Annotated in this window: 105 protein-coding genes, 2 pseudogenes and 1 riboswitch (1 of these 108 cut by a window edge); of the genes and pseudogenes, 76 read left to right on the top strand and 31 right to left on the bottom strand. The window is 50.4% G+C overall.

What is annotated here, in order from left to right:
• The 6 genes from PSAB_RS20080 to PSAB_RS20055 all read left to right on the top strand — a co-directional run.
• Positions 1 to 1,094, top strand: partial view of an ABC transporter substrate-binding protein gene (locus PSAB_RS20080; RefSeq protein ID WP_084266577.1) — the 3' portion only. It extends 256 nt beyond the left edge of the window; only the last 1,094 of its 1,350 coding nucleotides appear in the window; its start codon lies beyond the left edge, outside the window; its stop codon occupies positions 1,092 to 1,094.
• Between the two features lie 216 nt (positions 1,095 to 1,310).
• Positions 1,311 to 2,045: a carbohydrate ABC transporter permease gene (locus PSAB_RS20075; protein ID WP_158442607.1), complete on the top strand. Its 735-nt coding sequence runs from the start codon at positions 1,311 to 1,313 to the stop codon at positions 2,043 to 2,045.
• A gap of 3 nt (positions 2,046 to 2,048) precedes the next feature.
• The gene (locus tag PSAB_RS20070; protein ID WP_025336375.1) at positions 2,049 to 2,882 is read left to right on the top strand and encodes a carbohydrate ABC transporter permease; all 834 of its coding nucleotides are present in this window, start codon (positions 2,049 to 2,051) and stop codon (positions 2,880 to 2,882) included.
• Positions 2,883 to 2,929: 47 nt separating this feature from the next.
• Entirely contained in the window at positions 2,930 to 3,286 is a 357-nt protein-coding gene (locus tag PSAB_RS20065; RefSeq protein WP_025336374.1) for a cupin domain-containing protein, read from the top strand.
• A 51-nt stretch (positions 3,287 to 3,337) separates the two neighbouring features.
• Positions 3,338 to 4,420, top strand: coding sequence for a Gfo/Idh/MocA family protein (locus PSAB_RS20060; protein WP_025336373.1), 1,083 nt, complete (start codon positions 3,338 to 3,340; stop codon positions 4,418 to 4,420).
• A 31-nt stretch (positions 4,421 to 4,451) separates the two neighbouring features.
• Complete coding sequence (locus tag PSAB_RS20055; RefSeq protein ID WP_025336372.1) at positions 4,452 to 5,351, top strand: sugar phosphate isomerase/epimerase family protein; 900 nt, start codon at positions 4,452 to 4,454, stop codon at positions 5,349 to 5,351.
• 106 nt (positions 5,352 to 5,457) lie between these two features.
• Here PSAB_RS20055 and PSAB_RS20050 read toward each other — a convergent pair whose 3' ends face one another.
• From PSAB_RS20050 to PSAB_RS20040, 3 genes are all read right to left on the bottom strand, one after another.
• Positions 5,458 to 6,138 carry an ABC transporter ATP-binding protein gene (locus tag PSAB_RS20050; RefSeq protein WP_025336371.1) on the bottom strand — a complete coding sequence of 227 codons (681 nt, stop codon included), beginning with the start codon at positions 6,136 to 6,138 and terminating at the stop codon, positions 5,458 to 5,460.
• Entirely contained in the window at positions 6,135 to 7,700 is a 1,566-nt protein-coding gene (locus PSAB_RS20045; protein ID WP_338045054.1) for an ABC transporter permease, read from the bottom strand. The genes PSAB_RS20050 and PSAB_RS20045 overlap by 4 nt, the downstream gene beginning before the upstream one ends.
• 87 nt (positions 7,701 to 7,787) lie before the next feature.
• Entirely contained in the window at positions 7,788 to 8,882 is a 1,095-nt protein-coding gene (locus PSAB_RS20040) for a Fe(3+) ABC transporter substrate-binding protein (protein WP_025336369.1), read from the bottom strand.
• A gap of 371 nt (positions 8,883 to 9,253) precedes the next feature.
• Here PSAB_RS20040 and PSAB_RS20035 point away from each other — a divergent pair, with 371 nt between their 5' ends.
• A complete protein-coding gene (locus PSAB_RS20035; protein WP_025336368.1) occupies positions 9,254 to 9,724 on the top strand; it encodes a C40 family peptidase in 471 nt (156 codons plus the stop codon).
• Between the two features lie 70 nt (positions 9,725 to 9,794).
• On the opposite strand, the gene PSAB_RS20030 is transcribed toward PSAB_RS20035, so the two are convergent.
• A complete protein-coding gene (locus PSAB_RS20030; protein WP_025336367.1) occupies positions 9,795 to 10,733 on the bottom strand; it encodes a helix-turn-helix transcriptional regulator in 939 nt (312 codons plus the stop codon).
• 138 nt (positions 10,734 to 10,871) lie between these two features.
• Here PSAB_RS20030 and PSAB_RS20025 point away from each other — a divergent pair, with 138 nt between their 5' ends.
• A complete protein-coding gene (locus PSAB_RS20025) occupies positions 10,872 to 11,729 on the top strand; it encodes a sulfite exporter TauE/SafE family protein (protein WP_025336366.1) in 858 nt (285 codons plus the stop codon).
• On the opposite strand, the gene PSAB_RS24725 is transcribed toward PSAB_RS20025, so the two are convergent.
• Together PSAB_RS24725 and PSAB_RS20015 are read right to left on the bottom strand one after the other, a co-directional pair.
• The gene (locus PSAB_RS24725; protein WP_025336365.1) at positions 11,695 to 12,270 is read right to left on the bottom strand and encodes a guanylate kinase; all 576 of its coding nucleotides are present in this window, start codon (positions 12,268 to 12,270) and stop codon (positions 11,695 to 11,697) included. The genes PSAB_RS20025 and PSAB_RS24725 overlap by 35 nt on opposite strands.
• Before the next feature lie 85 nt (positions 12,271 to 12,355).
• On the bottom strand, positions 12,356 to 12,805 hold the full coding sequence (locus PSAB_RS20015; RefSeq protein WP_025336364.1) for a GNAT family N-acetyltransferase: 450 nt from the start codon (positions 12,803 to 12,805) through the stop codon (positions 12,356 to 12,358).
• 173 nt (positions 12,806 to 12,978) lie between these two features.
• On the opposite strand from PSAB_RS20015, the gene PSAB_RS20010 reads away from it, so the two are divergent.
• Complete coding sequence (locus PSAB_RS20010; RefSeq protein ID WP_025336363.1) at positions 12,979 to 13,431, top strand: MarR family winged helix-turn-helix transcriptional regulator; 453 nt, start codon at positions 12,979 to 12,981, stop codon at positions 13,429 to 13,431.
• A gap of 73 nt (positions 13,432 to 13,504) precedes the next feature.
• Here PSAB_RS20010 and PSAB_RS20005 read toward each other — a convergent pair whose 3' ends face one another.
• Positions 13,505 to 14,062 carry a GbsR/MarR family transcriptional regulator gene (locus PSAB_RS20005; protein WP_025336362.1) on the bottom strand — a complete coding sequence of 186 codons (558 nt, stop codon included), beginning with the start codon at positions 14,060 to 14,062 and terminating at the stop codon, positions 13,505 to 13,507.
• Positions 14,063 to 14,313: 251 nt separating this feature from the next.
• Between PSAB_RS20005 and PSAB_RS20000 the strand changes: the two genes are divergently transcribed.
• The 3 genes from PSAB_RS20000 to PSAB_RS19990 are packed head-to-tail and all read left to right on the top strand — an operon-like array spanning position 14,314 to position 17,247.
• On the top strand, positions 14,314 to 15,510 hold the full coding sequence (locus PSAB_RS20000) for a quaternary amine ABC transporter ATP-binding protein (RefSeq protein WP_025336361.1): 1,197 nt from the start codon (positions 14,314 to 14,316) through the stop codon (positions 15,508 to 15,510).
• Between the two features lies 1 nt (position 15,511).
• Positions 15,512 to 16,345: an ABC transporter permease gene (locus PSAB_RS19995; protein WP_025336360.1), complete on the top strand. Its 834-nt coding sequence runs from the start codon at positions 15,512 to 15,514 to the stop codon at positions 16,343 to 16,345.
• Positions 16,346 to 16,359: 14 nt separating this feature from the next.
• Positions 16,360 to 17,247: a glycine betaine ABC transporter substrate-binding protein gene (locus tag PSAB_RS19990; RefSeq protein ID WP_025336359.1), complete on the top strand. Its 888-nt coding sequence runs from the start codon at positions 16,360 to 16,362 to the stop codon at positions 17,245 to 17,247.
• Positions 17,248 to 17,370: 123 nt separating this feature from the next.
• Here the strand turns inward: PSAB_RS19990 and PSAB_RS19985 are convergent, their stop codons facing one another.
• Positions 17,371 to 18,858, bottom strand: coding sequence for a DUF4179 domain-containing protein (locus tag PSAB_RS19985; protein ID WP_025336358.1), 1,488 nt, complete (start codon positions 18,856 to 18,858; stop codon positions 17,371 to 17,373).
• A 20-nt stretch (positions 18,859 to 18,878) separates the two neighbouring features.
• The gene (locus tag PSAB_RS19980; RefSeq protein WP_084266575.1) at positions 18,879 to 19,388 is read right to left on the bottom strand and encodes an RNA polymerase sigma factor; all 510 of its coding nucleotides are present in this window, start codon (positions 19,386 to 19,388) and stop codon (positions 18,879 to 18,881) included.
• A 328-nt stretch (positions 19,389 to 19,716) separates the two neighbouring features.
• Here PSAB_RS19980 and PSAB_RS19975 point away from each other — a divergent pair, with 328 nt between their 5' ends.
• Positions 19,717 to 20,328: a TVP38/TMEM64 family protein gene (locus tag PSAB_RS19975; protein ID WP_025336356.1), complete on the top strand. Its 612-nt coding sequence runs from the start codon at positions 19,717 to 19,719 to the stop codon at positions 20,326 to 20,328.
• 149 nt (positions 20,329 to 20,477) lie between these two features.
• Positions 20,478 to 21,626: a sporulation protein YunB gene (yunB, locus tag PSAB_RS19970; protein ID WP_025336355.1), complete on the top strand. Its 1,149-nt coding sequence runs from the start codon at positions 20,478 to 20,480 to the stop codon at positions 21,624 to 21,626.
• Between the two features lie 726 nt (positions 21,627 to 22,352).
• Here the strand turns inward: yunB and PSAB_RS19960 are convergent.
• Together PSAB_RS19960 and PSAB_RS19955 are read right to left on the bottom strand one after the other, a co-directional pair.
• On the bottom strand, positions 22,353 to 23,132 hold the full coding sequence (locus PSAB_RS19960) for a DUF559 domain-containing protein (RefSeq protein WP_338045053.1): 780 nt from the start codon (positions 23,130 to 23,132) through the stop codon (positions 22,353 to 22,355).
• Positions 23,133 to 23,320: 188 nt separating this feature from the next.
• Positions 23,321 to 23,887, bottom strand: a complete 567-nt coding sequence (locus PSAB_RS19955; protein WP_025336352.1) for a TetR/AcrR family transcriptional regulator — start codon at positions 23,885 to 23,887, stop codon at positions 23,321 to 23,323.
• A 407-nt stretch (positions 23,888 to 24,294) separates the two neighbouring features.
• Here PSAB_RS19955 and PSAB_RS19950 point away from each other — a divergent pair, with 407 nt between their 5' ends.
• Positions 24,295 to 25,701, top strand: a complete 1,407-nt coding sequence (locus tag PSAB_RS19950) for an amidase (RefSeq protein WP_025336351.1) — start codon at positions 24,295 to 24,297, stop codon at positions 25,699 to 25,701.
• A 456-nt stretch (positions 25,702 to 26,157) separates the two neighbouring features.
• On the opposite strand, the gene PSAB_RS19945 is transcribed toward PSAB_RS19950, so the two are convergent.
• Both PSAB_RS19945 and PSAB_RS19935 read right to left on the bottom strand, forming a co-directional pair.
• Complete coding sequence (locus PSAB_RS19945; RefSeq protein ID WP_158442606.1) at positions 26,158 to 26,610, bottom strand: hypothetical protein; 453 nt, start codon at positions 26,608 to 26,610, stop codon at positions 26,158 to 26,160.
• Between the two features lie 914 nt (positions 26,611 to 27,524).
• Positions 27,525 to 27,965, bottom strand: coding sequence for a hypothetical protein (locus PSAB_RS19935; protein WP_025336349.1), 441 nt, complete (start codon positions 27,963 to 27,965; stop codon positions 27,525 to 27,527).
• A 578-nt stretch (positions 27,966 to 28,543) separates the two neighbouring features.
• Here PSAB_RS19935 and PSAB_RS19930 point away from each other — a divergent pair.
• The 7 genes from PSAB_RS19930 to PSAB_RS19900 all read left to right on the top strand — a co-directional run bounded on the left by PSAB_RS19930 (position 28,544) and on the right by PSAB_RS19900 (position 37,131).
• Entirely contained in the window at positions 28,544 to 29,212 is a 669-nt protein-coding gene (locus PSAB_RS19930; protein ID WP_025336348.1) for an alpha/beta hydrolase, read from the top strand.
• Positions 29,213 to 29,363: 151 nt separating this feature from the next.
• On the top strand, positions 29,364 to 29,867 hold the full coding sequence (locus tag PSAB_RS19925) for a hypothetical protein (RefSeq protein WP_025336347.1): 504 nt from the start codon (positions 29,364 to 29,366) through the stop codon (positions 29,865 to 29,867).
• Between the two features lie 294 nt (positions 29,868 to 30,161).
• The gene (locus tag PSAB_RS19920; RefSeq protein ID WP_144240629.1) at positions 30,162 to 31,118 is read left to right on the top strand and encodes a thiamine pyrophosphate-dependent dehydrogenase E1 component subunit alpha; all 957 of its coding nucleotides are present in this window, start codon (positions 30,162 to 30,164) and stop codon (positions 31,116 to 31,118) included.
• Positions 31,115 to 32,086 carry an alpha-ketoacid dehydrogenase subunit beta gene (locus PSAB_RS19915; RefSeq protein ID WP_025336345.1) on the top strand — a complete coding sequence of 324 codons (972 nt, stop codon included), beginning with the start codon at positions 31,115 to 31,117 and terminating at the stop codon, positions 32,084 to 32,086. Before PSAB_RS19920 ends, PSAB_RS19915 begins: the two co-directional genes overlap by 4 nt.
• Before the next feature lie 16 nt (positions 32,087 to 32,102).
• On the top strand, positions 32,103 to 33,539 hold the full coding sequence (locus PSAB_RS19910) for a dihydrolipoamide acetyltransferase family protein (protein WP_025336344.1): 1,437 nt from the start codon (positions 32,103 to 32,105) through the stop codon (positions 33,537 to 33,539).
• A gap of 14 nt (positions 33,540 to 33,553) precedes the next feature.
• Complete coding sequence (lpdA, locus tag PSAB_RS19905) at positions 33,554 to 34,939, top strand: dihydrolipoyl dehydrogenase (RefSeq protein WP_025336343.1); 1,386 nt, start codon at positions 33,554 to 33,556, stop codon at positions 34,937 to 34,939.
• Positions 34,940 to 35,166: 227 nt separating this feature from the next.
• A complete protein-coding gene (locus PSAB_RS19900) occupies positions 35,167 to 37,131 on the top strand; it encodes a sigma-54-dependent Fis family transcriptional regulator (RefSeq protein ID WP_025336342.1) in 1,965 nt (654 codons plus the stop codon).
• Positions 37,132 to 37,158: 27 nt separating this feature from the next.
• Here the strand turns inward: PSAB_RS19900 and PSAB_RS19895 are convergent, their stop codons facing one another.
• Positions 37,159 to 38,259, bottom strand: coding sequence for a M23 family metallopeptidase (locus PSAB_RS19895; RefSeq protein ID WP_025336341.1), 1,101 nt, complete (start codon positions 38,257 to 38,259; stop codon positions 37,159 to 37,161).
• 236 nt (positions 38,260 to 38,495) lie between these two features.
• Between PSAB_RS19895 and lipA the strand changes: the two genes are divergently transcribed.
• A complete protein-coding gene (lipA, locus tag PSAB_RS19890; RefSeq protein WP_025336340.1) occupies positions 38,496 to 39,398 on the top strand; it encodes a lipoyl synthase in 903 nt (300 codons plus the stop codon).
• Positions 39,399 to 39,441: 43 nt separating this feature from the next.
• A complete protein-coding gene (locus PSAB_RS25195; protein ID WP_025336339.1) occupies positions 39,442 to 40,113 on the top strand; it encodes a YutD family protein in 672 nt (223 codons plus the stop codon).
• 124 nt (positions 40,114 to 40,237) lie between these two features.
• On the opposite strand, the gene PSAB_RS19880 is transcribed toward PSAB_RS25195, so the two are convergent.
• The 3 genes from PSAB_RS19880 to ylbJ all read right to left on the bottom strand — a co-directional run bounded on the left by PSAB_RS19880 (position 40,238) and on the right by ylbJ (position 44,358).
• On the bottom strand, positions 40,238 to 41,689 hold the full coding sequence (locus PSAB_RS19880; protein WP_025336338.1) for a S41 family peptidase: 1,452 nt from the start codon (positions 41,687 to 41,689) through the stop codon (positions 40,238 to 40,240).
• Positions 41,690 to 42,090: 401 nt separating this feature from the next.
• Positions 42,091 to 42,894 carry an NAD kinase gene (locus tag PSAB_RS19875; RefSeq protein ID WP_025336337.1) on the bottom strand — a complete coding sequence of 268 codons (804 nt, stop codon included), beginning with the start codon at positions 42,892 to 42,894 and terminating at the stop codon, positions 42,091 to 42,093.
• A 195-nt stretch (positions 42,895 to 43,089) separates the two neighbouring features.
• The gene (gene ylbJ / locus PSAB_RS19870) at positions 43,090 to 44,358 is read right to left on the bottom strand and encodes a sporulation integral membrane protein YlbJ (RefSeq protein ID WP_025336336.1); all 1,269 of its coding nucleotides are present in this window, start codon (positions 44,356 to 44,358) and stop codon (positions 43,090 to 43,092) included.
• 516 nt (positions 44,359 to 44,874) lie between these two features.
• On the opposite strand from ylbJ, the gene PSAB_RS19865 reads away from it, so the two are divergent.
• Together PSAB_RS19865 and PSAB_RS19860 are read left to right on the top strand one after the other, a co-directional pair.
• Complete coding sequence (locus PSAB_RS19865; RefSeq protein WP_025336335.1) at positions 44,875 to 45,264, top strand: globin domain-containing protein; 390 nt, start codon at positions 44,875 to 44,877, stop codon at positions 45,262 to 45,264.
• 29 nt (positions 45,265 to 45,293) lie between these two features.
• Positions 45,294 to 46,004 carry a DUF2225 domain-containing protein gene (locus PSAB_RS19860; protein WP_025336334.1) on the top strand — a complete coding sequence of 237 codons (711 nt, stop codon included), beginning with the start codon at positions 45,294 to 45,296 and terminating at the stop codon, positions 46,002 to 46,004.
• A gap of 44 nt (positions 46,005 to 46,048) precedes the next feature.
• Here the strand turns inward: PSAB_RS19860 and PSAB_RS19855 are convergent, their stop codons facing one another.
• Positions 46,049 to 46,279: a hypothetical protein gene (locus tag PSAB_RS19855; protein WP_025336333.1), complete on the bottom strand. Its 231-nt coding sequence runs from the start codon at positions 46,277 to 46,279 to the stop codon at positions 46,049 to 46,051.
• Positions 46,276 to 46,458, bottom strand: coding sequence for a YycC family protein (locus PSAB_RS19850; protein ID WP_025336332.1), 183 nt, complete (start codon positions 46,456 to 46,458; stop codon positions 46,276 to 46,278). Before PSAB_RS19850 ends, PSAB_RS19855 begins: the two co-directional genes overlap by 4 nt.
• Positions 46,459 to 46,720: 262 nt before the next feature.
• On the opposite strand from PSAB_RS19850, the gene PSAB_RS19845 reads away from it, so the two are divergent.
• Positions 46,721 to 48,520 carry a M3 family oligoendopeptidase gene (locus tag PSAB_RS19845; RefSeq protein WP_025336331.1) on the top strand — a complete coding sequence of 600 codons (1,800 nt, stop codon included), beginning with the start codon at positions 46,721 to 46,723 and terminating at the stop codon, positions 48,518 to 48,520.
• A gap of 300 nt (positions 48,521 to 48,820) precedes the next feature.
• On the top strand, positions 48,821 to 49,228 hold the full coding sequence (locus tag PSAB_RS19840; protein ID WP_025336330.1) for a hypothetical protein: 408 nt from the start codon (positions 48,821 to 48,823) through the stop codon (positions 49,226 to 49,228).
• A 117-nt stretch (positions 49,229 to 49,345) separates the two neighbouring features.
• On the opposite strand, the gene PSAB_RS19835 is transcribed toward PSAB_RS19840, so the two are convergent.
• A complete protein-coding gene (locus PSAB_RS19835; protein ID WP_025336329.1) occupies positions 49,346 to 49,582 on the bottom strand; it encodes an alpha/beta-type small acid-soluble spore protein in 237 nt (78 codons plus the stop codon).
• Positions 49,583 to 49,843: 261 nt separating this feature from the next.
• Positions 49,844 to 50,821 carry an aldose 1-epimerase gene (locus PSAB_RS19830; protein WP_025336328.1) on the bottom strand — a complete coding sequence of 326 codons (978 nt, stop codon included), beginning with the start codon at positions 50,819 to 50,821 and terminating at the stop codon, positions 49,844 to 49,846.
• Between the two features lie 503 nt (positions 50,822 to 51,324).
• Here PSAB_RS19830 and trpS point away from each other — a divergent pair.
• Positions 51,325 to 52,311: a tryptophan--tRNA ligase gene (gene trpS / locus PSAB_RS19825; protein ID WP_025336327.1), complete on the top strand. Its 987-nt coding sequence runs from the start codon at positions 51,325 to 51,327 to the stop codon at positions 52,309 to 52,311.
• Positions 52,312 to 52,410: 99 nt separating this feature from the next.
• On the opposite strand, the gene PSAB_RS26000 is transcribed toward trpS, so the two are convergent.
• Positions 52,411 to 52,578 carry a hypothetical protein gene (locus PSAB_RS26000; protein WP_193373906.1) on the bottom strand — a complete coding sequence of 56 codons (168 nt, stop codon included), beginning with the start codon at positions 52,576 to 52,578 and terminating at the stop codon, positions 52,411 to 52,413.
• A 159-nt stretch (positions 52,579 to 52,737) separates the two neighbouring features.
• Positions 52,738 to 53,742: a metal-dependent hydrolase gene (locus PSAB_RS19820; protein WP_025336326.1), complete on the bottom strand. Its 1,005-nt coding sequence runs from the start codon at positions 53,740 to 53,742 to the stop codon at positions 52,738 to 52,740.
• 260 nt (positions 53,743 to 54,002) lie between these two features.
• On the opposite strand from PSAB_RS19820, the gene cyoE reads away from it, so the two are divergent.
• Positions 54,003 to 54,941, top strand: coding sequence for a heme o synthase (gene cyoE, locus PSAB_RS19815; protein WP_025336325.1), 939 nt, complete (start codon positions 54,003 to 54,005; stop codon positions 54,939 to 54,941).
• 15 nt (positions 54,942 to 54,956) lie between these two features.
• Entirely contained in the window at positions 54,957 to 55,574 is a 618-nt protein-coding gene (locus tag PSAB_RS19810) for an SCO family protein (protein WP_025336324.1), read from the top strand.
• A gap of 118 nt (positions 55,575 to 55,692) precedes the next feature.
• Here the strand turns inward: PSAB_RS19810 and PSAB_RS19805 are convergent, their stop codons facing one another.
• Positions 55,693 to 56,040, bottom strand: coding sequence for a toprim domain-containing protein (locus PSAB_RS19805; RefSeq protein WP_025336323.1), 348 nt, complete (start codon positions 56,038 to 56,040; stop codon positions 55,693 to 55,695).
• Positions 56,041 to 56,582: 542 nt separating this feature from the next.
• Positions 56,583 to 57,779 (bottom strand): MFS transporter, encoded by a 1,197-nt coding sequence (locus PSAB_RS19800; RefSeq protein ID WP_025336322.1) that lies wholly within the window; start codon positions 57,777 to 57,779, stop codon positions 56,583 to 56,585.
• Between the two features lie 603 nt (positions 57,780 to 58,382).
• Between PSAB_RS19800 and PSAB_RS19795 the strand changes: the two genes are divergently transcribed.
• The 14 genes and pseudogenes from PSAB_RS19795 (at position 58,383) to PSAB_RS19730 (ending at position 74,698) form a co-directional block, all read left to right on the top strand.
• Complete coding sequence (locus PSAB_RS19795) at positions 58,383 to 58,832, top strand: hypothetical protein (protein ID WP_025336321.1); 450 nt, start codon at positions 58,383 to 58,385, stop codon at positions 58,830 to 58,832.
• Positions 58,833 to 58,912: 80 nt separating this feature from the next.
• A complete protein-coding gene (locus PSAB_RS19790; protein ID WP_025336320.1) occupies positions 58,913 to 60,055 on the top strand; it encodes a transglutaminase domain-containing protein in 1,143 nt (380 codons plus the stop codon).
• Positions 60,056 to 60,097: 42 nt separating this feature from the next.
• A complete protein-coding gene (locus PSAB_RS19785) occupies positions 60,098 to 62,194 on the top strand; it encodes a peptidoglycan D,D-transpeptidase FtsI family protein (protein ID WP_025336319.1) in 2,097 nt (698 codons plus the stop codon).
• A 244-nt stretch (positions 62,195 to 62,438) separates the two neighbouring features.
• Positions 62,439 to 64,527, top strand: a pseudogene (locus PSAB_RS19780) (peptidoglycan D,D-transpeptidase FtsI family protein).
• A 22-nt stretch (positions 64,528 to 64,549) separates the two neighbouring features.
• Positions 64,550 to 65,320, top strand: coding sequence for a Cof-type HAD-IIB family hydrolase (locus PSAB_RS19775; RefSeq protein ID WP_025336318.1), 771 nt, complete (start codon positions 64,550 to 64,552; stop codon positions 65,318 to 65,320).
• A 61-nt stretch (positions 65,321 to 65,381) separates the two neighbouring features.
• Complete coding sequence (locus tag PSAB_RS19770) at positions 65,382 to 65,867, top strand: DUF456 domain-containing protein (RefSeq protein WP_025336317.1); 486 nt, start codon at positions 65,382 to 65,384, stop codon at positions 65,865 to 65,867.
• Between the two features lie 26 nt (positions 65,868 to 65,893).
• Positions 65,894 to 67,519, top strand: coding sequence for a putative polysaccharide biosynthesis protein (locus tag PSAB_RS19765; RefSeq protein ID WP_025336316.1), 1,626 nt, complete (start codon positions 65,894 to 65,896; stop codon positions 67,517 to 67,519).
• 85 nt (positions 67,520 to 67,604) lie between these two features.
• Positions 67,605 to 67,949, top strand: coding sequence for a thioredoxin family protein (locus PSAB_RS19760; protein ID WP_025336315.1), 345 nt, complete (start codon positions 67,605 to 67,607; stop codon positions 67,947 to 67,949).
• Between the two features lie 194 nt (positions 67,950 to 68,143).
• On the top strand, positions 68,144 to 69,097 hold the full coding sequence (locus tag PSAB_RS19755; protein ID WP_025336314.1) for a COX15/CtaA family protein: 954 nt from the start codon (positions 68,144 to 68,146) through the stop codon (positions 69,095 to 69,097).
• A gap of 25 nt (positions 69,098 to 69,122) precedes the next feature.
• Entirely contained in the window at positions 69,123 to 70,901 is a 1,779-nt protein-coding gene (locus PSAB_RS19750; RefSeq protein ID WP_025336313.1) for a UbiD family decarboxylase, read from the top strand.
• A gap of 37 nt (positions 70,902 to 70,938) precedes the next feature.
• Positions 70,939 to 71,673, top strand: coding sequence for a Cthe_2314 family HEPN domain-containing protein (locus tag PSAB_RS19745; RefSeq protein ID WP_025336312.1), 735 nt, complete (start codon positions 70,939 to 70,941; stop codon positions 71,671 to 71,673).
• A gap of 66 nt (positions 71,674 to 71,739) precedes the next feature.
• A riboswitch (SAM riboswitch) is annotated at positions 71,740 to 71,884 on the top strand.
• A 110-nt stretch (positions 71,885 to 71,994) separates the two neighbouring features.
• On the top strand, positions 71,995 to 73,011 hold the full coding sequence (locus PSAB_RS19740; RefSeq protein ID WP_025336311.1) for a methionine ABC transporter ATP-binding protein: 1,017 nt from the start codon (positions 71,995 to 71,997) through the stop codon (positions 73,009 to 73,011).
• Entirely contained in the window at positions 73,011 to 73,679 is a 669-nt protein-coding gene (locus PSAB_RS19735; RefSeq protein ID WP_025336310.1) for a methionine ABC transporter permease, read from the top strand. The genes PSAB_RS19740 and PSAB_RS19735 overlap by 1 nt, the downstream gene beginning before the upstream one ends.
• A gap of 152 nt (positions 73,680 to 73,831) precedes the next feature.
• Positions 73,832 to 74,698, top strand: a complete 867-nt coding sequence (locus PSAB_RS19730) for a MetQ/NlpA family ABC transporter substrate-binding protein (protein ID WP_025336309.1) — start codon at positions 73,832 to 73,834, stop codon at positions 74,696 to 74,698.
• A 216-nt stretch (positions 74,699 to 74,914) separates the two neighbouring features.
• On the opposite strand, the gene PSAB_RS19725 is transcribed toward PSAB_RS19730, so the two are convergent.
• A complete protein-coding gene (locus PSAB_RS19725; protein ID WP_025336308.1) occupies positions 74,915 to 75,163 on the bottom strand; it encodes a NifU family protein in 249 nt (82 codons plus the stop codon).
• A gap of 82 nt (positions 75,164 to 75,245) precedes the next feature.
• On the opposite strand from PSAB_RS19725, the gene PSAB_RS19720 reads away from it, so the two are divergent.
• Positions 75,246 to 75,500, top strand: coding sequence for a YuzB family protein (locus tag PSAB_RS19720; RefSeq protein WP_025336307.1), 255 nt, complete (start codon positions 75,246 to 75,248; stop codon positions 75,498 to 75,500).
• Positions 75,501 to 75,507: 7 nt separating this feature from the next.
• On the opposite strand, the gene PSAB_RS19715 is transcribed toward PSAB_RS19720, so the two are convergent.
• Positions 75,508 to 76,569, bottom strand: a complete 1,062-nt coding sequence (locus PSAB_RS19715; RefSeq protein WP_025336306.1) for an NAD(P)/FAD-dependent oxidoreductase — start codon at positions 76,567 to 76,569, stop codon at positions 75,508 to 75,510.
• A gap of 37 nt (positions 76,570 to 76,606) precedes the next feature.
• Positions 76,607 to 77,713, bottom strand: a complete 1,107-nt coding sequence (mqnE, locus tag PSAB_RS19710; protein ID WP_025336305.1) for an aminofutalosine synthase MqnE — start codon at positions 77,711 to 77,713, stop codon at positions 76,607 to 76,609.
• A 387-nt stretch (positions 77,714 to 78,100) separates the two neighbouring features.
• Here mqnE and PSAB_RS19705 point away from each other — a divergent pair, with 387 nt between their 5' ends.
• The 28 genes from PSAB_RS19705 (at position 78,101) to PSAB_RS19570 (ending at position 111,604) form a co-directional block, all read left to right on the top strand.
• The gene (locus tag PSAB_RS19705) at positions 78,101 to 78,460 is read left to right on the top strand and encodes a HesB/IscA family protein (RefSeq protein WP_025336304.1); all 360 of its coding nucleotides are present in this window, start codon (positions 78,101 to 78,103) and stop codon (positions 78,458 to 78,460) included.
• 775 nt (positions 78,461 to 79,235) lie between these two features.
• On the top strand, positions 79,236 to 80,354 hold the full coding sequence (xerA, locus tag PSAB_RS19700; protein ID WP_025336303.1) for a site-specific tyrosine recombinase/integron integrase: 1,119 nt from the start codon (positions 79,236 to 79,238) through the stop codon (positions 80,352 to 80,354).
• A 183-nt stretch (positions 80,355 to 80,537) separates the two neighbouring features.
• Entirely contained in the window at positions 80,538 to 80,807 is a 270-nt protein-coding gene (locus PSAB_RS19695) for a hypothetical protein (protein WP_025336302.1), read from the top strand.
• Between the two features lie 277 nt (positions 80,808 to 81,084).
• Complete coding sequence (locus tag PSAB_RS19690; protein WP_025336301.1) at positions 81,085 to 81,438, top strand: hypothetical protein; 354 nt, start codon at positions 81,085 to 81,087, stop codon at positions 81,436 to 81,438.
• 335 nt (positions 81,439 to 81,773) lie between these two features.
• Entirely contained in the window at positions 81,774 to 82,427 is a 654-nt protein-coding gene (locus PSAB_RS19685) for a class I SAM-dependent methyltransferase (RefSeq protein WP_025336300.1), read from the top strand.
• A gap of 316 nt (positions 82,428 to 82,743) precedes the next feature.
• Entirely contained in the window at positions 82,744 to 83,202 is a 459-nt protein-coding gene (locus PSAB_RS19680; protein ID WP_025336299.1) for an NUDIX domain-containing protein, read from the top strand.
• A gap of 240 nt (positions 83,203 to 83,442) precedes the next feature.
• A complete protein-coding gene (locus tag PSAB_RS25840; RefSeq protein ID WP_158442605.1) occupies positions 83,443 to 83,604 on the top strand; it encodes a hypothetical protein in 162 nt (53 codons plus the stop codon).
• 461 nt (positions 83,605 to 84,065) lie between these two features.
• A complete protein-coding gene (locus PSAB_RS19675; RefSeq protein ID WP_025336298.1) occupies positions 84,066 to 84,746 on the top strand; it encodes a class I SAM-dependent methyltransferase in 681 nt (226 codons plus the stop codon).
• Between the two features lie 764 nt (positions 84,747 to 85,510).
• On the top strand, positions 85,511 to 87,061 hold the full coding sequence (locus tag PSAB_RS19670; protein WP_025336297.1) for an S-layer homology domain-containing protein: 1,551 nt from the start codon (positions 85,511 to 85,513) through the stop codon (positions 87,059 to 87,061).
• Between the two features lie 16 nt (positions 87,062 to 87,077).
• Positions 87,078 to 88,049, top strand: a complete 972-nt coding sequence (locus PSAB_RS19665) for an Ig-like domain-containing domain (RefSeq protein ID WP_025336296.1) — start codon at positions 87,078 to 87,080, stop codon at positions 88,047 to 88,049.
• A complete protein-coding gene (locus PSAB_RS19660) occupies positions 88,039 to 89,040 on the top strand; it encodes a FecCD family ABC transporter permease (RefSeq protein WP_025336295.1) in 1,002 nt (333 codons plus the stop codon). Before PSAB_RS19665 ends, PSAB_RS19660 begins: the two co-directional genes overlap by 11 nt.
• Entirely contained in the window at positions 89,040 to 89,843 is an 804-nt protein-coding gene (locus PSAB_RS19655) for an ABC transporter ATP-binding protein (RefSeq protein WP_025336294.1), read from the top strand. The genes PSAB_RS19660 and PSAB_RS19655 overlap by 1 nt, the downstream gene beginning before the upstream one ends.
• Positions 89,844 to 89,871: 28 nt before the next feature.
• Positions 89,872 to 91,014, top strand: coding sequence for an ABC transporter substrate-binding protein (locus tag PSAB_RS19650; protein ID WP_025336293.1), 1,143 nt, complete (start codon positions 89,872 to 89,874; stop codon positions 91,012 to 91,014).
• Position 91,015: 1 nt separating this feature from the next.
• Positions 91,016 to 93,319 carry a molybdopterin-binding protein gene (locus PSAB_RS19645; protein WP_025336292.1) on the top strand — a complete coding sequence of 768 codons (2,304 nt, stop codon included), beginning with the start codon at positions 91,016 to 91,018 and terminating at the stop codon, positions 93,317 to 93,319.
• Between the two features lies 1 nt (position 93,320).
• Positions 93,321 to 93,944: a MotA/TolQ/ExbB proton channel family protein gene (locus tag PSAB_RS19640; RefSeq protein ID WP_051529794.1), complete on the top strand. Its 624-nt coding sequence runs from the start codon at positions 93,321 to 93,323 to the stop codon at positions 93,942 to 93,944.
• A gap of 7 nt (positions 93,945 to 93,951) precedes the next feature.
• Positions 93,952 to 94,272 (top strand): DUF2149 domain-containing protein, encoded by a 321-nt coding sequence (locus PSAB_RS19635; RefSeq protein ID WP_025336290.1) that lies wholly within the window; start codon positions 93,952 to 93,954, stop codon positions 94,270 to 94,272.
• 23 nt (positions 94,273 to 94,295) lie between these two features.
• On the top strand, positions 94,296 to 96,278 hold the full coding sequence (locus tag PSAB_RS19630) for an S-layer homology domain-containing protein (RefSeq protein ID WP_025336289.1): 1,983 nt from the start codon (positions 94,296 to 94,298) through the stop codon (positions 96,276 to 96,278).
• A gap of 151 nt (positions 96,279 to 96,429) precedes the next feature.
• Positions 96,430 to 97,416 (top strand): hypothetical protein, encoded by a 987-nt coding sequence (locus PSAB_RS19625; protein ID WP_025336288.1) that lies wholly within the window; start codon positions 96,430 to 96,432, stop codon positions 97,414 to 97,416.
• 29 nt (positions 97,417 to 97,445) lie between these two features.
• Positions 97,446 to 100,400, top strand: coding sequence for an S-layer homology domain-containing protein (locus tag PSAB_RS24710; protein WP_025336287.1), 2,955 nt, complete (start codon positions 97,446 to 97,448; stop codon positions 100,398 to 100,400).
• 327 nt (positions 100,401 to 100,727) lie between these two features.
• Entirely contained in the window at positions 100,728 to 105,743 is a 5,016-nt protein-coding gene (locus tag PSAB_RS24705) for an S-layer homology domain-containing protein (RefSeq protein ID WP_084266571.1), read from the top strand.
• 276 nt (positions 105,744 to 106,019) lie between these two features.
• Positions 106,020 to 106,529, top strand: coding sequence for a GNAT family N-acetyltransferase (locus tag PSAB_RS19605; RefSeq protein ID WP_025336284.1), 510 nt, complete (start codon positions 106,020 to 106,022; stop codon positions 106,527 to 106,529).
• A gap of 291 nt (positions 106,530 to 106,820) precedes the next feature.
• Positions 106,821 to 107,186 carry a MerR family transcriptional regulator gene (locus PSAB_RS19600; RefSeq protein WP_025336283.1) on the top strand — a complete coding sequence of 122 codons (366 nt, stop codon included), beginning with the start codon at positions 106,821 to 106,823 and terminating at the stop codon, positions 107,184 to 107,186.
• A gap of 167 nt (positions 107,187 to 107,353) precedes the next feature.
• Complete coding sequence (locus tag PSAB_RS19595; RefSeq protein WP_226991732.1) at positions 107,354 to 108,214, top strand: methyltransferase domain-containing protein; 861 nt, start codon at positions 107,354 to 107,356, stop codon at positions 108,212 to 108,214.
• A gap of 64 nt (positions 108,215 to 108,278) precedes the next feature.
• On the top strand, positions 108,279 to 108,833 hold the full coding sequence (locus PSAB_RS25565; protein WP_144240550.1) for a hypothetical protein: 555 nt from the start codon (positions 108,279 to 108,281) through the stop codon (positions 108,831 to 108,833).
• A gap of 267 nt (positions 108,834 to 109,100) precedes the next feature.
• On the top strand, positions 109,101 to 109,514 hold the full coding sequence (locus tag PSAB_RS19585) for a hypothetical protein (protein WP_025336280.1): 414 nt from the start codon (positions 109,101 to 109,103) through the stop codon (positions 109,512 to 109,514).
• 89 nt (positions 109,515 to 109,603) lie between these two features.
• Positions 109,604 to 109,957, top strand: a complete 354-nt coding sequence (locus PSAB_RS19580) for a hypothetical protein (RefSeq protein ID WP_025336279.1) — start codon at positions 109,604 to 109,606, stop codon at positions 109,955 to 109,957.
• 256 nt (positions 109,958 to 110,213) lie between these two features.
• Positions 110,214 to 110,822, top strand: a complete 609-nt coding sequence (locus tag PSAB_RS19575) for a dienelactone hydrolase family protein (protein WP_025336278.1) — start codon at positions 110,214 to 110,216, stop codon at positions 110,820 to 110,822.
• 194 nt (positions 110,823 to 111,016) lie between these two features.
• Positions 111,017 to 111,604 (top strand): GNAT family N-acetyltransferase, encoded by a 588-nt coding sequence (locus PSAB_RS19570; protein WP_025336277.1) that lies wholly within the window; start codon positions 111,017 to 111,019, stop codon positions 111,602 to 111,604.
• 704 nt (positions 111,605 to 112,308) lie between these two features.
• Here the strand turns inward: PSAB_RS19570 and PSAB_RS19560 are convergent.
• Positions 112,309 to 112,845, bottom strand: coding sequence for a YbhB/YbcL family Raf kinase inhibitor-like protein (locus tag PSAB_RS19560; RefSeq protein ID WP_025336276.1), 537 nt, complete (start codon positions 112,843 to 112,845; stop codon positions 112,309 to 112,311).
• 32 nt (positions 112,846 to 112,877) lie between these two features.
• Positions 112,878 to 113,651: an NAD(P)H-dependent oxidoreductase gene (locus tag PSAB_RS19555; RefSeq protein WP_038596123.1), complete on the bottom strand. Its 774-nt coding sequence runs from the start codon at positions 113,649 to 113,651 to the stop codon at positions 112,878 to 112,880.
• Positions 113,652 to 113,831: 180 nt separating this feature from the next.
• On the opposite strand from PSAB_RS19555, the gene PSAB_RS19550 reads away from it, so the two are divergent.
• Positions 113,832 to 114,164: a winged helix-turn-helix transcriptional regulator gene (locus PSAB_RS19550; protein ID WP_144240627.1), complete on the top strand. Its 333-nt coding sequence runs from the start codon at positions 113,832 to 113,834 to the stop codon at positions 114,162 to 114,164.
• Between the two features lie 107 nt (positions 114,165 to 114,271).
• On the opposite strand, the pseudogene PSAB_RS26600 reads toward PSAB_RS19550, so the two are convergent.
• Positions 114,272 to 114,657, bottom strand: a pseudogene (locus PSAB_RS26600) (ISL3 family transposase); the annotation flags it as partial.
• A 199-nt stretch (positions 114,658 to 114,856) separates the two neighbouring features.
• On the opposite strand from PSAB_RS26600, the gene PSAB_RS19545 reads away from it, so the two are divergent.
• Positions 114,857 to 115,339: a DinB family protein gene (locus tag PSAB_RS19545; protein ID WP_025336274.1), complete on the top strand. Its 483-nt coding sequence runs from the start codon at positions 114,857 to 114,859 to the stop codon at positions 115,337 to 115,339.
• Positions 115,340 to 115,343 lie beyond the last annotated feature (4 nt).

Raw genomic sequence — 115,343 nt, 5'->3', positions numbered from 1 at the left:
CTAATGGTGATGTTAACACAGAGTCAGGAAAATTGACAACAACTCTGCAATCAGGTGTTACCCCTCCTGACGCTATCCTCATGAATGCAGGACCGGGTCGTGTCAGTATTTTGTCGGATGTGGGTCTGATTAAGCCGCTCGATGATTGGTATGCCAAGAACAGCTGGAAAGACAAGCTTCAGCCGTTTGCTTATCAAATGGCGGCCGTCAACGATACAATCTATGAATTGCCCCATACCGTCGATGCGATTGAGGTCTATTACAATAAAGATATTTTTGCAAAATATGCTATTCCGGTTCCCCAAACGGGCGATGAGTTTGTAGCAGCGATGAAGAAGCTGAAGGATAACGGGGTCACCCCGCTGAATACGGCGGCCCGTACTTCGTTTACCGTTGGCGGCCTGTTCTCCAACATCTTGGAGTCCGTTGCAGGCAGAGATGCCGTGGAAGCCCTGCTGTATGGAGAGAAACAATGGACCGACCCGGAGATTGTCAAAGCAGGGGAAATGCTGGCGGACTGGGCCAAGCAGGGATACATCGGGAAAGAGTCCATGTCTCTTAATCTCGCCGACCTTCAGTTAAGCTTCCTGGACAAAAAGGTGGCCATGATGATCTCGCCTACCCACCTCATTTCCACGATCGTAGACAAGAAGGTGGAAGACAGCATTGGAACGTTCTCGATGCCATCCTTTATCAGCGGGGAGAAGACAGAACCGACAGGCGGTCTCGGCTACACCTGGGTCGTTCCGACAAAAGCCGTTCACCCCGAGCAGGCTGAGAACTGGCTGAATTTCATTGTCTCCGAAGATTATGCCAACGTCGTATTGAGTGATCCGTCTTACAATCTGATTCCTACTTCCCAAGCGGCATTGAACGTCAAGCCGGCGGGTGCGCTGCTGGCAGGTGCGATTCAGTCTATCAAGGCGAGATCGGGCTACAACCCGAGTGTATTTATCGGAAGTGAAGCTAAAGAGGCCTACTACCAAAACCTGGTCGGACTTGTCGGAGGTTTGGTAAAGCCGCAGGAAGCGATGGAAAAAATCGCCGAAGGCGTCAAAAAGGATCAGGAGGCCGGTTACCAATTAACTAGATAGGAAGTGAAGAATACCATGAAACCGCTGCCTGTTCAAAGTGCTGTTAACATAAGATCCCGTTTGCAAGTCAGACACTGGAGCCGGAAAGCGAAACGTTTTGCGGTGGTGCTCTCCTTCTTGGCTCCCTCCTTGCTTTTATACGGACTATTTATGCTCTATCCAATGTTCGACGCGGTCCGGCTTAGTTTATTCGATTGGGACGGAGCTTCCCCGACCATGTCTTATATCGGCTTGGACAACTATATGAACTTATTGAAAGACGATGTATTCATGCAATCTTTGTTCCATAACCTTGTATGGGTCGTCATCAGCCTCACCCTCGTGGTCATTCCCACTCTCGTGCTTGCGGTCCTGATCAGCAAAGTAAAAAAAGGGAGATTGTTCTTTCGTGCCGGGTTCTACCTTCCTTCCGTCATTTCATTGGCGGTGGTGGGGGTGCTCTGGGCCAAGATTTACGATCCCCTGATGGGTCCGATCAACGTCACGTTACAGAAAGCGGGCCTCGGAGCTCTGGCGCATAACTGGCTGGGAGAGCAATGGACGGTGCTGCCTGCTCTGGTAATCGTCGGAACCTGGGCGTTTTACGGGTCTTTCCTGATCTTGTACCTGGCAGGGCTGCAGAACATTGACCCTTCCTTGTACGAGGCGGCCGAGATCGACGGAGCAGGACCGGTCCGCAAGTTTATCAGCATCACCATTCCAAGCTTGCGGTACACCATGAACGTAGTTATAAGCATGGTTATCATCTACGCCTTTAAAGGTTTTGCCCTCATCTGGATCATGACCCAAGGCGGTCCTTTCTATAAAAGCGAAGTGGTCTCCACGTACATCTACAAATCAGCTTTTGGCATGAACAAAGTGAGCTACGCAACAGCAGGTGGCGTACTGTTGGCCGTTATTGTCATCACGCTGACCATTTTGTTCAATCAATGGCGGGAAAGGCGGGAATAACGTATGAGACAGCTGAGTGCCGGAGGGAAATCACAGGTATTATTGCTGATGTTCCTGACGATTTCGCTTATGGTTATCATCATGCCGATCCTTTGGGTGGTTCTGGGAAGCTTCAAGACCACTTTCGAAATTGCCAATCATCCGTTTGCACTTCCATCTACCTGGAATTTTGACAACCTGAGAGAAGCGTGGGAGCTGGGGAATTTCAAAACCTATTTTATCAACAGCGCGTTTATCACCGGCATTGGAATGCTCATTGTATTCCTGACTGCGTGTCCGGCAGGATATGCGTTCGCGCAGATGTCATTCCCGGGAAATAAGCTTCTATTATATTTGTTCATTTTTGGATGGTCGCTGCCGGTTCAAGCCATTATCATTCCGGTCTTCTTCCAATTGAAATCCTTGGGCCTTGTCAATACACTGACGGGCATCACCCTTGTCTCGGTCGGAATGGCGCTTCCCTTCTCGGTATTTCTGATGCGCAACACGTTCAAGGATGTGCCCAAAGAGCTGCGCGAATCCGCCTATGTCGATGGAGCGGGAGAGTGGAGAGCTTTCCTGTACATCATGCTGCCGATGGCCAAGCCCGGCATTGTGGCATTAATGGTATTCACCTTTATGAATATATGGAACGACTTTTTGCTGCCGTTGGTCCTGCTGATTTCCGAGGACAAGTATACGATTCCGCTTGGGCTGCTTTCGTTCCAGGGGAACAACGGCTCGAATTACGGACTTATTTTCGGCGGCACTTTGATCAGCATGATCCCGAGTATTGTGGTTTACCTGATTTTTCAGCGGCAGTTTGTGGAAGGCATGTCGGCTGGGTCGAACAAATAACCAACCGAAGGACAAGCACATGAAATGGATAAAAGGAGAGAATGGGCATGGCAACGATAACCGATTTGAACAAAGAACAGTATCCTTTTCCGCAGACTTGGGGAGGCATCCAGTGGCTGTACGGACAAGAGATCGACCCCGAGGCGGAAATGACCTTCGGCATGGTATATATCAACGCGGGAGAATCCAATCCAAGACATATCCATCCCAACTGCGAGGAAGTGATCTTCGTGCTTTCGGGTGAATGCGACCATTCGCTCGGGGACGAGATATTTCATCTGAAGCCGGGCATGCTGCTGCGTATTCCGCAAGGTGTGCCCCATAACGCGACAGTGACGAGCTGGGAGCCTTGCCGTATGATCATTGCTTACTCGGCGGGTGACCGCCAGACCATAGGTGAATAATCGCTGCACTTATATCCCGAGATCCATCATTCAACAGGAGGACTGACCGTAATGAGACCAATTAAATTCAACTATGAATACGACCGCAAAATCAAGGCCGGCTTTATCGGGTGCGGCGCCCATGCGTTTCGCAACGTGTATCCTACGTTTGACTATGCCCCGGTTGATCTGGTGGCCGTCTGCGACTTGAATGCGGAACGTGCAGAAATCTATCGCAAGCGTTTCGGGGCGGAGAACATATACACGGATTACAAGGAAATGATCAAGCAGGAGAAATTGGATGCCGTCTTCGTCGTGCTTAATTTCGATAAAGAGGGTCGTCCGATGTATCCCCGGATTGTTCCGGATCTGTTAGAGGCCGGATTGCCGGTCTGGATGGAAAAGCCTGCAGCTTATACCGCTGATGAAGTGGAACGGATGCTGGAAGTGGAGGAGCGGTCCGGGCAATTCGTACTGGTAGCCAACAAGCGCTACTTCTACCCGACGTTTGAAAAGGCGAAGCAAATCATTGGTCTGGAGGGGTTCGGCCAACCGGTGTCGATTAACGGCCGCTATCCGCTCACGCTCAGTCCCTATCAAGAGGATATAGCTACCCGAACGGGCTTGCATTGGTTCCAGGATATCTGCCATCCGATGTCGGGCATTCACTTCCTTATGGGAGAAGTCAAAGAGATGTGCTTTATTGAGCATCAGCCCAGCGGAAACGTACAGGCCTTGCTGCAGTTCAAATCCGGCGGAATCGGCAATCTTCAGCTGGCCTCGACGCAAGCGCCAACCAGTCCGCTGGAGCGCTTCGAAGTGATCGGCAGCAATCAAAATGTGGTGATAGATAACGGTATGCGCCTGATTTATTATAAGGGGTCAAAAGGAAGCGGCGAATACGGCAAGGCGCCTGTGTATATCGGCGATGATCCGGCAGACGGTCCTGTACTATGGGAACCCGAGTTTTCGCTCGGCCAAGTGTATAACAAAAATCTCTTCCTGCAGGGGATGGTCCAAAGCGTCAGTTACTTTGCCAATGCCGTATTGGAAGGCAAAAAAATAGAACGCTCCACGCTGAGAGATTCGCTTCATCTTACCAAGATTTTCGACGCTTTCAAGCAGCGTTCCGGCAAATGGATCACCATCGGCTAAGACTACTACCTGAAGGGATGAGGAACATTTGATGAAATTTAGTGTGTTTACCGATATGCTGGGGTTTGAAACCTTTTCGGATGCTCTAAAGGCAGCGGCGGAGCTCGGCTTTTCCTCCATTGATTTGCGTGCGAAGCTGGATGGCGACACGATTGATACCATCTCGCTGGAGAAAGCGAAAGAGCTCAAAACACAGATCGATCAGCACGGCCTGCATGTCAGCAGTGTCAGTTCATGGGCGGTTAACTCCTGCGCCTTTTCCGGGCCTCCGAAGTATGACAGTCATGATGAAGGACATCATCGGCAGATGACGGAGGTGCTGGACCGGCTGTTTGATTTGGCGGAAATCTTTGATGCGCCGCATGTCCGCGTCTATTCTCTGCATCGCCCGGAAGGGTTTGACCAGTGGACGGATGAGCAAAAAGAAGCGGAGTACCGCTATAATGCGTCCATTATGCGCCGGCATGCCCAGCATGCGGAGCGGCGGGGGAAAATGCTGCTGGTGGAAAACGAGCCTCCTACCATGTCGAGCAACGCCAAGGAGCTTGGCCTGTTAATTCGCTACGCGGACCATCCTAGGCTGAAAATTAACTGGGATATCCTCAACGGCTGGCGCGCCGGGGAGTACCCGACGGTAGAAGCCTACGAGCATGTCAAAGAATATGTATGGCAGACCCATATCAAAGGGGCATACCGTAAAGCAGATTCGGCAACGGATGAACATCCGTTTGGCGAGTTCGGGAATTTTGCCATTCCCGGGCAGGACGATTACGATCACAAACCGGTCATGTCGGCCATCGCCAAGCATGATCCGCAGGCCGTAATGACCATTGACCCGCACTACATGTCGCTGGACGAAAAGGACAAGCTGGGGGAAGTGGAAGTCATACGCCGGAGCAAGCTTTTTTTCGAATCGATTGCCGCAGATTGAGTGAATGAATGGAGCCGATAACGATAATAGCAGGTTGCCCCTCCGCTGTAATGCTGAGGGGCATTTCGCATTAAAGGGATTGGTCGGATAGGAATTGGCCGCAACCCTAAGCTTTGCAGGTCAACACCCGTACGCCCGGAGCAGACCCCGGACCCAGGTGAATCGACCGGTCGCTGATCGCCTCGACATCCTGATGGTCATGGGTGACGAACAGGCAGGTCATCTGCGCTTTCTTCAGAATCGTCCGCAGCTCCGAACGGATTGCGTCCTTCAGTCCCGCATCGAGGTTGCTGAAAGGCTCATCCATCAGCAGAACCGCCGGCTTCTGGGCAAGCGCCCGGGCAAGCGCCACTCTCTGCTGCTGTCCGCCGCTCAGCTCATGCGGGTAACGATCCTTAAATTCGCCGAGCTGGACAAGCTCAAGCATTTCTTCCAACCGTTTGGCCCGTTCTTTGCGGGGGAGACGGTGCAGGGCGAACTCGATATTTTTGCGGACCGTCATATGAGGGAACAGGGCGTAATCCTGAAACACCATGCCGACACCCCGCCGCTCCGGCTGGATGTAGCAGCCCTCATTCACAACGGGAGCCCCGTTGATCCGAATCTCCCCGCCCGAAGGAGTTTCCAGACCCGCGATCAGCCGCAGCAGCGTACTTTTTCCGTTGCCGCTTGCTCCTACGATCCCGACGATATCCCCTTTTTCAATGGAACAGGAGAACCGGTCGATCACTGCAGACTTGCCCCGCTCATAAGAGAAGGATAGATTCCGGATGTCTACGATACTCATTGCTCCCACCTCCTGTCTAAATAATGCATAACGTAAACCGAGATCAAGCTGATGCCAATGATAAGCAAAGAGGGAATGGCCGCCTCGAAAATCTGTTCATCGCTGGCATACCGGTAAGCCTTTGTAGCCAGGGTCTCGAAATTGAAGGGTCTAAGGATCAAAGCCAGCGGCAGCTCCTTGCAGATTTCCACAAAGGTCAGGAGGCATCCGCTCATCACCGCGCCCTTAATCAAAGGCAGATCCACCTTGAAAAAGGTTGCAGTCATTCCGTGCCCCAGCATCCGGGACGCTTCCGTATATTTCCGGCCCATTTTCTCAAACCCGACTTCCACGGCGTTGTACCCGGTAGCCATAAACCGGATCACATACCCCGCGATCAGCATCGCGAGAGTCAGGCTGAGCACGAGGGGGATTCCCCCAAGCGTGAGCTGATGATGAAAGGCAGCCCAGATTTTATCCAGCTTCAAAAAAACGACCAGTACACCGATGGCGATAATGGCTCCGGGCATCGAATATCCGGCGGTTATCGCCTTGGAGAGCACGAATGATGCGGTGGAACGCGTCCGGTTGGCCGTAGCGGCAATCAGCGAAAAAATCATGATGATCAAGGTGGAGATAACAGCCACGAACAAGGTTTGGTAAATCAGCCGGAACAATCCTGCGTTCCACATGCTGTCAAACGTCCAGCCCGCCCATACGATTAATTGCAGAAGCGGGAACAAAAAGGCCGCGCACCAAACGATCATACAGAACAGGGAGGCTGCCCACCCGCGAGCTCCCGTTAAGCGCCTCGGCACAAGCGGCCTCGACTTACTCGTCGTCGAGCTGTATGCGCGCCGTTTGCGCAGCAGCATTTCGACCAGGAACAAGCCGATGACAATCATCATGAGCCAGGCGGCAAGGCGCATCGCCGAATCGGCGTCATACATCCCGAACCAGGTCTGGAAGATCGCTGTCGAGACGGTCTGTATGCCAAAATAACTCGTTACCCCGTAATCGCTCAGCACCTCAAAAATAACGAGGCTGATACTACCCGCAATAGCCGGACGGGATAAAGGAAGCGCGATCCGCAGGAATATAGACAAGCCATTCCTTCCCAGCAACCGGGCGTTCTCAATATATGAGGCGCTCTGTCTTTCCAGAAACGATTTGGTAATCAGGTATACATAAGGAAACAGAAACAAAGTAAATACAAGGACCGCGCCTCGCATGGAGGAGACGGTAACAAACTCCTGATTGGGGACAATTCCGAACCGGTTCCGCAGTGTCGTCTGGACAACGCCGGTGTAGCTGAACATCGTGCTGTATGTAAAAGCGGCGATGTATGGAGGAATGGCTAGAGGAAGAATCAGCGCCCATCTGAAGAACCTTTTTCCCGGAAAATCAAAGACCGCCGTAAGCCAGGCCAGCGTTACCCCGAGCAATGCTGTCAGCACGGCAACCGTCAGCGTCAGCTGAACCGTCTGGGCGATATAATCTTTTACGAGGTACTGCCTGATTTGAACCCAATTGCCACTTGGCGGATTAAAGATCGAGAGCAGTACAAAAAGAATGGGCAGCAAAATAACTGCCGCCCCCGCCAAGCTTACGATTCGCCAACCGCTAAGGCGTCTTTGTATCTGTACCTTAACTGTGTTTAGATTCATAAATTATTTCCAGCCTGTTTTGTTTATGATCTCAATTGCTTTGGCATTATTAACGCCCAATTTGTTGAAATCGATTTGCTGCGTTTTGAACGTTCCCCAGGATTTGAGCAGCTCGGGCAGCTCGGCCTTGGCATTGACAGGGAATTCGAAGTTTTCATTGGTAACCATCGTCTGCGCTTCGGCGCCGATCAGGAATTCGATCAGCTTGACGGCGTTGTCCTTGTTCTTGCTGTACTTGGTTACAGCCGCGCCGCTGATATTCACATGAGTGCCAGTCGTTTCCTGGTTCGGGAAGAAGACGCCGATGCTTTTGCCGACCTTCACTTCTTCCGGATCATCCGAATTGATCAGCAGGCCCACGTAGTACGTATTCATCAGCGCCACATCGCCTACACCGGCGACAATCGCCTTGGCCTGGTCACGGTCGTTGCCTTCCGGAGTGCGGGCCAGATTGGCTACCAATCCTTTGGACCATTCTTCCGCTTTCGCTTCGCCGTTCAGTTCAATGAAGGAGGACAGCAGGGACTGGTTGTACAAGCTGGAGGACGGACGGACAAGCACTTTGCCTTTCCAGGCCGGGCTGGTCAGGTCCTCATAGGTGGAGAGCTGCTCCGGCTTTACGCGATCCTTGGAGTAGACGATGACGCGGGCGCGTGTGGAGAGTCCAATCCATTGATTATCCGGGTCACGCAGCTCTTTCGGAACATTCTGGTCGATCGTTGCCGAAGTGACAGGCTGGAGCAGTCCGGCCTGTTTGGCATTGTTCAACACGCCGCCGTCTACCGTGAGGAACAGGTCGGCCTGTGTGCTTTCGCCTTCACGCTTCATGCGCTCAATCAGTTCCTCCGCTTTGCCTTCAATCACGTTCACTTTGACGCCGGTTTCTTCCGTGAATTTCTTATACAGCAGCGCGTCCACATCATAGTTCCGGGCGGTATAGATATTGACCACTTGCTCCGCAGCCTGTGCGCTCGGCTTAGCCGTCTCTTTTGTATTCGCCGAACCGGCTTCACTCGCCTTGTCCGCTCCACATCCGGCCAACAGACCGGCAGCTAGCACTCCCGTCAGCAGTGGAGCAAAGAATTTACGCTTCCCCATTTCCAAACATCCCCCTAGATAATGATTATTATTCTCAATTAGCAACATGATAACTTCAGTGCTTTCTTTATGTCAATAAGTTTAAATTCAAACATCTTCAGAATTTATGATAGTTATTTTAAATAAGCATATTTTCGTCACAATTTCGCGGGTGAATTCCACATCCTGGGATATAGGAAGATATAGTTACAAATTTGTTCTTATTAACGAAATGAATGTATGCAGAATCGTGCTTGTTTTTCTTATAAAAAACGAGGTTACACAAGGATTGACAGTCTTGTTTTCCATATAATAAAGTATCAATAGTTACAAAATATTAACTAATTGCCGCTCTCAGCTAACCCCGCAGGCATTGAAGGGAGAACAAGGTTCTGAAGAAAGTCATTCTGTCGCTAATCGCAGCCGCCGCTATATTTACTTCCGCCGCTCCCAGTACATATGCAAGCGAAGTCAAGCTTGAGAGTGTCGTGAACCAGGTTCTCGGAACGCCTTACCAGTATGGAGGCAATACCACCTCCGGCTTCGATTGCTCCGGATTTGTCCTCTATGTGCTAAAGAAATTTAATGTCGATGATCTGCCGCGCACCTCCCAGTCCCAGGCCAGGGTTGGAACTTCAGTGGCCAAAGACGATTTGCGCACCGGTGATTTGGTATTCTTCAATACGTTCGGCCGAGGGATTTCTCATGCGGGAATTTACATAGGTGACGGCCAGTTCGCCCACTCCTCCAGCAGCAAGGGAGTCAGAATAAGCAGGCTGTCCGATTCGTATTACCAGGACCGTTATGTTACCGCCCGCCGGGTGGTTGATGAGAAGAGCTACGCCAGGATGATTGGCGATTAAATGAATAAAAAAGGACAAGCCGTTGGCATTTCGCCTGGCTTGTCCTTTTTAAATTCCCCGATACTCCCGGTCACACCTCTCCGACAATCTCTCCGCAGCTTGAAATGTCGTACCCGCCGAGCCCGCTTACTTCATGCTTGAATTCGGGTGACCGCAGCGTGGCCAGAAGCGCCTGGAATTGCGGTTTGTCCATATCCTCCTTGTAAAAGACCAGATCGTACCGCTCCTTCTTGAGCGGAATGAAATCGACGCCGGACACCTGCTGCGCCGCTTTCTCCGTACCGATCCCCACGTCGGCAATGCCCCGCGCAACGGCGCTGGCCACAGCGATATGGCTCGGCTCTTCGTGCCCGTATCCCTGAATGGAATGGGGATCGATGCTGCCAGTGCGCAGCCATTCATCCAGCATGATGCGGGTTCCCGAGCCTTTTTCCCGGTTGGCCAGGACGATACCCGGCTCCAGCAGGCTCTCCCAGGAGCGCAGATTCTTCGGGTTGCCGGGAGCGACATAGAATCCCTGATTACGGTACACCAGATTGACAATGACGCTCCGGTGTCCGGGCAGCAGCCGGCGGACGTAGGGCGTGTTGAACTCATCGGTCTCGGCGTCCCATAAATGGGCGGCCGCGAGATTGGCGGTGCCCCGGTAAAGGGACAGCAGCCCGTCCAGACTGCCGACGTAGGAACGAAGGGAGCGGACGGTGGGGGTTCTTTTTTCCATATGGGTGGCAAGTACATCAAGAACAATGTCCTGGCCGCATATAATAAGTCCCTGGTTATCGATAATCAGCTTCTCCATGGATACAGCCGGAGGTGCAGGCTGAGGCTTCTCGGCAGCATAGGACGGGCGGGTGTAGGCTTCGAGGTCGGCAGGGGCGACCCGCAGCTTTTTGCCGATCCGGTAGGACGGAAGCTCACCCCGTTTGATCAGGTCGTATACGGTGCCTTTGGATATGTTAAGGATTTTGGACACTTCTTCGGGTGAATAGGAAAGTGTGCTGTCTCGCATGGGGAAGATCACCTCGTCAATATTCGTTCATAACTAGCTCTTGTCAATTATTATAGGCTAGGATACACTTTTTTTAAATCCGGTTTTGTTGCGTTTCGTGGTGTTTTGTACGGTTTTGTGGGAGGGAGACCCTGATTTATGAATGAAAAAGGCAAAAAATCGTTGCTCGCCGTAATCACAGGAGCGCCCATTGGCTGTCTTGGGGGATTGATCGGACTCGGCGGAGCGGAATTCCGTCTTCCTGTACTGGTGGGTCTGTTCAAGTATCCGACGCGTCAGGCGGTGGCGTTCAATTTGGCCGTCAGCCTGGTCACGCTTATTTCCTCACTGATCATGCGTCTTCCCCAGGCTTCGCTTCCGGCGCTGACGGCGATTCTGCCCGTCATTGTCTCTTTTATCGTCGGCGGAATGGTCGGCGCCTACACGGGAGCGAACTACTCCAAACGGTTGTCCGAACGGACGCTCGAGAAGGTCATCCTCATTCTGCTCGTCTCCATCGGCATTCTGCTGATTGCGGAAGGCATTTCACCGGTGGTTGCTAGCGGAATACCAATGTCTTTACCGGTTGCCGTTCTCGTTGGAATCGCTTTCGGAATGGGGATCGGGATCGTGAGCAGTCTGCTCGGTGTTGCCGGAGGGGAACTGATTATTCCGACGCTGCTGCTCGTATTCGGGGTGGATATCAAAATCGCGGGCACTGCCAGCGTACTGATCAGTCTGCCGACCGTGGTGATCGGGATGATCAGGCATGGTTCCAATGGGGCCTATGCGGAGAAAAAAGAATGGAAGGAACTCGTCGTTCCCATGGGGATTGGCTCGATTATCGGTTCGTTCATCGGTGGCCTCTTGATCAGTTACGTGTCCTCCAGCCTGCTGAAACTGGTGCTGGGCTTCATTCTGATCCTGTCCGCGATCAAGATGTTCACCAAAGCGCTGAAAACGGCGCGGGCAGGCAAGGCCGTCATTGCGTCCCCCGCCCGTGAACGGAAGCTATAGCTTCCCGTACCCGCTTCAGCGTATCCCCGAAATCGGCGCCGTCACTGTTCCAGATAACGGCGTCCGCAGGCTGCATATAGGCTTCGGTGAGCTCCTGCTCCCGGGCCTTTTGCAGCCTGCTTGCCGTTTCGGCAGTGTCTCCTCCTCTTTCGGCCAGCCTTCTGGCGAGAGAAGGGAGGTCGGCGCCGATGTAGATGGCGGCAACATGCTTCTTGTAGCGCTCTTTCAGCGCAAGCACGCCGGCCAAATCCAGGATAATATTGGCATCGCCCGGGCCGGCTATCGCTTCCTCGATGCTGGAGCGGAGCGTGCCGTACCATTCACCGTTATACTCGGTCCATTCGATCAGCTCGCCGCGCGACATTTTCTCCCGGAAGCTCTCTTTGTCCAAAAACACGTAATGCACGCCGTTTATTTCATTCGTACGCGGTGGACGGGTCGTCGCCGTGATGATCCGGGGGAACCCGGGCCTCGTAAGCTGCCGCTGAATCTCGCTTTTGCCGGAAGCGGACGGTCCGTACAGCACAATAATGCGTCCCAATGCCAACACTCCTTACCTGGGGAAATGGATGCATAAAACGGGATTCGGGCCAGTTGCCCGGCCAAAGACGAAAGACGCGAGCGGTTTAATCTTCCGGCGACAATAGCATTTCGATATGCTGAATCCCGTCCTCCAGATAGACTTCTGACACCGGCTCGAAGCCAAAGGAAGCGTAGAAGTCCTGAAGATAAGCCTGAGCATGGATTTTCACACGGGTTTCCCGTAACTGCTCCCGGACAAATGCAAGCCCCCTGCCGAACAGCTCTCGGCCAAGTCCCGTTCCCCGGAGCTTCGGATCGACAATGAACCGGCCTACCGAGGCTTCTGAGTAAACCACGCCGGGGGGCAGAATCCGGAGGTAGGCGACGATCTCGCCGTTATCCTCTAAATACAGATGATGACACGCCGGGTCCTTGCCGTCCACCTCGGAATAAGGGCAGTTCTGTTCAACGACGAAAATGTTGGTTCTTGCCTTCAGTATATGATAGAGCTCCAGATTGGACAGCTCGTCAAAAGCTTTCAGATGCCAGTTCATCAGCACTCACCTCATAGAAGTCTTGGATTTCTTGCCGAAGTTCCCCAAGAGCCGCATCCGCTTCTGGCTTTCCGTCTCGGATCGGGTCATAATGGAACCAAGGTGTCTTAATGTCTATAAGTATAAATTTATTTTGTTGTATTTACAATAATTATCGAAACAGGAGCGTTGACATGAGAGAGATTTTACGTGAGATCGGAATGATTGCCAGAGCCTTCGACTCCATCAGCAATATCGAATTTAAAGAACTGGAGCTGACGAAGGGGCAGTATTTATACCTGGTTCGTATCTGCGAGCATCCCGGGATCATTCAGGAGAAGCTGGCCGAGATGATCAAGGTGGACCGGACGACCGCAGCGCGCGCCATTGCCAAGCTGGAGCTTCAAGGGTTTATCGAGAAGCGCAGCGACCCGGACAACCGGAAGATCAAGAAGCTGTATCCGACCGCTAAAGGGGAGGAAGCGTATCCTTTTTTAAAAAGAGAATCCGACTATTCCGACCAATCGGCCCTGGCTGGCTTGTCCGGTGAGGAAATCGAGACGCTGCACAAGCTCTTGAACAGGGTGAGGCGGAACGTCGAACAGGACTGGGAATATGTGAAAAAAGGCAACAAGCGAAGTTATTAGGCTGCCACCGCGCAAAAATAAAGACGATGGCAGCCTCCCGGCCAAGCTCCATCGCCTTCGTCCAACAAGGATTCTATTCTTCCTTCGGAATCAAATCGTAGATTTTGCCGGTCTCCATCGCCTCGATCAGCTTCAGCAGCCAGCGGTAATATTTAATGGCATCTTCGATTTTGCGCTCGTCTTTATGCAGCAGGGAGTTCAGCTCCTCCTGCCCGCCATATTCCTCTTTCATCGCCCGAAGCTCGTTTAACGCCTTCGACAGGACGTTCATGTTGCTTTCCACGGCTTTTCTCCATTTAATCGAGAAATAGTCGCTGAAATTCTGGTACCAGTCGGAGGATACCTCGAATAGATCCTTGCGCGTTCCTTTGCCCCATACTTTATCGATCATTTTCAGATCAAGCAGCGTCCGGACCCCCGTGCTCATGGACGTCTTGCTCATGCCCATCGCTTTGCTCAGCTCGTCCAGTGTAACCGGCCCCTGATTGAAATACATATATCCGTACAAATGGCCGATGGACAGGGTGACGCCGTATAAGTCCATATTTTTACCGATCGAATCAATGACGCGCTCCCGGACCTTGCTGATTCTTTCAATTTGCTCGGGCGCGAGTCCTTCTAAATCTTTCATGCTGTCCCTCCTGAAGGAAGCTTATATATACAGAACTTCTCCTAGCTTATTGTAATCACTTCCCCCATTCGAAGTAAAGATACGGTTTGAAACGTAATTTGGAGTAAAACGGAGTATTCTTTATGTAAAGTACGTAAAGTAAAAACTGTACGATAAAATATTACGGAATACAGTGTTTGCCTCTCCTTCCGGTCTTCCGGTAGACTGTAACGAGTGAATCGACCCGGAAAATTCCGGAGAAGGAGGACGATATGCCTATTTTGGAGGTCAAACAGCTGACCAAAATTTTCGGACAGGACGCCCGCAAAGGGCTCACCCTGCTGCAGCAAGGCTGGTCCAAAGAGAAGATTGCCCGCGAGGCCAAGCTGACGGTCGGAGTGAATCAGGCCGATTTTCATATTAAAGAAGGCGAAATTTTCGTCATTATGGGCTTGTCGGGGAGCGGCAAATCGACACTTGTCCGGCTGCTTAACCGTCTGATCGATCCGACGGCGGGACAGATTCTGTTCCGGGGACAGGATATTGTGAAGATGAATGCGGAGGAGCTTCGTCAGTTCCGCCGCAAAAATATCGGTATGGTCTTTCAAAAGTTCGGCCTGTTCCCGCACCGGACAGTGCTCGGCAACGCGGAGTACGGACTTGAGGTGCAGGGTGTGGACAAAAAGAAACGTAGAGAGCTGGCGCAGCAGGCGCTGGAGCTGGTCGGCCTCGGCGGCTGGGAGAACCATCGCCCCGATCAGCTCAGCGGCGGGATGCAGCAGCGCGTCGGACTTGCGCGCGGCCTGGCGAACGACCCGGACATCCTGCTGATGGACGAGGCGTTCAGCGCGCTTGATCCGCTGATCCGCAAGGATATGCAGCAGGAGCTTCTGGAGCTGCAGTCGCGGGTGAAGAAGACGATCATCTTCATCACGCATGATCTGGACGAAGCGCTGCGGATCGGGGACCGGATCGCCTTGATGAAGGACGGCGTCATTGTGCAGATCGGCACACCGGAAGAAATTCTCATCCAGCCGGCTAATAAATACGTGGAACGGTTCGTGGAGGATGTCGACTTGTCGAAGGTGCTGACCGCGGCGCATGTCATGAAGCAGCCGGAGATGATCCGGCCCGAACGCGGTCCGCGCGTCGCGCTGCAGCTGATGCGCGACAGCGGCGTGTCCAGCCTGTATGTGGCGGACAAAGAGATGAAGCTTCTGGGCGTAATTACCGCCGATGACGCTGCGTGGGCGCTGAAAGAGCAAAAAACGATTTCTGATGTGCTGAGAACCGAGATTCCCAGCGCGAGTCCGGATACGCTGCTGAACGAATTGTTCGAGCTGATGGCGGAATCGCCGCTGCCGGTGGCGGTTGTGGACGAGCGGGAACGGCTGAAAGGAATCGTGATTAAAGGCGCCGTACTGTCCGCGCTTGCGGGCAATGCGGTGCCGGAAGGAGGGGATATCTGATATGAATATTCCAAAATTGCCGCTCGGCCGTCTGATCGAGCAGATTGAGGAGTGGCTTACGCTCTACTTCGGCCCCGTCTTTGATTTCATCCATGCCGTCATCGGAGGCATGGTGGCAGGCATCAATGCCGGTCTTACCTTTCTGCCCGCGATTGCCGTTATCCTGCTGATTACGGCGCTGGCATACTGGATCGGGAAGTGGCGTCTTGCGCTGTTTGCGCTGATCGGACTCTTGCTGATCGATAACCTAGGGCTGTGGGCGCCTTCGATGCAGTCGCTGGCCCTTGTGCTGACGGCCTCCGTGCTGGCGGTGCTGATCGGCGTGCCGATTGGCATTCTGTGCGCGCAGAGCGCCGCCGCGCGGAATGTGGCGACGCCGATTCTCGACTTTATGCAGACGATGCCGGCGTTTGTCTATCTGCTTCCAGCGGTTTCCTTTTTCTCGCTAGGCGTCGTTCCGGGCGTCATCGCATCGATCATATTCGCGATTCCGCCGACGATCCGCCTGACGAGCCTCGGCATCCGCCAGGTCTCGCCGGAGCTGGTCGAAGCCGCCGACGCGTTCGGCTCGACCCCAAGGCAGAAGCTGTTCAAGCTGCAGCTTCCGCTTGCGCTGCCGACCATTATGGCCGGCATTAACCAGACGATCATGCTGTCTCTGTCGATGGTCGTCATCTCATCTATGATCGGCGCGCAGGGAGTCGGCGCCTATGTGTACCGGGCCGTATCGCAGGCCAAGACCGGCGCCGGGTTCGAGGCGGGGATCGCCATCGTTGTTCTGGCGATTCTGCTGGACCGTCTGACGCAAAATGCGCTGAAAATCAAGCATAAGTAGGAGGAATTATATTAATGAAGAAAAGAAACAAACGGAGCTTATTGTCCATCGCCCTATTAACCGTCATGGCCGCAGCTGTTATGCTGACAGGCTGTTCGTCTTCGGGCGGCGGCTCCAAGACGGTAAAGCTGGCCTACGTAGCCTGGGATTCGGAAATCGCCAGCACCTATGTGGTCAAGGAAGTGCTGGAATCGAAGCTGAACAAGACGGTTGAAATGTTGCAGGTCGACGCCGGTCCGATGTTCGCGGGCATCGCCGACGGAAGCGCGGACGCGATGGTGGCCGCCTGGCTGCCGAGCACGCATGCTTCCTACATGGAGAAATACGGCAACGATATGGAAGACCTCGGCGCCAACTTGAACGGAACGAAGATCGGATTGACGGTTCCGGCCTATATGAAAGTGGATTCGATTGAAGATCTGACTGACAAAGCGGTCGCAGATTCTCTGGATCACAAAATTATCGGCATCGAGCCGGGCGCTGGTATTATGTCGGCCACGGAAAAAGCGCTCGCCGATTACAATCTGAAGGACTACACGCTGGTGGAGAGCTCGTCGGCAGCGATGGCGCAGGAGCTGCAGAAAGCCTATGACGCCAATCAGCCGATTGTCGTGACGGGCTGGACGCCGCACTGGATGTTCGCCAACATGGATCTGAAATATCTGGATGATCCCAAAGGCGTCTATGGCGGTGACGAGCAGATTCATACGATGGCCCGCAAAGGCCTGAAAGACGATCAGCCCGATGTCTACAAGGTAATGGACCAGTTCCAATGGACGCCGGAGGATATGGCGAAGGTGATGGTTGGCATTCAGGGCGGCCAGAGCCCGGAGGAAGCGGCTAAGGCTTGGGTTGAAGCGAACCCGGACAAAGTAAATGAATGGACGAAGGGTATCGAGTAAGCTTGTCTGACGGGATTCCGGACGACAAGAGGGAAGGCTGTTAAATAGAAGGGGATGTCCCAGTAGCCATGAACCGGCTGCCGGGATATCCCCTCTTTTTTTGTGCGGATTATGATTTAGCCCCTAATTCTTCGAGTACAGCTCTACGGCCTGCGTGTCCATAATCGGATTCTGATACCGCTCAATTGGTATGGTCAGAGGCTGCGGATAGTCCTTGGCTTTCTCTCCAAAGTTAAATTGGAACTCGTCCACCGCAGTACCATCCTTTGATAACATATGGCTTCCGAAGTTACCTAATACGGTGCTATTCACTCTTTTGTGCACTGTACCCTCCGCATCGGTGAAGCTGTCGGCCAGTATGGTAAAAGTGTTCTTAAAGAATTGGCCATTGTAAATTTTATGCCGTAACAGGATTTCTCCCGCTTCCGCATGGTCCTCTGGCGTGGGCTCGACAAGTTCAAGACCGCTCCCCGGCGCTTCAATAATCTGTTTTTTGTCTAGATCGACGACAATTTTCATCTGATCCTTATCGACAGCCGAAATGCCGAATGTTTTTAATGTAACGGAGTCTGGCTGGCTGTACCTGCTGTTCCTGAATACGAGCGTGGCCTTGGAATCGTCCGAGTAGGCTACGGAATTGTCAGATGTGATGATGCCGGGGTAATATATTTTTTCGGCAGTGTCCCCTTTTTTACTGATCAGAACAGGATTAATCAATTGGAAAATTCGTTTCTCGTTGTTCTTGTCATACTCCAAATCCACATAGGTGCTCAGCGGGGTGTACAGCACTTGACGTACATTGATTTTCTGTCCGTCCACGGTCAAAGTGCGGTCAGCAGTTAACGTATGCTGCTGGTTTTTTAACATGTCGGGATCAAGCTCGAACGCAATATCCAGATCAGTCCGGTACTTGCTTTTGCGGGAACCGCTGGAAGCGAGCGCCTCCTCTGAGGTCTCGGTAAGAGCAACATGGTAGTTCGCCTCCTTCGAATGAACCGATGGGGGAAGGTTGGTGGAGTATATAAAATCTACGGATTGGCCCGGCGGGATTCGGCTCTCGGGACCCAGCATCATTAATACTGTGCCTTTACCAGGATACGGGTCCTTAAAGGCTCCAAATTGAAGCGAGAAATCCGCGTGATCGATTTCTTTGTCCGTATTATTCTGGACACTGTACAGGACAAACACCTTTCGGCCATCCGTAACAGCACCGGCTACATCGACACGGTAGCCTTTGCTTTCCGCGCTCTGGCGGACCGGCTTTACGAGATTCTGTTCCAGTGCGCTTGCAAGTGCGGGATCTAATAACCTGGAGCTCAAGCGGTACTCTTTGAAATCATCCCAATTTTTAGTGCTAGCCGTTTGCACGGAATGTTCAGAAACTTCTGTTACCGGCGCTCCATTTAAGAAGGAGAACGTAAGCAGGACGGCAACCGCTGCGGCAGCAGTCACACCCATACCGGTGGAATAGATGCGCCGCTTCTCGCGCTTTTTCCCCTCTGTAATTCCTTTTCGCATGGCGTTGTAGATTTTCATTTCCTGGAACGTTTCGGCGTGCCGGTTCACATCTTGGGCATTCTGGCGCAGAATGCGTTCTTCTTTTTCTACCATTTCATTCGCCTCCCGTATGTCTACAGATACTTCCGAAGCTGCTTCAGCCCCTCGCGCAGCCAGGTTTTGATCGTGCCTTCGGGTTTGTTCAGCACCATTGCAATTTGGGCGGTTGTCATGTCCTGGTAGTATTTCAGGATCACGACATGCCGGTATTTCGGCTTCATCCGGTTCATCGCCCACTCCAGGTCGATCCGTTCGTTGCTTTTCATTTCCTGCGCTGCTTCCTCCGCCAGCCTCTCTGCTGGAAACATGCGCTTTTTGCGCCGGAGCTCATCCATGCAGCAGTTGATGGTGATCCGGATCAGCCAAGGCGTGAAAGCCTGCTCGTCTTTAAGCTTTTTGCGCTTCATCCATGCCCGGCATGACGCTTCCTGCACCACCTCCAGCGCGTCCGTTTCCGTTCCCAGGTAGCTGAAGGCGATGGCGTACATTTTTCGGCGTTCGACGTACAGGCGCTCAAAAAAAGCTTCTTCATCCATCAGCGCAACATCCGCCAACCGGACCTCGTCCATTGTATTTCCCACCATTCACCACTCCCCCTCTCTCTTATTGGTGTTGGTATTTGGAGAAGTTATCTAAACTCATGTTCTTAACAGTAAGACGCGGCAGACCGGGAAAACGATTGATTTTCTTATGTGCGACGCTATTATTTTACAGTAGATTATTAAGTATGCTATGATGAAAAGAACTCGGCTGAAAATTTGTGACACTTTATACTCTCTTGTTCTTAAATGATAGATTATAGTGAAATTTTCGTATACAAAACACCCCGTTCGGGGTGTTTTCTTTGAAATATCTGAATATGCTTCAGAAGCAGGGATGCAGGGCAAACAGCAAGAGAGAGGAGGCCGACGCATGACGGATATGATAAACGCCTGGGTTGATTGGCTGCTGCAGACGCTGAGCCTTAGTGGGCCCGCAATTCTCCTGGTAACGATCCCGCTCGCGCTTCTTCAGAGCTTGTTCGGATTTTTCCCGTTCGTTATATTGATCGTGCTGCATGTCTCGGTATTCGATGTGATCGGCGGGATGCTGGTCAGCTGGCTGGTCTGTAACCTGGGAGGGGTGTTCGTATTTTATCTGTCCCGGAGGTATTTGTTTCACTGGTTTGACCGGAAATTTGGCAGGAAGCTGAAACGTTACGATAGATGGCAGCGTTATTTGAACCGTTACGGCATCTGGACGCTGGTGCTGCTCCGCACCATCCCAATCATCCCGAATAATATCATTAATATTATGTCGGCGGTGTCGCCTCTGCCCTTCCCGGCTTTTATCTGGGGGACGTCGCTTGGCAACCTGTCTTACATCTGGCTCTTCGGCACCATCAGTTCTTCCCTTATCGTCCCGCGGGAGGAATGGAGCTTCTATCTGACCGGGTATGGTCTGTTCGTTGCCGTGCTGATTGCCGTCTTCATCTGGAAGCATTGGGGCCATCTGCAGGAGGATAAGCGGGAGCGGATGGTTTGATTTTAGCCCATAGACACCTATACATAGCAAAAATAGAGCGCTTGTCCGGCATCCGTGCCGGGTAAGCGTTCTTCTTTTTTGGGCGGGCGGCGAATACGATACTATAGAAGGCGGCTTGACCGCCAAGAGCGGCGGGAGGGACCATCGCAATGGGCAGAATCAGAAAATGGGGAACCCGGCGGCTTCAGCTGCCCACTTTCGGACGGCTGCGCCTGCCGCGGATCAGCTGGACGCCGCCAGCGCGGAAAGGCGGGTTCAAGTCCAGCGGCTCCGGCATGTTTCGGCGGGCGAACCGGAGCGGAGGGGGCGGCGGCTTCGCAGACAGGGAGTGGATGGCGCTTCGACCGGGCGGCGCGCGCTTCAAATCCAGGCCCGCCAGAGCTTCGCGTAAGGCGGGGGAGTGGAGCGAGCGGCCAAGCGGCGGCGTGCGGCAAGCGAGCGGGGGGCGGCAGCGGAGACCGGGAAGCCGACGCCGGTTCTGGCTGACCGCCGTTCTGCTGATGCTGGCCGCTGTGCTATTCGGCCTTGGCTATGTGGAACGGCACCTGACGCCGCCGATCATCCATCTGGCGCAGATCCGGGTGAAGCAGGTCGCAACCGAGGCGATCAACAAAGCCATCGCCTCCCAGGTGGCGAGCGGCAGCAACGCGGAGAAGCTGATCGACTGGAAGACGGACAGCGCGGGCAAGGTCTCCGGCTTTATGCTCAACTACGCGGAGCATATGCGGATTACTTCGCAGGCGGCCGAAGTGATTCAGTCGACTTTGGACGGCCTGCACAACCAGACCGAGCATATCCCGCTCGGTCAGGCGCTGGACAGTCCGCTGATCGCATCCTTCGGGCCGGATGTCCCGATCAAGATCGAGCCGCAGGGCGCGGTCAAGGTCGAGCTGAGTACCCGCCAGCAAAATGCGGGAATCAACATGATTCTGGTTGAAGTGTATATCCATATCGTAACCGAGGTGGCGGTGGTCGTTCCGTTTGACATGGAACCGCAGGTGGTCGATACGGAGATTCCCGTATCTTATCTGATGGTTGTCGGGGACGTCCCGATGTATTACTACGACAACCAGGGCAGACCGGTCGGTTCGGGAAGCGCCGGCGCGCCGAATATCGCCGTGCCCGCCCCGTCCTCCGGCGGGGTCAGCACGCCGGGCTCTAGCGGCGGCGCAGCCGCGCCGGGCGCGAGCGGCGCGCAAAGCCCGGGCGCGCGAGGCGGGCAGGCGGGCGGCTCGGCCGCCGGCGGCAGCGGCGCGGGAGCGAGCGGTGGTGGCGCGCCGTCGACGGCGGAGCCGTAAGCGGGCCGGCGCGGGCGGGAGCGGCACGCANAGCCCGGGAGCGTGGGGCGGGCAGGCGAGCGGCTCGGCCGCCGGCAGTGGCGCGGGAGGCGGCGCGCCGTCCACGGCGGAGCCGTAAGCGGGCTGCGCCGGGCGGGAGCGGCGGTGGCGGGCTGCGCTGGGCGGGAGCGGCGCGCAAAGCCCGGGCGCGCGGGGCGGCCAGGCGGGTGGCACGGCCGCCGGTGGCAGCGGCGCGGGAGGCGGCGCGCCGTCCACGGCGGAGCCGTAAGCGGGCTGCGCCGGGCGGCAGCGGCGCGGGAGCAGAGGGCGGTGGCGCGCCGTCGACGGCGGAGCCGTAAGCGGGCGACGCTGGGCGGGAGCGGTGCGCAAAGCCCGGGCGCGCGGGGCGGCCAGGCGGGTGGCACGGCCGCCGGTGGCAGCGGCGCGGGAGCGAGGGGCGCTGCCGGAAGCGGCGGTGGCGCGCCGTCGACGGCGGAGCCGTAAGCGGGCCGGCGCGGGCGGGAGCGGCACGCAAAGCCCGGGAGCGTGGGGCGGGCAGGCGAGCGGCTCGGTCGAAAATTCCTAATGAACGGGAATTTCTCCCGTTTATAAGTCGGAAATCCTCCGAATTTCCAAATATACTGGAAAAGCTCCTGTTTATTTCTCCACTTTGTCTACTTTACGGGTCAGGGGGAGGAATAAGCCGGAGCTTTTCCGCCTTAATGTACATTTTTGGGAGAATTTCCGTTACAGGTCATAGTCGAGAACGCCATTAGCCAGTTCATAGCCGACTGCCCGTTCACTTTTGCCGCGCCGGACAGGAATCAGCCAGCCCTTGGAGCATAGTTTTTTCAGCATAAGGACGGCCGTCTTGTCGTCGATTTCAAAATGCCGGGCGACATCCACCGGCCGTAGAGGTTTGGCGGCGTGAACGGCGAGCCGGAGCACCTCTTTTTCGGCCAGCAACGCTCTGGAGACGGGCTCAGCCGATGGCTGGTAGCGGCTCAGCACCATTCGCAGCAAGGTGACGCATAACTGCGGACGCTGTTCAATATCGTCATAGGCAAAGGAAATCACCCGGTATCCCATAGCGTGCAGAAAAGTCTCCCGGTTCAATTCATTGCAATACTTCATCCGGTCCATATCGCGCACATGCGGGCCGAATCCTTTGATTTCTATAATCAGCTTGGCGTAACCCGGAAGCCAGGCAAAGTCGGCAAAATAAGACCTGCCCCGCCAATCCAGCACTTCATACTCCGGATGCAGATCATTCATATGGCCCGCCAAAGGCCACCAGACCTTTTCCAGAAACAGTGATTCAGCGTGGAGATACCCCCTTTTCAGCCTGGATTGGCGTTCTCCTGTCCGGTGTGCAAGATGATATTGAATAAACTGCTGATAGGCTTCGTTAAAGTCGATTTTGTCCTCCCCAAAATAAAAAACGCCCCGGCTCACTCGAGTGAGTGAAACGGGACGTTCTTCGTCATAGCCCCATGGGCGTGTTTTCCCCAGCGAAACCTGCGCCAATTCCTTTCTTGAAATGCACGTAATAAACAAAACGCTGGTAAAACGAGTCCCTCTCTAATTTGAATTGATATCCACAGTGTTATACCCGATTATCTTAAGCCCAAATCGAATAAAAATGCCCAAGAACAACTCCCTCAGGCATTTCTTATTATGCAAGGGTTACTACTATATCATACTCGTTGTACTTCCTACGCAGGTAAAAGACCAGCCACGCGGTAACTCTCGATTAACGCATCATAGAGCGAAATATCCGAGCGGCTCCTCGCAATGAGTTGAGCGCCAGCGACAGCAGCGAAGATAGCCTGAGCCCGCCGTTCGGTCTCCTCGGAACTTACTACGTTCGCAGCGGATAGAACCTTACTCAGCCAAGCCACATTGACATCGGCAAAGGTCTGAACTTCTTTTTTCACCGGTTCTGGTAGGTCTTCATATTCCGCAGCCATGAAGCTGCAGAGGCAAAGGCGATTGTTATTTTCAAGCGCCTCTCGGAACGTATCGGGATAATGGCGCAGACTGTGAATTGGATCCGAAAATTTGGCCAAAAGCGCCTCCAGAACAGCCGCTGAGTCCTCCCAATAACGTCTAGCTACCGCTGCACCGAGATCGGCCTTGTTTGGGAAGTAATAATAGATGCTCGCAGCCTTGATACCCACATCTTCTGCGAGATCACGAAAGTTCAACCCGCTGTAACCATGCGCCTGTGCTACCTTTTTGGCAGCTGCCAGGATTTTTTCCCGAGAGGGGTTTGAGCTCACTTTACTGCCTCACTTTCTTGTTACCGAAAATTATTGTTGACTAATCACATTATATCAACTAAAGTATTACCTATCAAGTGATAGGTAGATAAATCCATCTTTCTGAGCGAATCTGCCTTCATTTAAGAAAACCTATCGTGTGGTAGGTATTTTTTTTAAAACAATTACCTACCAAGTGACAGGTAGAGAGGGGGTTCAAGATATTACAATGCTAGCTACACTACATTAAAAGTCATAAATAAGCTTTTATGTTGTGAAAAAGATTAGAGAAAAGTAGGTAATTGATTGCGTACTAAATGTAGGGGAGTAGTGTCAGAAGAAGTACAGCGTCATAAAGTTTCCTACTATGAAGCCAAATATGTAAACAGACGACAGCATAAAACAAAACGTAGAAAGAAGGATAAATAATGACTCTCGACATCATTTATTCTGACGCAACCAAGTTGGCTGAGCTGATCCGCACCCGTGAGATCTCTCCGGTCGAGGTTGTTCAGACACACCTCGATCGTATCGAAGCCGTTAATCCTAAGATTAATGCGATTGTAACGGTTGCGAACGATGCACTTGAAGCTGCGAGGAAAGCGGAAGCAACACTCCTTCGCGGTGGCGTACTTGGTCCTCTGCATGGAGTGCCCTTCACCGCTAAGGATTCCATTGATACTGCAGAGGTATTGACACAACGCGGCTCGCCGATCTTTAAAGGCCGCATTCCTAAGACTGATGCTACCAGCGTCGCGCGCTTAAAGAATGCTGGTGCGATCCTGCTTGCAAAAACTAACCTTCCGGAATTCTCGTACTCTACTGAAAGCGACAACCTGCTGACCGGAAGGGCAAACAACCCTTGGAATCTTGAGCGTACCCCCGGCGGGTCGAGTGGCGGTGAATCTGCAGCGATCGCGGCGGGTATGTCGCCGCTCGGTCTAGGCAGCGATCTTGCCATCTCCCTACGCGGTCCAGCTGCACATACCGGCATCATTGCCCTCAAAGCCACACATGGGCGCATCCCGATGACAGGACTATGGCCGCGGGTGCCGCGTCGATTCTGGCATGTCGGCCCGATGGCACGCAGCGTTCGCGATATCGCGTTGGCTTACTCGCTTCTCATCGGGCCGGATGGTGCGGATGGCTTTTCCACAAGCACCCTCGCGTTTGATGCTGGGGCGGGATCCTCGCCGGATCATCCGCTTCGAGTGGGGTGGTTGGTCGAGCCTGGCTTCGGACTGATCGACACTGAGGTTGCGGCTACCGTCCAGGAGGCGGCCAAGGCGCTTCAGACTGCCGGCTGCATTGTGGAACCTGTGCGCATTCCGGCGCTCGAGCTGGATGATAGCCTCGATGTATTCAATCGGCTGCACGTAATGGAACTTAAGCCCGCTTTCGTGGAAGCAACTGCCGGACACGAAAACGAGATTTTCAAAATTGCTAAAGCGATGCTTGAGACGTCCGATACGAACTATGGCGACTATATCCTCGCAGAGCAAGCCGCAGAGCGGCTTAAGGACGGATTCGCCGAATACTTCCAGCGTTATGACGCGCTGCTTTGCCCTGTACTGCCTATTCCCGCACATGCACATGGCCTCTCAGAAATTGTCATCAACGGCCAGACTGTACCCGCCACACACATTCAAAGCGCGACCGTGCCGTTCAACGTAACCGGACTACCGGGGTTGTCGATCAGATTCGGCACCAGCAAGGACGGACTACCGATCGGGGTGCAGCTGGTATCTAACTGGTATGCAGAGTCAACAATTCTTCACCTCGCTTCGCTGCTGGAGAATGTAAGCCCTGTTCGAGACCTTCATCCGAGTATCTAGACAGGAAGGGATAGATTTATGGAGAGCTGTACCCAGGGGATGTCTCACTCCTGGGTGAACGTCTCGGGATGTATCGAGAACCGTATAGGCGTACCACGGGGATAACTTGAGGCTCACTACTACCGATCGAAATGCAAATTTGGTACACAAGCAGTCTTGGCAAGGAGGATCAGCGACAGTTTAAGACTTATTTATCAAGTCTTGTTCTGCCGCTGCTTCTTGTATCTGATCAGTCAAAAACTTACCTTTCAAAGGCGATGATTCTTCATTTTAAAACCACGTTAATCAATGACACCAGGCTTGTACTTTATTTTCTCAATACAGCACCCTTTCCTCTTGCAGGTTCAATTTAGAGGATAGAAGGGGAAAGGCAAATCCTGCAGCGATGAAAATTAGTATGGCCACGGGTACACCAAAAGCTCGTCCACCACCAATTGCAACTCCAATCTTACGAATTTACATCACCTCCTCCCGGATATGCCGGTTTAAATCTTCTAAATACGAAACCCAACCGCAGAATGTACTTGGATTACCTAACCAGTTAATTATTTCAGTTGCTTGGCCGCTACCTAATAGAAGGAAGAGTAGGAGCTGGCCGCCAAGAGGATGCGCCGTTAACGTCGGTTTATTAAATAATTGGACAAGAATTTCAATCTTAGGGCTATTCATAAAAGAAGATCCCTTGAAAGTCTGCCAATATCTCCTAAACAGCTGTATGAAAGTCTCCAGTGTTTGCTCATTCTGTGGTCCAATAAATGAAGAAGGCTGCAGCCAGGTATCGCGCTGAAAAATCGGGAACGCCAAAAAGTCATGCAAATCCTGATCATTAATTTGCAGTATTTCCTCTTCAGAGAGAGCCGGAAGTTTCATAAGGGGCATGATCATCGAAGGTATGATTCTACCCTCCATATTGAATTGTTCCACATTATATAGTTGTTTATTAGTTGTTTTTCCTGCTTGAAATACTAAGTTGTATTTCTTATGAGTTTTTATTATCCCACATCACATCATCTTCGTCGCAGCCAAAGGATTTTTTATTCTTTCCCTCATGTAGAAACAAAACAGAACAACAAGGAGCAAAATCGCCGTGGATCTTGCTCCTTGTTGTTCTGTTTTGGTGTTTTGGAACTGGATGATCACATGGCCGGCTGCCGCGCTGCACATTCAACTAACGTCTGGAATTAACGCTTCTCGTTAGTTCCATCGTTACTTTTTCTTTACTGGTATCCAGATCTCACCCTGTGTATGCCCTGGCATTCCATAATACATTTCGAATTGAGGGCCCTCAGTTCTCCCTCCCTTTGAGTTAAATACTATCGCAAATAAAAATGACTTTCCGTGCATTTCCTGCACCAAATTGTCAGCATCGTTCGCATACCCTGAAGACCGATCCCAAAAAAACCGATGTAAAATAACATTGGGCCTTACTTCTAGTTACTTGAATTAGAAACGACAACCAATCGCGTGACCAGCTGCCGTCGTCTCGTGGTGCTATCGTACCCAGTTAGTTCAATCATGACTACTGAATACTAATTACATATTTATCATTTCCCACAGTTCAATCTCATCTTGATCTGAGCATCCAATTACGATGTCATAATGGTCGTTATTTTTCCTGATCTCCGTTAATACCGCCAGTCACTTGCAAGGAATTATTTAGAGACACATGAATAACCATTCCCTTACTTATTTGTCCCTCCAGCAGAATCCCTTTAATGATAAAAGCTTTTTCTGTCTTCAGCGTTTGCGTAACATGGAACTGTGACATATCTCACCTCAATCTACATCATAGAAACTAAGCGTGAAGCTGCCGTCGTTCTCCGCTAGCTCAACCGACCGATTTCATAAGCGTTCTCTATTGCCGCTTTGTAGTTATCCCATTTAAAGTGGAAAGGTCCAATATCGAGCGGTTGATTGTTATGTTCTAAGTAAAAATTACTCCACTCTACAATATCTGATTCTTTATCAATAGCTACAGAGATATATCCGCATTCTAAATCACCGCACTGCGGACAAATCAATATTGGATACCTATGATACTTGAATTCAAAAGGAAACTTAAATAAGAAGTAGTCAATTGTAAGCTGTTGTTGCTCATCATTTCCCCAACCAAAGGCAGGTATGAAGTCATGCTCTTTCAGCCTTTGATATAAGGATATCCAATCAATGATTAAGTCAACAAACACAGTGTTGTTACCTTCACTTGAAGGCTCTTCTCCATACCTACTGGCTAATTTTGTCTCCGAAAAGTTTATGTTAGTCATGGCTTAAATCCCCCAGTATCAGCTCTTAATGCCACCTATCCATATTAGCACAAATTGGAAGCATCTTGCCCGTAGCTTAACGCCGCCGCGCCAGTATCTGCTGCCTGTTGTGTAGTTGTCGCGTAAGAGGAAAAGAACAATGAACGTTCCCTTTTTTTGTTCCACAAAAAAAGCGACCGAATTAAAAGGCAAGGAAAGGAAGCGCGTTCCTTTGGAGGGGGGACTGATCCTTGTTAACGTGAATGGGCAATGGCTCGTACAGGGCGACCGATTAGATGCCCCGGCGTTTGAGAAGCTAATTGTTGAGAAGTGAGTTTCCCGATCCTTCCCGGAATGGGAAGCGTCCTTACTGGCCTTTCCCAGAATGATGGGAAAGGTTTTTTTGCTGCAGCCTTATAATATAAGAAAGTAAAGCTTCGCGCTTATCATTTTCCTTATATTTCTACGAGAAATGATACCGTCCCTAACAGGACGGCGCAGCCGTTTCTTCTTATGTTTCAGAGACTTGGTATCCCCTCCGCCGCAGGCGTATAATGAAGGCATTGCACCACCGAACCGCCGCGAAAAGAGGAATGATCATGGAACGCTGTCTGTTCATCCACGGATTTACCGGAGGAATTTTTGAAATTGAGCCTCTGTCGGAATATTTGAAACAGCATCATTATCTAACCCAAACGTTCACGCTAAAAGGGCACACCGGCCGAAGGGCCGATATGCGGCGGGCCACCCGAGAAGATTGGTACCGGCAGGCCGGGAGCGAGCTGGAGCAGCTTGCGCAGGACGGGGAGGGCGTGCATGTCATCGGTTTTTCCATGGGGGCGTTAATCGCTTCCCGTCTGGCCGTCCGCTACAAAAGCCTCGTCCAATCGCTGACCCTGCTCGCCGCGCCGGTCTTCCCGCTGAATCCGGGGGAGATTGTGAAGACGCTGGGGAGCCCTGCGATGCTGAAAAATTATGTGAGCAAGTTCGGCTCGACGCCGATCCATGCCAACCGCGAATTTAATCGGATCGTCCGGGAGAGCTTTGACTTGTTCCCGCAGATCGAGGCGCCGACGCTCATTGTGCAGGGAACGAGAGATCATCTCGTCAAAACGAAGAGCGCGGACTATTTGGAGCAGCATATCGGTTCTACGGGCAAGGAAATCCTGCTGGTCGAGCGCAGCGGGCATATGCTGTGCTACTGCGAGGAGAAAGAGATGGTTCTGGACAAGGTTCACCAGTTTATCCAAGGTGCTTCTTCCATGTAACATCCGGTTTACCTGCATCTTCCCGATAGGGGCCCAACCGAACCGTGTTAAGCCTTTCCCGGTAGGGGAGGGCTTTTTTGTCGCTTCATAAATGAAATAAATATGGTAAAATCATCTCAGTAATTTCCAATTTATTGAAAAGGTGGCTGCTATGCGAAAAATCTGGTCCTTGTTAAGCGCAACGTTTCTTTCCCTATTGATCCTTGCGGGCTGCAATTCATCACCGAATGTGGATAGGGCTGTCCAAGCCGCAGAGAAGTACAAACAGGCGGAATACGAAGTCAAGGCATCCGAAGATATTTTGTCCGAAACATCGATCCGGCAGCGAAATGAACAGATGAAGCCTTTTTTCACGGATGATTATTATAAAAAAGCAGTCGACACCCGGTACACGCTATTGCCTTTGCAAGCCGCACATAAACAGAATCTATCCTTAAAACCGGAGAACCTAAAGTTCAACCCGGAAGAACGCAAACAAGATACGGTCGAGCTGAATTATACATTGGACCTTGTGTTGTCGGACCGGGAAGGCAAGGAAAGAAAGCGCGTTCCTTTGGAGGGGGCACTGACCCTTGTTAACGTGAACGGGCAATGGCTTGTACAGGGCGACCGATTCGATGCCCCGGCGTTTGAGAAGCTAATTGTGGAAAAATAAGCCACCAGTTTATTCGAAATTCAGCCTGCTACCCGTCTTTCCCGATTCTTCCCGAAATGGGAAGGATTCTCCCGGCCTTTCCCAGAATGGGAAAGGTTTTTTTAGTGCGGCCCTTTGTTTCAGGGGATCAGATGTTGGCACGGAAATTGCATCTTTAATATAAGCGAAGGCCAATTTAATCCGGGGGTGGGGCGCCTGACGGGAAGCAGAGATTCCATCAAGAAACGGCAGCAGGGACTATTAAAGAATCGGGAGGGATTCACCTTGACCATTCCAAAAGAATTGTTGAGCGAGATGTACCGGAAAATGCAGAGCATTCGCAAGTTTGAAAAGACAGCGTCGGTCTTCTTCGCGGAAGGCAAGATTCCGGGCTTTGTGCATTTATATATCGGGGAAGAAGCGATCGCCGTCGGCGCCTGCGCGAACTTGAGGGACGATGACTACATTACCAGCACCCATCGGGGGCACGGGCATATCGTTGCCAAAGGCGGCAATTTAAAGTACATGATGGCGGAACTGTTCGGCAAAGAAACGGGTTACTGTAAAGGAAAAGGAGGCTCCATGCACATCGCGGACGCGGAGCTGGGCATTCTTGGCGCCAACGGCATTGTTGGGGCCGGGCATCTGATCGCGACGGGTGCGGCCTGGAGCGCGAAGTACAGAGGAACCGATCAAGTGAGCGTATGCTTTTTTGGAGACGCTTCCACGAACCAAAGCACCTTCCATGAGGCGATGAATTTGGCGAGCCTGTGGAAGCTGCCGGTGATTTTCGTCTGCGAGAATAATTTGTACGGCATCTCCGTCAGCCAGGCGAGACACCAGAATATACAGGATATTTCGGAGCGGGCCTCCGGCTATGGCATGCCTTCGCTTTCGGCGGACGGCAATGACGTGCTTACGGTCTACGAAAAAGTGGGCGAAGCGGTGAGCCGGGCGCGAGCGGGCGAAGGGCCGACTTTGCTGGAGTTTAAGACGTACCGGCATCACGGCCATTTTGAAGGCGACGCGGGCGCTTACCGGCCTAAGGAGGAGGTGGAGGCCTGGCTGCAAAAGGACCCGCTTCCAAGGTTCGAAAGCTATTTGCTGGACAACGGCGGCCTGACGGAAGAGGAGCTTGAGGCGATCCGGCAGGAGATCGATCAGGAAATCCGGGAAGCGCTGGAGTTCGCCGACGCAAGCCCGTATCCGGCTCCGGAGTCTTCCGTGCGGGACATTTACTCCGATTTGATCGAGGAGGCGCGAATCAGATGAGAAAAATAACCTACGGCGAGGGCATCCGCGAAGCCCTGCGGGAGAAAATGCTGGAGAACAAGAACGTCGTTCTACTGGGTGAGGATGTCGGTCCTTACGGCGGCACCTTCGGCGTCACGAAAGGGCTGTGGGAGCAGTTCGGCGAGGAGCGGGTGCGGGATACCCCGATTTCGGAAGGAGTGATTGTCGGCGCTTCGGTGGGAGCGGCGGCGACGGGTCTGAGACCGGTGGCGGAGCTGATGTTCATTGATTTTCTCACCTTCGGCATGGATGGGCTGGTCAATCAGGCGGCCAAGATGCGCTACATGTTCGGCGGCAAAATCTCCGTGCCGCTCGTGCTGCGGCTCCCCGCAGGCGGCGGCATCAGCGCCGGAGCGCAGCACTCCGGTTCGCTGGAAGCGTGGGTCACGCATGTGCCCGGACTTAAAGTGGTATATCCGTCCAATGCGCAGGATGCGTGGGGTCTTATGCTGACCGCGATCGACGACGATAACCCGGTGGTCTATATCGAGAGCAAGGTGCTGTATTCGCAAAAAAGCGAACTGCCGGACAAGGTTGAACCGATTCCTTTCGGTTCCGCCCGAATTGCGCGGGAAGGCTCAGATGTCTCGATCATCACCTACGGCAAGCAGGTGCATGACGCGCTGAAGGCGGCGGCCGCGCTCGCCAAAGACGGCATCGAGGCCGAGGTGATAGACCTCCGGTCGCTCTATCCGCTGGATAAAGAGACGATCTTCGGGTCCGTCGGCAAGACGCACCGGGCGCTGGTCGTTACGGAGGAAGTAAAACGGGGCGGCTACGGCGGCGAGCTGTCGGCGCTGATTTCGGAGCAGTGTTTTGACGAGCTGGACGCCCCCGTTGTGCGGATTGGCGCGCTGGATGCGCCGGTCCCTTACTCTCAGGTGCTGGAGTCGCTGGTGCTGCCGAGCGCAGAGGATATCATCAAGGGCGTTAAAGAGATGCTCTAAATCATGGAGGTGCGTCATGGCTGAACTGGTCGTACTGCCCAAGCTGGGCCTGACAATGACGGAAGGAACCGTCTCCAATTGGCGGAAGGCCAAGGGAGACCGCGTGGAGCAGGGGGACATTCTGTTCGATGTGGAGACTGATAAAATATCCAATGAAATCGAAGCCAAAACCGGCGGCGTGCTGAGGGCGATTCTGGTTGAGGAAGGGACGGTGGAGGTGTTTCATCCACTGGCGATTATAGCGGACGCGGATGAGGATATATCCGCGCTGCTTCCGGAAGGGGCTTCCGGAAATCCGCCGGAAGGAGAAGCGGCGTCTCCCGGGTCCGGGGCAGCTGGCCTTGGCAGTTCTGGGGCGGAAGCCGAAGCTACGGAGGAAGAAGCCGCCCAGGACGAACCGGCTGCACACGGCGGGCGGATCAAGGCCTCGCCGCTGGCCCGGCGAACGGCGAAGGAGCTGGACGTCGAGTTGGCTTCGGTGAAAGGCACGGGGCCGAAGGGCCGGATAACGGACGGCGACGTGCGGCGGTATGCCGATAGCGGCAAGCACGGTTCGCCCAAGGTCCGGATTTCTCCGGCCGCGGCGAAAGAAGCGGCGGCGCTTGGCATAAATCCCGCCGACATTCACAAGGACGGCCGAATCATGAAAGAGGATGTCCGGTCGTACGCCGCCGGAACAGAAACAGTCCTATCCGGGCCGAATCAAGTCCCGGGAGTGAAATCCGGAGCCGTTACTCCCGAAGCGGCTGCCGTGAGTTCGAATGCGGGTCTGCCGGAACAAGTCGTATCACGGGTTCCGATGAGCGCGATGCGCCGGGTAATCGCCAAGCGGATGCGTGAGAGTGTCGATATTTCACCCGCCGTCACTTACAACATGCGGGTGGATACCACCGCGCTCGCAGCCCTTAGACGTCAGCTTCAGGCTTCGCGGAAGATCACCTACACCGATCTCTTGGTCGCCATCGCCGCCAAGGCGCTGCTGGAGCACCCGCTGCTTAACTGCTCCATTGAAGGGAATGACTTGGTGCTTCACCAAGCGGTTCATATCGGCGTGGCCGTCGGGCTGGATAGCGGCTTGGTCGTGCCGGTTGTCCGCAACGCCCATCGGAAAGGACTGAGCGAAATTTCGGATGAAGTGCGCTCCCTTGCCTCAGCCGCGAGAGACAATACCTTGACCCCGGCCGACATGACCGGAGGCACCTTTACCATAACCAATCTCGGGATGTACGGCATGGAGTCGTTTTCCCCGATTATCAATCAGCCCGAGGTTGCGATTCTGGGCGTAAATGCGATCGTGGATACGCCGGTTGCCGTGGGCGGCGAAGTCGTTGTCAAGCCGCTGATGAATCTCAGTCTGACTGCGGATCACCGGGCGGTAGACGGCGCGGTCGCGGCGCAGTTTATGCAGCGAATCAAGGCGTACGCCGAGAATCCGGCGCTGCTGCTGCTGTGAAAGGAGAATAAGGGATGAAGGTTGTCGTGCTTGGAGGAGGTCCCGGCGGCTATGTCGCCGCCATAAGGGCCGCCCAATTGGGAGCGGAAGTGACGCTGATCGAGAAAAAAGCTTTGGGCGGAACCTGCCTGAACGTCGGCTGTATTCCAACCAAAGTGCTGCTGCATACGACAGAGCTTTATACGGCGCTGAAGCGCGAATCGGCCGAGATCGGCCTGGAGGTCCCGCAGATTGCGGTGGACTGGAAGCGTCTGCAGAAACGCAAGGACAAGATGATCCGCATAAACGCGGGCGGAATCGACGCCCTGCTTAAGAAGAACAAAGTAACGAAAATCATCGGCACCGGCAGATTTACCGGCGTTCACGAGCTGGAAGTGAGCAAGGAAGACGGAAGCCTGCAGACGGTCGTCTTTGACCGGGCCATTGTTGCCACCGGATCGGAGCCGTCGCGGGTGCCTATTCCCGGCACGGAGCTTTCTGCGGTAATCACGAGCGACGAAGCCTTGTCGCTGCCAGAGGTGCCAGACAGCCTCTGCATTATCGGCGGCGGGGTCATCGGCTGTGAGTTCGCCAGTATATACAGCAGCCTCGGCTGCAAGGTAACGATCATTGAGATGCTGCCGGAGCTGATCGCCGTGATGGACCGTGACATTGTCCATTGCCTGCGGAAAGAATTCGCCGCCGCCGGCGTGGACGTTCACACGGAAACCCGCGTTGAGCGAATAGAGCAAACGCCGAAGGGCCTGTCCATAACGGCGGTCGCGCCTTCCGGCCCGATTACCATCGAAGCGGAGAAGGTTCTGCTGTCCATTGGGCGCCGTCCGAAGACGTCGGGACTCGGGCTTGAGATTCTCGGAGTCTCTACTAAGAAGGGGGCCATAGAGGTCGACCGCAACATGCGGACGGCGGTGCCATCCATTTACGCCATCGGCGACTGCATCGGCGGAGTCATGCTTGCGCATGTCGCCTCGGCGGAAGGAGTCGTTGCGGCCGAGCACATCATGGGCGAGCCGTCACCGGTCGATTTCCGGACCGTGCCGTCCTGTGTGTATACGAGGCCGGAACTGGCCTCCGTCGGATTGACCGAGGACGAAGCCCGGAATCAGGGACGGGATGTGAAGACGGGGATATTCCCGCTTCAGGCCAACGGCAAATCGATGATTATGGGCGAAACGAACGGGCTGGTCAAATATGTAACCGATGCTCGGACCGGTGAAATTCTCGGGCTGCACATCGCGGGTCCAAGGGCGACGGATATGATTGCTCAGGGCGCGCTGGCGCTTCGGCTGGAAGCGACGCTGGATGAGATCGAAACGACGGTGCACGCGCATCCGACCGTTTCCGAAGCGCTGCTGGAAGCGGCCCTTGCCGTGAATCACCGCGCGATTCATTCGCATTAGGCAGGACGTTCCCCCTCTGCCGCGGGTACGGATAAGATGAATGAACCCGATGGGCGTTTCCCGTTATGGGAAAATGTCATTAGAAGTTCATCTTATCCGTTTTTTTGCCGTTATCAATCTAGGAACGGGCACTTATAATAAAGGTAGAATATTGTAAGCGCATACAATAATAACGGCTGCAGGATATGCATGTCCGGCCGAAGGAGCGGACAGAGGGGGAACAGGGAATGATCGGATTTCCGAATACGACGAGCAGATGGGAAGCTTTTATCGAGAGCGGGCGAATTCCCGAAGGAACGCGTCCGGAAATCGCGGCTTCCTGGAATAGATGCCGGGAGGCAGGAGTCAACCCGCTGCAGGGACGGGGGGTGCAGGTGTCCGCGGAAGAGCTTGGGCAGCGGCTCGAAACGAAGCGGCTGCTGGTCTCCGTGGCCCAGCCGATGATGAACAGCATCTACCAGGTGATCAAGGATACGGTTTACGCTATCGTGCTGACGGACCAGGACGGCGTGCTGCTCCGCACGATACTTAACAAGGAAATTGAGCCGGAGTGCGCGAAAGTGAATTTTATCGAGGGGGCCAGGTGGGATGAAGCCAGCGTCGGCACCAACGCCGTCGGAACCGCGCTGACGGGCGGCCTGCCGATACAGGTGGTCGGGGACGAGCATTTCTGCGAATCGCATCACGCCTGGACCTGCTCGGCGGCGCCGATTCACGACAGCTCCGGGCGGGTCATTGGCTGCCTCGATCTTTCCGGCAAAGCGGAGGATGTGCATCCCCACACATTTGGAATTGTCGTTTCCGCCGTGAAGAGCATCGAAGAACAATTGAATGTACTGGAGACGAACCAGCTGATGAACGCCGTGTTTCAATCGATGCAGGACGGGCTGCTGGTGATCGACACAGAGTACCGCATCCGGTCGTTCAATGAGCGGCTGGCTTCCATTTTTATGCTGGAGATGGATGAGGTTCGGGAGATGAACATCAAGGAGCTGCTGCGGGAGGTCGATCTGGAGGGCGTGTTCCGGAACAGGACCCGCATCGGGTATGCGGATTGTACGCTTACGGTGAAAGGAAAGAAGATTGACTGCATGGTCAATATTTGTCCTTACACGCTGGATGAACGGGTGCTCGGGGCGTCGCTCACCATTCGGGAAGCGGTACAGGTGCGCAAGGAGGTTAATCAGCTCGCGGGGTTCAAGGCTAATTACCGGTTTGAGGACATCGTCACGCAGCATCCCTATATGCAGGAGCAGATCGATTTTGCCCGAAAAATCGCCAGAACGAACTGCACGGTTCTGATCGAAGGGGAGAGCGGCACCGGCAAGGAGCTGTTCGCCCAGTCCATCCATAACGCCAGCGCGCGGGCGGACGGACCGTTTATCGCCATTAACTGCGCGGCGCTGCCCAAGGAGCTGGTGGAAAGCGAATTGTTCGGCTATGAGAAAGGCTCGTTTACGGGCGCACTACGCGAAGGCAACCCCGGCAAGTTCGAACTGGCCAGCGGTGGGACGATATTTCTCGACGAGATTGGCGAGCTGTCTCTTGAAGTTCAGGCCAAACTCCTTCGGGTGCTGGATAACCACAAGGTCCGGCGGATCGGCGGCAAGCATGAGCGGCTGCTGGATGTCCGGGTCATCGCGGCTACCAACCGTGATCTGCTGGAGGAAGTTGCGCAGAAGGCATACCGGGGCGATCTGTATTACCGGCTGAATGTCATCAATCTCAAGCTGCCCCCGCTGTGGGAGCGCCCGGAGGATATACCGCCGCTTGCCCGGCTCTTCCTGCGCAAATGCAACCAGGAAAATCCCGGACCGGCCAAACGGTTTGGCGGCGGTTTTCTGGAGCAATTGAAGGAGCGCCGGTGGAGCGGGAATGCGCGCGAGCTGCAAAACGCTGTCCAGCGGGCCTATTATTTGTGCGCCGGGGACTGCATTACGGAGCGAGAAGCGCCTCCGGTCAGCCAGAACGAAAGCGGGCTTCGGGACTCTACACTGGCGCCCCTTCAGGCATTTGCACCAGAGGGGGCGCCGGCGGTCAAGAGCATGCGGCAGGCAGAGCTTGAGAGCATCCGCCGCGCTCTGGCAGCAAGCGGCGGCAATGTGGTGGAGGCTGCCCGGCTGCTGCGCATCGGCAAATCGACTTTGTACCGCAAACTGGCGGAATACGGAATTGGCAGAAAGGATATCTGAACCGAGAGAAAGAGCCACTGGTTCTGCTCAGCGGCTCTTCTTGTTCTTTTTCAGCGCTATTCGTTCGGTATTCTCCCACTGCTTCAGCAGCGGGTAAGGATCGAAGGCCCACTCCGTAAGACCGCGGTCCTTGTAGATGCCGTAGTGCAGATGAGGCGGGAATTTCCCTTGCGTCCCCGGCTTGCCATACCCGGAGCTGCCGGCCCAGCCGAGCTGCTGGCCGGGGATGACGATATCGCCGGCGGACAGCGATTTATCGAAGCCGGACAAATGGGCGTAATAATGGTAGCGGTTCTCAATGTCGCGGATGCCGATCCGCCAGCCGCCATAGCGGTTCCAGCCTTTGGTCTCCACAACGCCGTAGCAGGTGCTCCGCACGGTGACGCCGTGGGGCGTGAACAGGTCGGTGCCTTCATGAATACGCGCGCCGCCCCAGCTTCGCCCGCTGCCCCAGGTGCTCCGGTAGGAGTATGTGCTGCCCAGCGGCAGCGGAAAAGCGCTCCCCGAAAGGTCTAGCCGGCCAAAGTGCCGATACAGCTTGGAGAATTGATCGATGCGCTGGGAAGCGCGGCCGTTGTGGTAATACTCCCAGACGGCAATGTTGAAGTCGCTGGCGGAGTTTCCGTATTTGGCGAGATAGGCAGCCATACTGTAAAGAACGTCAATGTCGTTTCGGAGATCGGCTTTGCCGTCTCCCGAGCCGTCGCGTCCGAATCCGTCAAAGAAGGAAATGGACGAGGGAGAGGTATCCTCCTGATCCGGATTCAGCGGACCGCACCAAATCGGCTCGGGAACCGAAATTCCAATGAGACGTTGAGGCCCGTCGGTCATTGATTTTCCTTTTTTGGCAAGGGTTCGTTCATATTGGTCGATGGCCGCCAGACGGTACCAGGGAATATTGGTTGTTGCGCTCAATTGGTCGAAGAGGTGCTGGCGGGCGGCAAAAGTATCTCCGGCAGCGGCTTCGGACCGGACCGCAATACGGTTTCCCTGATGAGACAATCCTTTGTCCCCGGCTTGCGGATTAAGGGCGGTTCCAGCGGTTGCGCCGCCGGAGCTTCCCCATAGGGCGGCCGCTGCGGATAGGGAAATCAGCGCCCGCTGCGTTCTTGTTCGTAGGAACGGCAAGGTTTACAAGCCTCCTTTTTACGGATATAAGGGCGATTACAGCAGCAGCTTTTCTTTTAGATTGAACCAATTCGCATTTTTTATCCATGAGGAAAAGAAGCCGGGGTCTCACTAACAGTTCGGCTTTGCTTTTGTCACCCTTCTTTCACAAAAGCAGGCAATTCCGGATGGCGCATGTTATAATGAAAGGCAGTAACTTTACATTTTCACATTCAGTCGGAGAGGGGTTTGCTACCATGAAGAATAGAGATGCTAAACAACCCAAGCCGGATTGGATTCGTATTAAGCTGACAACCGGCGATAATTATCAAGATATTAAAGGCATGATGCGCTCCAAAACTTTACATACCGTCTGTGAAGAAGCGCGCTGCCCGAATATTTATGAATGTTGGGCGAACCGGACGGCAACTTTTATGATCCTGGGTGACATTTGTACCCGCGCCTGCCGCTTCTGCGCAGTCAACACCGGGATGCCTACCGAACTGGATCTTCAGGAGCCGGAACGGGTGGCTGAAGCCGCGGAGAACATGAACCTTCGCCACTGCGTTGTAACCAGTGTGGCTCGCGACGATCTGAAGGACGGAGGCGCAAGTATTTTTGCCGGGACGGTCGCCGCTATTCGCAAACGCCTGCCGCTGTGCAGCGTGGAGGTGCTGATTCCCGATTTCCTCGGTGACAGGGACAGCCTTAAGATTGTGATGGATAGTAAGCCCGATATTCTGAACCATAATATCGAGACGGTCGAGCGTATGTCCGACCGCGTTCGCGCCAAGGCTAAATACCGCCGCTCGCTCGAACTGCTGCGCCGGGCCAAAGAAATGCAGCCGGAGATTCCGACCAAGTCCAGCATCATGCTCGGAGTCGGGGAAGAGTGGGACGAAATCCTGCAGGCGATGGACGATTTGCGCGAGGTCGACTGCGACATCCTGACGCTGGGGCAATATCTGCAGCCGTCCCCGCAGCATCTGGATGTTGTGAAATATTATCCGCCGGAGGATTTCCAGCGGCTGAAGGAAGAAGGATTGAAGCGCGGCTTCAGTCACGTGGAATCGGGACCTCTCGTCCGCAGCTCCTATCATGCGCATGAGCAGGTTCAATCGGCTGAAAAAGCCCGCGAAGGGCGGCCGGTAACGAACTGACCCCGTGACATTATATTTTTTGTGAAAGGCAGGCGAGTCTTGCTTGATCGTTATTGGCGGCAAATGTTACGAGCTTATGGTGAACCATAAGGAGGGCTGGAATCCGGAGGGTTTCCGTGGAAGATACAGCGAGGTGCTCGACCGCTATGATTATATTGTCGGCGATTGGGGCTACAGCCAGCTGCGCCTGAAAGGCTTTTACCGGGATAATCATCCGAAGGCGAACCGGGATACGGTCATTTCGGGTCTGATCGACTACATTAATGAATATTGCAACTTCGGCTGCGCCTATTTTGTCCTCCGCAAGATGAAGGATGCTCCAAAGGACCCGGACGCCAAAGATATTCTGGTCAAGGAGCCTGGCGAAGCTTCAAAGGAGATTCCGGGCAAAGGGCCGGTCTCCCAGACGGCCGCTGCCAGAGAGGAAGGCATTCCGCAGATTTCCTCAAGAAAGTTTCAGGCGGAATCGGCCGTTTCCAAAGAGGTGCCATCCAGAGAATATACTTCCAAAGACAGACCCGCCAAGGATCGCGGAAGAGACAACCGGAACAGGGATTATCAGGGCAGAAAAGGCCCTCGCGAGAACCAGTCCCGGGATCATCAAAGCCGGGACAACCACCCGAAGAGTAATCCGTCCCGGGAGTATCAGAGCCGCGATGCCCAGGGCAGAGGCTCCCAGCAAAGACCGCCGCAAGGTCCTTCGGGACCGTCGTAACGTTCTTTGAAATGTTGTTAGCAACCGGGATGATGATAAAAGGTGCCGCAAGGCGTTCGTACCATGAACGCTTTGCGGCACCTTTGTTGTTTTAGCATAAGTTCAGCGGCGTAAATTGCTGCTCCTAAGGCTTAACAGTAATCGTCAGGCGGTTCTGGGCCTGATTAATGCTCCAGATTACCGCCGGGAATTTTTTCGTAAAGGTGTTGAGTGCGATAAACGTTTCTCCGTTCCGGGAGAGCGCCTCCTTCGAGGAGACGCTGAAGCCAAAGGTCTTGCCGGACCCTGAGGCGACGATGACTTTCTTGTTCTTGGCATCCCAGGTCAAAGTGCCATTAACAAGCGCCGTCAGCACACGGGAGGAAGCGTACACACGGCCCCCCTGCTTCACCAGACCGACATTTCCGGAAAAAGCGGAACCGTTCACGTCGAGAATATGGTTGTCGCCCGCGGCTTCGATCGATTTCATCCCCGCAAGCCGAAGCGCGGTGATAATCTGCGCGGCGTCGTCTTTAACCTCGATATCCGGGGTCAGGCCGATATGGTTGAAATCGACTTTATCCGGAGTCAGATACCTTTCCGTTGTCAGCTTCAGCAGGCCGCCGTCCGACAGCTCCATCAGGCTTTGAATTCGGGCCTTTCCGTACGATTTGGTACCGACGACCGTGGCCAGATCATTGTCGTGCAGCGCTCCGGTCAGCGCTTCGGAGGCGCTGGCGGTATATTCATTCGTCAGGATAATGACAGGCACATCGATTTTGGAGCCGTTCGTGATGGTTACCGGGGTAAGAACGCCCGAGTTGTCCGCCGTGTACATCATAATCCCTTTGTCGATAAACTGGGAAGCGATATTATAAGCCGTATCCATATATCCGCCGCCATTGTTGCGGAGATCGAGAACCATGGACTTCATTCCTGAAGCTCGCATTTTCTGGAGCACGGCTGCAAATTCTTCATCGGAATCCTCCGTGAAGCCGTTCAGCTCGATATAGGCGATTTGGGGGCCTATGATTTTGCCGGTAACCGATGGATATTCGATTTCCCCCCGCTTCACAGAGTAGATCTTGGAAACGCCGCCGCGCTGGATGAGCAGCGTCACCTTGGTGCCCGCCTTACCGCTCAGTGTGTCGCTTTCGAGCTCGCTGATTTTCACGCCGTTGATCTTCAGAATGGTGTCTCCGCGTTTCAGTCCGGCGCTTTCGGCAGGCGATCCGGGCATGATCTGCTCGATATACAGCTCGTTGCCCGAGTAGACCAGCTGGACGCCGATGCCGACATAATCCAGAGCCAGCTGACTTTGCAGCTCCTTGCTCTCGTCTTTGCTGAAATACTGGGTATAAGGGTCGTTCAGCGACTCCACCATGCCGTCGATCGCGGCGCGGATCAGGGCGTCCTTATCGGCTCCGGTCAGGTTGTAATCTTCGATATACTGCATGACCTCATGGATTAAATCGGTATCCGGGGCAGCCTGGCCGGATGCCTGCGTGCTATCCGCCGCCATTGCTGCAGGAGATAGAACCAGCGACAGGGCCAGACAGGTGCCGGCCGCCGCCGCCGTTAACTTTTTAAATGTCATTTTATAACGTCCTTTACGGATTATTTGGTCCGCCTGCCTTTGTATTGGAGACGGTAAAGCTGCTGCTGATTAATAAAGTGCCGTCTATCCGAATTTCCCGTCATTTTCGCTTATGTAATCGTCCCAGGGCCGGTCAACCCGATCTCTCCGGTAAATGCAGAGGTCTGCTGAGGCCCCGCCGCTTCATTGCCTTTTAGATCGGAATATCCCATTTTCCGCCCCATTTTATGTAACCTCTTGTAAAATAGCCTCATTATACCATTTGGTCTCTTTCTATGTCTATCGGCATAACACGGTCGTTTTGATAGATTGCAGGCAAAAAGAAGCCCTGCGTCAACAGCCGGGGAGGCTGCCGCACAGGCTCGTTTCAGGTCTATGTGAGTGCGATTTCCGCAGGCTGCTTATACAAGGAATGCCGAACGTACCCGGCTCCAGAATGGAAACGGACGGTAACGGGCGAAGCTGATCTTCTTCTCCGACACCTGGCACCGCATGGAAATCAGATCGTCGATAGGATGGTTGATGTGATCCAGCGTCAGCATGAGCTTCTGTTCCCTGCAGGAAAAAATGTCGCAGTGGTGATGCTTGGGTAGCACCAGCGGGGAACCCATCGTGCGGAACACCCGGTTGTTGATTGACGCGATCTCGGAAATCTGAAGGGCCTCGATGGAAGGGTGGATCATCGCGCCTCCGAGGCTTTTGTTATAGGCCGTGCTTCCCGAGGGCGTTGAAATGCAGATTCCGTCCCCGCGGAACATCTCGAACGTCTCGTCGTTGATGTCGATCTGAAGAACAACCGTGCCGTCCACCCCTTTCAGCGTGGCCTCATTCAGGGCGATATGGGAAGAGGTTCCTGATTTCCTGTGGATCTCCAGCTCCAGCAGCGGATATTTAACGATCTTCGGCTTATGCGGATGATGGTCTCCGTTTCCGGACATATAATCGACGAGGGCGGGAAGTTCATCGGCCTGCCAGTCCGCATAGAAGCCCAGATGGCCCGTATGAACGCCGACGAAAGCCAGCTCGGGAATCCGGTCAATGAAGGTATGGAAGGCGTGAAGCATTGTGCCGTCTCCGCCTATGGAAACGACGATTTCGGGTGACTCGGCGTCGAGCTGCAGTCCCCGCTCCTTCGCAAGCTTGTGAAATTGTTCGCTGAGATCAATAGACAGTTGATCTCCGCGGTCCAGGACATAATATCTCAAGGTGAATAGACTCCTTTGTTAGGTTCTGTCATACACCGATCATAATCAATCTGAGTCCGGAACACAATGTTTGGCGGATCAAAAGGATAAAGCACCCTTAAGCAGCGGCCGCTCTGCCCGGTTCGGCAAGGGAGGCTACCCGCAGGAGGGGAGCGGCCCGGGCGGCGGCGGTCCTTTCTAAATGGTCCCGCTAAGTCAGCTCCGGGGTCGACTTCCGCGCGGGCGCAGAAGACGCAGAACCCTGCCGGTGGCAGCCGCTGCAAGCGACAGCAGCAGAGTGCCGGCGAGCAGGAGAGGAAGGAGCGCGAATCCTGCGGCGGGCGGATACAGTCCGGGAACGGGCGTCCACGGGAAGGCCAGCGCCGGGGATGCCTCCATCATTGGCCGCCAGAGAAGCAGCGTAAATCCGGCAGCCAGGAAAGCATGCAGAAAGCGGGCGGCCATGAACGGCAGATAGCGAAGCCCGGTGCCGTTCCATATGCTCGCGACCTGGGCGTGCACGGACAGGCCTCCCCAGGAGAGAATGAAGGCGGCCGCGGCGGCTTTGAAGGGGAGCGCGGACGCTGCGGCTCCTGAGGCCTTGGCACCAAGCGTAACTTCGAAGAATCCGCTGGTGATCGCCTCGTTCAACCCGGCGGGGAAACGGAAGAGCGATAAGAGTCCTCCGGTCAGCGAAAAGAGGAAGGCCATCACTCCGGCTCGGTTCAGCAGCTCCATCAGTACAGTGAAGAATACAACCAGGCCGCCTACGACAATAATAAGGTGCAGAGAGGATTGCACCGCCCCCTTCAGAAGCTCTCCGAGCGAACGCCCGTCGCGGCGGCGGGCCTCGGCCATGGAGGCGAGGGCGGCGCGAATCCCCGCCGCTTTCGGGGGCCCCGCCGTGGCCGAGCGGGAGGCTGTCCGTTCCGCCACAGACCTGGGCGGGCCCGCGGCGTCCGCCTCTTCCTTGCGCCCGTGAAAGGACATCAGCAGTCCGACGAGCAGGCCGCTGCCGTAATGGGCAATCGCCAGGCAGGGACCCAAAGCGGCATTCTGAAAGAAGCCGACTGATACGGCGCCCAGCAGAAAGATCGGGTCTGAGGACGTCGTGAAGGCCACAAGTCTTTCGCCCTCCACCCGGGTTAGCAGATTCTGCTCCCGGAGCTTGGCCGTCAGTCGGGCGCCTACCGGGTAGCCGGACACATAGCCCATCGCCATTACAAAGCCGCCGCTTCCAGGGATTCGGAACAGCGGGCGCATCAGCGGATCAAGCAGAGCGCCGAACAGGTGGACGACCCCGAAGCCAAGCATGAGCTCGGAGATCACAAAGAAGGGAAAGAGCGACGGAAACAGCACATCCCACCAGATGGCCAGCCCGCGCAGCGCGGCGCCAAGGGCGGCTTCGGGGTGAAGCAGCAGAAGCAGCATGCAGCCGGCGAGCACCAGCGCCAGAAACGGCCCCTTTAACTTGTTCAAGGTCATAATTTACGCCTCCCGGTCTATGGTAAGATATGCGGTATTAGGGACAAACATCCCAAAAAAATATAGGAAAGCGGTTACAAACGGGAGTGCATTTTCGCTTTATTTATGGTAATATAAAAGTTAATTAAAGCACCCTTTCGAAAACTTCAAAATTCAGGGATGGAGTGATGATGATGAGCGTAGTTGCCGGCGTTCTCGTTTGCGCCTTTGTTTATGTCATCCGGGCCTCCCTCGTCTCTCCCGGCGATGAGGATTGGCGGACCTATTAATATGCTGCAGACGCTAAACATTTGTTTAGCGTCTTTTTTGGCTTGTTTAGCGTCTTTTTTCACTTATTAGGGGGAATATTACATATAGGCACCTTTTCACAGAACAATATCTCCGAACGGGTCTTGTTTACTGTGTAAGGGTTTTTTGTCATAACTAAAATTTGGGGCGAAAGATGTCGAATGACCCCTAATTTGTTATAATCAATAGGCCGATATAATTAAAAACGGCGGAAAGTTGGTTACTTCAATGAATCCGAATGAAAGCATATATGAAAATCTTGGGGGAGCCGAAGGATTACGCAGGCTGGTGGAAGTGTTTTATGGCAAAGTGCAGGCCCACCCGCGGCTTGGTCCTCTTTTTCCGGTCGATATTTCTCCCGTTATGGATAAGCAGTACCGCTTCCTGACCCAATTCTTCGGTGGTCCGCCGCTGTATTCCGAGGTGTACGGACACCCCATGATGAGAGCGAGGCATATGCATGTGCCGATTACGGAGAACCGGGCAGAAGAGTGGCTGGCCTGCATGGGAGAAGCGCTGGAGGAAACCGGCGTAGAGGAGCCGCTTCGGACTTTCGTACTACAGCGGCTGGCAGGTCCGGCCCGCCACTTCGTCAACATGCCCCCCGCAGCAGATTAAGCGTGACGGACGAGAAAGGAATGAGGCGTATGACCTATTTGGAGCCTTTGTATACGATCAAAGTAGTGTGCTGCAACTGTGAACATGAATTTGAAACGTCCAGAGTGCGTCCGAGCCTGAAGAGGGCTTTTCGCCGGGATGCCGATTTCTGCGCCTACTACAAGGAAGAGAATCCGGATTACTATGTTGTCCGGGTTTGTCCCTCGTGCGGCTTCGCCTCTACGGAGAACTCCGTGTCCAGGCTGGCCGATTGGCAGCGGAAGGCGATTAACGAGCGGATCAGCAGCCGGTGGCAGCCCCGGGATTTCGGAGGCAAGCGCAGCTGGGCAGAAGCAATGGAGACCTATAAGCTGGCGCTTATCTGCGCACAGTTCATTCACGACAAAGAGCGAATCGTCGCAAGCCTTCTACACCATATTGCCTGGCTCTACCGTTATCAAGGCGATAACGGGCAGGAGCAGCGCTTTCTCCAGTATTCGCTGGAGTCCTATATCCATGTGTTTGAACAGGATGGAGTTGGCGGGAATGATGCGCGGCTGATGTTCCTGATCGGCGAGATCTACCGGCGGATCGGCCAGTTCTCCGAGGCCGTCAAATGGTTCTCCCGTCTGATCAACGACCGGCGGATTATGGATGCTTCGATGATTCGGGCAGCGCGCGAGCAGTGGTCGGTCCTCCGCGAGCAGATGCTCGGGGAAGAGAGCGGTCCGGCTGCGGGAACGACTCTGACGGGGACGTAACGAAGCACATCTGCCGGTTGCCGCTATAAAAAAAAGGCGGCGCTTTAGCGCACCGCCCGGTCGAACAACAAATAATCGCCGTCGCTATCCACGACGACTGGCCTTTCGCTGCAGCACGGGAAGACAAGAAGTTTCTTCTTGCCTTCCCGAACACTCTGCAGCTCTTTTGGTTTCATGGGGAGAAGCACGTTCTCCGTATGGCAGAATGGACAGGATTGGACGTACACATCGCCCAATATGATTTCATAAGGCCAGGCGTGGCTGAATGGAATCATGCTTTGTCCTTGCCTTCACCGCCGGCTTCCGCGTTACCTTCTTCCGTATTTTTTTTGGATAGCTCGGCTATTTTTTGCAATAAAATATGCTGGGGCATATGCATCAAGTGTTCAAGGGGCACACCCAGCTGCTTGGAGAGCATCAAGGCCGTTTCCGGCGAAATTTGAAGTGGCCGCATGGTTAAGATCCTCCTGTCCTTTTGTAAATGAAATGGGCATTTGACAGAACCCGGGTTCGAACGCTTAGGTATACAAGCTGTAGACGAGTTGAAGCATTCCCGTCTTTGGATTACGATGAATAAGCAGGAGCTCCGGATCTCTGCGCAATGCTTAAAGGTAAGGCGTGTTATTCACTTTACCATGGGATGCGGCAGATGACAAAGCAATGTTGCATGAACGGTTCCGGGGAATGGATCATTTGTAAAGGAATGGTGATAGAAGATGAAACAGCCGTTGTCTTTAACCTGGGAACTCGATTCTCTCTTTCCGGGAGGATCGTCTTCTCCCGAGTTTGAACGCTTCTTAAGCGATCTGGAAAAGGATATCGGCACGCTAGCGGACAAGGTAAGAGCCGCGCAGGCTCCGGCCGATCTGGAGTCGACCCGGTCGCTTGACGGTGTGATCGATCTGCTGCAGAGCTGTACCGCGCGGCTGGTTCAGGCATCGGAGTTCGCCGGATGCCTCGGCGCGCAGAACCAGCAGGATAAAGGAGCCGTCCGCCTCTCGGGCACCGTGGCCGGGCTCAGCGCCCGGTTTCAGGGCGTAACGTCGGAATTCGAGAATGTACTGCGCCAGACCAGTGACGAGGTATGGGCAGAATGGATGGCCCGGCCCGAAATCGCGCCGCTGTCGTTCGTGCTGAGCGAAAGCCGGGACCTAGCCCGCGAGAAAATGAGCCCTGAGCTCGAGAGCCTGGCGCTTGAACTCGCGGTGGACGGCTATCACGGCTGGAGCGAGCACTATGAGACGATCGTCAGCTCAATCGCCATCCCCTACTCCGACGAGGATGGAGAGAAGAAGCTGTCAGCGGGCCAAGCCTTCAACAAGCTGCATGTCAATGACAATAAGGCGCGCAAGGAAATGTTCGCCAAATGGGAGCAGGCGTGGGAAGGCGTCGCCGATTATGCCGCCGACACGCTGAACCATCTGGCAGGCTTCCGCCTGAAGCTGTATGAGCGCCGGGGATGGGACGATGTGCTGAAGGAGCCGCTCAGCATCAACCGCATGACCCGCGAATCGCTAGACGCCATGTGGGATGTCATCGTCAAGAGCAAGCCGGTCCTTATCTCGTACCTGGAGCGCAAGGCCAAGCTGCTGGGACTGGAATCGCTCAGCTGGGAAGACGTGGAGGCTCCGATTGCGAAGTCCTCGGGCAAGATTCCTTACGACCGGGCGGCGGAAGAAATCGTCACCCAGTTCCGCAAGTTCAGCCCGAAGCTCGCGGAATTCGCCGAGCGCGCGTTCGACAGCGATTGGATCGAGGTAGAGGACCGGCCGGGTAAGCGTCCCGGCGGCTTCTGCGTCTCGTTCCCGCTGATAAATGAATCCCGGATCTTTATGACGTACAGCGGCACGCCTTCCAATGTCGCCACGCTGGCGCATGAGCTGGGCCACGCCTACCACTCCTTCCTGTTGGATGACCAGCCGGTGCTGAATCAGAACTACGCCATGAACGTAGCTGAAACGGCCTCAACCTTCGCCGAGGTAATCGTATCGGACGCCCAGGTCAAGGCGGCGGACAGCGATGAGGAGAAGCTGGCGCTGCTGGAGGAGAAGATTCAGAACAGCGTCGCCTTTTTTATGAACATCCATGCCCGCTTCCTGTTCGAGACAAGGTTCTATGAGAAGCGCAAAGGTGGACTGGTCAGCGCCGAGGAGATTTCCGCGCTTATGATGGAGGCGCAGAAGGAAGCGTTCGGCGGAGTGCTGTCCGGCTACCATCCGCATTTCTGGGCGTCGAAGCTGCATTTCTATATTACCGACGTGCCGTTCTACAATTTCCCGTACACGGTCGGCTATATGTTCAGCACGGGGCTATACCGCCTTGCTCTGCAGGAAGGGCCGTCCTTCGCGGATAAATACGATGCGCTGCTGCGGGATACCGGCGTCATGACGCTTGAGGATCTGGTACGCAAACATCTGGGCGTCGATCTGACTCGGCCGGACTTCTGGCAGGGAGCTGCCGATCTGATTCTTGAAGACATTTCTGCCTTCCTGGAGATGACGAAGCATTTGGCTTGACTTCGGATTTACGCAAAAGTTAGTTAGATTTGAGGAGAAAAAGCACATTTTGTTGCGTTTTTAGTGTGCGAATATGAACGACCCCCGCGATGCGTAGCATTGTGGGGGTCGTTTTTCATGGATATTTGTCGAAAACAATCGATTAGAAGCAAGGAAGATGGAAGAAAACGTTGAAAAATGCGCATTTATAGGGATAATAACCCAATTATGTTGATAATTGTTGTACGGTTCGGTCCGATATCCTATAATGAGTCCTAAGCCTTAGGCAGTAAGGCTGTATGTATAAAGAGGAGGAAAGATATGCTTAAGACGGAACAATTGTCTTTGGCGAGGCAGATGGATCTGGTGTTTAAAGAGCTTCAGGAGGAATTGTCGGGATTGTCTTCCGGAACCGTATTTGTACAAATACGAAATAATGTCATTGGCAAATTCGGTATCCGCCATAATCCTCTATCCGGACGCAGCGGCACATTCACCGACAAGGGGGAGGGGCTTACCGCCGGGCAGCTGTCTTCGTTTCGCCTGATGGCGCTGGAAAGTCTGAAATTCAAACGGCGGTGGACGCATGGCGAAATCAGCTATGAATTTGCCGTAAGGCAGGATATTGTAATGGTCGACGCCGTAATGGAATCCAATTACAACATGGCTAATCTGATGATCCGCTATCCCCGCAACACACAGGCAGAGACTGATCATTATTGCGGATAACTTCGCTGTTTAATCATACTTGAATTTGAAAAAGCCCCCGCTTCAGCGAAGCGGGAGGCCGATTAGCTGTTCGGCTGGCCCATTAGGACCGGCTGAATAAAAACGATGAACTATGCATTACACACGACCGGAGAGTTGTTGCTCTGCCAGTTGTACAAGACGTTTGGTGATATATCCTCCCAGAGAACCGGTTTCGCGGGAAGTGTAGTTACCATAGTAACCGTCTTGAGGGATTGTTACTCCAAGCTCTTGCGCCGCTTCAAGTTTCAGTTGTTGCAGCGCAGCGGTTGCTTGAGGAACGACCAGGTTGTTGGAACGGCTGCTGCGACCTTGGTTTTGACCTACTTGACCCATGTGTGTCACCTCCTTCGTCCTTGGTAGAGATAGTATGAGCGCGAAGGCGGGAATTCATGCATGATAAAGAAAGGTTCAAAGGCTGGGAATAAGTGTATAAAAATACGGCGAATTCACGCGTCAGCTGCGGATTTTTCCTTAGAAACGCGCGTCCTTACAAAGCTAATCCCGGCTGCGGAATGCAGCAAGAGGGCAACCCGGTTTGTAGCTGCGGATTGCCCTCTTGGCGCTGTTTGCGGTATTTGTAATACCACGATTATGTCATTTTTCGGGATATATGATTTCAATTGAGGTTTTTAGTTCGAGACTTTTGCCGGGAGAAAGCGTCAGAAGTCCGGTGAAGTCCGGGTCCCGGGAAACGTTGGGCGCGTCCGGAAGCCATGTGTACGGCTCGGCGCAGAGATACTGGTCGGCAGGCCCTTTCGTATAAACGACCCAATGACGGAAATAGTTCCCGTCGCCGCTGTAACGAAGCCCGTAGCCGTCGTCACGAAGCAGCAGAGCCTGAACAGGGGTCATCGCGCCGATCCGCAAAGCGGTGTCGAAATTGGTTCCCTGGAGGTTCATGCCTTCATTCAGGGCTTCGAGCGGGCCGAGCGGAAGCACCTTTCCGCTGGGCAGAAGCTGGTCATTCAGCTCGTAGATACTCTCTACGGGCAGCTTCAGACTCCATCGCTGCGGCTGTCCGTCAATCATGAACCAGGTGTGATAGCCGATCCCGAAAGGGATGCTCCGTCCGCTGCCGAGATGGGTCACCTTCAGGGTCTGATACAGAACCGCATCCTGCAGCCGGAAGGTCATTTCAAATTGAAGCGGAGCCGGCAGCTGCTGCATCCAGTGGGGATCGTCCGTCGTCTTGAATTCGGTGGTTACCGCGCAGCCCTCATCGTCTTCCTCAATATCGCTGACGCACCAGGACTGTGTCCGGTGAAGGCCGTGAATATGGTTGTCGCCGGCGGTGTTGCGGTCAAATTGGTAATGCGCGCCTTGGAATTCGAACTGCCCCTTGGAGATTCGCCCTGGCGGAATCAGGAGCGGAATGCCGAAATGATAGGGCTTCTGCATATAGAAATCCAGATCCGCCTCTTCCGGCCGGCGCAGAACCTCCCGCCCTTCCTTTCGGTCCCACAGGGAGATTACGTTGTTGCCAAGACGCGGCAGCAGCGTGACTTCCAAATCGCGGCTGTGCAAAATGTAAGTATCATAACCGCACCATTGCCCTTTGGTCACCTGTTTCATGATCCATGCTCCTTTTTTTCGTACGCTTGATTCGAAAATATAGATGTGAACACGATATCCTTATCATAACAGATTTATGTTCGCGCGGTTAAACAATTCATTATTTCGCTAAACACTCATTTGACAAACCTGCTCTCCGGGCTCTATGATGAACTCAGTTAACGATGTTGTCAATGCGATGACGGGGATAAGTAGGCGGGAGTGGCAGGTCATCAGAAAGCCGGTGGGTGATGCGAACCGGAGAATGCCTCCCGGATGAATGGACCCCTGAGCGCCGCGATCGAACGGGAGAACTCTCCCTGGTAGACCGGCCGGTTCTTCCCCGTTACAGGAAGTCTTAAGGCGGTTTGCAGCATTTCATGACGCTTCCAGGCGGTAAGCGCAACAGAAAGGCTGCAGCGGTAAATAAGGGTGGCACCACGGTCTCACGTCCCTTGGGAGTGAGGCTTTTTTGCGTTCTTTTTAGGGAAATGATCATGAATTTGAATCGGAGGAGATATACTATGAAAAAAGTTCTGTCCGGCATACAGCCCAGCGGCTCGCTGACGCTCGGCAACTATATCGGCGCGATGAAAAATTTCGTCAAGCTTCAGGAAGAGCACCAGTGTTATTTTATGGTGGTAGACCTGCATGCCGTCACCGTACCGCAGGAACCGGCCAGCCTGCGCGAGCAGTCCGAGGCAGTAGCCGCGCTGTTCATCGCGGCGGGCATCGATCCCGCCCGGTCCAATGTGTACCTGCAGTCCCATGTGCCCCAGCACGCCGAACTGGGCTGGCTTATGACGACGCTCACCGCGATGGGCGAACTGGAACGGATGACGCAGTTTAAAGACAAATCCTCCGGCAAGGACACCGTGGGCGCGGGATTGTTCGTATACCCGGCGCTGATGGCCGCCGATATTCTGGTGTACAACGCGGATCTCGTTCCGGTGGGCGAAGACCAGAAGCAGCATCTGGAGCTGACCCGCGATCTGGCGGGGCGTTTCAACCACCGCTACGGCGAGTTCTTCACCATTCCGGAGCCGTATATTCCGAAGGTCGGCGCACGGATCATGTCGCTGGATGACGGGCGGAAGAAAATGAGCAAGAGCAACCCGAACGCAGGCAGCTATATCGCCCTGCTCGATTCCCCGGATGTCATCCGCAAAAAAATCAGCCGGGCGACTACGGATTCCGGTCGGGAAATCGTATACGATGCGGCGAACAAACCGGAGGTCAGCAATCTGATGAGCATTTATTCGGAATGCTCCGGGCTGTCGCTTGCGGAAATCACCGAACGCTATGAAGGACAGATGTACGGCGGCTTCAAAAAGGATCTGGCCGAAGTCGTCGTGGCGACGCTTGAGCCGATTCAGGAGCGCTACCGCGAGATCCGCAGCTCCGGCGCCATTACCGACATCCTCGCGTCGGGAGCCGAGCGCGCCCGGGCCGTGGCGTCGGTAACGCTGGCCGGGGTCAAGGATCGGATGGGATTCCTGCCGGCGCGTTAAGACCGTAAACCTTCTGGACGCGAGTATTCTTGCGGGGGATTCTCCCGGTCTTGTGGTTTGAAGTGACTTAGGGTGTAAACCCTTTGCGGCGCACGCTTGTCATTTCCTTTCGCTGCGGGCTTTGATGATGAATCCCCAGCCGATATTGAGCACGCATAGGGCGCCCAGCAGGAGCGCCATCCACAGCCGGTAGCTGAGGGCAATGGAGGCTGCGGCGAGGAGCAGGATCGAAGAAAGGGCGAACCATAGCGAGAGTCCTTTATTCATGGAATGCCTCCGTTTCGAGGCAGGCCTTTCGAAGCCCGAACGGGCTTGGATCAAGGCGGCTGCCCAATAATAGACTATTCTATAATGAAATAAGGTCGGTTGACACTAAAAATCCCGGAGCGCTATGAAAGGCTTCGGGATTTTTTATATGGACAAAGATTATACTTTCATCGACCCGGGCTCAATAGCGAATCGTTCGTCCAGCTTCTCGCTGCTGAGCCAACCCACATAAGTCTGCAGCGGATGATAATGGTGGTCCATGACAAGCACAGCGACAAACGGAAATTGCTTGCGGTGCAAATAACGGACGTCTCCCCAGCGTACAATATAACCCGAAGGCAATTCCTCAACCTCGGCGACGGCATACGAAGTAAAGTACAGAAATGCCTGGATATCCGGATGGTTCTTGGAGTGCTCCACTGCCGGATGCTGGGAGTTGACCGCGTGCTTGAACCACTCCAGGCGTCCGTAATTGAGTTGGCCGACATAGTAGTCGCCTGCCTTTTTAGCCTTGACGACATTCCAGCGCCTTGGCGTAATTGTGGGGATGACGATATATTTGTCGCTGGGGTCATGCTTGATGTCTTTAAGCATGATGCTGCGGGTGACCCGGAAATGCGCGGCGGTTCTCCAAATGTAGTACAGGACGATGATGAGATACAGCGTCACGAATAGAGGAGCCGGCGGGATCAGGCCTGTAACCCACAGCGCGATAGCCGCTACGTGGGTGCCGAAAATAAAGGGGTCGAAAATATGGATGATGTTCCAGGCAATCCAGCGTTCGGTGAACGGCCGGGCGGCCTGAGTGCCGTACGTGTTGAATAAATCGCTAAACACGTGAATGGCAACGGCGATAAAGCTCCAGAGGGCAAGATGGCCGACGGAGCGCGCATCGTTTAGTCCGAAAATCGGACTAAACACCAGTGTGATGAGCCCGGGCCACAGCAATAAAAAAGGAAGGGAGTGAGTGATCCCTCTGTGATTTCGGATATAGACCGCATTGCTTTTCAACCGAAGGGCGGTGTCGGCATCCGGGGCCTGTGAACCGATAACGGTGGCCAGCATGACAGCTCCGGCCAGCATCGGCTGCGAGGAGACGGCGGGATCGACGAAGGAGAGCCCCGCGAGTCCAAAACCCATAACGAAGTGTGTAGCGGTATCCATAGCGCAGTTCTCCTTTGTACGGAAGTTCTCTATTAATAACTACCCATTTTAACTCCTTAATATTTATGTTCAACTGAAATATTTTCCGTCACGCAATTGTCAAATTGATGAACATCTTGGTCAATGATTGTCAAAGTATTTTGCCGTTTGTTATGATAAAGTTAACAGCGGAAGGTTAATGTTCGTCAGTATAAACTGCGAAACAGGCTTGCAAGTACGTTCCGTCTTCAAGGCGGAGCATTAAGGAGGAACTCATATACGTGGATAATCAATGGAGATATCAAGCCTCTTCCGAATCCGCGGCCATGTCCGCTAAACTCCCCCCTGAAGCCGAGCGCGCCACATGGCGCGATTTCATTACGGTAACCAAACCGGGCATTATCCGGTCGAATCTGATCGCCGCGTTCGCGGGCTTCTGGCTGGCCTCCGGTTGGGATGTTCATTACGGCAAACTTATCCTGACCCTGATCGGCACGATGCTTGTGATGGCTTCGGCCTGTGTATTCAACAACTATTTCGACCGCGATCTGGATATGAAAATGGAACGGACCAAGAAACGGGGTCTGCCAACCGGCCGCTTGAAGCCGAATACGGTTCTGGTCTACGCTGCAGGGCTCGGTATCGCCGGACTCGTCTCGTTATTCGTTTTTTCCGGAGTATTGGCGGGTCTGTTCGGAATCGTCGGTATGTTCGTCTATGTTGTAGTATATACCCTTTGGCTGAAGCGGACCTCCACCTGGAGCACTTCGGTCGGCGCCATTTCCGGCGCAATGCCGCCGGTGATCGGCTATGTTGCCGTAACGGGCAAGGTTGATCTTGGCGCCTGGCTGCTGTTCGCGATGCTGTTCCTGTGGCAGCCCCCGCATTTCTGGGCGCTTGGCATCCGCCGCAAGGAAGAGTACCGCGCCGCCGGATTTCCGCTGCTTCCGGTCGTGAAAGGCACGCGGCGCACCAAACTGCAGATGATTCCCTATGTTGCGCTGCTCGTTCCGGTTTCGGTGTACATGTATGTGTACGATTACGCCGGCATTTTTTATTTGATCGTTTCGGCCGGACTCTCCGTCACCTGGCTTTATCTGACGCTAAAAGGCCTCTGGGCAAAGGATGATGATGCCTGGGCGAAGCAGAACTTCTTTTTCTCCATTAATTATTTGACGCTCAGCCTGATCGCTATGGTGCTCAATACGATTAACGGATAACGAAGGGAGAAGATCATGCGCATCCTCTTACGGTATAAATGGACTTGGCTGATGCTGCTGCTCGCGCTGGCCATGGCGGCCTATCTGGCCGCAAGCTCCTGGGCTTCCCGAACGGGGAAGCTCCCGGTTATCGGGGAAGTGCATGACTTCTCCCTTGAAAATGTAAACGGTGACACGGTAACGCTGTCGGATACGGAGGGCAAGGTCCGGCTGGTCTATTTCTTTTTTACCCAGTGTCCGGATGTGTGCCCCGTTACGACCTTTACCCTGTCGCAGACTCAAAAGCTGCTGATCAAGGACGGCAGCTTTGGCAAAGATTCGTCCTTCCTCTCCATCTCATTCGACCCGCAGAATGATACGCGCGAAGCGATCAAGACGTTTGCCGACCGTTTCCATGCGAACTATGGCGGCTGGTACTTTCTGCGCGGCGATCAGGAGAAGGTGCGGAATCTGGCGGCCGATTCGTTCAAAATCCTGATCGCGGGGAACAGCAAGGACAATTTCGCCCACGCGAACCTGATCGGGCTGGTGGACCGGGAGAACCGGCTGCGCGCCCTGTACAATGCCGGCGACATGGATCAGGTGACCCCGGAATTTCTAGAGGATGCGGTGAACAAGCTCGCCCGCGAGTAAACGCTTTGGATGAGTAAGCTTTGTTTGGAAACGCGCCTTTTTCGTTTTTCCCTTGTTCCGACATGGAAGGGGAAAGCTGAAAAAGGCGCTTTTTTCGGAAATAAGGACTCGGGCTGCTTCAGTAGGGCAGCGGCTCGGGATAGATAATGAATTCTTCCAGCCCCGCTTTTTCAAGCTGCGAAATATTGTATTCATCGGGCGTGCCTTCGACTCCGGCGTAACCGCGGCGGGTGTAGATATGCTCGGCGTCGGGAAAAGCTTCGCGCAGGACGCCGCGTATTTTTTTGCCGGAGCTGTCGTTGTCCATGTAAAGGTAGACTTCATTATCTCCGACTTGTTTACGCAGTGCCTCAAGCTTTAGCGTATTGAGCGTACCGTTGGTGCACAGAATGTCGATCTCGGGCTTCAGCAGACGCCTTAACCGGCTGCGGTCATTCTTTCCTTCGACGATGATGGTAATGGACATGATGGCGGCGTCACCTCCGGCGGATAATGGAAGCGCGGCATAACCGGCTGCCGGGCCTTTACCTATATATTACCTAAGGTTTGTCACTTTTAACAGAAGCGGCCGCAGGATTGTAGTCATTCCCCGGGAAATGTCGCATCATCCGCCAGAATCTGCCGGATATTTTATCTCGCGGCTTGAAACCGTACATGGATACAGCAAAAAAATCACCCGGAGCCTGACGGCTGTCCGGATGATTTCGTGGAATATGCGCTATAGAGAGCGGAGTCCGTGTCTTATAACCAGCATGTTTTGAGGATAATGACAAGCAGGACGTAGAGGACCAGAATAACGCCGGCAGATGTCGGGCACACCGGAACAGTGTGAACCGGTGCAACGGGTTTAGGGCAGCAGGGATTCATCATGTAGATCAACTCTCTTTCGCAGTGGATTCTTGACTACGATGTATTATATGTCGATTTATCTACCGGGTTTGTGTCCCTGCCCATTTAACGACGGACGGCAAGACTCGACTTTAGGGAGGCGGCTGTACTGCGTATAGATCAAATCGCCGGACCTTCCCAATCGGGACGATAGGCGGACAGCTTGCCTGATCCCGGAAGCGGGATAATCAGCAGGGCGAGCATCACCAGAACGAAGGCGATGAAGTAAGGCGAAACGAACCCCCGAAGCTGTCCGGCCGCAACAGGGCCGGCGAAGGCCCCGAGAGAAGTGGCGATGGATTGCAGCGAGAAGATCCGCCCCATACGCCCGGGTCCGCCGATGCTGATGAATAGCGAGGCCAAGGCCGGGAACAGCACGCCCTTTGCGGTGCCCATCAGAAACAGAATGACCGCCGGAGGGATTCCGGGGACGGCGGCAAGGCCGAAGAAGCAGAGCGCCATGCCAAGCAGCGCCGCGCCGATCCGCCATAGAGCGGGCAGGCGGTTCATAAACAGCATGCTCAACGTGACGAGCGCGCCGAGACTGAGCAGCGAAAGCAAAATTCCCGTTGAAAGAATGCCCTTGTTTCCGTTTGCGGCCTGCGACAGGGGGAGCTCAAAGAACAGTACGCCCTGGGCGGCTGCAATGAAGAAGGGCAGCAGGAGAAAGCGGAAGGGAACCAGCTTCGTTGAAGCGGCTTCCGGCGAAATCAACGCTTTGGCGTGCCCGTGTTCCGCCGCTGCACTTACCGCCTTCGCCGGCTGGTTCCTTGCAGCCCTTGGCACGCTGAAGAACGCCATTACGCCGGTAGCGATCAGCAGCCAGCCCAGGCTCAGGAACGTGCCTGAGAAGCCGGCTTTGGCTACGATGAAAGCGCCGGCGGCCGGCGAAAGGACGGAAGCGAGTGTATGCACGATCCCCTGCCCGGACATGTACTTCCCCTGCTTCTCCGAATCGCTTGACAGCGAGGCGAGCAGCGACATGCAGGCGGGGGAGAGGAATGCGAGCGCAAAGCCGCTCGCCGCCCGGAGAAGCAGCAGATGCCACGGCAGCCGGGCATACGCCTGGAACAGCAGGATTACGCCCGCGGCGACCAGGCTGTAGACGATATAGCGGCGGCTGCCCTTTCGGTCGATCAGCACGCCGGCCAGCAGATTGCCGGGAAGATGCGTAAGCGAATACATGCCCATCATCCAGCCGATAAAGGCAGGACCGGCGCCCAGCGAAATGGCGAAGGGGGTCAGAACGGGATACTGCGCATGCAGATCAAAGTAGGCCAGAAACAAGAACAGATAGAGCCAGAGTGCGGTCTTCAAGCGGCTGTGCACCTCCATGAGCCGTCCCAGGCTTGCCAGGTCAGGGCGGACAGAAATGAAAAATGAAATGATACCTTCCCGGAAGGTGTGGACAATCGCTACTTGTACTTTACGTGAGGGTGGGACGGCATATGCCGTTTTTTTAAAATATAAGAAAGTATAAGCTTCGCGCTTATCATTTGCCTTATATTTCTACGAGAAACGGTACCGTCCCTAACAGGACGGCGCAGCCGTTTCTTCTTGAAATATAAGAATGAAACCAATCTAAATAAGATGAACTTGAAATAAATTAGAAGAAGGAGTAACAAAGGGGAAGTTTGGAACTGTAGGAGCGATAGCGATCGCCTTTGTCTCCGGATTTCATCCGCGAGGAGCGGTTTAAATCAAGAAATCTGGAGACAACACCGGCCGGAAGTCCAAACGTTTCTCGTAGTTACGACTGATATCTGATGGGAAAATCTTAAGTTCAACTTATCTAGACCGATTTGTGAAATATGACGAATGATCATGTATAATAATCAATATCCGTGGCAATAGCGCTTATGCGAAACAGTATAGAGCGGAGCCCGGGGCAAATAGGTACAGGAGCGTGTTGCAGGATTGATGGATACTCAGGTGTGGTCGCAATTTATTAGAGAAAATTGGCTCGTGATCGTTATCGGGCTGGTGCTGCTGTTCGCTGTTGTCAATTTGGTCAAAACGGTGCTGAAATGGGCGATTGCCATTGTCATTGTCGCAGGGCTGCTCATCTACAGCGGCGTTACTATAGATCAGATCGGAAATGCCGTGAATAAGGTCAAGGAGGGAACGGTCGACACGCTGAAGACCGAAGCCCAGAGCGTAATGCTGAAGGAAGCGAAGGATGCTGTCTACACCGCGAGTGAAGACGGAACCTTTACGATTACGACGCCTAATATTGAGGTGAAGGGCAAGGCCGGAGAAGATAAGGTGAACGTAACCTTCCGCGGCGTCAGCCTCGGTCAGTGGAGCGTGAACGATACGCTGCGCAGCTTCATCAATGAAGCGCGGAAAGCGCAGGGAACGGGTCAATAAAGGGTTTCAAGAACGATCGGTACCGGATTAATCATAGTCGCAGCAAAATACAAGACAGGTGTTAGAGCAGGAGGGAAGACATGTTGAACGAATGGCTGCAGAGCCTGCGCGATGCCAATATCATCACGTTATTATTGCTGGTTGTTGCCGCCTTCTCGTTGATTCAGGGCTGGTTTCGGGGATTTTCCATGTCCGCGGGCAGGTTGTTCGGGCTGCTCGGTTCGGGCATTGCGACGATTGCGGCGCTGGTTCTCTCCGCGCTGGCCGCGGCGTATTTCTCGCCGTACGTTCAAACGTGGGCGGCGGAAACAACCGCGCCCGCAGGAGAACTGAAGCAGTGGCAGCAGCTTTATTACACTGCCGTGTCGGCGCTTGCGGGACTTCCGCTGCTGCGGTTCCTGTTCCTGCTGATCCTGGGCTACAGCCTGATCCGGATCATCCTGGGGCTGCTGGTCCCGCTGCTGCCGTTTCCCCGGAGCCGGCGGCCCGGTCTGCCGGGCAGGAGAATCTCGGCAGCAAGCCGCCTCGGCGGTGCGGGCATCGGACTGTTCATCGGCGCCGTCCGCTGCCTTCTGATCATCATCGCGCTGTATGTCTGGACCGGACTGAGTCCAAGCAGCGGGTTGTCCCGCTACGTGGAAGAGTCGCCGGTGTACCGGCAGGGCGTCGAATCCGTGATCAAGCCTGTGGCCGGTACCACGGTGCAGGACCATCTGCCGGTGCTGACCAAGGCGGTCGCCGACGAGATGAACGAAATTCTCCGGCGCAAATACGAAATCATCGACCGGGATGTGCCGAAGGATATTGCCGGAGCGGCGGAGGACATTGCGGGGAACGCGAAGGACGACGAGGAGAAAGCCCGGCTGCTCTACGACTGGGTCGGCAGCAGAATTTCCTACGATTACGCCAAAGCGGAGAACTATGAGCAGAATCGGATATGGAAAGAACAGACGCCGCAGGATACCTTCAATACCCGGCTTGGCGTATGCATCGACTATGCCCGGCTTTATGCCGTGATGGCCCGTTCGCAGGGCCTTGATGTGCGGGTGGTAACCGGCCGCGGCTATGACGGTCAGGGCGGATACGGGCCGCATGCCTGGAACGAGGTGTATATCGCCGAGCGGAAGGCGTGGATTCCAATGGACTCCACATGGGCCAAGAGCGGAAACTGGTTCAATCCGCCGGATTTTGACTCCACACATATGAAGGAAAGTGTGCTTTGAGGCATTTATTCTAATTATCTGAATCATAAAGGAGAGAACAAAGTGAGCCTTTTTCGCAAGCAGGGCTCGACCTCGGACGAGACCAACGGCAAAAGCACCCTGGCGCTGCGGATCAATGTATTCTTTTTCAGCACATTTATCATCTTTTGCGTCATTATTATCCGTCTTGCCGTGCTGCAATTTGTGGAAGGACCGACGTTGACCGAAGTGGAGACGAACCGGGATACGAAAGATGTGCCGCTGGCCGCCATGCGAGGTTCGATCCTCGCTGCGGGAGGCGAGAAGATCGCCTTTTCGACACCCGTTCAGTCGTTGTATATTACACTGACCAAGGAGTATACCGCCAAAAAGACGGACAAGGATACCGGCAAAACGGACTTTACTCCGGAAGCCAAGGCGAAGGCCGACCAGTTGGCGGCTGACCTGGTGGATAAGTTTAATCGGCTGGGTGATCCAGGCGAGCAGAAGATGACGGTGGAAGAGGTCAAGGATTCATTCGATCTGGAGTTCAGAAAATATAACGGATATACGCCTCGCCGGATCAAGGTGGGACTTTCTTCAAGGGAAGTCGCTTATTTTATGGAGCACAAGGATGAATATCCCGGCCTGGAAGTTGTAGAAGAGAACGTGCGGCATTACGACAAGGATAAGGTGGCCGTTCAGAGCGTCGGGTATATCAAGCTGTTCAAGAATTCCAACAGTCTTCCCATCTACCAGAACGTTCTAAACGCGATGAAAAAGGATCCGGCAGCGGGCCTGACTTATAAAGACGATGAATTCGTCGGTTTCGACGGCCTTGAGCTTCAGTACCAGCGCGAGCTTCGCGGGCAGAACGGATATCAGGAGATCTCTATCAATCCGCAGAACATGGCGGAAAAAGTTGAGAAGGTCGTTCCTCCAATAAAGGGCAATGACATCTGGATGACGATCAACAAAAATGTGCAGCTCAAGACCCAGCAGGCAATAACGGACCAGATCAAATGGCTGCATACGCACCCGGTTCAGGGTAAGACGCATCCCAATGCCATAACGGGCTACGCGGTCGCGATGGAGGTCGACACCGGAAATATCGTGGCCATGGCGAGCATGCCGGATTATGATACGAATGCATGGACGGACGGAAGTATTTCGAAAATCCTGGACATCACCAACTATCAGAATGGCACGATAACTCCTTTTTCGTCCGGGAGATCGGGCAATAATTTTGAATCGACTGTTCTGATGGGCTCCACCGTCAAGCCGCTAAGCGTATTGATCGGGCTTAACGAGGGACTTTTTAGAACAACAGATTGGTATACGGATAGGGGGATTACTTCCTTCGGTAAGGCCGGCCATGAAACCAAGGTTCGGAACGCCTCTGGCCATGTCTATGGAAGAATGGACCCCGCTTTGGCTATTGAGCATTCCTCTAACGTCTTTATGGTTGATATGGTTGGTAAGAGACTTTATGAGAAATATGCTTCCAAGGGCATCGATGTATGGGACAAGTATATGAAGGAATTTGGACTGGGTGTGTCCACTGGAGTTGATCTGCCCAATGAGTTTCTGGGAAGAATCAACTATACGAATCTAAAGGCGGCAGGCAGTGCCCAGGCAGCGTTGGTTTATGCTTCTTTTGGTCAACAGGGGGCTTACACCACGCTGCAGCTTGCCCAATATGCTTCTACCCTGGCCAATAAGGGTGAGCGGATCCAGCCGCATCTTGTCAGCAAAATTACGGATCCCTCGGGGAAAGTTGTCAAGACGTTTGGACGCGAGGTACTGAATACTGTCAAAATGGACGATGCTTACTGGAACGAAGTCAAGCGAGGGATGAACAGTGACGTCAGCGCGTTTGACGGATTCCCTTACGACTTTGCCCGCAAGACAGGGACCTCGCAGCAGGCAGCTAGAGGTGATTTAAAAGACAACGGCGTCTTCATCGCCTACGCGCCGAGAGAGAATCCGAAGCTGGCTGTTGCCGTCGTGATCCCCGAAGGGGGCTTCGGCTCGAACAGCGCCGCGCCGGTGGCGCGGAAGATTTTTGACGCTTACGACTGGGAGTACGGGCTGGATGGTGTGCCGAAAAAGAGTCTCCAGCAGCAATCCGCGGGTCAAAGCGGCAGTTCTGGCGAGAGCGGCGCAACGGGTACGAACTAAAGGAGCTGACAGCAGCCTTTAATCGTATATTAAGAGAGGGGACATCTTCTTTGTATTTATCCACATAAGAAGATGTCCTTTTCTTTGATGACAGGCCACAGAAATGTGCCGAAAAATATTCGAGGCTCAGCGGTGCTTGTGTTACAATAAATGGGTTACTTTGGAAATGGATTCCTTGGACATTAACCTTCTTCACAGGGATTCATAGGGTATTCTTTGATGTTATAATTAAGGAGAGAACAAAGTGAACCTTTTTCGCAATCAAATCTCGCCCTCGGACGAGACCAACGGCAAAAGCACCCTGGCGCTGCGGACCAATGTATTCTTTTTCAGCACGTTTGTGATCTTTTGTGTCATTATTATCCGTCTTGCCGTACTGCAATTTGTAGAAGGACCGACGCTGACCGAAGTGGAGACGAACCGGGATACGAAAGATGTGCCGCTGGCTGCCATGCGAGGTTCGATCCTCGCCGCCGGAGGCGAGAAGATCGCCTACTCCTCCCCTGTCCAGTCGCTGTACATTACGCTCACCAAGGAATACACCGCCAAAAAGACGGACAAAGATACCCGCATTACGGACTTTACTCCGGAAGCGAAGACCGCTGTCGACAAGCTGGCGACGGATCTGGTGAATAAATTCAATGAACTGGGCGACAAGAGCGGGGAGAAGCTGACGGTGGAACAAGTAAAAGACTCGCTTGACCTAAAGTACAAGAAGTACAACGGCTATACGCCCCGCCGGATCAAGGTGGGACTTTCCGCCAAGGAAGTCGCTTATTTTATGGAGCACAAACATGAATACCCTGGCCTCGAAGTCGTGGAAGAGAACGTGCGGCATTACGACAAGGATACGGTGGCTGTCCAGACGGTCGGGTATATCAAGCTGTTCAAGAATTCCAACAGTCTTCCCATCTACCAGAACGTCCTGAACGCGATGAAGAAGAAGGGGTCGAACTCGGGGCTGATGTACAAAGATGAAGAATTTGTTGGCTTCGATGGGCTTGAGCGGGAGTATCAGCGGGAGCTTCGCGGGCAGAACGGTTATCAGGTGGTCTCCATCAATCCACAGAACATGGCTGAGAAGGTTGAGAAGGTCGTTCCTCCCGTCAAGGGCAATGACATTTGGATGACGATTAATAAAAATATGCAGCTCAAGACGGAGCAGGCGATCACCAATCAATTGAGATGGCTGCATACGCATGCCGTTCAGGGCAAGACGCATCCTGACGCCGTAACCGGCTATGCGGTGGCGATGGAAGTCGATACCGGAAATATCGTGGCCATGGCCAGCATGCCGGATTACGATACGAATGCGTGGACCAGCGGTAGTATTGATACGGATGTTTGGAATAAAATTATGGAGAACTACCAAAATGGCACGATTACTCCAATTGCTTCAGGCAGATCGGGCCATAACTTTGACTCGGCCGTTCTGATGGGTTCCACCGTCAAGCCGCTCAGTGTATTGCTAGGGCTAAATGAAGGACTCTTTAGAATATCACAAGTACACGGATACAGGGATTGCTTATTTTGGCAGAGCAGGCCATGAGACCAGCGTTCGAAACGCATCCGGACATGTCTATGGAGGAATGTATCCTCATCAGGCCATCGAGCATTCCTCCAATGTATTTATGGTGGACATGGTAGGCAAGAGATTATATAACAAATATCATTCAGAAGGCATTGAAGTATGGGATAAATATATGAAGGAGTTTGGCCTTGGTGTCTTTACGGGAGTAGACCTCCCGGGAGAACGCAGAGGGAAAATCAACTACACCAATATTAAAGCTGCGGGCAGTTCCCAGGCGGCGCTCGTCTATGCCTCGTTCGGCCAGCAGGGCGGATATACGGCGCTGCAGCTTGCCCAGTATGCGTCAACATTGGCTAATAAGGGTGAGCGGATCAAGCCGCATCTGGTCAGTAAAATTACGGATTCGAGTGGCAAAGTGGTCAAAACGTTCGGCCGGACGGTATTAAATACCGTTAAAATCAACGATGCGTACTGGAACGAAGTGAAGCGCGGTATGAAGAGCGATGTCAAGGTGTTTGACGGTTTCCCTTACGATTTTGCCCGCAAGACGGGAACCTCACAGCAGGATTATTATGATAAAAGTGGCAAACACACCGTTGACAACGGCGTCTTTATCGCCTACGCTCCGCGCGAGCATCCGAAGCTGGCTGTAGCCGTTGTAATCCCCGAAGGGGGCTTCGGCTCGAACAGCGCCGCGCCGGTCGCACGGAAGATTTTTGACGCTTACGACTGGGAGTACGGCTTGAATGGTGTGCCGAAGAAGAGTCTCCAGCAGAATCAACCGGTTAATATAAACCAATAAAACAGAAAATGGAGGGGTGGCAATGACTGCCAAATACCGCCTGCTTGCTTTGGATATGGATGGGACCTTACTGAATGACGAACAATTGATTACACCGGAGACGGTAAAATGGATTCACAAGGCGGTCGACGCGGGCATCCATGTGTGCTTGTCCACCGGACGCTCTTTCGACTCTGCGTATCCTTACGCCGAGCAGCTTGGACTCAAGACACCGATGGTGACGGTGAACGGCAGCGAAGTGTGGCGGGCGCCGCATGAGCTGTACCGCCGTTCGCTGATGGACCCGCAGCTCGTCAAACAAATGCACGCGATCGCGGCGAAGGCCGGCATCTGGTATTGGGCGTATGCCGTCGATGGCGTGTATAACAAGGAAAGCTGGGACGGCGATATCGACGGGCGGGAGTGGCTGAAGTTCGGCTATCATACGGAAGATAACGAGATCCGCCATCAGGTGCTGCTGAAGCTGCAGGACATGGGCGGTCTGGAGATCACCAACTCCTCGCCTTACAATCTTGAGATCAATCCGCTCGGTGTGAATAAAGCAGCCGGAATCAAGGAAGTGTGCGGCCTGCTGGGCATCAAGATGGAGGAAGTCGTCGCGGTCGGCGACAGCTTGAACGATCTGGCGGCGATTCAGCAGGCAGGCCTTGGCGTTGCGATGGGCAATGCCCAGGATACGGTCAAGGAGGAAGCCGACGCGGTGACTTCGTCGAACAACGAAGATGGAATTGCCGAGGTCATCCGCCGTTTTATTCTGCTGGATGAAGCGGCTGCCTCCCAGCACAGATCTTAACCTAACGCAAGGGCCTGCTCATGAATGCAAGCCTGACAACTAAACACAGGAGGGACCAAGCTTGACTATTCTCGGTTGGATTCTGATTATCGCACTCTTTGCCGTCGGCTTGGCCGGAGCCGTCTATCCGATTTTGCCGGGAGCCTTGGCGATTTACTTTGCCTTCTTCGTCTATGGCTGGTTCTTCGGCTTCGCGCCGTTCGGACCGTTGTTCTGGATCATCCAGACGCTGATCGTCGCCGCGCTGTTCATTGCGGACTATGTCGTGGGGGCATGGGGCGTCAAAAAATTCGGCGGCTCCCGCGCCTCCGTGATCGGCAGCACCATCGGCCTGATCGCGGGACCGTTCGTGATCCCGGCGTTCGGCCTCATTATCGGGCCGCTTCTTGGAGCATTTATCGGCGAGATGATCGCCGGATCGAATCCGGGCAAAGCGCTAAAGGTCAGCGCTGGCTCCATGCTCGGGCTGTTCAGCAGCACCGTGGTTAAAGTCGTGCTTCAAATCGTTATGGTGATCCTCTTCTTTATTTGGATCGGCCGGTATTAAATTCACTGCAAAGTAGGGGAAACAGGTTGTCTAAGAAGGATTCTTTTGTCAAAGGCACAATTATACTCGCCGCCGCCGCGCTGGTAGCGCGCGTGCTTGGCATTTTTCAGCGGGTTCCACTGGAGCATTTATTCAATGAAGTAGGGGATGTGGCCTTTACGCAGGCCAACAATGTGTATCTGATGCTGCTGACGCTCGCCACGGCGGGCATTCCCAGCACGCTTAGCAAAATGGTCTCAGAGCGCTACGCCCTGAACCGTCCGGATGAAGCGCGCCAGGTGTACCGGGCCGCGCTTATTTTTGGCGCCGTTGCCGGCGTGATCATCTCTGCGGTGCTGTACATATCCGCTCCGCTGTTCGCAAAGCATGCGGGCGTTCCGGAGAGCACGCTTGCGATCCGGGCGATCGCTCCCGCGCTGCTGCTGTTCCCCACCATCGCAATGATGCGCGGGTACTCGCAGGGCCGTAACAATATGATGGCCAACGGAATCTCGCAAATTGTGGAGCAGATTGCCCGCGTGTTTACGGCTATCCTCTTAGCGTATTTCCTGCTTCATCAAGGGTACGGTAACCCGGTTATGGCGGCGGGAGCCTCGTTTGGCAGCGTGTTCGGGAGCGTCGGAGCTTTCGCCATCATGCTGTATGCCGCAATCAAGATGAAGCGGAGCGACAAGCAAAGCGGCATCCAGGCTTCCTCCGAAGCCAAGCTGCCGCTGCTCGGGATTTATAAAGATATTTTCAGCTTGTCCATCCCGATCATTCTGTCTTCCATGACGATTCAAGCCGTCTATTTCATTGACACTTCCCTGGTTGTCCCGCTCATCAGCGGGCAGGTGGGCGCCTTTGAAGCGAAGCGACTGCTTGGTATTCTCGGACTGAAGGCGCAGAGTATTGCGGGCATTCCGCCGATACTTGCGATCGCCCTCAGCACCTCCCTGATTCCGGTCATTTCAGCAGCCTATGCCCGCCGGGACGAAGACCACCTGAAGCGGCAGATTACACTCGCCATGCGCATCGCCATCCTGACCGGTACGCCGATCGTGCTGTCGCTTGTCGTCGCGGCCTACTCGGTGAACGGCCTGCTCTTCAGCAGCACCTCCGGCAGCGGCATCATCGCCCTGCTGACGCTGGGCACGATTTTTCAGATTACGATGACCACCTCGAACTCCATCCTGCTCGGCATGGGCAAATCGCGCATCTCCATGTTCTACGTGTTGGCAGGGGTTATCGTCAAGCTGGCGGCAAGCATTCTGCTGAGCCAGTTCATGGGCATTTACGGCATCATTATCGCTACGGCGCTCTGTTTTATCGTAATCACCGCCCTCAACTTGCGGCTGCTTCGGACCATTGTGCCGTTCGAGATCATGGGCAAGCGCTGGAGAGGATATCTGCTGGCTGTGCTCGTATCGGGGGCCGCAGGGTACGGTCTGAACGAGGCCGGTATCGCCCTCTCCGGAATGATGCCTGCGCGGCTGGCTTATTTGATTGCCTGTCTGGCCGCAGGAGCGGCGGTTGTCATTCTTTATCTCGTTATGCTGATTGTGCTGGGCGTATTAAGCGCGCAGGAACTTGCAAGCTATCCGCGTCCGGTGCGCAGGCTGCTGAATCCGCTCATGAAGCTGCAGCCCTCCCGCGTGCGGGAAAGAGAATAAGGGCATTTGACTTCCGCTGCGCATTTTGCTTCACTTAAAGAGTAAGAAGAGATTATTGCCATATTAGAAAGGGACGGTGTAAGTAATGGACAAAATCAGCTCTGCGGCCGAATTTCAGGAGGCCATCCAATCTCCAAGACTGACCGTGGCCGTATTCAAGGCAGACTGGTGCGGAGATTGTAAATTTATCAATCCGTTTATTCCCGAGGTAGAGCGGAATTTCGCAGATAAACTGACGCTGGTTGAGGTGGACGTCGATGCGGTTGGCGATGTCAGCCAGGAACAGAATATACTCGGCATCCCCAGCTTTGTCGCTTATTCGGAGGGAAAAGAATTGGTCCGGTTCGTCAACAAGCTACGCAAGTCGAGACAGGAAATTGAAGATTTCCTGAACCGGGCGTCCGAGGTGTACCAGACCATTCACAAGTAATGCGATTCGCCGCTTTCGCAAAGGTTCGTGCGGAGGCGGCTTTTTTTCAAATATAAGAATTTTTAGCTGAGCGCTTATCATTTGGTCTTATATTTTTACGAGAAACGTACTTATCGGTTATAATGGAAACGCATAACTTTTTGTCGCGATAGACCCGGAAGCTATAAAATTCCATAAGACAGCGGGTGATCGGATTGACGGCGAAACAGTTGAAATGGCTTGGATACATAACCTGTCTCATTATGTTTCTCGCCCTGCTTGGCGGTGCGGTGGTCACGAAAACGGGGTCCGGACTTGAATGCGGCAATGAATGGCCGCTGTGCAACGGCAAGCTGGTACCGGCTTATACGCTCGGACAGATGATTGAGTGGAGCCACCGGCTGCTGAGCGGTCTGGCGGGCTTGTTCTCGTTGGCTTCGGCGCTGGCCTTCCGGCGCTATGCCCGGGACCGCCGAGATTTGCAGGCGTATGCCTTCTTGACGCTGCTCTTCGTCGTCATCCAGGCGGCCATGGGCGCTTTGGCGGTCGTCCGGCCCCAATCCGCTGCCGTGATGGCGCTGCATATGGGCTTCTCGCTGATCGCCTTCGCCAGCTCCCTGATGCTGGCTCTCGGCGCGGGAAGAAGTCCCTCTGCCGAAGTGCCCGGCGGCCTTCCGCCGCTTGCCGGAGGCTTCCGCCTGCTAACCTGGGCAACCGCCGTTTATTCGTATATCGTCGTCTACATCGGCGCTTATGTGAGTCATACCGATTCACAAGGAGGCTGCTCAGGCTGGCCATTGTGCAACGGAGAAGTGATTCCGGAGCTTTCCGGAGGAGTCGCCATTATGTTCTTTCACCGGGTCGCGGCGCTGCTTCTGTTTCTTCTCGTGGCGGCGCTCGGGCATCTAGCGTTCTGGCGCTATGGCAATTACCCCGAGTTCAAGAAGCTCGGCATCGCCGCCGTTATTTTGTGCGTGCTGCAGATTTTTAGCGGAGCGGGCGTCGTGTTCACGCTGGATAACGAGCAGTGGTACCTGTTCGCCGCATTGGCACACATTGTATTGATCTCCGGTCTGTTCGGTGTACTGTGCTATTTGAGTGTACGCGTCTGGCAGCTTGGCCGGTTAAAAAATGAGACGGCTTCAGATCAAATCAGCCGTTCTGGATAGAGTTGTTTGGAGGAGGAACAATATATTGGGATACAGCAATTTACGTCAATGGATAGAGCAACTGCGGAAGGATAAAGATCTTGCCGTTATTGAAGCGCCGGTCGATCCTTATCTGGAACTGGCGGAGATTCACCGCCGCGTCATCCAGGAAGAGGGGCCGGCGCTGTTGTTTACGAATGTAAAAGGAACTCCTTTCCCAGTAGTGACCAACCTGTTCGGCACGGTCCGCCGGGTAGATCAAGCATTTGGCCCCCGTCCCGAGGAACTGATGAAGTCGCTGATGGGCGCGGTGGAAACGCTGCTGCCCCCTACAGTGACCGGCGTCTGGAAGGAAAAAGGGCTGCTCTTTGACCTGCTTAAGGTCGGCATTAAGAATGTGCCGCAGGGAGACGCGCCCATCCTGAACGTCTGCCGGAGCACCGATCCCTTGAAGGGATTGCCGCGAGTCACAAGCTGGCAGGAGGATGGCGGCCCGTTCGTCACGCTGCCGCTTGTGTACACCGAAAGCCCTTCCAATCCCAAAGACCATAATCTCGGGATGTACCGGATTCAAATCTATGATGATCAAACGACAGGCGTGCACTGGCAGATTCATAAGGGCGGAGGCTTTCATCACTTTGAGGCTGAGCAGCGGAACGAAGCGCTGCCGGTTTCCGTCTTCATCGGCGGTCCGCCGGCCCTGATCGCCACAGCCATCGCTCCTGTGCCGGAGCGCATGCCGGAGCTGCTGCTGGCTTCCATGGTGCTGGGCGGCCGTCTGCCGATGGTCAAAGATCCGATGGGCGGCCACCGGATGCCGGCGGAGGCGGAATTTGTCATCCGCGGATTGGTTCCGCCGCATGAGCGCAGACCGGAAGGCCCGTTCGGGGACCACTACGGCTACTACTCGCTGAAGCATGACTTCCCGGTGATGAATGTGCAGCGCATGTGGCACCGCAAGGATGCCATTTATCCGGCGACCATCGTCGGCAAGCCAAGGCAGGAGGATTATTACCTCGGTGATTTCCTCCAGCGGCTGCTGTCTCCGGCTTATCCGCTCGTCATGCCGTCCGTCCACTCCCTGTGGGCGTACTCGGAGTCGGGCTCCCATACGCTGGCGTCCGCCGTCGTGCGGGAGAGCTATTCCCGCGAAGCGCTCGTATCGGCGTTCCGCATCCTGGGCGAGGGGCAGCTGTCGTTGACCAAGTTCCTGATTCTGACGAACGAGCTCGTGGATCTGGCCGATTTCCCGAAGCTGCTGGAAACGGTGCTGGAGCGGTTCAATCCGGCGGTCGATTTGTTTATTTTCAACAAAACCTCGCATGACACGCTCGATTACACCGGCCAGCGAATGAATCACGGCAGCAAAGGCGTCCTGATGGGCATCGGCAGCAAGGTGCGCGAGCTTCCGCGAAGCTACGAGGAGGGCAACCTTCCGGGCATTCACTCGGCGCTGCCTTACTGCGGCGGCTGCCTTGTCGTATCAGGCCCGTCCTATACGGAGGATCCGGAGCTGCCGCAGCGCCTCGTAGGCGCGCTTCGGGAGAAGAATACCTCCTGGCCGCTCGTTATTCTGGTCGACAATGCCGCCGAAACGGTGAAGTCGCAAACCTCGTTCCTGTGGACGGTATTCACCCGCTTTAATCCGGCGACCGATATTTTTGCCGAAGCATCGGTTAAAAATCATCACATCGCCTACGAGCTTCCGGTCGTCATTGACGCCCGCATGAAGCCGGGGTACCCGGACGAGCTGTTACCGCGCGAGGATATCGTGGAATTGGTCGACCGCAACTGGAAGAACTATTTCCCTAAACAAGCTTTTTAATGATACTTCCCGTGCCGAATGCATAAGGAGGATGGATATGCTGCGGATATTGCTGGGGGAGCCTCCCCGTGAAAACACCGGCGTGCTGGCCGATGCCATGGACAAAATGGCGGAAATGGCGTCCATGCTGCGCTCGGAAATGAATGACAACGAGGACCGGGACCATGAGTACCGGAAGCTGGAAATCTGGATTCGCGGGCTGATCTCCTCGCTGGATGAGCTTGAGCAGAGCCTGTTCGCTGCTAGCTTTTTCCGCAAATCGGTGAAGGCGGGCTATATGGACGATATGTCCGTCAGCGAACAGGGGGATTACGCGCGCTATGTCTATTTTTACAAAAACGGCTTCATCCGCGTCTTCTCCCTGCTCGACAAGCTGGGAACGGTGCTGAACACGCTGTACGACCTGAATACGGTCAGGGTTAAAGCGCATTTTTCCTACTTTACCGTGCTCCGGCGATTCCGTTCCACCAAGAAGCATAGAGAATTGTCGGGCCGGCTGGATGAGATCAAGGAATCGTACCGCGATCCGATGCAGAAGCTGCGGAACCGACGCAACGCCGAGATTCATTATATGAATTCCGAAATGCAGGATGACTTGTGGCAGCGGCATCAGGGCCTGCACGACAAAATTCGGCTTGAGGATCTCGACGAGCATTTGGAGGATTTGCGTCAGGGGATGGAAATGGTATGCAAAACCCTGGTCGAAGTCTTCACGTACAGCAACGAGCTGCTCGGCAAGAGTCTGGAAAAATCAAGAGATAGTAAACGATAATCTTTAAAAAATCTTTGACAAAGCATGTAAAAGATTTTATACTAAGGCATGAAAATTTCATATCCAATCTTATCGAGAGTGGCGGAGGGACAGGCCCGATGAAGCCCGGCAACCGATTGATGCGCGGTGTATACATACGTCCCCAAGCATCAGTGTCATGGTGCTAATTCCTACATGGCGTGGCATGTTCACGGCTTTGTGCAGATGAGAAGGCATGGTCTTTTACAGTTAAGAGAGCCTCCCGCGGTCTGCACGGATTGTCGGGGGGCTTTTTGGATAGATTTTTGATTTGTGGTTTATGGGGCATGGGGAGGATAGAAAGTGATAGAGTTAAAAGGCTTGACCAAAGTGTACGGAAAAGGCGGCACCGCCGCCACAGCGCTCTCGGGCGTGAATCTTCATATTGAAAAAGGGGAAATCTTCGGGGTAATCGGCCACTCCGGCGCGGGCAAAAGCACCCTGATCCGCTGCATTAATCTGCTGGAGCGTCCGACGAAAGGCGAAGTGTGGGTCGACGGCACCGAGCTGACCCGGCTGGGCAAAAACCAGCTGCAGGAGCGCCGGCGGAAGATCGGCATGATTTATCAGCATTTCAACCTGCTCTCGTCGGCGACGGTGTATGACAATATCGCCTTTCCGCTCCGGCTGGTGCACACACCAAAGGCCGAGGTCGACCGGAAGGTGAATGAGCTGCTCGCGCTTGTGGGCCTCACCGAACACCGGAGCAAATACCCTGCTCAGCTGTCGGGCGGGCAGAAGCAGCGGGTAGGCATCGCCCGGGCGCTGGCGAGCGATCCGGACGTGCTGCTGTGCGACGAGGCCACATCGGCGCTTGATCCGCAGACGACCGATTCGATCCTAAGACTGCTGCTTCACATCAACAAGCAGTTCAATCTGACGATTGTGCTGATTACGCATGAAATGCATGTCATTCAGAGCATTTGCGACCGGGTGGCCGTGATTCACGGCGGGGGCATCGTCGAGCAAGGGCGGGTGGCCGATGTGTTCCTGAAGCCAAGGCATGGGGTGACGAAGGAGTTCATCCAAAGCGAAGCCCATGACGACAGTCCGCTCCTTGCGGCGCTGCAGGCTCCGCATCCCGACGGGACGACGGCGGTCAAGATTACGTTCCTTGGGGAAAAGACGTACGAATCGACGCTGTCGCGCGTAGCCAGCGGTACCGGAGTGAACTTCGCTATCCTGCAAGGAACCATCTCCACCATTAAAGATATTCCGTACGGCCAGCTCGTTGTCCGCTTCGAAGGAGACGCCACAGCCATCGGCAGAACAATCTCCGAGCTGACCGCGCAGGGACTTGATGTGGAGGTGCTGTCATGATATTCGGTCTTGATTTTTCAGCCGTTGACTGGGATGAGATGATTACCGGTACGGTGGATACCTTAAAAATGCTGGGCAGTTCCGCGATTTTTACAATAATCCTTGGTTTACCGCTCGGAATTGTGTTATATTTATGGGGGAGATCACAGCTTCCTTTTGTAAAAGGCTTATACGCGGTTATTTCCTTCATTGTTAATATTCTGCGCTCGGTGCCGTTTATTATTCTGGTCATTGCGCTGATCCCGTTCAGCCGGGCCGTGGTCGGTACGTCCATCGGGGTTCTGGGAACCATACCGCCGCTGGTCATCGGAGCCGCGCCGTTCTTCGCCCGTCTGGTGGAAACGTCGCTGCGTGAGGTGGACCGTGGCGTGATTGAAGCGGCGCAGGGGATGGGAGCTTCGACTACCCAGATCGTGATGCGCGTGCTGCTGCCGGAAGCCCGTCCGGGCCTGCTTGCCGGGATTACGATTACCGTTGTTACGCTGGTGTCGTACACAGCCATGTCAGGCATGGTCGGCGGCGGGGGACTTGGGGATTTGGCGATCCGCTACGGCTATCAGCGTTATGAGAAGGAAGTCATGATTGTCTCGATTATTCTGCTTGTTGTGCTGGTGCAGTTCCTGCAGATGGCGGGCGACCGGCTGGTAAGACATTTCACACGAAAATAAGGCCTATTTATATAAAAATACCTTATTGAGGCGAGGGCGCCTTCCGCTTCCGATGGAAGCAGAGGCTTTCGCCGAAACCGGCGGAGCTGGCGGTTGGGGAACCTTACAAGCCTCCGTTAACACACATACACTTTCAGAGGGGGATTTATCAAATGAAAAAAATGCTGTTGACCTTGTTCAGCCTGACGCTGATTATGGTGCTGGCTGCCTGCGGCGCTGACAATGGAGGAAACAAAGCCTCCAACGTTGCCGCCTCCAGTGCGCCTGCTGCCGGAGCTTCGGCTGCTCCAAGCGCAGAACCTGTCACACTAGTTGTCGGAGCTTCTCCGATTCCGCACGCAGAAATTTTGAAGGCTATCGCACCGCAGCTTGAAGCGCAGGGCATCAAGCTTGAAATCAAGGAATTCACTGATTACGTTCAGCCGAACGTGCAGCTGGCCGAAGGCCAACTGGACGCGAACTTCTTCCAGCACAAGCCTTACCTGGACGACCAGAATCAAAAGAACGGCTGGAATTTGACTTCCGTCGCCGCTGTCCATGTTGAACCTTTTGGCGCGTACTCCAAAAAAATCAAATCGATCGACGAACTGAAAGACGGCGCGAAAGTGGCCATCCCTAACGATGCCACCAACGGCGGCCGCGCGCTGATTCTGCTGGCGAAGAACGGTCTGATCACGCTGAAGGACCCTAACAATATTGCGTCTACCAAATCGGATATCACGGAAAATAAAAAGAATCTCAAAATCATCGAGCTGGAAGCCGCTAACCTGCCGCGTCAGCTGGATGAAGTCGACCTCGCGCTGATCAACGCCAACTACGCGCTGGAAGCGGGACTCGTTCCGACGAAGGACGCCCTGTTCATCGAGAGCGGAGATTCTCCATATGCGAACCTGCTTGTAGTCCGTCCGGACGACAAGGAGAAAGACGCCATCAAGAAGCTGGCAGCCGCGCTGACTTCCCCGGAAGCGAAGAAATTTATTGAAGACAAGTACCAAGGCTCCATCATCCCGGCGTTCTAATTGACTGCAAGCTAAAAACCAATCCCGTACTGCCTGTTTAAAGGGCGTGCGGGATTTTTTTGTGGAGATCACGGGTTCGGGTTCAGCTAAGAGACAAGGTTGTGGCGAAAGATAAAATTTAATATAATTGACCGATAGATTAGGCGCAAAAATAAGCACAAAAAAATCCCGGCGTTTGCCATAGGGCAAAGCACCGGGACGGTGTGTACGCGAAAATTAGAATACTTGAACGACTTCCTCGACACCTTCAACTTCTTCGATCAGAGCACGTTCAATTCCGGCTTTCAGCGTAATGGTGGAGCTTGGGCAGCTGCCGCAGGCACCCATCAATTTCAGTTTAACAATACCGTCCTCAACGTCGATGAGCTCAACGTCGCCGCCATCGCGCTGCAGGAACGGACGCAGTTTATCAAGAACTTCAAGCACTTCATCGTACATGCTAGTGCTTTGTGTATTCTCACTCATTTCTCAATCACTCCTTTCGTACGTATATTATAGTACAAATACTTAAAAAATAAAACGGTTAGTAAGGGCCAAGGAGATCAACATGAGACCAATTATTGAATTTTGTGTCAGCAACCTGGGACATGGCACCGAAGCGCTTAAGAATAAATTGGAGCAGAATCCGGGTTACGATGTCATCGAATACACCTGCCTGGGCAACTGCAACCAATGCCGCTTCGAGCCGTTCGCGATGGTAAACGGAGAAGTCGTCGCCGCCGATTCGCCCGAAGAGCTGGAAGCCGCCATTGATTCCAAGATCAAGGAACTGGAAGCCTGGGACAATCTTGAAATCGACTAAGCGGGCTTTAGCCGAAATGACGCTTGGACATCCACAGCACACCGCTCTTCAGAATGCGGGGGACCCGGCCCATCACGGAACGGCTGCCGAGCAGGCCGAAACCCTCGGTTTTACCCAGGGAACCGAGCGTTCCCTTCAGCTTGATTTTATGCAGTCTCGGCTTCTCGTTTCGCCACAGGGCCCGCAAGACCTGCCCGATCTGCTCGCCCTGGGCACCCGCCGCCTGGGCGCTGGGCGCATACGGCAGGCTGGCGCAGTCGCCGATCACATAAACTTCCGGATACTCCGGGATATTATAGTATTGGCCGAGAAGCACCCTTCCGCCGCGGTCTTTGGCCACATTGAGGTTCTGTACGACCTGGGCAGGCTGAATGCCGCCGGTCCAGACCGTAACGTCCGAAGCGATTGCCTGTGAGCCGTTGAAGACCGCATCCTTCTCAATGTGGGAGACCGAAATCCGGCTGAGCGTCTGCACCTGATGCTCGCTGAACCATTCCTCGACGTACTCAGACAGCTTGGCCGGAAAAGCGGACAGCACACGATCGCCCCGGTCGAGAATAGAGATATTCAGATCGGGCCGGCTTTCGCGCAGCTCGGCGGCAAGCTCGACGCCGCTCAGGCCGCCGCCCACAATGTTGATGGTGCCATAGGGCTTCACATCGTTCAGGCGGCGGTAGGTCTCTCGGGTGCCAGGCAGCGTCTGTATGCTGCATGTATGCTCCACGGCGCCGGGAATGCCGTGATAATTATCGGTGCAGCCGAGGGCGATGGCCAGGATATCGTAAGGGACAGGCTCGCCGTCTGCCATAAGGACGAGCCGGCTCTCCAGATCAATGGAGCCGACTTCGCCGTACTTGGTTGAGAGCCTGGGGTGAACGGGAAAGGCGATGCGAAGATCATAATCAGAAACCGTACCGGCGGCAAGCGCATAATATTCCGTCTTGATGCCCTGGAAGGGCATCCGGTCGATCAGGACGATTTCCACGTCGCTGGGGAGATGATGGTTAAGCAAATCCTGGATCAGTGCGAGGCCGCCATAGCCGCCCCCGAGAACAAGCAGTTTCTTCATGCAGTGCGCCCTTCCTTTCCGCTGTGAAATGGGTTGGCTATTCGTATACCTTGATTTCGTTGTAGAAGGTGTCGCGCTCAACGGGGATTTTGCCTGCGCCCTTCACGAGCCAGATCAGTTCTTCGCGTGTAAGACCTTCTGGTGTCAGTGCACCGGCGGAATGGCTGATTCGTTCCTTCAGAATCGTTCCGTGCACGTCGGAAGCGCCGAAGCTCAGCGAGACCTGGGTCAGCTGCGGCCCTATATTAATGAAGTAAGCTTTGATGTGATCGATATTGTCGATCATCAGCCGGCTGATAGCGATCGTCTTGAGATCCTCGTACGCGGAGTTTCGTCGCATAATGCCGGCATTCTTGCTCTTGGGCTGCATCGACAGCGGAATGAACACCATGAAGCCGTTCGTTTCGTCCTGAAGCTCGCGGATTTGCAGCATGTGCCGGACGCGGTCCTCGTGGGACTCGATGGAGCCGTACAGCATGGTCGTATGGGTCCGCATACCGAGCTTGTGCGCCTGCCGGTGCACCTCCAGATATTGTTCGACATTCGCTTTGTCGACGTGCATTTTTTGGCGGTATTGGTCGGACAGAATTTCCGCTCCTCCGCCTGTAAGGGTCTTAAGACCCGCCGCCTGCAAGCGTTCCAGCACTTCGCGGATGCTCAGACCGCTGATCCGGGTGAAGAAATCGATCTCCGCCGCCGTATAAGCCTTTAAGGTCACATCAGGAAAACGGTCATGCAGCGCCTGAAGCGAATCAACATAGTACTGGAAAGGGACGTTTGCGTTGTGCCCGCCCACAATATGGAACTCGCGCACGCCGGGGTGGATATGCTGCTCCACGTAGGAGATCATTTCCTCGCCGGAGAGGGTATAGGCACCTTCTTCGCCCTCATCCTTGCGGAAGTTGCAGAACGCGCAGCGCGATTCGCATACATTGGTGAAGTACAGGCTCATATTTTCGATAAAATACACCTTGTTTCTGTTCTTCCGAAGGTTAACCTCGTTAGCGAGCTGACCGATCGTCAGCAAGTCGTTGCTATCATATAAATAAACGCCATCCTCAAGGGTCAATCGCTCGCCGGCGTGAACCTTTTCAATAATATCCGCCATTCTGGCATCGGTGTGGGGCGTAATAAGAGTAGACATTATGATTCCTCCTAGTAAGGTTTGAGATCAGAGGCTCAGCCAGCATGGGCAAACGATAGCGAGTGCGGCCTACCAATAAGAAAACACCCCGTTGTTTCTCACCTAGAGAAAAACGACGCAGATGTTTTCAAGAACAACATATCGAAGCGGCAGCAATTTCATTTTCTATGGAGTCATAGGCCGCGCGTGACAAAATTTCGAATTTTGCATAGTGCTTTTTCCTATTATAAACCTCTCTTGAAAGGTGAGCAACCGCCCGGAACCGTTCTTGTCCCCTCATCTGCGGCTTGTGGAGCGGGGTGGAGTGAAGTATACTTTATTTTATATAGACAATAACTTTTGGCCAAGCACGGCCGATCCCATATATTTAGAAGGAGGCTGGAAACCATGATTACAATCAGCGATACGGCTGCGGAGCAGCTGAAGACCATGCGCGACTCGCAGGAGATCCCGAACATGTTCCTTCGCCTTGGCGTAACCGCCGGAGGATGCAGCGGATTTTCGTACGCGATGGGCTTTGACGACAACGAAACCGATCAGGACGTCTACATGGATGTGAAGGGCCTCAAGGTCGTCATGGAAAAAGACAGCCTGCGCCTGCTCGACGGCCTCGAAATCGACTTCGAGGAATCCGGAATGTCCGGCGGCTTCACGATCAACAACCCGAACGCCACCGCCACGTGCGGCTGCGGACACAGCTTCAGAACGGCGACGGATGCGGGGAAACCTAGCGAGGAGCCTTGCTGAGGTAGTTAAGAAACAGCAGAATATTTGAGTTCCGAAAGCAGCGGAGACTTTGAGGCAACAAGCCTTGGAGTCTCTTTTTTTAAATACAAGGTCTTTTATAAGTTTCACGCTTATAAAAGACCTTGTATGTCTACGAGAAACGCACTTTCGTCTTGAAAGACGCCGTCAGGCGTTTCTTCTTGGGTGGGATTCAGGTAGGTGGGATTTACGTAGGTGGACGGGGCCGCCCGAATGGAAGCGGGTGATCCTTCTTTCTTTTTAGGGGGGGAAGTAAATAATGCAGAAAACCTGAAATTCTGCATCTTTTGATCGCCTGAGAATAGCTATGTATAACATGCCTACGGAAATACAGGTTTTTCTCCGCTCCGCCTCAAATTCAGTCAGAACAGTCTCAAATCCCTGTATAATTGCAGGTTATGTTTGAGAAAAAACGTTTTTGATCGAAAAAAGCTGCACTTTAGCTGTTTTGCAATGATGTTGAATTAAAATCATAACCAACCTGACCTGTCCCTTGATGTTAGAGCGATTGCCCTAATTCCTAACTTGGTTTGATGGAGGAATTGCACCAATAGAAAAGCAAAAGCCAGCAAGTCTCCAATAACCGGAAGACTTGTTGGCTTCTTAACTTTTTTAAAATACAAGAATTTATAAGTTTCACGCTTATAACAGACCTTGTATTTCTACGAGAAACGCACTTGCGTCTTGAAAGACGTCGTCAGCCGTTTCTTCTTGTATCCAATATCTTGAAATGAGGTTACACTGGAGGGAGAAATAAATGGAAATCCGACTGGGCATACGCGATGAGCGAACGATCGGGATCCAAATCAACAGATTCGGCAAAGAGGACATTCTGAAGATAAAATCGATCCCCGGTAGGAAGTGGGTACCTGACGAAGGCATTTGGACGATCCCTTACACTATCGCTAAAGTCGAACAACTGCTAAATGCTTGCTTCGGCGATGAGGTGAAGGTGGATCAGCGTCTGGTGGAGGATAGCCCTTTTATTCAAGAATGGCTGGACAAACAAGTTCAGGCGGTGGCTGCCGCCAAGCGGAGCTCTTATCTATGGAATGAAGAGATGGAACATAGATTTCGGGATGCACTAACTGTCCGCGGATACAGTGGCAAGACCATTCGGGCGTATAGTGCCCATGTAAAGAGATTCTGTGCTTACCATAGGGAGCGAGAGTCTCAAACCGGTGAATCTTGTGTTCAACAGTATGCTCTATCTTTGCTCAAGCGGGCGTACTCCCATGCCTACGTGAACCAGGCGATTAGCGCACTGAAATTCTATTCCAAGCATGTTCTTAACCTGAAAGAGACAGCTTCATATATTCGGCCCAAAAAGGAGAATAAGCTTCCTAATGTGCTATCACTTGATGAGGTGATGATCATTTTAAAGGCCGTGGACAACCTGAAGCATCAAGCTATTCTATATCTGACCTATTCGTCCGGCCTGCGGGTCAGCGAGGTGGTTCGGCTTCGGATTGAGGATTGTGATCATGCCCGTCAAGTGCTGCGTGTGCGTCAAGGGAAGGGAAGAAAAGACCGGATCACTCTATTGTCCGATTCCGCTTACCAACTGGTCCGCAAATATGTTGATCAGGAGAAACCCGAACCTTGGTTATTCCCCGGACAAACTCCCGGCCGACATCTGACTGAACGCTCCGTGCAAAAAGTATTCGAAAAGGCACTCTCCGCCTCCGGTGTGATGAAACAGGTTGGCATCCACGCGCTCCGGCATTCTTTTGCGACCCACCTGCTTGAAAATGGAATTGATCTGCGCTATATCCAGGAACTGCTCGGCCATCAGAGTTCTCGTACGACAGAGCGGTATACCCATGTAAGTGTAAAGGATATCCGGCGGATTCAGAGTCCTCTAGATCGGATGTAGGCACGAATAGGGGGGGAGGTGAATGTTGGGAGAAGATGTCTTGTGGTACATGAAAAAAGAATCCAATGCTGGATTCACGAAGTACAGAGATAACCCGGATTAAAGGGATACATGAAGTTCAGAGATAAGACGTTATCTGAAACCAGCAAGATGGATTTTCTAGTGAATCGAGGGAGAGGAATAATGAAAAACAAGACAATTATCGCAGTCTCTATTTTGACGCTAGTTCTCATTTCTGGAATATTTGGCTTTCTATTAGGTATATCTTTTAAAGGAGAATCAAATCAGAACGACAGTAAAGACCAAAATGGCAATCGATATCAAATGATAAATGTAAACGAAAACAATATCATAATATTTGATCAACAAACCGGTGACTATTGGAGGAGATTCATACCTTCTAATGAAGGGCCTACAGAATGGGAAAAGGAAAAGTCGCCAATAAACAAATAAATAAAGCATGAATAAAGCGATTTTAAGGGTAACTCTTAGAAGTTGCTGGCATCAGATAACAATGTGTTCACGCTTCGGCGGACAAGCCGCCTCGGTCCCGGCATATAAGTCGAAGATGTAGTTGCCGGGACACATCCATTCACCCAACCGCATCGCGGCCGGCCGAGATCGTGCTCGACGCACGACGCTGGCAGCTTAGGGTGAATGGACGTCGTGAACACGGAAACGTTATGTGAAACCCCTTAAAGACATATGAAAACAGTGAGTAGGTGAAACATTGAAGCAAGGGAAATTACTTTTCATATCAACTTTGATCGTTATGGTGTTAATATTTTTACCAGTTAGTAGATATGGAGCAAGTAACCTCTGGGGAATAATTAAACTACAAACAACCGATAAAGACATGATAAAGACAGATGAAAATCAAAATTATGCAACATTCATGGCAAAGAATATAAAGGGCAACGGATATGAAAATCTAAAGGATTATATGAAAGGCAAAGGCTGGAAATACGAAGAACAAATAGGATCAGGATTCAAATTCATTAAAGACAATTACGAGACTACAGTCTCAACACAACAAATAACAAAAAACTATATACAAATTAAGATCAAGACAGAAGTAGACTGACAAGATTAAAGGCGACTTGGAAGCTTACTCGAAGAAGTGAGGGGCATCACATAACACCGTATTCCCGCTTCGGCTCTTACGGAGCCTCGGTCTGCCCGAGGCAATTCGGGGAAGCATATTCAGCAGACAAACCTGCACCGACTAACCGCGTCGCGGCCACCCTATGGGGCTTAAGTCGGTAAGGCGTCGTGAATACAATAACGTTATCTGAAAGATCGGCCCCAATGATGACTTGAAGGTAATTCATTCGCAACATCGTGTTGCTTGAAGTAAATAGAAAATCGCAAACCTCATTGTAACGACATTTCCCAAAATAGAGAGGAGACAAGGAAATAATGAATAACGGCAGTTGGGAAAAAATTTATGTGGAACAAGGGAAAGTACAAATTGATGTTCTAGACTCGGTTGTAGAGGCTGCTAACGTATTCTTAGAAAATAAATGCAAGAAAATTTTAGATTTAGGATGTGGGACAGGACGACATACGTATTATTTGGTAGATAAAGGATTCAATGTACATGCATGTGATATCTCAGAAACAGGAATAGAAATAACTAAGGAATTATTAGAACGATCAGAGAAATCTAATGCGGAATATAGTATACAGAATATGTACTCAATGACATTAGAAGATAATATATTTGATGGAGTATTATGTATTTGGGTTCAAGGTCATGGTGTTCGGGAAGAAATTCAAAAAGGAATCAATGAGATATATCGAATACTTAAAAATGATGGAATAGTTGTAACGGATTTTGTAACTACAGAAGATCCAAGTTATGGGATTGGCGATGAAATTGCACCGAACACATTTTTAGGAGGAAGACCAGGAGAAGAGAATATACCACATTACTATACGACACGCGAAGAGTTGTGTGGGATGTTTCGCAAGTTTAGTGATGTTGTATTAAAGGACAAAGTATATGAATTTAAGGATACATATGGAAATAAACATAGAATAGTAGCGATCCTTGTGACAGCAAGAAAATAGAAAAACTATATAAAACTCAATAAATATTGGAGACTTACAATACAATAAAGATTATGTGGGTCGACGTCCTGTCTCAATTCGAGGAAGTGGGGCCGATCCATCAGATAACACCGCATTCCCGCGGCGGGCCTTACGGCCCTTGGTCGCCAGAAGTTATAACAGGCAAGCAAATTCAGGCGACAACCCTGCAAGGCTAAGTGGCAAGCCACCCAGTCGCATTCGTCCTTTAAGCCTTTCGGATTCGGGAATGCAACAACGTTATACGAAAACTTGCTAACCCTATTAAAAACCAACAATTTTAGAAGGAGACTTCAAAATGATAAAGCAAGAACAACCACAAAAGTACCACGTGCTGGCTCGAGGAGTCATATTAACCGATAACCATCTTTTAGTTGCCCATTGCATAGGAATGGATAACACATTTTTACCAGGAGGACATGTTGAGTTTCATGAAAGTATTAGAACCTCTTTGTATAGAGAGATAAATGAAGAACTTGGTTTAATAAGTGAAGTCGGGCCGTACATAGGAGCAGTAGAAGCTGAACACGAAGATGAAGGAACATATCATCAAGAGATAAATCATGTTTTTATTACTAAATTAGAAAACGCAGATTATAGAAAGAATCCAGAATCAAAAGAGAGCCATTTAGAATTTTATTGGATACCCATAAATGAGATGGACCGACATAACCTTCTTCCTCAACCAATGAGAAAGATTATTGAAAACTATATAAATGATATTGAAGGGCCCTTTTTCGAAAGTACATTCGAATAGGTTTAGTGAGGTTTTTCGATGAAGAGCAAGTCTTCGTATAACACAACATTCACGCTGCGGGCTACCCCCTTGGTCTGTTGAAGATAATACGGAGAAGTGGATTCAGGCAGACAACTCCTGCGAGGCTAAGTCTTCGACCCAGTCGCTACGCTCCTTTAAGCCTCTCGGGTTCGTGAATACAATAACGTTATAAGAAATCCTTGTTATGAGTAAAACTATAAAGAAGAAGGAAGTGCAAAAATGCAAAAAGCAATAGTAGTCTATTTCTTAACTGAGAAGAAAAATAACTTAGAGGAATTAAATGAATTGTTAAATACCGGATGGAAATTAGTTAGTCAAAGTGCGATGGGTGGCGGTGGTGGTAATAATGCTGTATATTCATTGGTAATTTTAGAAAAATAAAAGATTGGTTATCCATCTATTTTAAATTGATGAACATGAACTAAAGAAAATTGATGTATCAAAAATTTTAGAAGAAGTAAGGCTAATAACGATCGGAGTAATACCTATATTAAAGAAACATTAAGACTAAAGACTATAGAGTATGTAAGGTTCCAGATCTGTGACTGTTTTTACCTCGCGAATGGAATAGAATCATATTTATCAAACAACATAACTTAAAGGGGATGCTTCGAAGACGGAGACATCTTATAACACAGCATTCACGCTGCGGGCTAACGCCCTGGGTCTGCGGAAGAGATTTCAAAGAAGAAATTGGCAGGTAGACAACCCTGCGAGGCTAAGTCTGGCGACCCGCTCGCTGGCGCTCACTTAAGCCTCTCGGGTTCGTGAATGCGGAAACGTTAGAGGAAATGGCTGCAACAATAATAAAAACTAAAACACTTATTCTCGGAGGTTAATTCATGGGAGTCGAATGGTATGACATGATCGCTAGAAGAAATGGCGGATATAAAAGCAATGCTGTATTTACCATTGAGGGAATTTCAGCGGAGCAGATATTTGAAGAAAGACTAATGGGTATGTTACCTAATTTCAATTCAGTCTTAGATGCTGGGTGCGGACATGGGGATTTTACACTAAAGATGTCGAGACATGCTAAATCGATAATAGGATTTGACAACTCAGTTGAAATGATTAAGATTGCTGAGTCAATTTTAGAAGAAAGTAAAGTGAATAATGTAAGAATTGTATGCGCTAGCACCAAGACTGACTTACCTTTTAATGATGAACAATTTGATTTAATTTATGACAGAAGAGGGCCAACATCTATATTAAATCATAGTAGAATACTTTTTTCTGGAGGCACTGTATTCGGAATTCACTCAGGCGCATTGCAAACAGTTAAAAACAGATTAAACAGTAATGGATATATAAACATTGAAATTGAAGAATTTAATAGTGCGATTATCTTTTTCCCTGATGAGATTGAATTTGCTAAGTTTATTTCAGGAATACCCGGAAATCCCGAATATACTACGCCTGAACTAAAGAAGGAATTAGAATTAAGGGTTCAACAGAATATTATAAACGGAAAACTTGGATTGAAAGATTATAAATACATATGGAAAGCCAACAAACCTTAATTTGTAAGTAAGCTCGAAGAAGGTATCCACATCATCTAACACCGTATTCCTGCGGCGGAGCCTGACGGCTCCTTGGTCTGCCCGAGGGAGTTCGAAGAAGTGGAGTCAGGCAGACAACCTTGCGAAGCCAAGTCCGTCGGACCCGCCTGCTAAAGCTGGCTTAGGCTTCTCGGGTTCAGGAATACATGAACGTTAGGTGAAATCACAGCAAATAAAAGGAGATTAAAAATGAGCAACTTCTTAAAACTTTAGCCAGCCGACTTCAACGGTAAGTTGACCGACCAGCTTTCCAGGCGTTCCTGCTTGCTTCGCACTCCTTTCTCATCTTGTCCGCTTCACTCTCCCCTTTCTCGAACACTATGGACGCCCGGCTCAGAAAACCGGCGTTCCACCGGCTAATTATCACGGAACTCATTTCATATTTGGCGGGAATCTCGTTGACCGTCTACTCTTCCTATAAGACCCTCCAGTACTACCTTCGTTTTAAATTGCTTCTTAACCTATGGAATTTTTGTGTCATGTAACATTACGTAATACTTTCATAGAAAGTCACTCTGTAATAAAATTGTTGAATTTACACGTTAAACTCTGATTGTTATTCGGAGTTAGTGACGTATAATGTTGTAATATAACGAAATATATTTAAATATAACGAAACATGCTTAAATGATTATTTATTTAGTTCTTTTGATATAGATAGATATATTATTATATAAGTAAATCGATTAATTGGTTGTGGATGACGGGAAGGAAAAGGGGACTTTATGAAAAATAACAACTATAAACAATTGATGCGATGGATGATTTGCGTTTGGATGATGATTATTTTCATAACCCAGGCTACTGTTCCGGCTTTTGCGGCCTATAATACAAGGCCTCTGAAGATGTATCCGAAATTGGATGAGGTTGAGATTGCAAGCGGACAAAGCAGCAGCTTTGAAATTCACTTGAAATTCTCAAACAATGTAGGCTTTATTGATGAGACACAGGAAGACCGCTATGATATGACCGGTTATAATGCTAAAAACCTGACAAAGTTTCATATGAAAGAAGCAAAGACCGGGAAGGAAATTCCTGTTAAAGTGACGCCTCATCCTCAAGCGCTTAAGCATACCGAAGAATCAAAATACTTCTATGTATATGCGGAAGGACTGGATCCGAAAACCGACTATATTCTGCACATAGATGAGGATTTATACGCCAACATGGGCAACAGCCTTGGATCGCCGTATGAGATTTTATTTAATCTATCTGCTGATCCTCAGGTAGTAAAGTGGGGTCCGACAGTACCGCTTCCTATTAATAATGTCACGATTCCTCCTTTGTATATGACAGATTCGTCCATAAAGAATTCCCAAAAAGGGGTTCCTGTGGACACGGCTATAACGCTGTCCTTTTCCTTTAATGTTTCCGGACCGGAAATGCTGACGTATAATTCCGAATTGTTTTTCCTGTTTGAAGAGGGCACAAAATCAATTCCTATTGAGGTGAAAGCGGGGGAAACGGTCAATGATTTTGTGATTAAGCCTATTCTGCCGCTGAAGGAGGGTACGGAGTACAAGATTGTTGTTGTGAAGGAATTATCGGCGAAAAACGGAAGCACCATGTCAAGCCCGATCAACTTATATTTTAAATCGGTAAAGCCGGGATCGGATGATGATGTGGATCAAGAGGTTGCTGATAACAACTTCACCTACTTTACAGATATCGCAAACTCATGGGCAAGGGATGAAATCAATGCCTTGGCTGATTTGGGGATAATAAATGGATTTGCTGATGGGACATATCATCCGAATGAATATAATTCAAGAGCTGAAATCGCTGCTATCTTAGTGAGAGCTTTTGACTTGGAGAGTAATACTACAATCTCATTTAATGACACCAAGAACCACTGGGCTGAGAATTACATATCTACTGCTGCTGCAAGCGGTATTGTTAAAGGTTTTGATGCAAATAGATTTGTTCCGAACGAAAAGGTAACACGTGAGCAGCTTGTGGTAATGCTGATCCGGGCATCGGGCCTGAATTTGAAAGAAAAGATTCCCTCCAAAGACAACAGTAAGGAAAGCAGCGTCACAACAGAAGTGTATCAGGGCAGCACCGTCACATCAGCAGTGTATCAGGACAGCAGTGCAGCAACGTTGCTTGACTTCATAGACGCGGCTACTGTGTCAGACTGGGCAAAGGATAGTATGGAAATAGCAATTAAAAATGGGATTATTCATGGTTATTCTGATAAAACGTTGGCGCCTCAGGCCAATGTAACCAGAGCAGAAGCATGCAAAATGATCAACACCTTGCTTGGACTTCCATGAGGAAAGGGGTGAATTTGTGGTAATACGTAAAAGCTGGTGGCGGGTAATAGCTGTATTTATTATTTTGTTGACGGCTGCGATTATGTACTGGCCTCTTACCACATTCGCTGACGTTGGTGATGGAAGTGGAGGGGGAGGAGGTCCTGCTGTTCCGCTTTATATGGATTGGTCATATCCCCGTGATGGTGAGACCAATATCAGTATAAATCCAATAATCCAGTGCAAGTTCAGCCATAATGTCGCACAGTTTGAAGTCCAGAAGCGAAATAAATCGTTGTTTTCTTTAAGAAAAGAGGATGGGACGGAAGTTCCAATCAAAGCATTTGCGGCAGATGTTCAAATCGAATTTGATAAACGCCAATACATATATTTATCTCCGATCAATCCGCTTGAAGAAAATACGAAGTATTACGTTAGTGTGCAAGAAGGAGTACAGGCCAAAAACGGTATGGCCACAGAAAAGGAACAACAATTTAGCTTTGTTACTGGAAGCAAAAATTATTCAGTGCCTTTGCTGGTAGACATTGAAAAAAAAGCTTCTGGAGAGGAGCAGGCTATCGAGAATGTACACAGCACTGATCATTCTGAACATTCAATCCAATCTGAAGATTTTTCGGATGATAAGCAGATAGAGCCAGAGGCGAAAGTTCAGCAGACAGATGTTTCTCAAATGTCGGCTCATACAGAAGAAGAAGCGCAAAAGGAGGCGGAGACAAAACCGCAGACACAGGCGCGGATACAGAGTACACAGGAAAGTGTAAAGGAGGAAGCAGCAGCACAAGAAGAAGCGCAAAAGGAGATGGAGATAAAACCGCAGGCACAGACGCAGACACTGAAACAGGCGCAGATACAGAGTACAGGAAATAGTTCCCGAATATCTTGGATTTTAGTAGCTGTAATACTTATCTTGGCGTTTATTCTTTCAACAGTTGTCAGGATAAAATGGGGCGGTTCTCCAAAGGTAAGGAACAGTCATTATGAAAACTAGACATCTGATTCTTATTGGAATAATACCATTTCTGCTGTCTGTGGTCAGTCTGTTTTTGGGGCGGTATCATGCTCATCCCAAAGAGGTTTTATTAACGTTTACCCAGTTATTTACCCAGGGCGGAACGAATGTGGGGATACAGAGTGCTACTGTTGTTCTGCAGCTGCGGTTACCCAGAATTATTGCTGCTGCCTTTGTAGGCGCTGGGCTTGCTGTCAGTGGAGCTGCATTTCAAGGGGTTTTTCATAATCCCCTGGTTAACTCCGGTCTTTTGGGAGTTAGCTCTGGTGCGGGTTTTGGAGCAGCACTTGCAATCATTCTTTTTCAAGCCAGTTGGGCGACCTATCCATTTGCTTTTGTTTTTGGATTGATTGCGGTAGCTGCAAGTTACTGGGTTGCGCGTATTTACAAAACAGTACCTACCATTATGCTGGTGCTGGGCGGAACGATCATATCCAGTATTTTTAATGCGTTGGTCTCCTTGTTGAAATTTGTGGCAGATACTGATCGCCAGCTTCCGGCGATTGTGTATTGGCTGATGGGAAGTTTATCTTCCGTTGCTTATAAGGATTTTTGGGCGCTGATCCCTATTGGGATGGGGATTCTAATTTTAATCGGGTTCAGTTGGAAGGTTAACGTACTTTCCATGGGTGACAAAGAGGCGCAAACCATGGGCGTCGATGTTATACAAACGAAGGCCATTATTATTGTAGGGGCAACACTTGCCACTGCTGGAGCGGTCTGTATGGCCGGCGTAGTTGGCTGGGTTGGCTTGGTAATTCCCCATATTGGCCGTATGGTAGCCGGAAACGACAACCGCAAACTGATTCCGTTGTCCATTTCACTGGGTGCTGCCTTTATGATCCTGATTGATACGCTCAGCAGGACAATCATAGAATCGGAAATCCCGCTAGGCATTCTAACCTCTTTGGTCGGAGCACCATTTTTTATCTACCTTATAAAGAAAACCAAGGGTGGGGGATGGCGGTAATGACTCTCATAGATATTCGAAATGCCTCATTTGCTTATGAGGAGAAAGAAATCTTTAATAATGTGAATCTTTCGGTTTCTAAAGGAGAAATCTGTTGTCTGATGGGGCCGAATGGATGCGGAAAGAGTACATTGCTTGATTGTATCTTGGGATTTTTAAGATTAAGCCGCGGCGAAATCTTTTTAGGGGGCAAACCGTTTTTATTATACAAAATTGCAGATTTGGCAAGGCAAATCGCATATGTTCCGCAGCTGCATACGCGTTCCTTTCCTTATACAGTGGAACAGATTGTACTAATGGGACGGACAACATATGGGAATGGGATTGCCGGTCCGAGTAAAAAAGATCGGGAATTAGCTATTGAGGCTTTAGAGACTGTGGGGATGCTGCATCTGGCAGAGCGGCCTTATACAAAGCTCAGTGGAGGAGAGCTCCAGCTTGTTATTCTTGCACGGGCATTGGTGCAGGAAACTCCGGCTATCATAATGGACGAACCTACAGCACACTTGGACTTCCGCAACGAACTGTTATTTATGGAGACGGTTGCCAAACTGGTGCAACAAAAAAATGTGGGTATTTTGATGGCCACACACTCGCCTAACCAAGCATTTTATTTTGAAAACAAGGGGCTATCTGTCCAAGTGTCCGTTATGGGGAATCAGACTATTCTTCAAACAGGAACACCCGACGAAGTGCTTACAGAGGAAACGATCAGAAAAGTATACCGGATAGAGGCTAAAAGGGCTGTATATCAAGATGAACAAGGAATCATGCGTCAGATCATTCCACGCGGCAGCTTGTGAAAGTGTGAATGAAAAAGGAGCTCTGCCTATGAATACTTGCAAAAAATCAAAAATCTGGCGATTGGTTTGCATCATGCTTGTTATTGCAATCATTACTTCACTTACAGCCTGTTACGGTAATACTTCGAGGTTGACTGAGAAACCGAATGGAAGTGTTGCAGCGCGAGAGGGATACAAACTAACCACGGATTGCATAGGGCGAAAAGTAGAAGTTCCAGCCTCTCCGAAGCGAATAGCTGCGCTGGACTCTTTTGCAGGAGAAGCCATGGTGATGATAGGGGCTGGCGATAAAATGATAGCTGCTCCTAACGGAGTCAAGACAGATCTCCTTTTACAAAGAATTTACCCCAATATGCAGAAAGTTGGAGTTCCGATGGCGGGCGCTGCAATCAATGCAGAGACTCTGATGGCTTTACAACCGGATTTGATTTTCATTAAGGAAGCCATGTATTTAACAGAGGGAGAGAGGGCGAAGCTGGATAAACTTGGCGTACCCTATCTGGTAGTTGGATATGACAGTATGGAGGAGCAGATTAATGCTTTACATATGATAGGAGAGTCCATTGGGTCAATCGCGGCAGAAAAAGCGGCAGCCATCAATCAATATTATAGGAAAGTTATTGTTCAGGCTAAGGAGATTCAAAGGCAAATTCCCGAGAAGGACAGATTCCGCGTTTACCATGCAATTAATGAGATCGTGCGTACGGATGGGGCTAAAACACTGGGAAATGACTGGATTTCGTCCGTGGGAGCCATCGACATATCCGCTGGAGGCCAGCTTAAGTTTTATGAGAACGACTACTTTGCCAGCATGGAACAGATCTATCAGTGGGATCCGGATATCATAATCTGCAATGAGGCGGACACGGTGGTCTATTTGATGGAGGATTCAAAATGGCAGGGACTGAGGGCTGTCAGGGAGCATAGGGTTTATAACATTCCCGTAGGCGCAACAAGATGGGGACAGAGAGGCAGCCTGGAAACCTTTTTTGCCATATTATGGCTGGGAACTACGATTTACCCGGAACAGTACAAAGATGTGGATTTAAAGAAAGAAGTGCTGGATTTCTATAATAAAATCCTCGGTTTGAAAATCGATGATCATACTTACGAACTTATTCTTTCCGGCAACGGGATTCGAAACAAAAGCTCAGGAGAAAAGGAAAAATAGTATGAACTTAAAAAAACACTGCCGCAAGATCTGCTGCAATAGATGTATCCCTGTTTTTTTAATAGTAATGGTGCTGTTTGCTTTGAACCCTTATCCCGGGATTGTTAGCGGCGAAGATGCAGGAGTGGCGAAGCTTCAGGTACAGGTTGGAGAGCGAAAAGTGCTGGAACAAGCTGCGGTGCCTGAGCAGAATGAGAATTTGAATACGGTCCACAACCAGTACAGCACAATGACCGAGAATGGGGAACGCAAAACGATATTGGGGGAGGGGATTATACTTTCAGATTATCTGAAAGCTCTGGGAATTAACTTAGAGGAAGTTGAGGATATATATCTTTATTGGAAAGAAGGGGCTCCTGCTGCATTTACTGGAAAAGAACTGCTGGAAACAAAGCGGTATCATTATACGGATCAATTAAAAACAGAACAGGATACATCGATAGCAGAATCCGGAACAGTGACGGAGCAAACCTATAACCCGTCTGCCGGAATCGAAGTTCCGCCCATGCTGGCATTGCGGTCAGCGGTATTGAATGAGCCGGAGGAGAATGGGGATGCGCTGGATAGCACATCTGGCTTGCGTTTATGCTACGGCCAGCAGAATCCGGACGAAATCAGCAGTGCCATGCTGAAAGGGAATATTCAAAAGATTATTGTAATTCTGAAAGAGGACAGTACATACGGGCAAAAAGAACCGCTCCCCACGGAGCCGGACTTTAAAATAAGCATCAGAGTTGGGACTGACGACATCAAACGTGAAATTCCATTCAGCTTTCAACAACTCGAACAATTTGAGAAGGAACGGCAGTATTATACTTCCATAAATGAAAAGGGTGAGCCGGAGACCACATTGGCTGAGGGAATTCCCATCATAAAGCTGATTGAGTCTGCGGGAGTGGACTTTAATGATGTCAAAAATCTCCGTTTTTTCTACGCCGACGGTCTTGATAGCAGTTTTACCAAAACATTTCTCTTTGATCGCAAACGCTATAGTTACCCTGAGTTGGTCAGCGGTGATCTGGATGATGGAGAAGGGAGAATGATAGACAAAAGTAAGGAATCTCAGGAAGTAATGCCGATGCTGGCCCTTCGATACGCAGAGCGGACGGATAAGAGTTTGCAGGGTTGGGATGCAATCAGCAATAAGGAAGGAATAAAGATCTGCTACGGACAGATGAAAATCTCCGACGTCGTTAGTCCGATGTATGGATACAGCATCAACCGGATGGAAATTGTTGTAACATCCAAAATCAATGAAACAGAGCAGGCAAAGACAAAGACTATTGATGATAATGATGTTTTTGGACCGGCTGTTTCTGAAGAAACTGGGGATAGACTGGATGAGCTTCCTACGACTCTTGCTTTCAACGTTGGTTACTTCGGGCTTGAGTATTTGCCAAGAAAAATATTTTCACTTGAGGAAATAAAGTCACTGCCGAGGGTTACGCAAGCATATACAGCAGTTGATTCGTCTGGAAAGGTAGTGATGGAGACCGCCGTGGGTGTAAGGCTCAAGGACCTTTTGGCAGCTGCGGGTATCGATAGAAATTCTGTAGATAAGATCACTTTTACTTTTACAGAAAACAGAGAGAAGAAACGTCTCTCATTTTCAAGGGGGTTTCTTCTGGATACACCGCGGTATTTCTATCCTAACCTTCCGCTCCGGTGGAATGGCTCTGGTCCAACTGCAGGAGCTGCGGTAGATGCGCTTCAGGTTGACACGATCATCGCCTTCCGGGATTTGCAGCAGCAGGGAGCTACAGCACCAGACTTTTACAAGGTGAATGGGTATAACAGGTTCAAGCTGATATTCGGTCAAACCAATACGAGATCTGAAACGGTATCCAGGCATGTCAAATGGATTGACTCGGTTGAAATCCAGCTGCTGGGAAGTCCGCCCGATGAAAAGGGGAATAGCGTTCAAAATGCTTCATTGATTGGGGCAAAAAGTAAGGGAACACCTTCGCAGCAATCACAAATACCGGATAAGAAATTATCATCAGAAGCGACAAAAGAAACAAAAGCGACAAAAGATACAGAAGAAACAAAAGCAACAAAAGAACCAGAAGCGATGGAAGCAACAGCAGCAACAGAAGCAACAGGATCATCAGAAGTTTCACAGGAATCCTTACCGGAATCCTCCAATGCGAAGGGGGTACACATTTATGAAGTGAACGGCATGACGGAGGCTCAAATTCCAGTGGCTCGGGATCATAATGCTGCAGTACTGTTCATTGCAATAGGAGGCCTGGTATTAGGGGGGGCTGGAAATAGATTTAAAAAATATAAAGGGGAGAGAGGTTAATATGAACATACAAAATGAGACTCAACATATATTTCACACATTTACTCAGGGATTGCTGCTGCCTACTATTGTCATTGTGACTTTCCTAAGTCTGGCGGCAGTATGGGCGATCGGCAGCATTATTTCGGAAGCATTAACGGAACGCAGGGAGTTAAAAGAGGATATTCCATTATTGCTGTCATCCTTTCATGGCAAAGACAAAGAAGAATTATCACTAATTATTAAAGAGAGTAAATTATTGAAGCGGCAAAAAGCAATTTTATTAGAGTTGATCCAATATAGCAGTCTGACATCAGTAGAGAAGAGGGCCATTGCGAAACGATTGATTGTGTCTGAGGAAGAACGGTATGAAAGAATTCTGGGATGGACGGATACGATTTCTAAAATCGCCCCCATGTTTGGATTGATGGGTACATTAATACCACTCGGTCCCGGTATTATTGCCTTGGGACAGGGAGATACCATGACTCTTGCCAATGCTCTGTTGGTGGCATTTGACATGACGATAGGCGGCTTGGTTAGTGCGGCAGTATGCTTGGTAATCAGCAAAATCAGAAGGGGATGGTATGACAGCTATTTGGTCTCTATGGAAAGTTTAATGGAATGTATTTTGAAGGAGGAATGATTGGGTCATGAGTAGTCTGAGAGGCGGCAGCGGATTGCGGCATAAAAGAAGCAAAGATAACAGCAGTCCTTTGGAAGGGATGGTCAACATTATTGATGCCATGTTGGTATTAGCCTGCAGCCTTATGCTGTCTGTATTTCTGAATGGCAATACTTCTTCAGGGCTGGTGGATGTGAACGTTGATCTGGGTAAGGAGGTCAATAATCTAGAGTCCGTGCAGAAAAATCTGGATCAGATGATGAATAAAAACGATAAATACCAGAAAATGGGTATGTTGTATAAGGATCCTGCGACAGGAAAGATGTATATGATTTCTGAAACACCTTAAATTGTATTTATAGGAGAATAGCGATGGTTAGAATCGAGAAAAAAAATACATGTCTGTCTTTTGTGTTTCTAATGATTATGCTGTTTACCGTTCTGACTTATGATATCCCTGCGGCGCATGCAGAGCATGCGGCAGAAAATACGATGACGGCCAGCTTTACAGGAACCAATACGGTGACGGAATGGGATGTAAACGCTGATGGTTTGACAATAACCATTGCACTCCCAAAGGGCTATCGCTTTTCAGACAATATTACGGACTATAAGAATGCAATCATCGACGGACTGACCTTGAACGGTTTGTTATTCGACAAAAAGACGAACCAATATAATGTGGTTCCCTATGAAATGTTTGTAGCCAGCGCATTGGATATATACGGTAACTCAGGATATTTCCCGTATATTGATATTTCCAACAGTGTTACGGTTTATGACCGTTTTGTAGGACTGGATCCGGCGGGAGCAAGAAGTACGTCAGCTGTCTCCGATGCATTGAAAGCTGCTTATCCTGGTGTGAATAAGGGAATCTTGAATGCTTTGAAAGCCGGAGCAACTGTCAGTGTCAACGAGGACGGGAATTTGGTGATCCGATGCACTAAAGAAGCCGCCAACGGCTACTTCTCAACCTTTACCAATTCGGTATCCGTAGTAAATGGAGGTATCCAAATCGCGAACTGCGATATCCTGCTGTCTGCAGAACTCCCGGTAGGTGCAGTTAAGAATGTCAATGAGGTTGTTAAGGTCAATGGCTTTTTCACGATCCAGGAGGTAAAAGTACATACAGAGATATGGGAATATGTAGATAAGAGCCGTGCGGGCGAAGACGGTGTATTTTCCTTTAACAGCCGTATTAATAGTTATGATCGGAATACGACCTCGCAGTATCCGTATGACACTACCTATTACGTGAAGCAGGTAGAAGGGAATGTCCTGACTGCGGAAGATATCCGCAAAGGGGGAGCATTGGGACCTAATGGAACCGGCAGCAAGCTGGTCAAGGTTGTGGTGGATACCCGTGTGGGCCCTACACAGTGGGCAAGCTCCAAGAACATGAGCACCTTCTTTACCAACTTCTTCCGCACCAATAAGGATGCAACTGGGTATGGAGGCAAGAGCGATACCACCTATACACCAGCCGATGATCCGGAATGGCTGAAGGTAGAGGATCAAATCACAAACGGAGGCACAGATATTGCAAGTCCATATAATGTATGCACGAACAAATATGTAGTCAACTACAGCGGTGACAGCAGAATGGATACGGTAAATCCGGCCAAGATGTGGATATTTTTTGAGCTGCCCCAAACGCCGGACTTCCACATTACATCCGATATGCCAATTTACGTAAACTTGATTGCCGGATTTATCGGCGGTTCCGGCCAGTCGACCACAACAAACGGTCAGCCAATATTGGGGATGGATGGGAGATACCTTTTTACCATAAAGGCGGATAACTCAAGTGCCATAACCTTTGATGATCTTGCAAACTACGGGTGGGCCAAAAAGCAGATTGAAGCACTTGTATCCAAAGGAATCATTTCAGGTACAGGGGCAACAACCTATTCTCCAGGCACCAATATTACCAGAGCGGACTTTATCATGCTGCTTGTAAAAACACTGGACTTGAAGGCGGATATAAAAGAGAACTTTGAGGATGTAAAGCAGGGGGCCTATTACTATGAGGCGGTTGGCATCGCCAAACAATCAGGAATTGCGACAGGCTCCGGTGACAACAGATTTAATCCAAAAGCTGAGATATCCAGACAGGACATGATGGTTCTGACCGAACGCGCATTAAGGGCTGCGGGTAAGATCAAAGGGTCGGCATCACCAGAGATTCTGGAAACATTCAAGGATAAGGCGCAGGTGTCAGGATATGCGGCAAATAGTGTGTCCGTCATGATCGGCGAAGGCTTGGTGACGGGGGCGAATGGCCTAATTAATCCTCTTGGCAGCACTACCCGGGCGGAAGCTGCGGTCATCCTGTATAGAATCTATACCCAATAATAGATATTTTGTGAGTTTCGCTGTTATTCAGCAAACATATATCATAACAACGATATTTGCCAGGGGGAGATGATCTATGATTGGGGCAGGCAAATAATAATGAAAGAAGCTATCAAACACAAAATTGGTATGAATGAGAGGAGAAGAAAAAATGAAATCACTGATTAAAGCTTTTACGCGCAAAGTAAGCCTATTCCTTGCACTGGCCATGGTGATCAGCCTTTTAAGTGTCGTGCCGGCAATGGCACAAACCACTGTTCATATTACCACCGCCCAAGATCTTGTTGATCTGGCAAACACGATCAACTCACAATCCGCCGGCACAAGCACCACACCGTCTCTGGGCGATTATTATGTCGAAATTGATGCCGACATTAATATGTCAGGTGTATCCAACTGGCAAGGTATCGGAGTGCCCCAGAGCTGGATTGGCATCACGGGTACCTTTGACGGGAACGGTCATACGATCTCTGGAATTTCGCTCACTAACACACAGTATGTAGGCCCAAAGGGTGGCCTGTTTAATCTGGTCCAGGATATTACCATCAAGGATCTGAAAGTATCCGGCAGCGTGACCTCCACCCGTTTTATCGGTGGAATTGTTGGACGGGCATTGGGCAGCTTGACCATGCAAAACTGTATTGCCGATATGAGCTTGACTCTTAACAATGGAGCGAGTAATTCCATCGGAGGCCTGGTCGGCCAGTTCGGCTCCGGCCAGACGACTGGCGGCAATACAACAACTATTACAAACTCCGCTGCGCTGGGGACTTTCACCAGCAACACCTCCTCCAATCCGGTGGGCGGCTTGATTGGCCACATTTACTCCGGTTTCAACGTAACCGTAAGCAACAGCTATGTAGCTGCTTCTCTTAACAACTCGGGTGGCACTACCGGTGCCTTGGTTGCCAACAATGCTTCCACTAGCCTGACTCTAACCAATTGCTATTATTTGTCCGGCATGAGCAGTAATATCATTGGCACAGACACAGGTAGCACCAGTACTAGCAGTTGCACATCATTTAGTGCAGGGGCTCTGACTGCGTCAGCTCTGAATAACGGGGGGTCGGCTTGGCAGACAAAAAGCGGCGTCAACGTGTTCAACAGTTACAGTTACCCTGCTTTAAGCTGGCAGTAATTCCATAAGGCAAAAAGGGGGAGAACAAAATGAAATCAAAGTTTAAAGCTTTTACGCGCAAATTTAGCCTATTCCTTGCACTGGCTATGGTGATCAGCCTTATTAGTGTCGCGCCGGCGCATGCAGCACAAACCACGGTACATATCACTACAGCCCAAGATCTTGTGGATCTTGCAAACACGATCAACGGTCGACTCTCCATGGGCGCCGGCTCCGGTACCGAGCCGAATGTGGGAGACTATTATGTCGAAGTTGACGCCGACATTGATATGTCTAGTGTAACCAACTGGCAAGGTATCGGAGTACCTCAGAGCTGGGTTGGCATCACGGGTACCTTTGACGGGAATGGTCATACGATATCTGGAATTTCGCTCGTTAACACATCACCAGTAGGCCCAAAGGGAGGCCTGTTTAATCTGGTCTCGGATATGACCATCAAAGATTTGAAAGTATCCGGCTCCATAACCTCCAATCGCTTTATAGGAGGCATTGTTGGACGAGCAATAGGCAGCTTTACCATGCAAAACTGCGTTGCCGATATGAGCTTGACCCTAAGCGGCGGAGCGAGTAATTCCGTCGGCGGCCTGGTCGGCCAGTTCGGCGCCGGCCAGTACTACAAAGCCGGTACAGTGACTATTAGTAACTCCGCTGCATTGGGGAGTTTCACAAGCAACACTCCCTCCAATCCGGTCGGCGGCTTGATCGGCCACATTTACACCGGTTTTAACGTAAATGTTATTAACAGCTATGTGGCTGCTTCTCTGGTTAACGCAGGCGGCATCACCGGTGCCTTGGTCGCCAACATCAACTACAATACCTTCTCCATCCCAACCCTCAGCACCCTCAATATTACCAACACCTGGTATTTGTCCGGCATGAGCGGTTCTATCATTGGCGAAGGCACTCTTCCTCCTGACATTGATCTTGGCAATTGCTTCTCCTTTACAGCAGGGGGGCTGGAAGCGTCAAATCTGGGTCCTGCCTGGGAAAATAAAAATGGCGTCAATGTGTTCAACGGTTACAGCTACCCTGATATCATTCATCCGGTAATGCCTACAGCTAATCCCGGAGCAGGAGCGGTAGCACCTGGCACAGCGGTTACGCTAAGCACTGCGACAGTTGGAGCATCGGTTTACTATGCTGTTTACTCAGCAGGAATTGATCCGGCAACAGTGACATTTGGTTTATATAATCAACCCATCGTCATCAACTCTGATACGACCATAAAGGCATATGCTTCAGTAAATGGGGAAGATAGTGACGTGATGACGGCTGACTATACAATCCGTTTACAACCAGTCACAGGAGTAGAGCTTGATCAGCATGCGCTAACATTGACCCCAGGAGCAACCGGAACATTAACAGCGACAGTAGCTCCAACAGATGCAACAAACAAAAATGTAATCTGGACAACCAGCGATTCAACTGTAGCAACAGTGACTTACGGAGCTGTTACAGCAGTAGGAGCAGGGAAAGCGACCATAACGGTTAGAACAGCAGACGGAAGCTTCAAGGATTCTTGCGAAGTAACTGTAACTCCAGCAGCAGTAGCAGTCACAGGAGTAGAGCTTGATCAGCATGCGATAACATTGACCGCAGGAGCAACCGGAACATTAACAGCGACCGTAGCTCCAACGGATGCAACAAATAAAAATGTGATCTGGACAACCAGTGACTCCACTGTAGCCACAGTCACTTACGGAGTTGTTACAGCAGTAGGAGCAGGGAAAGCTACCGTAACGGTTACAACGGAAGACGGAAGCTTCAAAGATACCTGTCAGGTTACTGTAAATGCTGCGGCAACAAACGGCAACAGTGAAAGCAGCGGCGGCGGCGGCACGCAGACACCTACCACCACTCAGCAGACATCCACTACGGACTTAGGACAGGTTATCCAGTCTGGAAGCACGGTAACCTTACAAGTAGATGCAAAAAAAGTAGCTGATCAGCTGAAAGACGCTGCACAAAGTGAATTGGTTATCAACCTTTCACAAGTAACAGCAGGATCAGGCCAAAGTAAAGCAGTACAGCTGCCAGCTGAAGTAATAAACCTTGTTAAAGCTGCGAATAAACCAATAGTCATTCAGGATAGTGGGCTGAAAATAGTTATTCCGTCTGAAGTATTGATACAGGGACAGAATATGACCTTCAGCACAACCCAGGTGTCAAGTCAGACAGTTGCATCAGCTCCTGAACATGTTGAAAGCAAAGCGGTCTACTCATTCGATGCATGGGCTGGTGAAACGGCAGTTCATAACTTTACTAAATCAATTACAATAACCCTTCCAATTCCAGCCGGGGTGACAGAGCTGGGGAAATTAGGAGTTTATTACCTCAATGAAACAACCGGCCAATGGGATTACGTGGGAGGAAGAATCGTTGACGGTAAACTGGTATTTAATACAAACCACTTCTCGAAATACATGGTGGCTGAATCCCAGAAGACCTTCGGAGATATTGCATCCCACTGGGCTAAGGCTGATATCGAAGTCATGGTGGCAAGGCATGTCATAAACGGAACAGACGCGGATACCTTTGCTCCACAGAACAATATCACCCGTGCAGAATTTGCCGCTTTGCTGTCGAGAGTACTGAAACTGTCTGATGCTGCAAATGAAGGTACATTTAAAGATATAACAGGCAGTGAATGGTACGCAAACGATGTGAGGAAGGCAGCAAAAGCCGGAATCATCCAGGGCTCTGACGGCAACTTCCATCCAGGTGATTCTATTACCCGCCAGGAAATGGCAGTAATGATCAATAGAGCATACAGCTATGCAGGAGGCAAGATTGGTACACTTACAGATCTGGCCTTCACCGATAAAGGCAGCATTAGCGCGTGGGCCAATGATGCAGTTCAGAGCGTATACACCCTGGGTATTATCAATGGATACCCGGATGGAAGCTTTGGAGCGCCGGGTCATGCTACCCGTGCTGAAGGTACGGTTATGCTCAAAACATTCATGGACAAGCTGGGGCTATAACAAACAGCAATCGGCTATATAAGAAAACCTCGATCGAGACTTTTGAGAGACCGCGTTCTATTAAATTCTGGTAAATCAATATTTTGCAGAAGAGCCCATGAGCTCTTCTGCAAAATATTCTTTTTTTAATATAAGAATTAATATTTCTACGAGAAACGTACTTGCGTCCTTCAAGGACGCCGTCAGGCGTTTCTTCTTGAAAATTGAAAATCCAGACGGCAGGCTATGCTGCGTAAAGCAGCAGTTATCGCTGTTTTTATATAACTTTGAAAAAAAACCGGGCAGAAACCGCTGCCTTTATTTTAATAATGAAATGGAGTGAAGTAGATGCAAAAATCTACAGAGAAAAGAAGAATGAGGGGGTATTCCCACTTCACGTTGCTGCTTAGTTTTTTACTCATCTTGACAAGCATATTTGGTACAATGCCGGTGCTTGCAGACACTTCAAGTTCAAGCAACGAAGCGGCCGCAACCTATGCCAGCGTCAACACTTCTGTTTATGAAGCAACCTATACTGCGACGGCGAGTTTTTCAGGAACAAAAACGGTAACGGAATGGGATGTTAACGGGGATGGGCTGACGATCACTATTGCGTTAGGCGGTGGCTCCAGCTTTGCAGACAATGTTTCGGACTATAAGGATGCCATTATTGACGGGCTGACATTTTACGGAGAGTTGTTTAACAAAACGACGAACCAATACGATGTAATTCCCTTTGATACATTTATAACTAGCGCTTTAAATGCGTATGGAAGCTCTTATTTCCCGTTTCTTAATGTACAAGACGGTGTATCGGTAGACAATGTCACAGTCTATGACCGCTTTGTAGGACTGGACCCTAAGGGAGCAAGGAGTACTGCCTCAGTCACCGATGAATTGAAAGAACAATATCCCGGTGTGAAAAAGGGCATCATTAACGCTCTGAAGGCTGGAGCAACCGTCAGTGTCGACAGCAACGGGAATCTGGTAATCCGGTGCACAGAGGATGCGGCAAATGGTTATTTTTCCACCTTTACGAATTCGGTACCTGTAGTGAATGGGGGTATCCAGATTGCGAATTGCGATATTCTGCTGTCTGCCGAACTTCCTGCAGGGGTGGTTAATGGTGTAAATGATGTTGTTACAGTGGATGGCTATTTCACAATAGAGGAGATGAAATTGCATCCGGAGATTTGGGAATATGTTGATGCGAGCCGCGCGAACGAAGCGGGTGTATATTCCTTCAATAGCCGCATAGATGGTAATGATAGTAATACTTCATCCCCTTATCCCTACAGTACCACCTATTATATTAAAAAAGTAGAAGGAAATGAACTTACTGAAGAGGACATCCGCAATGGCGGAACAATGGGACCAAACGGAACAGGGAGCAAGCTGATCAAGATTGTGGTTGATACCCGTACGGGTCCCACCCAGTGGGCCAGCGCCAAGAATATGAGCACCTTCTTTACTAATATTTTCCGCACCAATAAGGATGCTACCGGCTACAGCGGCGGAAGCTCTAACACCTATACGCCTCAGGATGACCCGGAATGGTTGAAGGTGGAGGATCAGATCACAAGCGGAGGGCTGGATCCAGCGAATCCCTATTATGTGGGCACCAACAAATACGTCATCAACTACAGCGGTGACCACAGAGCCGATCAAATAAATCCGGCACCCATGTGGATCTATTATGAACTGCCCAAGACGTCAGACTTCGATATTTCTTCCAATATGCCTGTTTATGTGAATTTAATAGCCGGTTTTTTCGGAGGCTCCGGACAGTCGACTAACGAAAACGGACAGCCGATATTAGGGATGGATGGAAGATTCTCCTTTACCATTAAAGCAGACGGTCCAAAATCAACGGTATCAACAATTTCTTCAAGCAGCTACACCATCAATACGGCGGCGGGAACGATCACCAATGTGCCGTATAATACCTCGAAAGCGACATTTCTTGGGAATCTGGCCAAGGGGGAAAGCCATCAAACGTGGGATACAGACAATCTGCATGATCCTGTAACCACAGGGGATACCTTGGTTGTAACTGCCCAGGACGGCACAACAAAAGCTGCTTACACCATAACGCTTAATATCTTACCCAGTACTGTAACAACAATCTCTTCAAGCAGCTACACCGTCAATACGGCGGCGGGAACGATCACCAATGTGCCGTATAATACCTCGAAAGCGACATTTCTTGGGAATCTGACCAAGAGGGAAAGCGATCAAACGTGGGACACGGCAAATGTGCATGACCCAGTCGTAACAGGGGATACCCTTGTTGTAACGGCACAGGATGGCACAACAAAAGCAAATTATACCATAACGGTTAATACCATAGCGGTAAAGAAGAAAGCGCCTGATTTTACTGCAGATAATACTGACAATTATGTCGGAAAGACAATAGATTTAACGTTTGCCGATGATGCCGCCTACAGGGCAGCGATTACAAGCATCAGTGTGAACGGAACCATTCTCACGGCTGACAGGTATACAATCAGCGAAGGGAAAATCAGTTTGAACGGCAGCCTCTTCACCAGTACCAATGACTATACCATTGTGGTCAAAGCTCAGGACTATAAGGATGTGACGGTAGTTCAGAGTATCAGATCACTTGTTACGGCCAGTTTTTCAGGAGCAAACACGGTAACAGAATGGGATATTAACGGGGATGGGCTGACGATCACTATTGCGTTAAGCAATGGATACAGCTTTGCAGACAATGTCTCAGCATATAAAGATGCTATTATCGACGGTTTGATATTCAACGGTGTGAAGTTCGACAAATCGAAAAACGATTACGATGTGGTTTCATATGATACGTTTATTACGAGTGTATTGAATGCATACAGCAGCGCATACTTTCCATATGTTGACAAAACCAATGACATTACGGCATATGACCGCTTTGTAGGATTGGATCCCAAGGGAGCAAGCAGTATTGCCTCAGTCAACGACGCATTGAAGAAACAATATCCCGGTGTGAAAAAGGGCATCATTAACGCCCTGAAAGCTGGAGCAACTGTCAGTGTCGACAGTAACGGGAATCTGGTAATCCGGTGCACAAAGGATGCAGCAAACGGCTATTTCTCCACCTTTACGAATTCGGTACCTGTAGTGAACGGGGGCTTCCAGATTGCGAACTGCGATATTCTGCTGTCTGCGAATCTTCCTGCAGGCGTGGTCAAAGGGGTAAATGATGTCGTTAGTGTCGACAGCTATTTCACAATTCAGGAGGTGAAGTTGCATCCAGAGATTTGGGAATATGTCGATGCGAGCCGCGCAAACGAAGCGGGCGTATTTTCCTTTAATAGCCGCATCAATAGTTATGATAAAAATACTTCATCGCTATATCCCTATAGTTCCACCTATTATGTTAAAAAGGTAGAAGGAAATGAACTGACCGAAGAGGACATCCGCGATGGCGGAACAATGGGGCCAAACAGCACAGGGAACAAGCTGATCAAGATCGTGGTTGATACCCGTACGGGTCCAACGCAGTGGGCCAGCGCCAAGAACATGAGCACCTTCTTTACAAATCTCTTTCGTACAAGCAAGTATGCTACCGGCTACAGCGGCGGAAGCTCTACTACCTATACACCTGCGGATGGTCCGGAATGGTTGAAGGTGGAGAATCAGATCACGGCCGGAGGGCTCGATTCAGCGAATCCCTATAATCTATGCACCAACAAATATGTCATCAACTACAGCGGTGACAACAGAATGGATACTGTTGATCCGGCAGCCATGTGGATCTATTATGAACTGCCCAAGACGCCGGACTTCGATATTTCTTCCAACATGCCTGTTTATGTGAATTTAATTGCCGGGTTGTTTGGCGGTTCCGGACAGTCAACTAACGAAAACGGACAGCCGATATTGGGGATGGATGGGAGATATTCCTTCACCATTCAACAAGCAGGTCTAAGTTCAATAGCGAAAATCACATCGGATAAATATACCGTGAGTACTACAAGTGCGACGAGCGGAACCATAAAAAATGTACCTGTGAACACATCAAAAGAGACCTTCCTTAGTCATCTTGTCAAGGGAGAAAGCCATCAAACCTGGGACACAGGCAATGTGCATAACCCTGTTGCCACAGGGGATACCCTTGTTGTGACTGCCCAGAATCGGAAAACAAAAATGACCTATACGATCACTGTCGGCGCCGATTTGGGGAAGGATGGAATAATTACGGCTGAAGTACAGATTCTGGGTAAAGATTCAGGAATAGCAACTGCAGCAATAGATTTGGAATCAATCACTGCCGGATTCTCAAAGGTTCAGAGCAGCTTAGATGGGTCAAAGACAGTCCTTGTGGTCATTCCAAAGGTAGAAGGGATAAAATCCTATTTGATTACTCTTCCAGCCAGCGTTTTAACACAAAACACTTCTGAAAAGAAGGTAAAACTGAAAACAGAGTTTGCGACAGTCACCTTACCGGGTAACATGCTAGATAAAGCAAAAGGAGCGAATGCAAGGAACGTAACTTTAAGTATTTCCAAAGCAGATGTTTCAACGCTTACTGAAGAAGCCAGAACATACATAGGCGATAAGCCTGTTATTGAATTAGGACTGTCAGTGGATGGAAATTCAACTATCTGGAGCAATAATAACGCACCGGTTACCATTGCAGTGGAGTATACTCCGACTGCACAGGAATTGAATGATCCGGAGCATATTACCGTATTCTACATCGACGGGTCAGGAAGCTTAATCCCTGTACCGAGTGCAAAGTATGATGCAGCAACAGGTATGGTCATATTCAGCACCACCCATTTCAGCAAATATGCAGTTGCATCGGTATATAACACCTTCCGCGATATAGAAGATTATGGATGGGCAAAAAAGCAGATAGAAGTGCTCGCATCAAAAGGCATCATCTCAGGTAAAGGGGCAAAAACCTACTCACCGGCAGCAAACATTACAAGGGCTGACTTTATGATGCTGCTTGTCAAGACACTTGGACTTACAACTGATGTGAACGGCAACTTTGGGGATGTGAAAGAGGGAGATTATTACTATAATGCAGTAGGTATTGCTAAAAAGCTTGGTATAGCTACTGGATCAGGCAATAATTTGTTTAACCCTAAAGCTGCAATATCAAGGCAGGATATGATGGTACTTTCAGAAAAAGCCCTGAGAATGGTAAAGAAAATAAGCGCAACAGGTTCTTCCTCTGATCTGGGCAAATACAGTGATAAATCAGTGATTTCAGGGTATGCAGTAAATAGCATTGCAGCTCTGGTTAAGGAAGGTTTAATTGTTGGATCCAAAAGTAGAATTAATCCTGCAGGAAATACAACAAGAGCTGAAGCTGCAGTGTTTCTTTATAGGATTTATAACAAATAAACATTCATCATAAGTTTATAAGCCTCCCGAAGCTTCATCTAGCGCTGTGAGGCGTAATATAGATTGGACCTGCGTATATCTTAATAAGCCGAGAAGACTCCTTCCTTTATTTCGGGGCTACCGCCCCTTGGTTGTCAGATGTATAATCATCGAAAAAGCTCAGACGACAAACGCTCCAGCCTAAGATAAGAGCTATCTAAGGCTGGGGCGTTTCGTGAATAAGAACGTTAGAGGAAACCGGAGATTCCAATCAAATCAAAAGGAGCGATCTCAATAATGAACGTTCAACTGGTTCAATTGGATAACTTACCATCCGTATTGAAAATTTTCAAAAAAGTTAAAAAGGATTTAAAAAATCAGAATAATGATCAGTGGAAATGGATTTATCCAAATCGATCTAATTATAAGGCTGATATCAAGAATGGAACTATGCATGGAATTACAGATGGAAATGAATTAATAGCCGTAGTTTCGCTCGATGAAATGCAAAGCCAGCAATATCAAACATTAAATTGGAACGATCAAAAAGGAAAACCATACTGTATTCATCGGCTTGCAGTTAATCCGAGCCATCAAGGTAAAGGTTTAGGTAAGTTTTTATTACAATATATAGAGAATTTCGCAATCGAGAAGGGATATACAAGTGTACGAATTGATGTATATAAAATTAATGAAACGGCTCACACTTCGGGCCTTTTTGGCCCTCGGTCCGCCCGAGGTAATTCGAGGAAGCTAAGCTCAGGCGAACAACCCTCGAACCCTAACTGCGTCGCGGTCGGATTCTGAGGGGTCTTAAAGGTTCTCGGGTTCGTGAAATGCGGAAACGTTAGGCGAAACCGTCTAGACACTGAAGCAATAATTAAAGAAAAGGTGATTAAGATATATGAAAGCAGCGCAAAGAATTCGAAGAAGAGAAGACATCGCCTAACAACGTATTCACGCTGTGGGCCCTACGCTCCTTGGGCTAATAGATGCTAAGTCGGGGAAGTACATTTAAGCAGACAACCCTACGGGTTCGTGAATGCAACAACGTTAGAGGAAATCAATGTGCAAAAACAAATTGGAGGAAGATATAACATGAAGCAATTTAATATTAGTTTGTTTCTAAGCTCAGTAATTTTAGGTCTATCTTTTATTACAGGATGTTTATTAATACAAAAAGATTTTAATACCAAAAAGCCGATAGTAACAAATGAAATAACAAAAGAGTCTAAAGCGTTAATGAATATAAAGGAAACAGCTGAATATTTAAATCTAACTGAACAACAAGTCAAAACTATTATTGGATGGGAAAATTACATACTAAACGTTGCACATTCTTATGATGGGAAGATGTTTCCATATATTAAAATCGATAATGAGATATTTGTCAGCAGGGACGAGTTAAATGAATGGATAAAAGAATCAACATTACAAAGAAAGGAATTTAAAAAGGACTTTTGATGGTCTCAAGGAAACGTCGCACTTCAGCTAACAAAGCAATCACGCTGCGAGCTGGCAAAACCGCCTATTGGTCCGCCCGAGGAGAATGGAGGGGCGCGGGATCAGGCGGACACATCCGCACCGACTAACTGCCAAGCGCAGCCGGCTCCTGACGGAGCCTTAAGTCGGTGGGACGTCGTAAATACAAGAACGTTAGGCGAAATTGCGCACTAGTTTTAAAGCATAAAGAAAATAATAATTTGTGGGTGAACTCAATGGACTTGCGATTGAAATTTAATGAAGATGTAGTTAATTATGATAAATGGCGACCGACATATGTTGCGGAGTTGTTTAATGATATTATCCATTATTCGGGTCTAAACAGTACAAAAAATGCACTTGAAATAGGTATAGGGACAGGTCAAGCAACGTTACCAATTTTGAAAACAGGCTGTAAAGTAACGGCTGTTGAGCTTGGTGAAAAATTAGCTGAGTTTACAAAACAAAAGTTTTCACAATTTAGTAACTTTAAAGTGATTAATATTGATTTTGAAAGTTTTACTAATAATGACAATAAATACGATATGATATATTCTGCAACTGCTTTTCATTGGTTACCACAGGATATTGGTTTTACCAAAGTGCATAGTCTGTTAAAACACGGTGGTACAGTTGCATTATTTTGGAATCATCCAAGTGCTATTGGCAAAGATGGTACTATGCACACTGAAATTCAAAAAATATATAAAAAATACAAGCCTTTTGGCGACAAATCACCGAAAGAGTTTGATGAAAAAACTTGTCAGCAGTATGTAGATACTATGAGAAAATATGGCTTTTCTAATGTTATTACAAAAATTTACCGTCAAACACGGAAGCTACATGCAGAAGACTATATTTCGTTATTGAATACATACTCAGATCACAGATCCTTACAGATGGATGTTAAAAACGTATTAGAAAGTGAAATAGCAACTGTAATCGATAAGTTTGGCGGTATAATCAATATTTACGATACTATGGATTTATATTTAGGAAAGAAGTATTAACTAAGCATGACGTTATCTTATCAGAAATCAGCGCAAAAAATAAAAAAATGAAAGGAGCGTTTACTTGAAGCATTTATTAGTTTTTGTTCTTTTAGTAACAGCTTTATCTGGGTGCTTATCATTAACTAATAATGCGATTGATCAATTAATGAAGTCAGTTCCATTTCCCGAATCAACTCATTTACTTTACAGTACAAATGTTGATAATGGAAAAATAGCTTTAATAATAGATGAATCTGGATTTCGTACAGCATTCTACTCAAATAGAATAAATAATTGGAATATTACTGGAAATGCAGATGCAAATCCAAAAGATGGATTTTCATGGACGATGTTGAATGCACCCTATATACCGATTGTTATATTTGGGGGAGTAATTAATGATGACAATATTACTACGGTTTTAGTTAAGCAAAGAACATTATCAAAACAGGCTTACGTAATCAACCTAAATCAAGGACGTTATTGGTATGTTCTCTTTGATACTTTAGAACAACCTGAAATGAATGAATCGGATCCATTAAAGATTGAAGCGATAGAAAAAAATGGTGAGGTATTATGGAAGAACGGAATTTATGAGGATGGTTTTTTCAGCGGAAGAATAACAAAACAAAAATGATATTAAGTGTTAGGTAAATCAAGGAAGGCGCTAAAAACACTGTATTCACGCTGCGGTTGGCTACGCCGATCTTGGTCTGCCCGTTGAATTTCGGCGAAGTGAATTCATGCAGACAACCCTGCGAGGCTAAGTCTTCGAACCAGTCGCTGACGCTCTTTTAAGCCTCTTGGGTTCGTAAAATACAAGAACGTTTTCAGAAAGGTCAGCAAAGAAGATATAAAAACCAACAAACAAAAACCGAAAAAAATATCAGATGGGAGTAAATTCATGAGAGGCAAATTAATAAAATATTTGTTCGCTACGATATGTCTGGCAATAATGGCGGCATGTCAATCCAACAAAACAATTGATCAAGAAATCGAAAGAAAAAACCAAACTATAATAGGGAAACAGCTTAATACAAACCTAGAAACAATTATTACAAACAAGAAAGTTCAGATTTCAAGTAATCCAAATGATTATATAAAGGCAAATCAAGAGCAGTATGATGAAATAATAAAGACAGGAAATGATGGCTTAGAATATTTAGTCAAAGGACTTAAGCAGAGTAAAGACAACGGTTTGAAAGAATGGATAATGGCTAAAGCTTGTGAAGATATATTAAAGGAGAAAAAGCAAATAATAACAGGATGGAGTACGGGTAAGGAATGGCTTAACAAATATGAACAAATAAATAGATGATATAGTAATAGCGCCGGGGCGCGTCGTGAATACAACAACGTTATGTGAAACCCCTCAAAGACATATGAAAACAGTGAGTAGGTGAAACATTGAAGCAAGGAAAATTACTTTTCATATCAACTTTGATCGTTATGGTGTTAATATTTTTACCAGTTAGTAGATATGGAGCAAGTAACCTCTGGGGAATAATTAAACTACAAACAACCGATAAAGACATGATAAAGACAGATGAAAATCAAAATTATGCAACATTCATGGCAAAGAATATAAAGGGCAACGGATATGAAAATCTAAAGGATTATATGAAAGACAAAGGCTGGAAATACGAAGAACAAATAGGATCAGGATTCAAATTCATTAAAGACAATTACGAGACTACAGTCTCAACACAACAAATAACAAAAAACTATATACAAATCAAGATCAAGACAGAAGTAGACTGACAAGATTAAAGGCGACTTGGAGGCTTACTCGAAGAAGTGAGGAGCATCACATAACACCGTATTCCCGCTGCGGCTCTTACGGAGCCTTGGTCTGCCCGAGGCAATTCGGGGAAGCATATTCAGCAGACAAACCTGCACCGACTAACCGCGTCGCGGCCACCCCTAACGGGGCTTAAGTCGGTAAGGCGTCGTGAATACAACAACGTTATCGGAAACCTGTACAAAGAGTGATCATATAAGAAAGATGTGAAATTCAATGAATATAGATTCTTCAAGACGATCTTTAGTGATTATCCTTCACGAAATTTATGGCATTAATGATCATATTAATTTTTTCAGTGATGTGATGATTAAAGAAGGTTTTGATGTACTTACTCCTAATTTATTACACAGGGAATCATTTCCTTATGATCAAGAAGATATAGCATATCATTATTATATGAATGAAATTGGTTTCAATAAATCATTACATGAAGTTAAGCAACTGTTAAAAGTGAATAGAGAGAAGTATGATCAGATATACATTATTGGATTTAGTATAGGTGCAACAATTGCTTGGATGAGTAGTGAATTTGAGGTTAGTGGAATAATTGGGTATTATGGATCGAGAATTAGAAATCATGTAGAGAAGATAGAGCCTAGATGTCCAACCTTATTATTCTTTTCAAGTAATGAGAAGTCATTTAATGTATTAGATTTAGAAACAAAACTAAAGACTAAGAAGAAAACTGTAGTAGAAATTATTGAAGCTGAACATGGATTTATGAATCCTTTCTACAAAAACTATAAATCTAAAGAATATAGGGATTGTATAGAGATTAGCATTGATTTTCTTAAGCGAATCGAAGATGGCACAGGCATCTGATAACACCGTGTTCCCGCTGCGGGGCCTACGCCCCTTGGTCAACAAGAGGAATTTTGAGGAAGTGGATTCAGCCGACACACCTGCACCGACTAACCGCGCCGCGGCCGCCCCTAACGGGGCTTAAGTTGTTGAGGCGTCGGAACACAAGAACGTTATCTGAAACCTGGGCAAGACTATTTTGGGAGGGGTATCAAATGAAGCTTGAAGAACATTTTGAACCTTTTCCTGAACTAGCAACTAAGAGAGCAACTTTAAGGCCTATTGAATATTCAGATCTAAATGATATTGCTAGTTACTGTACTGTTCCAGAAGTTTCCCGTTATACAGTTTGGGATGTTCACAAAAGTATTGAGGATACCAAAGCATTTATTGATTTTGTGATAAATCGTTATGCTACACAGAAGGTTGGCCCATGGGGAATTGAACTCAAAGAGTCCGGACGAATAATTGGAAGCTGTAGTTTTGTTTCATGGGATAATAATAATCGCAGAGCTGAATTAGGATATGTGTTATCAAATCAGTATTGGAATCAAGGAATAATGACCGAGGTGATAAGAAGAATTATTGAGTTTGGATTTAAAGATCTTGAATTGATTAGAATAGAGGCTAGATGTCTGCCAAGTAACCTAGGTTCATCCAAAGTTATGGAGAAAACAGGAATGAAGTATGAAGGCATATTAAGAAGACATATTTGGGCTAAGAATGAGTTTCAAGATTTAGCAATGTATTCAATAATAAGAGATGATTTTGAGAGTGGATTCAGAGATAGCCCAGACATCTGATAACAATATATTCACGCTTCGGGCCATCCGGTCTTGGTCCAGTAGAAGAGATTACGCTGAACGTCAGAGCAACTGGACACATCGATCTTCCTAATATAGGAGCTATCTAAGGAAGATCGACGTCGTAAAAACTAAACGTTATGGGAAGGACTCGGAATCTTAATAATCATAGGAAGGACAATTAAAGATGGAACAAAAAAGACTTTTTCTTCTGGCTAGTTGTTTATTTTATCTTGTTTCTTTGACTTTTTTAATAAATGTAATATTTCAAAAAGAAAAAGTAGTCTGGATACCATTGTTTGTAATTTTTATAAGTCTAGGTTCACTTTATTTAAGTTTATATTCTAGAAAAAAGTAGATGAGTAAGTGGGGATTAGAGGAAGTTAAATCAGCTGTACACTGGATTTAGTATGTCAAATAACGCCATATTCCTGCTGCTTCTAAAGCTAACAAATCCAATAAATGATACAATAAAACGTTTGGAGGGATCAAATGTGAAATGGCAAGAAGTACAACAAATTTTCCCAAACCAATTCGTGAAGTTCGACATTCTTCATTCTAAAGAAAAAGATAATCAAGAAATTATAGATGATGTTTTAATGGGTTGATCAGCCTCTTTAAAAAACGTTTCGCGCCTCAAAAAAGAACCTTCATCTCCACTACATGGTGGGTTTGAAGGTTCTTTTGGTTACTCACGAACAACTCTATTTATCGATCTCTGCTGTCACCATGAGTACAGCTCTTCCTAATGTATGGCTTAGCATATTAAAACCTAAGAATGCAGGTGTACAGTTAGAGTCGACGCCAATATTCTCTACATCCAGAGCATGAACTACAAAAAAATAACGATGAGGACCGTGCCCTGCCGGGGGCGCTGCACCGATAAAGCGTGCGGCTCGCGCATCGTTAGGCAATTGCAAGGCACCCTGCGGTAAACCGTTACCTATCTCATCGCCTGCTCCAGTTGGTAGTTCTATTACATCCACCGGGATGTTAATGACCGCCCAGTGCCAAAAACCCGAGCCAGTCGGAGCATCCGGGTCATATACCGTTACAGCGAAACTCTTCGTCCCCTCCGGTGCATTCGCCCATTTCAAATGAGGAGAAAGATCTTTTCCGCCCTCCACTCCAAAAATTCCCGAATAATGTTCACGCGATAGAGGAAGGCCCTCTGAAATATCTTTACTCGTCACCTGAAAAGCTGCAACCTCCGGTAAACCTGCAAACGGATTGTTGCTCACTAAAATTCCTCCCTTTTTCGTTATGCGCCGTGCTATTCTGCAATGTGAGCCGTCAATCCGGTCTGTCCAACAGCGATATCGCTTGCGAGCACGTGTCTGTCCGGATAGTCTCCGCCGTTTTGACGCCGGAAGGGGATGGGTTCCTCATCGAAGAGATGTTCGAGACGTGAGCGCCAGGCTGTCTTCGCCACGTCTATGTCGGCTGCAGTCATGCGACCGGTCCCGTAAACCGCATGGATAGGCAGCACATCCATGCCGGGGTAGAAGAGCATGCCGTGAGTGACGTGGAATAGCAGCTGCTCCAGCGGTCCGTTGATGCCTCGCGGTGAATAGTCTTTCTCCGGCCCCCCGACGGCCACTGACAGCATTGCCCGCTTGCCCTTCAAGCCGCCATCGCCGTAGCGATAGCGATTACCTTCTCCATTGTAGCCATAACCGAAGCCATAAGCGTACACCCGTTCCACCCATCCCTTGAGAATAGCCGGCATGCTAAACCACCAAAGCGGAAACTGCAGTATCAACGCGTCGGCGGCAAGCAGCTTCTGTTGCTCGGATACAACGTCTGCGGTTTGTTGGCCAGTCGAATAGGCGTTACCCGACTCTGTTGTGAACGACAATCGGTCGGGATTAGCTCGGGTCGGGAAGTCGTGTTCATCGAACACGGCCTTCCAGTTCATGCCGTATAGGTCGGACAACATGACTTCGTGCCCTTGCTCCTGAAGTGTTTGCACAGCCGCCTCAACGAACTGGCTAGTTAACGAAGTGGGCTCGGGGTGCGCATAAACGATCAAAACCTTCTTTGACATGACTTCACTCTCCCTTTGTATTGGCTAACGACGCTTTATTAGGTGCCGTATGAGTGTTATAATAAAGTATATATTGGATTTAGAAAAGTACGCATAATTTTATTATATAGTATTAAAAATCAAACTATTGAAGGGATGAGGGCTTTGGGCGATCGAAAAAAGTACGACGTGAATCCGAGCATGACAGGTTGTCCTGTTAAAACAACTTTGGATGTTATCGGGGGGAAATGGAAAGCGATCATTCTATATCATCTTATAGATGGTCCTAAAAGATTCAATGAATTCCGGCGTCTCTATCCGGGAATGACGCAATTCATGCTTACCTTGCAGCTCCGCGAGCTTGAACGGGACGGTATTATTCACCGCGAAGTTTATAAACAGGTACCCCCTAAAGTGGAATACTCGCTGACTGAATTCGGGACAACGTTGAAGCCGATAATTCTGGCTATGTTAAATTGGGGGGAGACTTACCAAGTTAGGATTGATGATATAAGAGGTGAAACAGGAGAATGATGACTACAAACACCCGTCCAGAGATAGGCATAAACGGCGTCACGCTTGCTGATACATTTTTTTCAATATGAATTCCGGCTCAATCTAAAAATCAGTGGTTGATATCTTCAGCCAGATAAGCGATGCCGATTGCATTCGATTAAAATACCGGCCTTATAGCAAACGCGATTACGAGTAAAATAATGTCTCCGCTGATAGGCTTTAATGCGATTGTGGCGGCCTTCTACTGTTGCATTCGTCCACCGACAAGATGGTAATTAATGATTTCATTCTGCCAATTACACATCGTTTTCAAAATGCTTTGAACGGATTCATGATCGATGTGCTCGCCTTGCTGAAGCCAACGATGAAAGCCCTGAGTGGCTACCCGAACATTTGGAGAGTACCCATATCAGTGGGAAAAAGCTTCTTTCCATTCCCAAACCTTGCGCAGCAGAGGAGATAAGGCCAGCAGGACATTCAGCTGGATTTTGCTTTTTTCAGAAAGATGGTCTCATCTTTTGCCTAAGAGATTCAGATGCCGGATCTTTTTATTTTCAACCACTAATTTCGGTTTTGAGCCGGATTACTAGGACTAGATATATTAATAAAAGGCAAATTCAATATTGATTTATACAACCTTGAACTACTACGTCTGCAATGAAGATTGCAGATTTTTTTGTGGATTTTATCCGATAAGGATGGGTGATCTCATGGATGTGGTAAAAGGCATTTTGATAGCGAAATTCGAGGAGATCCAGAGAAGGGTAATATTGGTTTTAGAGCAGTTAAGCGATGAACAGGTCAATTGGCGGCCTAATGAATCTAGTAACAGCATAGCGAACTTAATAGTCCATATTAGTGGCAATATTAATGAAAGAGTTAGCAAAGGAATTAATAATAAAGATCTCACACGAAATCGAGATGAAGAATTTGAAGAACTTTATAGGACGAAACAAGAGTTGATTCAAATAACGAATGAATCGTTGCTCGAATTAATTCAAACGACAAAGAGCATGACAGAAGAAACATTTAAGAAAACACAATTGGAGCGAGACAGGGAAAGAACGAATTTGGATGTATTGATACAGTGTGCGACACACTTTTCAGAACATATGGGACAAGTGTTTTATATTGGGAAGATGATAAAGGACAGAGAGTATGTTACAACATCAGTTCCTAAGAAGAGAATCTAATAAG

It is taken from the genome of Paenibacillus sabinae T27 (assembly GCF_000612505.1).
Taxonomy (GTDB): domain Bacteria; phylum Bacillota; class Bacilli; order Paenibacillales; family Paenibacillaceae; genus Paenibacillus_AQ; species Paenibacillus_AQ sabinae.
This window is presented reverse-complemented; position numbering and strand designations above follow the sequence as displayed.

Coding starts and splice junctions, on each gene's coding strand:
- PSAB_RS20075 (WP_158442607.1), top strand. CDS start 1,311: ATGTCTTATATCGGCTTGGACAACTATATGAACTTATTGAAAGACGAT.
- PSAB_RS20070 (WP_025336375.1), top strand. CDS start 2,049: ATGAGACAGCTGAGTGCCGGAGGGAAATCACAGGTATTATTGCTGATG.
- PSAB_RS20065 (WP_025336374.1), top strand. CDS start 2,930: ATGGCAACGATAACCGATTTGAACAAAGAACAGTATCCTTTTCCGCAG.
- PSAB_RS20060 (WP_025336373.1), top strand. CDS start 3,338: ATGAGACCAATTAAATTCAACTATGAATACGACCGCAAAATCAAGGCC.
- PSAB_RS20055 (WP_025336372.1), top strand. CDS start 4,452: ATGAAATTTAGTGTGTTTACCGATATGCTGGGGTTTGAAACCTTTTCG.
- PSAB_RS20050 (WP_025336371.1), bottom strand. CDS start 6,138: ATGAGTATCGTAGACATCCGGAATCTATCCTTCTCTTATGAGCGGGGC.
- PSAB_RS20040 (WP_025336369.1), bottom strand. CDS start 8,882: ATGGGGAAGCGTAAATTCTTTGCTCCACTGCTGACGGGAGTGCTAGCT.
- PSAB_RS20030 (WP_025336367.1), bottom strand. CDS start 10,733: ATGCGAGACAGCACACTTTCCTATTCACCCGAAGAAGTGTCCAAAATC.
- PSAB_RS20025 (WP_025336366.1), top strand. CDS start 10,872: ATGAATGAAAAAGGCAAAAAATCGTTGCTCGCCGTAATCACAGGAGCG.
- PSAB_RS20015 (WP_025336364.1), bottom strand. CDS start 12,805: ATGAACTGGCATCTGAAAGCTTTTGACGAGCTGTCCAATCTGGAGCTC.
- PSAB_RS20010 (WP_025336363.1), top strand. CDS start 12,979: ATGAGAGAGATTTTACGTGAGATCGGAATGATTGCCAGAGCCTTCGAC.
- PSAB_RS20005 (WP_025336362.1), bottom strand. CDS start 14,062: ATGAAAGATTTAGAAGGACTCGCGCCCGAGCAAATTGAAAGAATCAGC.
- PSAB_RS20000 (WP_025336361.1), top strand. CDS start 14,314: ATGCCTATTTTGGAGGTCAAACAGCTGACCAAAATTTTCGGACAGGAC.
- PSAB_RS19995 (WP_025336360.1), top strand. CDS start 15,512: ATGAATATTCCAAAATTGCCGCTCGGCCGTCTGATCGAGCAGATTGAG.
- PSAB_RS19990 (WP_025336359.1), top strand. CDS start 16,360: ATGAAGAAAAGAAACAAACGGAGCTTATTGTCCATCGCCCTATTAACC.
- PSAB_RS19985 (WP_025336358.1), bottom strand. CDS start 18,858: ATGGTAGAAAAAGAAGAACGCATTCTGCGCCAGAATGCCCAAGATGTG.
- PSAB_RS19980 (WP_084266575.1), bottom strand. CDS start 19,388: ATGGTGGGAAATACAATGGACGAGGTCCGGTTGGCGGATGTTGCGCTG.
- PSAB_RS19975 (WP_025336356.1), top strand. CDS start 19,717: ATGACGGATATGATAAACGCCTGGGTTGATTGGCTGCTGCAGACGCTG.
- yunB (WP_025336355.1), top strand. CDS start 20,478: ATGGGCAGAATCAGAAAATGGGGAACCCGGCGGCTTCAGCTGCCCACT.
- PSAB_RS19950 (WP_025336351.1), top strand. CDS start 24,295: ATGACTCTCGACATCATTTATTCTGACGCAACCAAGTTGGCTGAGCTG.
- PSAB_RS19945 (WP_158442606.1), bottom strand. CDS start 26,610: ATGGAGGGTAGAATCATACCTTCGATGATCATGCCCCTTATGAAACTT.
- PSAB_RS19935 (WP_025336349.1), bottom strand. CDS start 27,965: ATGACTAACATAAACTTTTCGGAGACAAAATTAGCCAGTAGGTATGGA.
- PSAB_RS19930 (WP_025336348.1), top strand. CDS start 28,544: ATGGAACGCTGTCTGTTCATCCACGGATTTACCGGAGGAATTTTTGAA.
- PSAB_RS19925 (WP_025336347.1), top strand. CDS start 29,364: ATGCGAAAAATCTGGTCCTTGTTAAGCGCAACGTTTCTTTCCCTATTG.
- PSAB_RS19920 (WP_144240629.1), top strand. CDS start 30,162: ATGTACCGGAAAATGCAGAGCATTCGCAAGTTTGAAAAGACAGCGTCG.
- PSAB_RS19915 (WP_025336345.1), top strand. CDS start 31,115: ATGAGAAAAATAACCTACGGCGAGGGCATCCGCGAAGCCCTGCGGGAG.
- PSAB_RS19910 (WP_025336344.1), top strand. CDS start 32,103: ATGGCTGAACTGGTCGTACTGCCCAAGCTGGGCCTGACAATGACGGAA.
- lpdA (WP_025336343.1), top strand. CDS start 33,554: ATGAAGGTTGTCGTGCTTGGAGGAGGTCCCGGCGGCTATGTCGCCGCC.
- PSAB_RS19900 (WP_025336342.1), top strand. CDS start 35,167: ATGATCGGATTTCCGAATACGACGAGCAGATGGGAAGCTTTTATCGAG.
- lipA (WP_025336340.1), top strand. CDS start 38,496: ATGAAGAATAGAGATGCTAAACAACCCAAGCCGGATTGGATTCGTATT.
- PSAB_RS19880 (WP_025336338.1), bottom strand. CDS start 41,689: ATGACATTTAAAAAGTTAACGGCGGCGGCGGCCGGCACCTGTCTGGCC.
- ylbJ (WP_025336336.1), bottom strand. CDS start 44,358: ATGACCTTGAACAAGTTAAAGGGGCCGTTTCTGGCGCTGGTGCTCGCC.
- PSAB_RS19865 (WP_025336335.1), top strand. CDS start 44,875: ATGAATCCGAATGAAAGCATATATGAAAATCTTGGGGGAGCCGAAGGA.
- PSAB_RS19860 (WP_025336334.1), top strand. CDS start 45,294: ATGACCTATTTGGAGCCTTTGTATACGATCAAAGTAGTGTGCTGCAAC.
- PSAB_RS19855 (WP_025336333.1), bottom strand. CDS start 46,279: ATGATTCCATTCAGCCACGCCTGGCCTTATGAAATCATATTGGGCGAT.
- PSAB_RS19850 (WP_025336332.1), bottom strand. CDS start 46,458: ATGCGGCCACTTCAAATTTCGCCGGAAACGGCCTTGATGCTCTCCAAG.
- PSAB_RS19845 (WP_025336331.1), top strand. CDS start 46,721: ATGAAACAGCCGTTGTCTTTAACCTGGGAACTCGATTCTCTCTTTCCG.
- PSAB_RS19840 (WP_025336330.1), top strand. CDS start 48,821: ATGCTTAAGACGGAACAATTGTCTTTGGCGAGGCAGATGGATCTGGTG.
- PSAB_RS19835 (WP_025336329.1), bottom strand. CDS start 49,582: ATGGGTCAAGTAGGTCAAAACCAAGGTCGCAGCAGCCGTTCCAACAAC.
- PSAB_RS19830 (WP_025336328.1), bottom strand. CDS start 50,821: ATGAAACAGGTGACCAAAGGGCAATGGTGCGGTTATGATACTTACATT.
- trpS (WP_025336327.1), top strand. CDS start 51,325: ATGAAAAAAGTTCTGTCCGGCATACAGCCCAGCGGCTCGCTGACGCTC.
- PSAB_RS26000 (WP_193373906.1), bottom strand. CDS start 52,578: ATGAATAAAGGACTCTCGCTATGGTTCGCCCTTTCTTCGATCCTGCTC.
- PSAB_RS19820 (WP_025336326.1), bottom strand. CDS start 53,742: ATGGATACCGCTACACACTTCGTTATGGGTTTTGGACTCGCGGGGCTC.
- PSAB_RS19810 (WP_025336324.1), top strand. CDS start 54,957: ATGCGCATCCTCTTACGGTATAAATGGACTTGGCTGATGCTGCTGCTC.
- PSAB_RS19805 (WP_025336323.1), bottom strand. CDS start 56,040: ATGTCCATTACCATCATCGTCGAAGGAAAGAATGACCGCAGCCGGTTA.
- PSAB_RS19795 (WP_025336321.1), top strand. CDS start 58,383: ATGGATACTCAGGTGTGGTCGCAATTTATTAGAGAAAATTGGCTCGTG.
- PSAB_RS19790 (WP_025336320.1), top strand. CDS start 58,913: ATGTTGAACGAATGGCTGCAGAGCCTGCGCGATGCCAATATCATCACG.
- PSAB_RS19775 (WP_025336318.1), top strand. CDS start 64,550: ATGACTGCCAAATACCGCCTGCTTGCTTTGGATATGGATGGGACCTTA.
- PSAB_RS19760 (WP_025336315.1), top strand. CDS start 67,605: ATGGACAAAATCAGCTCTGCGGCCGAATTTCAGGAGGCCATCCAATCT.
- PSAB_RS19745 (WP_025336312.1), top strand. CDS start 70,939: ATGCTGCGGATATTGCTGGGGGAGCCTCCCCGTGAAAACACCGGCGTG.
- PSAB_RS19730 (WP_025336309.1), top strand. CDS start 73,832: ATGAAAAAAATGCTGTTGACCTTGTTCAGCCTGACGCTGATTATGGTG.
- PSAB_RS19725 (WP_025336308.1), bottom strand. CDS start 75,163: ATGAGTGAGAATACACAAAGCACTAGCATGTACGATGAAGTGCTTGAA.
- PSAB_RS19720 (WP_025336307.1), top strand. CDS start 75,246: ATGAGACCAATTATTGAATTTTGTGTCAGCAACCTGGGACATGGCACC.
- PSAB_RS19715 (WP_025336306.1), bottom strand. CDS start 76,569: ATGAAGAAACTGCTTGTTCTCGGGGGCGGCTATGGCGGCCTCGCACTG.
- mqnE (WP_025336305.1), bottom strand. CDS start 77,713: ATGTCTACTCTTATTACGCCCCACACCGATGCCAGAATGGCGGATATT.
- PSAB_RS19705 (WP_025336304.1), top strand. CDS start 78,101: ATGATTACAATCAGCGATACGGCTGCGGAGCAGCTGAAGACCATGCGC.
- xerA (WP_025336303.1), top strand. CDS start 79,236: ATGGAAATCCGACTGGGCATACGCGATGAGCGAACGATCGGGATCCAA.
- PSAB_RS19695 (WP_025336302.1), top strand. CDS start 80,538: ATGAAAAACAAGACAATTATCGCAGTCTCTATTTTGACGCTAGTTCTC.
- PSAB_RS19685 (WP_025336300.1), top strand. CDS start 81,774: ATGAATAACGGCAGTTGGGAAAAAATTTATGTGGAACAAGGGAAAGTA.
- PSAB_RS19680 (WP_025336299.1), top strand. CDS start 82,744: ATGATAAAGCAAGAACAACCACAAAAGTACCACGTGCTGGCTCGAGGA.
- PSAB_RS25840 (WP_158442605.1), top strand. CDS start 83,443: ATGCAAAAAGCAATAGTAGTCTATTTCTTAACTGAGAAGAAAAATAAC.
- PSAB_RS19675 (WP_025336298.1), top strand. CDS start 84,066: ATGGGAGTCGAATGGTATGACATGATCGCTAGAAGAAATGGCGGATAT.
- PSAB_RS19670 (WP_025336297.1), top strand. CDS start 85,511: ATGAAAAATAACAACTATAAACAATTGATGCGATGGATGATTTGCGTT.
- PSAB_RS19660 (WP_025336295.1), top strand. CDS start 88,039: ATGAAAACTAGACATCTGATTCTTATTGGAATAATACCATTTCTGCTG.
- PSAB_RS19655 (WP_025336294.1), top strand. CDS start 89,040: ATGACTCTCATAGATATTCGAAATGCCTCATTTGCTTATGAGGAGAAA.
- PSAB_RS19650 (WP_025336293.1), top strand. CDS start 89,872: ATGAATACTTGCAAAAAATCAAAAATCTGGCGATTGGTTTGCATCATG.
- PSAB_RS19645 (WP_025336292.1), top strand. CDS start 91,016: ATGAACTTAAAAAAACACTGCCGCAAGATCTGCTGCAATAGATGTATC.
- PSAB_RS19640 (WP_051529794.1), top strand. CDS start 93,321: ATGAACATACAAAATGAGACTCAACATATATTTCACACATTTACTCAG.
- PSAB_RS19635 (WP_025336290.1), top strand. CDS start 93,952: ATGAGTAGTCTGAGAGGCGGCAGCGGATTGCGGCATAAAAGAAGCAAA.
- PSAB_RS19630 (WP_025336289.1), top strand. CDS start 94,296: ATGGTTAGAATCGAGAAAAAAAATACATGTCTGTCTTTTGTGTTTCTA.
- PSAB_RS19625 (WP_025336288.1), top strand. CDS start 96,430: ATGAAATCACTGATTAAAGCTTTTACGCGCAAAGTAAGCCTATTCCTT.
- PSAB_RS24710 (WP_025336287.1), top strand. CDS start 97,446: ATGAAATCAAAGTTTAAAGCTTTTACGCGCAAATTTAGCCTATTCCTT.
- PSAB_RS24705 (WP_084266571.1), top strand. CDS start 100,728: ATGCAAAAATCTACAGAGAAAAGAAGAATGAGGGGGTATTCCCACTTC.
- PSAB_RS19605 (WP_025336284.1), top strand. CDS start 106,020: ATGAACGTTCAACTGGTTCAATTGGATAACTTACCATCCGTATTGAAA.
- PSAB_RS19600 (WP_025336283.1), top strand. CDS start 106,821: ATGAAGCAATTTAATATTAGTTTGTTTCTAAGCTCAGTAATTTTAGGT.
- PSAB_RS19585 (WP_025336280.1), top strand. CDS start 109,101: ATGAGAGGCAAATTAATAAAATATTTGTTCGCTACGATATGTCTGGCA.
- PSAB_RS19575 (WP_025336278.1), top strand. CDS start 110,214: ATGAATATAGATTCTTCAAGACGATCTTTAGTGATTATCCTTCACGAA.
- PSAB_RS19570 (WP_025336277.1), top strand. CDS start 111,017: ATGAAGCTTGAAGAACATTTTGAACCTTTTCCTGAACTAGCAACTAAG.
- PSAB_RS19555 (WP_038596123.1), bottom strand. CDS start 113,651: ATGTCAAAGAAGGTTTTGATCGTTTATGCGCACCCCGAGCCCACTTCG.
- PSAB_RS19550 (WP_144240627.1), top strand. CDS start 113,832: ATGACAGGTTGTCCTGTTAAAACAACTTTGGATGTTATCGGGGGGAAA.
- PSAB_RS19545 (WP_025336274.1), top strand. CDS start 114,857: ATGGATGTGGTAAAAGGCATTTTGATAGCGAAATTCGAGGAGATCCAG.